The organism is Aminobacter sp. Piv2-1, from assembly GCF_037625995.1.
In the GTDB taxonomy this organism is placed as follows: Bacteria; Pseudomonadota; Alphaproteobacteria; order Rhizobiales; family Rhizobiaceae; genus Aminobacter.
The window spans coordinates 1-109894 of sequence record NZ_JARKMU010000011.1; the positions used below are offsets into that span (position 1 = coordinate 1).

The window sequence follows — 109894 nt, forward strand, 5'->3', positions numbered from 1 at the left end:
GACGGACGTGACCGGCATCGTGACGCTGCCGGAAGGCACCGAGATGGTGATGCCGGGCGACAACATCACGGTCGACGTCGAACTGATCGTGCCGATCGCCATGGAAGAGAAGCTCCGCTTCGCTATCCGTGAAGGCGGCCGCACCGTCGGCGCCGGCATCGTCGCCTCGATCGTCGAGTAAGTTGAATTAATCGATCTGTCGCGGGCGGGAATACGCCCGCGCCGCGCCAGAACAAGGAATTGACTGATGAACGGACAGAATATCCGCATCCGCCTGAAAGCGTTTGATCACCGAGTGCTCGACGCCTCGACGCGCGAAATCGTGTCGACCGCAAAGCGCACCGGCGCCAACGTTCGCGGCCCCATTCCGCTGCCGACGCGGATTGAGAAGTTCACGGTGAACCGCTCGCCCCACGTCGACAAGAAGAGCCGCGAGCAGTTCGAGATGCGCACCCACAAGCGTCTTCTCGACATCGTCGATCCGACCCCGCAGACCGTCGACGCTCTGATGAAGCTCGACCTCGCCGCCGGTGTCGACGTCGAAATCAAGCTCTAAGAGCTAACATGAGCCGGAAGGGTCAAACCGGACGGCTCCTCTGAAGGAAAACGAACCGATGCGTTCAGGTGTTATTGCACAGAAGGTGGGAATGACGCGCGTCTACAACGACGCCGGCGAGCACGTTCCCGTCACCGTTCTCCGCATGGAGAACTGCCAGGTCGTGGCGCAGCGCACGCAGGAGAAGAACGGCTACACCGCCGTCCAGCTCGGCGTCGGCCTCGCCAAGGTGAAGAATACGTCGAAGGCCATGCGCGGTCATTTTGCCGCTGCCTCGGTCGAGCCCAAGTCGAAGGTCGCGGAGTTCCGCGTGTCCGCCGACAACATGCTCGACGTTGGCGCCGAGATCACCGTCGATCACTTCGTCGCCGGCCAGAAGGTCGACGTCACCGGCACTTCGACCGGTAAGGGCTTCCAAGGTGTCATCAAGCGCCACAATTTCGGTGGCGGCCGCGCGACCCACGGTAACTCGCTGTCGCACCGCGTTCACGGTTCGACCGGTCAGCGCCAGGACCCGGGCAAGGTGTTCAAGGGCAAGAAGATGGCCGGCCACATGGGCGACGTTCGCGTCACCACCCAGAACGTCGAGGTCGTCTCGACCGACCTCGATCGCGGCCTGATCCTGATCCGCGGCGCGGTTCCGGGCACGAAGGGCGCATGGATCCTGGTGCGCGACGCCGCCAAGGTGGCGCTGCCGGAGAACGCGCCGAAGCCGGCCGCGATCCGCGCTGCCAACAAACAGGCTCCGGCCAACGAGGGAGCGGAATAATGGACCTCAAGATTACCACCCTCGCAGGCATGGATGCCGGCAAGGTGAAGCTCTCCGACGAGATCTTCGGCCTTGACCCGCGCGAAGACATCCTGCAGCGCGTCGTGCGCTGGCAGCTCGCCAAGAAGCAGCAGGGCACCCATCAGGCCAAGGGCCGTGCGGACATCGCACGCACCGGCGCCAAGATGTACAAGCAGAAGGGTACGGGCCGCGCCCGTCACTCCTCGGCTCGCGCCCCGCAGTTCCGCGGCGGCGGCAAGGCCCACGGCCCGGTCGTCCGCAGCCACGAGCACGATCTTCCCAAGAAGGTCCGCGCTCTTGGCATCAAGCACGCGCTCTCGGCCAAGGCCAAGGCGTCGAACCTGATCATCGTCGACGAGTTGAAGCTCGACGAGGCGAAGACGAAGGCCCTGGTCGCGAACTTCGCGGCGCTTGGCCTGAGCAACGCCCTGGTGATCGGCGGCGCCGAGCTTGACCAGAACTTCAAGCGCGCGGCGACGAACATCCCGAACATCGACGTCCTGCCGATCCAGGGCATCAACGTCTACGACATTCTGCGCCGCGGCACGCTGGTCCTTTCGAAGGCCGCCGTCGAGGCTCTCGAGGAGCGCTTCAAATGACGGATCTCCGCCACTACGACGTGATCGTGAGCCCCGCGATCACCGAAAAGTCGACCATGGCTTCCGAGCACAACCAGGTCGTCTTCAACGTCGCCAAGAAGGCGAGCAAGCCTGAGATCAAGGCTGCCGTCGAAGCGCTGTTCGGCGTGAAGGTGACTTCCGTGAACACCCTGGTCCGCAAGGGCAAGGTGAAGCGCTTCCGCGGCACGATCGGCCGCCAGAGCGACGTCAAGAAGGCGGTAGTGACGCTGGCCGACGGCCAGTCGATCGACGTCGCGACGGGTCTCTGAGCAAGGCCGCGAGGACAGGACAATGGCACTTAAGAAATTCAAGCCAGTAACGCCGAGCACCCGCCAGCTGGTCATCGTCGACCGCTCGGGCCTCTACAAGGGCAAGCCCGTCAAGGGCCTGACCGAGGGCCTGACCAAGTCGGGCGGCCGCAACAACTACGGTCGCATCACCGCCCGCTTCATCGGCGGTGGTCACAAGCGTTCGTACCGCATCATCGACTTCAAGCGTCGCAAGTTCGACGTGGTCGGCACGGTCGAGCGTCTCGAATACGACCCGAACCGCACCGCCTTCATCGCGCTGATCAAGTACGACGATGGTGAGCTGAGCTACATCATTGCTCCGCAGCGCCTGCAGGCTGGCGACAAGATCATCGCCGGCGAGCAGGTCGACGTGAAGCCGGGCAACGCGATGCCGCTCGGTTCGATGCCGGTGGGCACGATCGTCCACAACATCGAGCTGAAGCCGGGCAAGGGCGGCCAGGTCGCCCGTTCGGCTGGTGCATACGCCCAGCTGGTCGGCCGTGACCAGGGCATGGCGATCCTTCGCCTCAACTCGGGTGAGCAGCGCATCGTTCACGGCTCGTGCATGGCCACCGTCGGAGCCGTGTCCAACCCGGACCACGGCAACATCAACGACGGCAAGGCCGGTCGTACCGTCTGGCGTGGCAAGCGTCCGCACAACCGCGGCGTCACCATGAACCCGGTCGACCATCCGCACGGCGGTGGTGAAGGCCGCACTTCCGGTGGTCGCCATCCGGTGACCCCGTGGGGCAAGCCCACCAAGGGCAAGAAGACGCGGTCCAACAAGGCGACCGACAAGTTCATCGTTCGCTCGCGTCATCTGCGCAAGAGCTAATAAGAGGTAAGCCCAGTGACTCGTTCAGTCTGGAAAGGCCCGTTCATCGACGGCTATCTGCTCAAGAAGGCAGACAAGGTGCGTGAAGGCGGCCGTAATGAGGTGATCAAGATGTGGAGCCGTCGCTCCACCATCCTGCCGCAGTTCGTCGGTCTCACCTTCGGTGTCTACAACGGCCAGAAGCACGTCCCGGTCTCCGTGAACGAGGACATGGTCGGCCACAAGTTCGGTGAGTTCGCTCCCACCAGGACCTACTACGGTCACGGCGCGGACAAGAAGGCGAAGAGGAAGTAACATGGGCAAGGCCAAAGCTCCGCGCAGGCTTGCTGACAACGAGGCACGTGCAGTCCTCCGCACGATCCGCGTCAGCCCGCAGAAGCTCAACCTGGTTGCCGCGCTGATCCGCGGCAAGAAGGTTGGCACCGCGCTGTCCGATCTGGAATTTTCGCGCAAGCGCATCGCCGGTACGGTCAAGAAGACTCTCGAATCGGCTATCGCCAACGCCGAGAACAATCACGACCTGGACGTCGACGCGCTGGTCGTGGCGGAAGCCTATGTCGGCAAGTCGATCGTCATGAAGCGTTTCCACGCTCGTGGCCGTGGTCGCGCCAGCCGCATCGAGAAGCCGTTCTCGCACCTCACGATCGTCGTTCGTGAAGTCGAAGAAAAAGGGGAGGCCGCATAATGGGCCAGAAAATCAATCCGATTGGTCTCCGCCTCGGCATCAACCGCACGTGGGACTCGCGTTGGTACGCCAACACCGGCGAGTACGGCCAGCTGCTGCACGAGGACATCAAGATCCGCAAGTATCTTGAGGCCGAGCTGAAGCAGGCCGCGATCTCGAAGATCGTCATCGAGCGTCCGCACAAGAAGTGCCGCGTGACCATCCACGCCGCCCGTCCGGGCCTGATCATCGGCAAGAAGGGCGCCGACATCGAGAAGCTTCGCAAGAAGCTGACCGAGATGACCCGCTCGGAGACGCACCTCAACATCGTCGAGGTTCGCAAGCCGGAGACCGACGCGACCCTGGTCGCGCAGTCGATCGCCCAGCAGCTCGAGCGCCGCATCGCCTTCCGCCGCGCCATGAAGCGCGCCGTGCAGTCGGCCATGCGTCTCGGCGCCGAGGGCATCCGTATCAACTGCTCGGGCCGTCTCGGCGGCGCTGAAATCGCTCGCATGGAATGGTACCGCGAAGGCCGCGTGCCGCTGCACACGCTGCGCGCCGACGTCGACTACGGTACGGCCGAAGCCCAGACCGCCTACGGCATCTGCGGCGTCAAGGTGTGGGTGTTCAAGGGCGAGATCCTCGAGCACGACCCGATGGCTTCCGAGCGTCGCGCAACCGAAGGCGATCATTCGCACGCTGGCGAGCGTCCCGAGCGTCGCCGTCGCGAAAACGCCTGATACGCATAGGAATTTGGAGTTAGAACGATGCTGCAGCCAAAGCGCACAAAGTTCCGTAAGCAGTTCAAGGGCCGCATCCACGGTACCGCGAAGGGTGGCACCAACCTGGATTTCGGCGGCTTCGGACTGAAGGCGCTTGAGCCGAACCGCGTCACCGCGCGTGAGATCGAGGCGGCCCGCCGCGCGATCACCCGCGAAATGAAGCGTCAGGGTCGCGTCTGGATCCGTATTTTCCCGGACCTGCCCGTCACCTCGAAGCCGACCGAAGTCCGCATGGGTAAGGGTAAGGGCGCGGTCGACTACTGGGCCTGCCGTATCAAGCCGGGCCGCGTGATGTTCGAGATCGACGGCGTTTCCGAGGAAGTGGCTCGCGAGGCCCTGCGCCTCGGCGCTGCCAAGCTCTCGGTCAGGACGCGCTTCGTTCAGCGCATCGCAGAATAAGGAAGGGCTGATCATGAAAGCCTCGGACATCAGGACGAAGACCCAGGACCAGCTCTCCGACGAGCTCGCCTCCCTCAAGAAGGAGCAGTTCAACCTGCGCTTCCAGAAGGCGACCGGTCAGCTGGAAAAGACGGCGCGCGTGAAGCAGGTCCGCAAGGACATCGCGCGCATCAAGACGATCGCCGCCGAAAAGTCGGCCGGCAAGAAGGCTTAAGGACGAAAACCATGCCAAAGCGCATCCTGCAGGGTACGGTCGTCAGCGACAAGAACGAGAAGACGGTGGTCGTCAAGGTCGAGCGTCGCTTCACGCACCCGGTGATGAAGAAGACCGTGCGTATGTCGAAGAACTACAAGGCGCACGACGAGAACAACGCCCACAAGGTCGGCGACACCGTGTTCATCCAGGAGTCGAAGCCGATCTCCAAGGACAAGCGCTGGGTCGTAGTGTCTTCGGACCAGGCGTAATAACGAACGAATTTTGGACAAGCCGGGGAGGGCGGTAGCCCATCCCGTTAGAGAAGAAGAAGGCGGCCAGTCATGATTCAGATGCAAACAAACCTCGACGTGGCGGATAATTCCGGCGCGCGTCGTGTCATGTGCATCAAGGTGCTGGGCGGCTCGAAGCGGAAGTACGCATCCGTCGGCGACATCATCGTGGTGTCGATCAAGGAAGCCATTCCGCGCGGCCGCGTTAAGAAGGGTGACGTGATGAAGGCGGTCGTGGTTCGCACGGCCAAGGACATCCGTCGTCCGGACGGCAGCGTGATCCGTTTCGACAAGAACGCGGCCGTTCTCGTCGACAACAAGAAAGAACCGATCGGCACGCGTATCTTCGGGCCGGTTCCGCGCGAGCTTCGCGCCAAGAACCACATGAAGATCATCTCGCTCGCGCCCGAAGTGCTGTAAGGAGCCGGTAAAATGCAGAAGATCCGTAAAGGCGACAAGGTTGTCGTTCTGACCGGCAAGGACAAGGGCCGCACCGGCGAGGTGCTGGCAGTCCAGCCGAAGGAAGACACCGCGCTCGTCCGCGGCGTGAACATGATCCGCCGCCACCAGAAGCAGTCCCAGTCCCAAGAGGGCGGGATCATCACCAAGGAAGCGCCGATCAACCTGTCGAACATCGCGCTCGCTGACCCCAAGGACGGCAAGCCGACCCGCGTCGGTTTCCAGATCCAGAAGGACGGCAAGAAGGTGCGTGTCGCCAAGCGTTCGGGAGAAGTCATCAATGGCTAAGGCAACCAACGAGCCCCGCCTGAAGAAGGTCTACAAGGAGACCATCCGCAAGGCGCTGCAGGAGCAGTTCAAGTACGAAAACGAGATGCAGATCCCGCGCATCGACAAGATCGTGCTGAACATGGGTGTCGGCGAGGCCACGGCGGATTCGAAGAAGCCGTCGGTCGCAGCCGAAGACCTCGCCATGATCGCCGGCCAGAAGCCGGTCGTGACCCGCGCCCGCAAGTCGATCGCCGGCTTCAAGGTGCGCGAGAACATGCCGATCGGCGCCAAGGTGACGCTCCGCCAGGAGCGCATGTACGAGTTCCTGGACCGTCTCGTGAACATCGCGCTGCCGCGCGTTCGCGACTTCCGCGGCCTGAACCCGAAGAGCTTTGACGGCCGTGGCAACTACGCCATGGGCATCAAGGAGCACATCGTGTTCCCCGAGATCAACTACGACAAGGTCGACCAGATCTGGGGTATGGACATCATCGTTTGCACGACCGCCAAGACGGACGACGAAGCCCGGGCTCTGCTCAAGGCTTTCAACTTCCCCTTCCGGCAGTAACGGCAGCGAGCAAAGGAAAAATCTGAAATGGCAAAGACCAGCTCAGTCGAAAAGAACAACCGGCGCCGCAAGCTTGTGGACCAATACGCTGCCAAGCGTAAGGCCCTCAAGGAAATCATCATGGATCAGTCGAAGCCGATCGAGGAACGCTTCCGCGCGCAGCTCAAGCTGTCCGCGCTGCCGCGCAACTCGGCCAAGATCCGTATCCGCAACCGCTGCGAAGTCACCGGCCGTCCGCGCGCCTACTATCGCAAGCTGAAGATGTCGCGCGTCGCGCTGCGCGACCTTGGCTCGACGGGCAAGATCCCGGGCCTGGTCAAGTCGAGCTGGTAAGGAGCATTTGACATGTCTTTGAGTGATCCTCTCGGCGATATGCTGACCCGTATCCGCAATGCCTATGGCCGCAAGAAGTCGACCGTGTCGACGCCTGCGTCCAGGCTGCGCGCCCGCGTTCTCGACGTGCTGAAGGCGGAAGGCTACATCCGCGATTACAGCCAGACCGACTTCGAAAACGGCAAGTCCGAGATCGAAATCGAGCTGAAGTACTTCGACGGCCAGCCGGTCATCCGTGAAATCGCCCGCGTTTCCAAGCCGGGCCGCCGCGTTTACGTCTCGTCCAAGTCGATTCCGCCTGTTGCCAATGGCCTCGGCATCTCGATCCTTTCGACTCCGAAGGGCGTGATGGCCGACCACGAAGCGCGCGAACAGAACGTCGGCGGGGAAATCCTCTGCCAGATCTTCTGATCTGCGTAGGCTGAAACAAGAAAGGCACGAGGACTATGTCTCGTATTGGCAAGAAACCCGTTCAGCTTCCGCAGGGCGTCACCGCAGCCGTCGACGGCCAGACCGTCACGGCCAAGGGCCCCAAGGGCGAGCTGAAGTTCGTGGTCAACGACGAAGTTCTGGTCACGATGGACAATGGCGAAATCGCCGTCCAGCCGCGCGACCAGTCGAAGGACGCGCGCTCCAAGTGGGGCATGTCGCGCACGCAGATCGTCAACATCCTGACGGGTGTTAAGGACGGCTTCGAAAAGAAGCTCGAGATCACCGGCGTCGGTTATCGTGCCGCGCTCCAGGGCAAGAACCTGCAGCTGGCACTTGGCTTCAGCCATGACGTCGTCTATCAGACGCCGGAAGGCATCACCATCACGGTGCCGAAGCCGACCGAAATCGTGATCAACGGCATCGACAAGCAGCAGGTCGGTCAGGTTGCCGCCGAGATCCGCGAATATCGCGGTCCCGAGCCCTACAAGGGCAAGGGCGTGCGCTATGCAGGCGAGAAGATCGTCCGCAAAGAAGGCAAGAAGAAGTAATAACAACGCCGCGGTGCGCGGTCGCGGGAAGCATTTCAGCTTACCGCAGATGGCCGCGCCCGTTTCAGAAGGCAAGGAACCACTACTATGGCTTCGAAAGAAACCACTCTGCGCCGTTCGGCGCGAATCCGCCGCCAGATCAAGAAGGTCGCCAACGGTCGTCCGCGCCTGTCGGTCCACCGCACGTCGAAGAACATCTATGTTCAGGTCATCGACGACGCCAACGGCCGCACGCTCGCCGCCGCTTCGACCCTCGAGAAGGATCTCAAGGGCTCGCTCAAGACCGGTGCCGACACTGCCGCTGCTACCGCTGTTGGCAAGCTGATCGCCGATCGGGCTTCGAAGGCCGGCATCAAGGATGTCGTTTTCGATCGTGGCGCCTACATCTATCACGGCCGCATCAAGGCACTTGCCGAAGCTGCGCGTGAAGGCGGCCTGAACTTCTGAGGCAGCCGTTCGGCGCCGCGCGTGACGCTGCGCCGCATATCTGCCCAGTTGCAATAAATCCGGCGACGCTATAGACGCCGGATTTGTCGTTTTAACCCCGTGCTTCCGGAAAAGAACAAGGACAGGAATATGGCACAAGAACGTAGGGACGGCGGCCGCGATCGCGAGCGCAGCCGTGACCGTGAAGAGCGCGACAGCGAATTCGTCGACAAGCTCGTTCACATCAACCGCGTCGCCAAGGTCGTCAAGGGCGGCCGGCGTTTCGGCTTCGCAGCGCTCGTCGTCGTCGGCGACCAGAAGGGCCGCGTTGGCTTTGGTCACGGCAAGGCGCGCGAAGTGCCGGAAGCGATCCGCAAGGCAACCGAATCGGCCAAGCGCGACATGATCTTCGTGCCGCTCCGCTCGGGCCGTACGCTGCACCACGACGTCGAAGGTCGTTGGGGCGCTGGCCGCGTTCTGCTGCGCTCTGCCAAGCAGGGTACCGGCATCATCGCCGGCGGTCCGATGCGCGCCGTCTTCGAGACGCTCGGCATGCATGACGTCGTCGCCAAGTCGATGGGTTCGTCGAACCCGTACAACATGGTTCGCGCGACCTTCGATGCGCTGAAGAGCCAGATGCATCCGAAGGATGTGGCTGCGCAGCGCGGCATCAAGTACTCGACGCTTCAGGCCCGCCGCGGTTCCGCGGTCGCGGCGGAAGAATAGTCGCTGGGACCAGGGGATCTAGACCATGGCCAATAAAGCAACCAAGACCATCACCGTTGAGCAGATCGGCAGCCCGATCCGTCGGCCGAAGGAGCAGCGTGCCACGCTGGTCGGCCTCGGCCTCAACAAGATGCATCGCAAGCGCACCCTGGAGGACACTCCTTCGGTTCGCGGCATGATCGCTGCTGTGCAGCACCTCGTCCGCGTCGTGGACGAGGCCTAAGCCGAGCGCAGGAGACAGGACATGAAACTCAACGATCTGCGTGACAACTCCGGCGCTACCCACTCGAAGAAGCGCTTGGGCCGCGGCATCGGTTCGGGCTCCGGCAAGACCGGCGGCCGCGGTGTCAAGGGCCAGAAGTCCCGTTCGGGCGTGGCGATCAACGGCTTCGAGGGTGGCCAGATGCCGCTCTACCGCCGCCTGCCGAAGCGTGGCTTCACCAACATCTTCGCCAAGAGCTTCGTCACCGTGTCGCTGGCCCGTATCCAGGCCGCGATCGATGCCAAGAAGCTCGACGCCAAGGAAACCGTGAATGGCGAGGCACTCGTCAAGGCCGGCGTGATCCGCCGCGTCAAGGACGGCGTGCGGATCCTCGGCGACGGCGAACTGAAGGCCAAGGTGGCCTTCGACGTGGCCGGCGCCTCCAAGCCGGCCATCGAGAAGATCGAGAAGGCCGGAGGATCGGTTAAGCTACCGGAAACGGCAGCTGCCGAGTAAAAGGTTTGCGAGCTGGCGGCGGTAGAGATACCGCCGCTTGCATGTTTACCGTCCGAAGCCTATTTCGTGGCTTCGGTGACTCACGCCGCGCCGGCTTGCGGCATGCGGCGTGACCAAGGGAGTGTCCTCTATGGCATCGGCTGCAGAACAACTTGCATCCAATCTGAATTTCGCAGCCTTCGCCAAGGCCGAAGATCTCAAGAAGCGCATCTGGTTCACCATCGGCGCGCTGCTCGTCTATCGCCTCGGCACCTACATTCCGCTTCCGGGAATCAATCCCGACGCCTTCGCTCAGGCCTTCACCCAGCAGAGCCGCGGCGTCCTCGGCATCTTCAACATGTTCGCCGGCGGTGCCGTGCAGCGCATGGCGATCTTTGCCCTGGGCATCATGCCCTACATCTCCGCCTCCATCATCATGCAGCTCATGACGTCGGTCATCCCGTCGCTCGAAGCGCTGAAGAAGGAAGGCGAGGCGGGCCGCAAGATCATCAACCAGTACACCCGCTACGGTACGGTCCTTCTCGCCGTCGTCCAGGCCTACGGCATTTCCGTCGGGCTTGAGAGCGGCAACGGCATCGTCGCCGATCCCGGCATGTTCTTCCGCGCCTCGACGGTCATCACGCTCGTCGGCGGCACCATGTTCCTGATGTGGCTCGGCGAGCAGATCACCGCCCGCGGCATCGGCAACGGCATTTCGCTCATCATCTTCGCCGGCATCGTCGCCGGCCTGCCGAGCGCAATCAGCGGCACTCTCGAACTCGGCCGTACCGGCGCGCTGTCCACGGGCCTGATCCTGGCGATCATCGTGCTAGCGATCGTCCTGATCGCCGTGATCGTCTTCTTCGAGCGTGCCCAGCGCCGCCTGCTGATCCAGTACCCGAAGCGCCAGATCGGCAATCGCATGTTCCAGGGCGACACCTCGCACCTGCCGCTGAAGCTGAACACCTCGGGCGTGATTCCGCCGATCTTCGCCTCGTCGCTGCTGTTGCTGCCCGCGACCTTCGCCGGCTTCGCCAATACGACGACGCTGCCCGGCTGGGCGAGCGCGATCATGGCGGCGCTCGGCCACGGCCAGCCGCTCTACATGGCGCTCTATGCCGGCATGATCATCTTCTTCTCCTTCTTCTATACGGCGATTGTGTTCAATCCGAAGGACACGGCCGACCAGCTGAAGAAGCATTCAGGCTTCATCCCCGGATACCGTCCGGGTGAACGCACCGCCGAATACATCGACTACGTGCTGACTCGCATCACCGTCATCGGCACCGCATACCTCGTGGTCATCTGCCTGATCCCGGAGTTCCTGATTTCGTGGACGGGCGTGCCCTTCTACCTTGGTGGTACTTCGCTTCTCATCGTCGTCAATGTAACTCTCGACACGGTGGCGCAGATTCAGGGTCACCTGATCGCCCATCAGTATGAGGGTCTGATCAAGAAGTCGAAGCTCCGCGGAGGTAAGAGGGGAAGATGAGGCTGATATTGCTTGGACCGCCGGGGGCGGGCAAGGGGACGCAAGCACAGAGGCTGGTCGACAAGCACGGCATTCCTCAGCTTTCCACCGGTGACATGCTGCGCGCAGCCGTGGGAGCCAAGACGGAAGTTGGACTGCGCGCCAAGGCGGTGATGGATGCCGGCGGTCTGGTGTCCGACGAGATCGTCAACGCGATCGTCGCCGAGCGCATCGACCAGGATGATTGCGCCCGCGGTTTCATCCTCGACGGATATCCGCGCACGCTGGCCCAGGCCGATGCCGTCGCCGACATGCTCGCCGAGCGCGGCATGCCGCTCGATGTGGTCGTCGAACTCGTCGTCGACGACAAGGCGCTGGTCGGCCGAATCGTCAAGCGCGCCGAGGAGGCGAAGGCCGCTGGCCTTCCGCCGCGCAAGGATGACAATCCGGAGGTGTTCGACGAACGCCTGCGCGAGTACTACAAGAAGACCGCCCCGCTGATCGGCTACTACTACGCCAACGACCTCCTGAAGCAGGTCGACGGTATGGCGGAGATCGACAACGTGACCGCTCAGATCGATGCGGTCTTGGCGGACACGCTGCGCAATTAGCGCTAGGGGTCTTGACGGACGGGCCGATCCGGAGTATGGCGGCCCGTCTTCCATTCAGGCATTTGTTTGCTGCCCGTGAGGGTATGCATGAGCATTGATACGGAAAACCCGCAAGGGCCGGCCTCCACCGGACGCGGGACAACTTGAAGCGCCGGCATTGTCCGGCCCAAATGGAGTGAAAAGATGGCTCGTATAGCCGGCGTCAATATTCCGACCAACAAGCGCGTCGTGATCGCGCTTCAGTACATCCACGGCATTGGCAAGAAGTTCGCCCAGGAGATCGTCGAGAAGGTGGGTATCCCGGCCGAGCGTCGCGTCAACCAGCTGACCGACGCCGAAGTTCTGGCGATCCGCGAGACGATCGACCGCGACTATCAGGTCGAAGGCGATCTGCGCCGCGAAGTTTCGATCAACATCAAGCGTCTGATGGACCTCGGCTGCTACCGCGGCCTGCGTCACCGTCGTTCGCTGCCGGTGCGCGGTCAGCGCACGCACACCAATGCCCGCACCCGCAAGGGTCCGGCCAAGGCGATCGCCGGCAAGAAGAAGTAAGGTTTTCCCGGCGGGTTTAGGCCCGCCGGTTTCGCCTTTTGGGCGGGTGTTCGGCCTGGCACCTTAAATGCAGGCTGGTGTAGCCGCTGGCGTTACGGCGGTGAAGAGATCAACTGAAAGGACTACCATGGCCAAGGAAGCCGGCCGCGTTCGTCGTCGCGAACGCAAGAACATCTCGTCGGGCGTTGCTCACGTCAATTCGACCTTCAACAACACCATGATCACCATCTCCGACGCGCAGGGCAACGCGATTGCCTGGTCGTCGGCCGGTGCCCAGGGCTTCAAGGGTTCGCGCAAGTCGACCCCGTTCGCTGCCCAGATGGCTGCCGAGGATGCTGCCAAGAAGGCTCAGGAGCACGGCATGCGCACCCTCGAGGTCGAGGTTTGCGGACCCGGTTCCGGCCGTGAGTCGGCGCTGCGCGCGCTCCAGGCTGCGGGTTTCACCATCACGTCGATCCGCGACGTGACGCCGATCCCGCACAATGGCTGCCGCCCGCGCAAGAAGCGTCGCGTCTAAGCACATTTCACCGCCGCACGGCGCCCAGGCGCTCGTCTGCGGCTTCCAGGTCGCTCGCCACGATTGGATGGTGGCGGGGTATCGGAAGGAAGCGAATATGATCCAGAAAAACTGGCAGGAACTGATCAAGCCGAACAAGATCGAGTTCTCGTCAAAGAACAAGACTCTGACCACGCTGGTCGCGGAGCCGCTGGAGCGCGGTTTCGGCCTGACGCTGGGCAATGCGCTGCGTCGCGTGCTCCTGTCGTCGCTGCGTGGCGCGGCCGTTACCGCCGTCCAGATCGACGGCGTGCTGCACGAGTTCTCCTCGATCGGCGGCGTGCGTGAGGACGTCACCGACATCGTGCTCAACATCAAGGAAATCGCCATCCGTATGGAAGGCGATGGTCCGAAGCGCATGGTCGTTCGCAAGCAGGGCCCCGGTGCCGTGCTCGCTGGCGACATCCAGACCGTCGGCGACGTCGAGATCCTGAACCCGGATCACGTCATCTGCACCCTCGACGAGGGGGCCGAGATCCGCATGGAGTTCACGGTCGACACCGGCAAGGGCTACGTGCCCGCCGAGCGTAACCGCGCCGAAGACGCGCCGATCGGCCTCATCCCGGTCGACAGCCTGTACTCGCCGGTCAAGAAGGTTTCGTACAAGGTCGAAAACACCCGCGAGGGTCAGGTTCTCGACTACGACAAGCTGACCATGACCATCGAGACCGACGGTTCGATCACGGGCGAGGACGCGGTGGCCTTTGCCGCGCGCATCCTGCAGGACCAGCTCGCGCTGTTCGTCAACTTCGAGGAGCCGCAGAAGGAAACCGCGGCCGAGGCCGTCACCGAGCTCGCCTTCAACCCGGCGCTGCTCAAGAAGGTCGACGAGCTCGAGCTTTCGGTCCGTTCGGCCAACTGCCTCAAGAACGACAACATCGTCTACATCGGCGACCTGATCCAGAAGACGGAAGCCGAGATGCTGCGTACGCCGAACTTCGGCCGCAAGTCGCTCAACGAGATCAAGGAAGTCCTGGCCGCGATGGGGCTGCACCTCGGCATGGAAGTGCCGGACTGGCCGCCGGAAAACATCGAAGACCTCGCCAAGCGTTACGAAGATCAATACTGAGGCCCAGGCCTCTAGAACCAGACCCAAAGGAGAAGAACCATGCGCCATGGATTTGCCGGCCGCCGGTTCAGCCGCAGTGCAAGCCACCGCAAGGCGATGTTTGCGAACCTCGCCGTTTCGCTGCTCGAGCATGAGCAGATCGTCACCACCCTGCCGAAGGCGAAGGACCTGCGTCCGATCGTCGAGAAGCTGATCACCCTCGGCAAGCGCGGCGACCTGCACGCTCGCCGTCAGGTCATCGCCCAGATCGGCAACGAACACGTCGTCAAGCGCCTGTTCGACACGATCGCTCCGCGCTACGCCCAGCGTCACGGCGGCTACCTGCGCATCATGAAGGCAGGCTTCCGTCACGGTGACAACGCGCCGCTCGCGGTCATCGAGTTCGTCGACCGCGACACCTCGGCCAAGGGCGCCGGCGATCGCGTTCGCCTCGAGGCCGAAGCTGCCAACGAAGCCGAAGCCGCTTGATCGGGCAACTGCCTGATACGAACTGACCGAAGGGGCCCTGGTGGCCCCTTTTGTTTTTGAAGGACGGCTCTGCCTCCAGCAGTCCTTCCGCAACAATTGGCAAGTGCGCGGAAATTAGCGATTTCGAGGCCCCGACAGCCTTTCATTTTGCACAATCGTCGGAACAATGGCGGCAACAAGCTTTGGAGGATTCGCGATGCGCGCGAAACGACTTTCCCTGCTCCTGCTGTGCGGCTGGATGGCGGTCGCGGGGGCAGCCACGGCCCAGGAGGCCGCCAAGCCGGCTGAGGACCCGGGCCTCTCGGATGTGCTGACCGATCTGTTGAGCGGCGGCAAGGGCGACGGCTCCGCCACGCCGGGGCCGGACCGCCGGGTGCCGTTCGGCCGCGAGGAGATGCAGCTGTCCTTCGCGCCGCTGGTCAAGGACACCGCCGCGGCCGTGGTCAACGTCTACGCCTCGCAGCAGGCTAAGGTGCGCTCGCCCTTCGAAGGTGACCCGTTCTTCGAGCAGTTCTTCGGTCGCGCCGCGCCGCGCCAGCGCTCGTCGCTCGGCTCGGGCGTCATGGTCGATGCGAGCGGCATCGTCGTCACCAACAATCACGTGGTACAGGACGCCGACCAGGTGAAGGTGGCGCTGTCGGACGGCCGCGAGTTCACGAGCAAGATCCTGCTCAAGGACGAGACGCTCGACCTCGCGGTGCTGAAGATTGATTCCGACAAGCCGTTCCCCACAGTGCCCATAGGCGATTCCGATGCGCTGCAGGTCGGCGACCTCGTGCTTGCCATCGGCAATCCGTTCGGCGTCGGGCAGACGACCACCAGCGGCATCGTCTCGGCGCTGGCGCGCACCCATATCGGCGTCGCTGATTCCAGCTTCTTCATCCAGACCGATGCCGCCATCAATCCAGGCAATTCGGGTGGCGCGCTCATCAACATGGGCGGCCAGCTCGTCGGCATCAACACCGCCATCTTCAGCCGCGGCGGCGGTTCGATCGGCATCGGCTTTGCGATCCCGTCCAACATGGTGCGGGCCTTCACCGACGCCGCCAAGAGCGGCGCGCAGTTCTTCGAGCGGCCCTTCGTCGGGGCGACTTTCGAACCCGTGACACCGCAGATCGCCGAATCGCTCGGCATGGACCACCCGACCGGGGCCCTGATCTCGTCCGTCGACGACAATGGTCCGGCGGCGCGCGCCGGCCTCAAGCCCGGCGACGTGGTGCTTGCCTTCAACGGCAAGCCCGTGGAGCACATGGAGGCGCTCGACTTCCGCCTGGCCACGCAGCCGATCGGCGGCAAGGCGACGCTGCAGGTGTTGAGCAAGGGAGAGGAAAAGGCGGTCGAGGTCGCGCTCGAACGCGCTCCCGAGGGCACCAGCGCCAACGAAGTGCTGCTGCGCGGGCGCAGCCCGTTTGCAGGCGCCAAGGTGGCGGAGCTTTCGCCGCGTCTGGCACAGCGGCTGCGCGTGGCCAGCGGTACCAAGGGCGTGGTGATCGTCGATGTCGACGGCGGCTCGCCCGCTGCAGGCTTCGGCTTCAGGCGTGGCGACATCGTCCGCGAGCTCAATGGCGAAGAGATCGCCACCGCGCAGCAGCTGAAGCAGCTCTCCGAGGAGGATTCGCGCTGGTGGCGGTTCACCGTCGAGCGCGACGGCCGCGTCATGCGGCAGATGCTGCGCTACTGACGGTGCTATGATCCGGCATCATGTCATGCACATTCACCTGGGCAGGCCGTAGCCACGAGATCGGGAGGGCGGCACAGTGAGTTCCCTCTTCGACGACGCCGCACCGCGACCGCTGGCGGAGACGCTTCGTCCGCAGCGCCTTTCCGAGGTCATCGGGCAGGACCATCTGCTCGGCGCCGACGGTCCCGTCGGACGCATGGTGAAGTCGCGCAAGGTTTCGTCCTTCATCCTCTGGGGACCGCCGGGCGTCGGCAAGACGACGATCGCGCGGCTGGTTGCCAAGGAAGTCGGCCTCGACTTCGTGCAGCTTTCCGCCGTGCTTTCCGGCGTCGCCGACCTGCGCAAGGTGGTCGAAGCCGCCCGCCAGCTCCGCGGCGGGGCAGGGCGGCAGACGGTCGTGTTCGTGGACGAACTGCATCGCTTCAACCGTACCACCCAGGATGCGCTGCTGCCGCACGTCGAGGATGGCACCATCGTGCTGATCGGCGCTACGACGGAAAATCCGAGCTTCAGCCTGGTTGCTGCACTTCTGTCGCGCGCCAAGGTCTACACGCTCCGCCGCTTCGAGAAGGAGGATCTCGTCATCCTCGCGGAGCGCGCTGAAGCGCACACCGGCAAGAAGCTGCCGCTCGACGAGGCTGCCCGCGACGCCTTGCTTACCATGGCCGACGGCGACGGCCGCTATCTCATCGGGCTGTGCGAAGAGCTGTTCGCGCTCCCTTCCGGCACCGTGCTGGACGTGGCGGGGTTGGCTGAGGCCGTGCAGAAGCGCGCGCCCGTCTATGATAAGGGCCAGGAAGAGCACTACAACCTGCTGAGCTGCTTCCACAAAAGCCTGCGTGGCAGCGACGTGCAGGCAGCCCTCTACTGGGCGGCACGCATGGTGGTCGGCGGCGAAGATCCCGGCACCATCTTCCGGCGCCTTGCCTGCGCCGCCTCCGAGGACGTCGGCATGGCCGATCCCCAGGCGTTGCAGCAGGTCGTCACCGCCTGGACGGCGTTCGAACGCGTCGGCTGGCCCGAGGGGCGGCTGTTCATGGCCCAGGCGATCACCTATGTGGCGACCGCGCCTAAATCGAACGCGTCCTACATGGGCTTCAACCAAGCCATTGCGCTGGCCCAGCAGACGGGATCGCTGGCGCCGCCGAAGCACATCCTGAATGCGCCGACCAAGCTCATGAAGGAACTCGGCTATCACGAGGGCTATCGCTACGATCACGACTATCCGGACGCTTTCTCCGGCCAGGAATTCATGCCCGACGAGTTCGCCGGACCCAATCGTCGCGAATTCTACGTGCCCAACGAGCGCGGCTTCGAACGAGACGTGAAGAAGCGGCTCGACTACTGGGCGAAGCTGCGGGCCGACCGCAAGGACTAGTCTCGCAGACAGCTCGAGTGCCTTTCGGCACTTCACATTTAATTGCAAAAAAATTATTGCAAGAAAATGCAATCATATGTATCTCATCGTTGACGCGATAGCGCCGTCGACGATTTCAAGAGGATGTATGATGAAGCAGGTAACCGACAAGCTCTGGATCTCGGGTCAGCCGTCCGACGCGGATTTGGTGGCAGCCGGCGGGGCTGGCATTCGCAAGATCATCAACAACCGCCCGGCCAACGAGGAGCCGGGTCAGGCAACCATGTCCGAGGCGGCAGACCGGGCACGGCAGTTGGGCATGGAGTTCGTCAACATCCCGGTGGCGCCGGGACGCTACTCGCTGGAAGCCGTGCGCGCCTTCCAGGCTGCTGTCGCCGACGCCGGCGGGCCGGTGCTCGCTCATTGCAAGTCCGCGACGCGCTCGCTGTCGCTCTGGGCGATCGGCGAAGTGCTCGATGGCCGCCTCGATACGGGCGACCTCGATGGGTTGGGTTCGCGACTCGGCATCAACCTGGCCGGCGCCAAGGACTGGCTGCGCGACAATTCCTGACGATTTTCCAATTCAAGACAAAGGGATGGGGCCGAACATGCCCATGAAACCCGAGGTTACCGCCTTCTTCGATCCGCGCACCTTCTCGGTGCAATATGTCGTTGCCGATCCGGTCTCCAGGAAATGCGCGATCATCGATCCGGTGCTCGATTTCGACGAGAAGTCTGGTTCCACGGCGACCACCAATGCCGACCGCATCCTCGATTTCGTCGAAGAGCGTGGCCTGACGGTCGAGTGGATTCTGGACACTCATCCGCACGCCGACCACTTTTCGGCCGCCCGCTATCTGAAATCCAGGACGGGCGCGCCTACGGCGATCGGCGAGCGCGTCGTCGACGTCCAGAAGCTCTGGAAGGGCATCTACAACTGGCCGGAATTGGCCGACGACGGTTCGCAGTGGGACAAGCTGTTTGCCGAAGGCGAAACGTTCTCGATCGGCGGGATTCCAGCACGAGTGCTGTTCTCGCCGGGACACACGCTCGCCTCGATCACCTATGTGATCGGCGACGCGGCCTTCGTGCACGACACGATGTTCATGCCGGACAGCGGAACGGCGCGCGCCGACTTTCCGGGCGGCAGCGCCAGGCGGCTCTGGCAATCCATCCAGCAGATCCTGGAGCTGCCCGGCGATACCCGGCTGTTCACCGGCCACGACTATCAGCCGGGCGGGCGCGAGCCGCGATGGGAAAGCACGGTAGCCGAGCAGAAGGCGCGCAACACGCACGTCTCCAAATGCGCGTCGGAAGCGGATTTCGTCGCCGTGCGCGAGGCGCGCGACAGCACCTTGCCGATGCCGAAGCTCATTCTCCACGCCCTGCAGATCAACATCAACGGCGGGCGTCTGCCCGAACCGGAAGCCAACGGCAGGCGCTACCTGAAATTCCCGCTCGATGCGCTCGAGGGTGCCAACTGGGGTTAGGACCATGCAACAGGAACCGAAAGTGCCGGTATCGGATCTGCTCGAGCGGGCAGGCGAGGCTTCGGAATTCCTGAAGAAGCTCGCCAACCCGAACCGGCTGATGATCGCCTGTGCTCTCGCCGACGGCGAGCGTTCGGTGCGCGAACTCGAAGACAGCCTCGGCATCAGGCAGCCCGGGCTCTCCCAGCAGATCGCCGAACTGCGCGATGCCGGGCTGATCATCGGCCGCAAGGAATCGAAGTCCGTCTTCTACCGGCTCGCCGACGAGCGGGTGAGGGCGGTCGTGACCTTGCTCTGCCGCCTGTTCTGCGATCCGGGCGCGGAAGTTGCCGCAATCGAAGGCCGATGACATGACCGAGTTTACTCCGATAGCCGCCACCGTGGGTGGCATCCTCATCGGTCTTTCCGCCGTTCTCCTGATGGCGTGGGAAGGGCGCATCGCCGGCATATCCGGCATCGCCGGCCGCCTGTTGCCGCCCTATGGCGACAAGGCCTTGCCTTCGCGTCTGGCCTTTGTGCTCGGCCTCGTGGGGGCGCCTCTGGTTTATGCGGCGGCGACCGGCAGCCAGGTGGTCCAGACGGTTTCGGCCAACCTGCCCCTGATGGCCTTGGCCGGGCTCCTCGTCGGCTTCGGTTCGGTCTACGGCAGCGGCTGCACCAGCGGCCACGGCGTCTGCGGCCTGTCGCGGCTTTCCGTCCGTTCGTTGGTGGCGACGCTGACCTTCATGGCGACGGCATTCGTCACCGTCTTCGTCGTCCGGCACGTGGTGGGGGCCTAGGCATGTCTTTTGTCGTCAATCTCGTTCTCGGCCTCCTGTTCGGCATCGGCCTTGTCGTGTCGGGCATGTCCGATCCGGCCAAGGTTCTGAACTTCCTCGATCTGTTCGGCACCTGGGATCCCTCGCTTGCCTTCGTGATGGGCGGGGCCGTGGTCACCACCTTCATCGGCTACCGCCTCGTCTTCAGACGGCCGAAGCCGGTGGCGGCTGATGCGTTCCATCTGCCCGCCAACAACGCCATCGACCGGAGGATATTGGTCGGGCCGGCCATCTTCGGCATCGGCTGGGGCCTTGGCGGGTTCTGCCCCGGGCCGGCGCTGACCGCGACCGCGCTCGGAGCAGCCGGCACCTATGCGTTCCTGCCGATGATGTTCCTCGGCATGTGGCTTGCCCGTTGGACGGTCGACCGACGCTTCTCGCCGGTCTTCACATCGCCACCAGCGCCTTGATCCCGTCGGCGACGAACTGGACGGCGAGCGCTGCCAGGATCACGCCGAGCAAGCGGGTCAGGATCGACCGGCCGGTCTGGCCGAGGAAGCGGTCGATGCGCTCGGCGAGCACGAAGACGATATAGGTCAGGGCCAGGCAGATGAAGATGATGCCTACCAGCGTCACCTGGCCCACCCAGCCGTCGAACGAGCCCGACAAAAGCACGGTGGCCGATATCGCGCCGGGGCCGGCGATCAGCGGGATGGCGAGCGGGAAGGCGGCGATGTTGTGGATGTGGTCCTTGGTGATCGCCACGTCCGAGATCTTCTCCTTGCGGTCCTGCCGGCGCTCGAACACCATCTCGAAGGCGATGAAGAACAGCAGGAATCCGCCGGCCACCCGGAAGGCGGGCAGGGTGATGCCGAACACGGTGAGGATGGCAGCACCCGCGACGGCGAACAGGGCGAGCACGGCGAAGCCCATGATGCTGGCACGCACCGATACCTGCTGCCGCTCGTCGCGGTTCATGCCGCGCGTCACCGCCAGGAAAAGCGGGGCGAGTCCCGGTGGGTCGATGGTCACGAGCAGGGTGACGAAAGCGTTGAAAATGCTGTCGAATTGCGGCATCGGCATCCCCCCGGGGCGAATGCAGGCTAACCTGCGGCATGCGCCGGCGCCAGAGCAATCGCGTCCTGCTTGGCGTTATGCCCCGCGCATCTGGCTTCCGGGTGCGGCCGACAGACTGCCGCGTATTTGGCTTGACGATCTATCCTATTGATATTGCGGACTAAATCAGTGTTGGAAAAGCGCGCCCAAAGTTGGTCAAGCACGCACCGTTCCTATATAAAGAGTAAATGATTCCCAACATGCGTGATCCGAGTTGACCGACCAGAAATCACCGCGCGGACCTGAAGGTCCCTCCGGCATCGAGCCGATTTCCATCATCGAGGAGATGCAGCGCTCCTACCTCGATTACGCCATGAGCGTGATCGTGAGCCGCGCGCTGCCCGACGTGCGCGACGGCATGAAGCCCGTGCACCGGCGCATCCTCTATGCCTCGCACGAGAGCGGCTATCACTGGAACCGCAAGTATGTGAAGTCGGCGCGTCCGGTCGCCGACGTGATGGGTAAGTATCACCCGCACGGCGACGCCTCGATCTACGACGCCTTGGTGCGCATGGCGCAGGACTGGTCGATGAGCGTGCCGCTGATCGACGGTCAGGGCAATTTCGGCTCGATCGACGGCGATCCGCCCGCGGCGATGCGCTACACCGAAGCGCGTTTGACCAAGGTGGCGCACGAGCTGCTCGAGGACATCGACAAGGACACGGTCGACTTCCAGGACACCTATGACGCGTCGGGCCAGGAGCCGCGCGTCCTGCCGGCGCGCTTCCCGGCGCTGCTGGTCAACGGTGCCGGCGGCATCGCCGTCGGCATGGCGACCAACATCCCGCCGCACAACCTGACCGAGGTCTGCAACGGCGCCATCGCCGTGATGGACAATCCAGGGATCGACCTGCCCGACCTGATGGAGATCATCCCGGGCCCCGATTTCCCCACAGGCGGCCTGATCCTCGGCCGCTCGGGCATCTACAACGCCTATTCGACCGGGCGCGGCTCGGTCGTCATGCGCGGCAAGGTCAATATCGAGCAGAGCCGCGGCGACCGCGAGGCGATCGTCATCACGGAAGTTCCCTATCAGGTGAACAAGGCCTCGATGATCGAGAAGATGGCCGAACTCGTGCGCGACAAGCGCATCGAGGGCATCTCCGACATCCGCGACGAGTCGGACCGCCAAGGTTATCGCGTTGTCATCGAGCTCAAGCGCGATGCCAATGCCGAGGTGATCCTCAACCAGCTCTATCGATTCACGCCGCTGCAGACGTCGTTCGGCGCCAACATGGTGGCGCTCAACGGCGGCAAGCCGGAAGTGCTGACGCTGATCGACATGCTGAAGGCGTTTGTCGCCTTCCGCGAAGAGGTGATCAGCCGGCGCACCAAGTTCCTGCTCAAGAAGGTGCGCGACCGCGCCCATGTCTTGGTCGGCCTGGCGATCGCGGTCGCCAACATCGACGAGGTCATCAAGCTCATCCGCACCGCGCCCGATCCGCAGACGGCGCGCGACCAGCTGATGACGCGGCGCTGGCCGGCATCCGACGTCGAGTCGCTGATCCGCCTGATCGACGATCCGCGCCACCGCATCAACGACGACGGCACCTACAACCTTTCGGAAGAGCAGGCCCGCGCCATTCTCGAGCTGCGCCTGCAGCGTTTGACGGCACTGGGCCGGGACGAAATCGCCGACGAACTCAACAAGATCGGCGCCGAGATCACCGACTACCTCGCCATCCTGTCGTCGCGGGCGCGCATCCAGCAGATCGTCAGGGAAGAGCTGACCGCCGTGCGCGACGAGTTCGGCGTTCCTCGTCGCACCGAGATCACCGACGCCGGCTCGGACATGGAAGACGAAGACTTGATCCCGCGCGAGGACATGGTCGTGACCGTCAGCCATTCCGGCTACATCAAGCGCGTGCCGCTGTCGCTCTACCGGGCGCAGCGCCGCGGCGGCAAGGGCCGCTCGGGCATGTCGACCAAGGACGAGGATTTCGTCACCCGCCTGTTCGTGGCCAACACGCACACGCCGGTGCTGTTCTTCTCGTCGCGCGGCATCGTCTACAAGGAAAAGGTCTGGCGGCTGCCGATCGGCAATCCGCAGTCGCGCGGCAAGGCGCTGATCAACATGCTGCCGCTCCAGCAGGGCGAGCGCATCACCACCATCATGCCGTTGCCCGAGGACGAGACGAGCTGGGGCGAACTCGACGTGATGTTCGCCACCACGCGCGGCACCGTGCGCCGCAACAAGCTCAGCGACTTCGTCCAGGTCAATCGCAACGGCAAGATCGCCATGAAGCTGGAGGAGGAAGGCGACGAGATCCTCGGCGTCGAGACCTGCACCGACAATGACGACGTGCTTCTGACCGCCGATTCCGGCCAGTGCATACGCTTCCGCGTCGACGACGTGCGCGTGTTCCAGAGCCGCAACTCGGTCGGCGTGCGCGGCATCAGCATGGCCGATGGCGACCGCGTCATCTCGATGGCGATCATCGAGCATGTCGAGGCGAGCCCGGCCGAGCGTGCGGCCTACCTCAAGCGCTCGGTTGCCGAGCGGCGGCTCGCCGCTGGTGCTGCCGCCGGCGAAGACGAGGACATCGCGCTGACCAACGAGGAGGTCGGCGAGGAAGCCGACATCTCCGAAGAGCGCTACCAGTTCCTGACCCAGCACGAACAGTTCGTGCTGACGGTCACCGACTATGGCTACGGCAAGCGCTCGTCGTCCTACGATTTCCGCCTGACCAATCGCGGCGGCAAGGGCATCCGCGCCACCGACGTGTCAAAGACGGCCGAGATCGGCAAGCTGGTGGCGACGTTCCCGGTCGGCAACGACGACCAGATCATGCTGGTTTCCGACGGCGGACAGGTCATCCGCGTGCCGGTCGACGGCATCCGTTTCGCCAGCCGCGCCACCAAGGGCGTGACCATCTTCAACACCGCCGAAGGCGAGAAGGTGGTTTCGGTCGAGCGCATTTCCGAGCCGCAGGGCGAGGATGATGCCGACGAGGCGCCGGGCGACGAAGCTCCGGTGAGCGAGGAAGGCTGAACCGCAAGGCCGCTGACGTATCAGCGGCTTACGCCGTCGGGTTAAAGAAAAAGCGGCGCGTGAGCGCCGCTTTTGCCTGGAGGGGCAGAGAAGCAGTGGTCTGGGCGGATCAGCGCGGTAGCCGCGGATCGCGCCACCCCGGAAGCCGGACACGAGCGGTCTGAACCTTGGTTCGCATCCGGTGCGCCTCCTGGTGGAGGGCGAAGGCGGTGGCGATGAGCATGGCCAGTGTCATGGCCGCGGCGAGCATGTAGATCATCATGGCGCTGTTCTCCTGCCTGAAATAACGGGCGACGCGCTGTTTGGTTTCATCGACTATAGAGATGGTTTATTCACATCCCCTTGAACGAAACCTGAGACTTCCATTCATCCTGCGTTCATCTTGTAAACCATGCGGGAAGCGCCGGATGGCCAAGTTCGGGCTGGTGCCCGCTTCCACCTTGACCGCCGATGTTCTAGAAGCAGGCGCATGACCGATCGCATCGCCATCTACGCCGGGTCCTTCGACCCCCTCACCAACGGCCATCTCGACGTGCTCAAGGCGTCGCTGGCGGTCGCCGACGTCGTCTACGCGGCCATCGGGATTCATCCCGGCAAGAAGCCGCTGTTCTCCTTCGAGGAGCGCGTGGCGCTGATCGAGGATGCGGCCAAGTCGGAGTTCGGCAAGGATGGCGGTCGCATCAAGGTCGTTGCCTTCGACGGGCTGGTCATCGACGCCGCCCGCCGAGAGGGCGCCTCGATCATGATCCGCGGCCTGCGCGACGGCACCGACCTCGACTACGAGATGCAGATGGCCGGCATGAACGAGACCATGGCGCCGGAACTGCAGACGGTTTTCCTGCCGGCGAGCCCATCCGTCCGCACGATTACCGCCACACTTGTCCGCCAGATTGCCTCGATGGGCGGCGACATCCGCCCGTTTGTGCCTGCGGCGGTTGCCAAGGCCCTCAACGCCAAATTCGCGAAATAATCCTGGAGTACCGATCAATGCAGCTCAGGAAGCTTGCCTCGTCTTTCGTCGTCCTTGCCGGCCTCTTCGCCGGTTCGGCTTCGGCCTTTGCCGCCGATCCCGAGAACACCATGGTCATCACGCTCAAGGACGGCGATGTGACGGTAGAACTCCGTCCCGACCTCGCGCCCAAGCATGTCGAACAGATCAAGAAGCTGGTGCGCGACGGCGAATATGACAACGTCGCCTTCCATCGCGTCATCGAAGGCTTCATGGCCCAGACCGGCGACGTCGAATTCGGCGACATGAAGGACGGCTACAGCGCCGCGCGCGCCGGCACCGGCGGTTCGAAGCTGCCCGACCTGCCGGCCGAGTTCTCCAAGGAGAACTTCAAGCGCGGCGTCGTCGGCATGGCGCGTGCCCAGGATCCGAATTCGGCCAATTCGCAGTTCTTCATCATGTTCGACACCGCTTCCTCGCTCGACGGCCAGTACACCATCGTCGGTGACGTCGAGAGCGGCATGGAACTGGTCGACAAGATCAAGAAGGGCGATGCAGCCGAGAACGGCGTCGTCACCGACCCCGACCGCATGATCAAGGTCCGCATCGCTGCGGACGGCAAGTAAAGGTCCGCATCGCTGCGGACGGCAAGTAATCTGTAACAGAGAAGGAATTCAGTCATGGCCGAGATCAAGGATCGCGAGAACGCGCTGATCATGGAAACCACCAAGGGCAAGGTGGTCATCGAATTGCTCCCCGACCTGGCCCCCGGCCACGTCGCCCGCATCAAGGAACTGGCTCGCGAAGGCGCCTATGACGGCGTCGTCTTCCACCGCGTCATCGACGGCTTCATGGCCCAGACCGGCGACGTCAAGTTCGGCAAGTCGGGCGGCAAGGACTTCAACCCCAGCCGTGCCGGCATGGGCGGTTCGGACAAGCCGGACCTGAAGGCCGAGTTCTCCAACATGAACCACGCCCGCGGCACCTGCTCGATGGCCCGCGCCCAGAACCCGAACTCCGCCAACTCGCAGTTCTTCATCTGCTTCGAGGACGCGGGCTTCCTCAACCGCCAGTACACGGTGTGGGGCCAGGTCATCGAGGGCATGGACAACGTCGACAAGATCAAGCGCGGCGAGCCGGTGGTCGACCCCGACAAGATCGTGTCGATGAAGGTCGCCGCGGACGTCAAGGAGTAACAGGTGGCAGGCGCTCTCTGGTCGCTTCTCGGCGTTCTGGCGGGCGCCTTCGTCGCCATTCAGGCTCCCATAAATGCGCAGCTGGCGCGCGGGCTCGGTGTGCCTGTCGCGGCAGCTGCGATTTCCTTCCTCTCGGGTGCGATCGTACTCGGGCTGGTCACCTATTTCACCACGCGTTCGCAGGGTCTGGTCATCGACTGGAAGGCGCCCGCACCTTGGCTGTTCGTGGCCGGCGGCGCACTGGGCGCCGTCTATGTCACCTCGACCGTGCTTCTGACCCCTCGCATCGGCGCAGCCGCCCTGATGGCCTTCCTGGTCGCGGGCCAGCTTCTCGCCGGCATGCTGGTGGACAAGGCCGGAGTTTTCGGCGTCGCCGTGCGCGAGCTCTCCACGGGCCGCATCGTCGGCGCCATGCTGCTGCTCGCCGGCGCGCTGATGATCCGTATCTACTGATGCGTGTAGACCTTTTCGATTTCGAGCTGCCGGAAGAGCGGATCGCGCTCAGGCCCGCCGAACCGCGCGACACGGCGCGGCTTTTGTTCGTGCAGCCGGGCGAAGCTTTGGCCGACCTTTCGGTGCGCGACCTGCCGTCGCTGCTCGAACCGGGCGACGTCCTGGTGCTGAACGATACACGCGTCATTCCGGCGCAGCTGAAGGGGGTTCGCGTGCGCGGCGAGGCTGTCGCCCATGTCGAGGCGACCCTGCACATGCGCACCGCGCCCGATCGCTGGCTCGCCTTCATGCGGCCCGGCAAGCGTGTGGCCGTCGGCGACCGTATCCAGTTCGGCCACGACGCCGAGGCCTGCATGCTGGGCCAGCTCGACGCGACCGTGGTGGAGAAAGGCGAGGGTGGCGAGGCGTTGCTGGTCTTCGACCTGTCCGGTCCGGCGCTGGACGAGGCGCTGCACGCCGTTGGCCACATTCCGCTCCCGCCCTACATCGCCTCTAAACGCGGCGACGACGAGCGCGACCGCAAGGACTACCAGACCGTCTATGCGCGGGAGGAGGGCGCGGTCGCGGCCCCTACGGCAGGCCTGCATTTCACGCCGGAGCTGTTTGCAGCGCTCGAGGCGCGCGGGGTGGAAAGGCAGTTCGTGACGCTGCATGTCGGCGCCGGCACCTTCCTGCCGGTGAAGGCGGACGACACCGCCGACCACAAGATGCACGCCGAGATCGGCCACGTGTCGGCGGAGACCGCAGCCGCGCTGAATGCCGCGCGGGCGCGCGGCAACAAGGTGGTTGCCGTGGGCACGACCTCGCTGCGGCTGATGGAAAGTGCGGCGCGCGCCGATGGCACGCTGGCGGCGTGGTCCGGGCCTACTGACATCTTCATCACGCCCGGCTACCGCTTCAGGTTCGTCGACGCGTTGATGACCAATTTCCATCTGCCGCGCTCGACGCTGTTCATGCTGGTTTCGGCCTTCGCGGGGCTCGAGCGCATGCGCGAGGTCTATGCGCACGCCATTTCGAGCGGCTACCGCTTCTATTCCTACGGCGACGCCAGCCTGCTGTTCAGGGACGACCGATGAGTTCAGAGTTCACCTTCAAGCTGCTCGCGACCGACGGCAAGGCGCGGCGCGGCGAGATCACCATGCCGCGCGGCACGATCCGCACTCCGGCCTTCATGCCTGTCGGCACCGGCGGCACGGTGAAGGCGATGTACATGGACCAGGTGCGCGGCGTCGGCGCCGACATCATCCTGGGCAACACCTATCACCTGATGCTGCGCCCCGGCGCCGAGCGGGTGGCCAAGCTCGGCGGCCTGCATGAATTCGCCCGCTGGCCGCACCCGATCCTGACCGATTCCGGCGGCTTCCAGGTGATGTCGCTGTCGAAGCTGCGCAAGATCAGCGAGAAGGGCGTGACCTTCCGCTCCCATATCGACGGTGCGCCCTACGAGATGTCGCCGGAGCGTTCGATCGAGATCCAGGGCCTGCTCGATTCCGACATCCAGATGCAGCTCGACGAATGCACGGCGCTGCCGTCGACGCCCAAGGAGATCCAGCGCGCCATGGAGCTGTCGCTGCGCTGGGCCGAGCGTTGCAAGAAGGCCTTCGGCGACCAGCCGGGCAAGGCGATGTTCGGCATCGTGCAGGGCGGCGACATCCCCGACATGCGGGTGCGCTCGGCGCAGGCGCTGAAGGCGCTCGACCTCAAGGGCTATGCGGTCGGCGGCCTCGCCGTCGGCGAACCGCAGGAAGTGATGCTCGACATGCTCGACATCACCTGCCCGGAGCTGCCCCACGAAAAACCGCGCTACCTGATGGGCGTGGGCACGCCCGACGACATCATCAAGTCGGTGGCGCGCGGCATCGACATGTTCGACTGCGTGATGCCGACGCGCGCCGGCCGCCACGGTCTTGCCTATACGAGGCGCGGCAAGGTGAACCTGCGCAACGCCCGCCATGCCGACGACCCGCGGCCGCTGGACGAAGAGAGCGATTGCCCGGCGGCGCGCGACTACAGCCGCGCCTATCTGCACCATCTGGTGCGGTCGGGCGAGGCGCTGGGCGCGATGCTGCTGACCTGGAACAACCTGTCCTACTACCAGCACCTGATGAGCGAGATCCGCGCCGCGATCGAGGCGGGACGCTTCGCCGACCGGACGGCCGAGATCAGCGAAGGCTGGGCGCAGGGCGACATTCCGCTCCATCAGGGCTGAGGCTCACAGCTCCTTTTCGGCCAGTTCGCGGAAGGCATCGGGCACTGAGCCTGCGCGCCCGAGCGCGACGGAGGCATAGCCGACGGCCTCCCAGCCGAAACGTTCGCGGATGGCGTCCATTGCGCGGTCGGCGCCCCAGCGCGCCTGGCCTTTTTTCGTGCCCGGTCGGTGGCGCTCGTCGGCGAGGCCCAGCGGCAGTTCGAGCTGCAGGCCTGAATGTTCCTCGAGATGCGAGACCGAGATCGCCAGCAGCGAGATGGTGCGCTCGTTCGGGTATTGGGCAAGCACGCCGCGCACCAACTCCTCGGCGATCTCGGAGATCATCGCGGTGGCGGAAACCGGCGCGTCGAGCGTGATCGACCGCGTCACCGAACGCAGGTCGACGAAGCGCACCCGCGCGGTTACCGTGCGCCCCGGACGGGATTTCGCGCGGAGGCGCGAGGCGACGCGGTCGGCGAGATGGCGCAGCGCCGGGACGAAGACGTCAGGTTGGGCCGGTTTCATGCCCAGGGCCGACTGCGCGCCCGCGGAATGGGCGCGGCGATGCGGCCGGAGGCGGCGCGGATCGCGGTTCCAGGCGAGCGCCGACAGTTTTTCGCCGGCGGCCGGGCCGAGCAGACGTTCGAGCGCATGACGGTTGGCATTGGCCAACTGACCGATGGTGGTGATGCCGGCGTCGGCGAGCCGTGTTTCCGTGGCCGGGCCGACGCCCCACATCAGTCCGACGGGCAATTCGTGCAGGAAGGCGAGTTCGGTGCCGGGATCGACGACGACCAGCCCGTCGGGCTTGGCCACCTGCGAGGCGATCTTGGCGAGATGCTTGGTACGGGCGACGCCGACCGAGATCGGCAGGCCGAGTTCGCTGCGCACCCTGTGCCTGATCTGACGGGCGATCTCCTCCGGCTCACCGAAGAGATGGGTGCAGCCGGCGACATCGGCGAACGCCTCGTCGATGGAGATGCGTTCGACCAATGGGGTGAAGTCGCCGAGCACCGCGATCGCCGCGTCGCCGAGCCGCTGGTATTCCCTGAAATTGCCGCCGACGAAGATGAGCTGGGGGCAGAGCTCGCGGGCCTGCCGGCCCGGCATGCCGCCGCGGACGCCGAAGGCCTTGGCCTCGTAGGAGGCGGCGAGCACCACCCCGCCGCCGACGGCGATGGGCTTGCCCTTGAGGGTCGGGTCGAGCAGCTGCTCGACCGACGCGTAGAAGGCGTCGAGGTCGGCATGCAGGATGGTGGCTGCGCTTTCCATCGTGGTGTTCTGTCGAGAGTTGGATAAGAACATAAAGGGAACATACAAGCAAGAAGTCAAGCACTGGTGCAAGCGGTGGGCGGTCGTCAGGGCTTCTTGACGCGAGCAGCCTCGACTAGAGTGCGGCCGACCAAGGAGGGTTTCATGACCGTTTCGCCGCGCATTCCGACATTCGAAGACGTCAAGGTGGCGGCATCGCGCATATTTGGCGTCGCGCATCGCACACCGGTGCTGACCTCGCGCACCGCCGACGGGCTCTCTGGCGGCACGCTGTTCTTCAAGGCCGAGAACCTGCAGCGGGCCGGCGCCTTCAAGTTCCGGGGTGCCTACAATGCCGTCTCAGCGCTCGATGCCGAAGCGCGGCGCAAAGGGGTTGTGGCCTATTCCTCCGGCAACCATGCGCAGGCGCTCGCCTATGCCGCAACGCTGCTCGGCGCGCCGTCGGTCATCGTGATGCCAAAGGACGCGCCGGAGATAAAGGTTATGGCGACGCGGGGCTATGGCGCGGAAGTGGTGTTCTTCGATCGTTACAAGGACGACCGCGAGGCGATCGCGCGCGGCATTTCGGAAGAACGCGGCATGACGATGATACCGCCATTCGACCATGCCGACATCATCGCTGGGCAGGGCACGGCGGCGCTGGAGCTGATCGAGGAGGTTGGTCAGCTCGACGTGCTGATAACGCCGCTCGGGGGCGGCGGGTTGCTGGCCGGCTGTGCGCTCAGCGCCAAGGCGTTGGCGCCGGGCTGCCGCGTGATCGGCGTCGAGCCGGAGGCCGGAAACGATGGCCAGCAGTCGTTGCACAAGGGCGAGGTGGTGCGCATCGCGCCGCCCAAGTCGATCGCCGACGGCGCGTTGACCACCTTCGTCGGCGACCGCAATTTCCCGATCCTGCAGGCCAAGGTCGACGACATCGTCACCGTCAGCGATGCGCAGCTGGTGCAGACGATGCGTTTCTTTGCCGAGCGCATGAAGGTGATCGTCGAGCCGACGGGCTGCCTGGGCGCGGCTGCAGCACTCAGGGGTGTTATCGACTGCGCGGGAAAACGCGTTGGTATCGTGCTCAGCGGTGGGAATGTCGATCTCAAGGCGTTGAGTGCGTTCTTCGCGGAAGCCTGATGGCAGGGGCCGCTGGTCGGTGCGAGTTCGATGCTCGCCGGACACGTTGATCGCAGCGGCTTGAAATTCACCGGTAGTCCGACTATCTAGCCGCCATCAGCAATTTCAACAGGATGTGTGCATCAATGGATTTCTACCCGACAGCAACGCCGAACCGCTTTGCCATTGGGGAATTCCATGCCTGCATCAATCTCTCTGTCGAATATTGCCTGGTCCACGCCTGACGGCCGGACGCTTCTTTCCGATCTTTCGCTGAATTTCGAGACCGGCCGCACCGGGCTTGTCGGACGCAACGGCGTCGGTAAGTCGACGCTGCTGCATCTGATCGCCGGTCCCTTGCAGCCACAGGCGGGCAAGCTCTCCGTCAGCGGTACGATCGGCCTGTTGCGCCAGTCGGCGCAGGTGTCGCCCGGCGAGACCGTCGCCGACCTGTTCGGCGCGTCCGACGGGCTCGACCTGCTGCGCCGCGCCGAGGCCGGGCTGGCCGAGGTCGACGAATATGCCGACGCCGACTGGACACTGGAGACGCGGATCGAGGCAGCACTTGCCCGCGTCGGCTTGAGCGCTGGGCCCGGCACCGAGCTGTCGGCGCTTTCGGGCGGCCAGCGCACGCGCGCCGGGCTCGCGGCGCTGATCTTCGGCGAACCCGACTTCATCCTGCTCGACGAGCCGACCAACAACCTCGACCGCGAGGGACGCGACGCGGTGATCGATGTTCTCGCCAGTTGGCGGGCAGGGGCCATCGTCGTCAGCCACGACCGCGAACTGCTCGACACCATGGATGCCATCGTTGAACTGACCTCGCTGGGCGCTACGCGCTATGGCGGTAGCTGGAGCCACTATCGCGAGCGCAAGGCAATCGAGCTGGCATCTGCCCGGCACGACTTGCTCGATGCCGAACGGCGCGTTTCGGAAGTCGCCCGAGCCGCCCAGACGACGGCCGAACGCAAGGCGCGCAGGGACGGCGCGGGCAAGCGGAAGGCCGCCAAGGGCGATATGCCACGTATCTTGATGAACGGCCTTAAGAACCGCGCCGAGAACTCGTCGGGCGAGAATGTCAGGCTGGCCGAACGCCAGCGCGTGCAGGCCGAAGCCGACGCGGCCGCGGCGCGCGAAAGGATCGAGGTGCTGCAGCCGCTGTCAGTGGTGCTGCCGTCGACCGGATTGCCATCCACCAAGGCGGTGCTGCGGATCGACGGCCTGACTGCCGGCTACGAACCTGGAAGGCCGGTGATCTCGGATTTTTCGCTCGGTCTGACCGGCCCGGAGCGTGTCGCAGTAGGTGGCGGCAACGGAACCGGCAAGTCCACCTTGCTCAAGGCGATCGCGGGCGCTCTGGAACCGTGGACAGGCAGCGTCTCCATTCTGACCGGTTATGCCATGCTCGACCAGCACGTCGGCCTGCTTGATCCGTCAAGTTCCATCCGGGACAACTTCCGCCGCACCAACCCCGAGGCCGACGAGAATGCTTGCCGCGCGGCGCTGGCGCGGTTCATGTTCCGTGCCGATGCGGCGCTGCAGATCGTGGGCAGCCTCAGTGGCGGACAACTGCTGCGCGCCGGGCTCGCCTGCGTGCTCGGCGGCAAGTCGCCACCGCCACTGCTGATCCTCGACGAGCCGACCAACCATCTCGACATCGACGCCATCGAGGCCGTGGAAGCCGGGCTGCGTGCCTATGACGGGGCCTTGCTGGTGGTGAGCCACGACCAGGCGTTCCTTGAGGCGATCGGCATCACCAGGCGGATCGAACTGGGTACAGCCGCAGTGAACGGCGGTTAGGTGTTAGGTGCTGAGCGAGTTCGGGGCGCGCAAGCTGACGCCGGTGATGCGCCAGACGCCATCGGGCTGGAGTTCGAGGGTGTAGACGGCTTCATAGTCCTTGCCGTCGGGGCCGACGATCAGCACCTGCTGGATGATCGCGGTCGGGCTCATTTCCCGGAACTTGCCGAAGTCAAAGCTCTGCGCATGGTGCACCGGCTTGTAGCCACCCGAAACCATGCCCATGAAGGTTTCGAGCGTCGGAAAGATTCGCTTCACGTTGGGTGCGGCATAGCTGTAGGCGGCCGCATCCTCGCCCGCCCTGAAAGCTTCGAGCTGGGCCGAGATGCTGTCCTGCGCGGCCTTGACCTCGGCTTCGCCGGCCAGTGCCGGGAAGCCCAGGAGCGAAATGGCGAAGACCAATGCGATGCTGCGCATTCTTGCCTCCGTTTCCGGCGCTCGCGGTGGTCCGCGACGCCTTGGCATTGTAACATACGCGGGAGCCGTCGCCGTGGTTTCAGCATGGCGCGGCCGATGGCGTGGAGGCGCCGGCTTGAAAGCTCGGGCGCGTTCTGCGACAAGACCGCGAATGACGACAGGCCCGGAACGGACGGTGCGATGAAGACCTTTTTCGTGCAGATCAAATGCGAACTCGGCAAGGCCTATGAGGTGGCGAGCGCTCTTGCCGACGCCGAGATTGCTTCCGAGATCTATTCGACCGCCGGCAATTTCGACCTGCTTGCCAAATTCTATGTCGACGACGAGGTCGACATCGGCCATTTCGTCAACGAGCGAGTCCACCCGATCGGCAACATCAAGGACACCTTCACGACGGTGACCTTCCGCGCCTTCTGAGCGCAAAAGGGGCAGGGTTGCGCCCAAATCCCGTGCCGCATGCCGAAACCATGGGCATTTTCGCGATTGTTTCGCCAGCTGCGCCAGAAATGGGCGATTGCGCTTGATTTTCTCCGCCGAGGTCATTTGACTGACCTCAGAGGGGAGTTCATCTGTGGTCGCCTTCGACGAAATGCTCCCGGCGGAAGCCGGACTTAGAAGACCCTACGAAGCCTACGACAGCTGGCTGAAAAACCAGGACCCTGCTCGACTTACCGAAAAGATGCGCGATGCCGAGCGCGTGTTCCGCAAGACCGGCATCACGTTTGCCGTCTATGGCGAGCAGGAGGCGTCCGAGCGGCTGATCCCGTTTGACATCGTGCCGCGGATCATCGCCGGCAACGAATGGCGACGGTTGACCCAGGGCATCGAGCAGCGCGTGCAGGCGCTGAACGCCTTCCTCGACGACATCTACCACCGCCAGGAAATCCTGCGCGCCGGCAGGATCCCGCGGGAACTGGTCGCCACCAACGAGGCGTTCCTGCCCGAGATGATCGGGGTGAGGCCGCCGGCCGGCGTCTACACCCACATCATCGGCGTCGACATCGTGCGCATCTCCGAGAACGAGTTCTACGTGCTCGAGGACAATGCGCGCACGCCGTCCGGCGTGTCCTACATGCTCGAGAACCGCGAAACGATGCTGCAGCTCTTTCCCGAGCTGTTCCAGCGCATCAAGGTGCAGCCGGTGGAGAACTATCCGCAGCTGCTGCGCCAGTCGCTTGCGGCCGTTCGGCCGAGCGGCGTCAGCGGTGCGCCCACCATCGCGGTACTCACGCCGGGCAGCTACAACTCGGCCTATTTCGAACACGCCTTCCTGGCCGACCAGATGGGCGTCGAACTGGTCGAGGGGCAGGACCTGCGCGTGGTCGACGGGCATGTCGCAATGCGCACCACCGAGGGCTACAAGCAGATCGACGTGCTCTACCGCCGGGTCGACGACGCCTATCTCGATCCGCTGACCTTCAAGCCGGACTCGGCGCTGGGCGTGCCCGGCATCATGGACGTCTACCGCGCCGGCAATATCACCATCGCCAACGCACCCGGCACCGGCATCGCTGACGACAAGGCGATCTACTCCTACATGCCGGAGATCATCGAGTTCTACACCGGCCGCAAGCCGATCCTCGGCAACATCCCGACCTGGCGCTGCTCCGAGCCCGACAGCCTGAAGTATGTGCAGGAGCACCTCGCCGAGCTGGTGGTGAAGGAGGTGCATGGTTCGGGCGGCTACGGCATGCTGGTGGGGCCGGCAGCGAGCAAGAGGGAGCGCGAGGCTTTCGCCAGGAAACTCGCGTCGCGGCCCTCCAACTATATCGCCCAGCCGACGCTTTCGCTGTCGACCTGCCCGATCCTGACCCAGAAGGGGCTCGCGCCGCGCCATGTCGACCTGAGGCCGTTCGTCCTGGTTTCCGACCGCATACGGATCGTGCCAGGCGGGCTGACACGGGTCGCGCTGAAAGAGGGGTCGCTTGTCGTCAACTCGTCGCAAGGTGGCGGGACGAAGGACACGTGGGTACTGGATGACTAGGGGACGCTGACAGTTCATGCTTCTGGGACGCACCGCCAACGGCCTCTACTGGATGAACCGCTACATCGAGCGGACCGAAAACATGGCCAGGCTGATCGATGCCGGCCTGCGCATGGCGCTGACCCGCAGCCAGAACGCGTCGGACGAATGGAACTCGGTGCTGCTTTCGGCAGGGGCGGCAAATGCCTTTGCTGTGAAGCACAGCGACTATACGTCCGAAAACGTTGCTGATTTTCTGCTTCGGGACATGTCGAACCCGTCGAGCGCGGCGGCGGCAATGGAAACGGCGCGCAACAACGCCCGCATGGTGCGCACGGCGCTGACGCGCGAGACCTGGGAGAGCATCAACGAGGCCTGGATGTCGCTCAAGCGCATGCTGGCCACGCCCATCGACCAGCGCGAACTGCCGAGCGTGCTCGACGCCATCAAGCGCGAGACGGCGCTGATCCGCGGATCGTTCTACGGCACGATGCTGCGCAACGAGATCTTCGACTTCGCCCAGCTCGGCACCTATGTCGAGCGCGCTGACAACACCGCCCGCATCCTCGACGTCAAATATTACGTGCTCCTGCCTTCGGTCTCGTGGGTGGGTTCGTCGCTCGACAATTACCAGTGGGAGTCGATCCTGCGCTCGGTGGCGGCACACCGCTCCTATCGCTGGGTCTACGAGGCCGAATACAAGCCAACCAACATCGCCGAATATCTCATCCTCAACGTGCGCATGCCTCGTTCGCTGACCTTCAGCTACCGCTTCATCGCCGAGCACCTGAAGTTCCTGTCGGAAGACTACAGCGCCAGGCACGAGAGCAACGATCTGGCCGACCGTACCTACGCCCGGCTGCGCGGAACCCAGATCAAGGACATCTTCGAGGGCGGCCTGCACGAATTCCTGGCCGACTTCATCCGCGACAACAACAAGCTGGGCGACCGGGTGGCCCAGGACTTCGGCTTTTACTGATTAGGCAACGCCATGCGGCTCAAGGTTTCGCATCGCACCGAATACAACTACGACCAACCGATCCGCTACGGGCTGCAGCGCGTCCGTCTGTGGCCGGCGAGTGGCCCGGCGCAGACCATGCTGACCTGGACGCTGCAGATAGAGGGCGCACGCGAGGAGGTACGCTTCCTCGACCAGTTCGGCAACGACACGAGGCTGCTGTCGATCGACGGCGAGCCGCACACGATCAGCATCCTGGCCGAGGGCGAGGTCGAGACCAACGAGGTCGCCGGCATATCGGGCCCACATCGCGGCTTCGCGCCGCTATGGCTGTTCCAGCACGAGACGCCGCTGACCGCGCCGGGCGAAGCGATCCGGGATCTGGCGGCGGGTGTGGGCGACGGCGGCGAGGTCGAGCGGCTGCACCGCCTGATGGGATTGATCCGTGAGCGCGTCGCCTATGTGCCCGGCACCACGGATACAGGGACCACTGCCGAACAGGCGCTGACCAAGGGAACGGGCGTCTGCCAGGACCATGCCCATGTGTTTGCCGCCTGCGCCCGCCTGCTTGGCTTCCCGGCGCGCTATGTCAGCGGCTACCTGATGATGAACGATCGCGTCGAGCAGGTGGCGACCCATGCCTGGGCCGAAGCCAATGTCCCCGGGCTGGGGTGGGTGGGGTTCGACGCCGCCAACGGCGTTTCGCCCGACCAGCGCTACGTGCGCGTGGCGGTGGGCCGGGACTATCGCGAGGCGATGCCGATTTCGGGCATACTGATCGGGCAGGCGCAGGAACGGCTTGCAGTCCATATCACTGTGGAGCAGTAATCCGGCAGGAAAGCTCGCCCGGACTGGAATCGCATGACTTATTGCGTCGGCCTCAAGATTGATCGCGGACTGGTGTTCATGTCGGACACCCGCACCAATGCCGGCATCGACAGCATCTCGACGTTTCGGAAGATGAAGGTCTGGGAAAAGCCGGGCGAACGCGTCATCGTGCTGATGTCGGCCGGCAATCTTGCCACCACGCAATCTGTGGCGAGCCTGCTCGACGAGCGCACCAAGGCCGTCGCGGAGCGCGCCCCGACGATCTTTGACATGCCCTCGATGTACCGGACCGCCTGCCTGGTCGGGGAGGCGGTCAAGGAGGTGATCGCGCAGTCTGCACCCGTGGGGCAGAAGGCCGATTCGAGCTTCAACGCCTCCTTCATCCTCGGCGGCCAGATCAAGGGCAGCGAGCCCAGGCTGTTCATGATCTATCCCGAGGGCAACTTCATCGAATCGACCGACGACACGCCGTTCTTCCAGATCGGCGAGACCAAGTACGGCAAGCCGATCATCGTGCGCGCCTATGACCGCACGATGAGCTTTGCCGAAACGGTGAAGCTCCTGATGGTGTCGTTCGATTCGACGCTGAAGTCGAACCTGTCCGTCGGCCTGCCGCTCGATCTTTTGTTCTACGAGAAGGACGCGCTGAAGGTGGGGCTCAAAAAGCGCATCGGCGCCGACGATCCCTATTATCGGACGATCTCGGACGGCTGGTCCAACGCGCTCAAGGTGGCGTTCCAGAGCCTGCCGGACTTTCCGGAGTAGATGCAGCCGGTCCGACCTTCGCCCGGCGTCATCCAGGATTCGGCATCGCAGGCCACGCTTGCGCTTGAGGGCTCCGCGGAATGATCCGCTACCACATCGCCCGGAGCGAAAAGCTCGCGTATCTTAGCCAGACGCGCCTCAAGGCTTCGTTGCAGCTTCGAAGCGGCTTTTCACCGCTTTCGTTTTCACCTATCGTCCCAAAAAACGAAATTCGGGGAATGCAGCAATGTATCTGTCGCCACGCCAGTCCGAAATCGTCCAGATGGCCAAGGACAACGGGCGGGTGCTGGTCGACGATCTGGCCGCGCATTTCCAGGTCACGCCGCAGACGATCCGCAAGGACCTCAACGACCTCTGCGACCAGCGGCTGTTGAGCCGCGTCCACGGCGGGGCGCTGTTCCCATCCGGCATCGAGAACCTCGAATACGAGGCGCGGCGCAAGATCGCGGCCGACGAGAAGGACGCCATCGGCCAGGCCGCGGCGCGCATCATCCCCGACAACGCGTCCCTGTTCGTCAATATCGGCACCACCACCGAGGCGGTGAGCAAGGCACTCCTCGACCACAAGGGTCTGATGGTCATCACCAACAACATCAATGTCGCCAACAGGATGCGCGTCTATCCTTCGATGGAGGTGGTGATCGCCGGCGGCGTGGTGCGCGGCTCGGACGGCGGCATTGTCGGCGAGGCGGCTGTCGATTTCATCAAGCAGTTCAAGGTCGACTACGCCGTGATCGGCGCCTCGGCCATCGACCATGACGGGGCATTGCTCGACTTCGACTTCCGCGAGGTGAAGGTCGCCCAGGCGATCATCGCCAACGCCCGGCACGTCATCCTGGTTTCGGACAGCACCAAGTTCGAACGGACGGCGCCGGTGCGGATCGCGCATCTGTCGCAGATGGACAGCTTCATCACCGACCGCTGCGACCTGCCCAGTATTCGCAGGATCTGCGCCGAATCGGACGTCCAGCTGATCGAGACGAAAAGACCCGCCTAGGCACATCGCGCGAACGCGGGTCTTAGACGTACTCGGCTGGTTTCGCCTCAGCTATAGGGCGAATAGCACTGTCGACGCGGCCCGTCGTAGGGCTGGTAGGTGTTGTCCCAGGCGCGATACGAACGGTAGCGATCGTAGCACCACTGCACGTGGGCATCGCCGTAGGCGCGCACGCCATAACGCGGCGCGACGTAGCGGGGCTGGCTCAGCGCGCCGCCGATGATGGCCCCGGCGATGAAGGCGCCGGCGGGGAACCACCAGTCGTTGTAGCGGCGATATCCGGGCCTGTAGTCGCGGTAGCCGCGATGGCCGTTCATGTAATAGATATCGCCCCGGCGGATGATCCGGTAGCGCCTGTCGTCCCGATCCATGCGCGTGACCCGTCGCGGCCGCCAGTAGGGATCGTACTGCACCTGCTCGACCCCTGAATTTGCCTCCGGCGCCTTGGGATAGAAGGCTGGCGCGGCCGCGACTGGAACCGCGGACGCTGCCGCAAAGGATGTCGCAAGAACTGTCGCCAACAATCCAGACATGATCTTCTTCATGATCGTCTCCTCAAAAGGAACTGAACCCTTTGAGGCTAAACGGTCAGGACAGGCAGAATGTTCCTCGTGCGTGCGGGAGCGGTCGACGATGAAATGACATGGCAAAGATGCCGGAGTGGTGAGCGCGCAGGGATTCGAACCCTGGACCTACTGATTAAAAGTCAGTTGCTCTACCGGCTGAGCTACGCGCTCCCGAAGGCCGCGCGGCGACCCCGAAATTGCGGCGGAACATAGGGAGAGTGCCCCCGCCGGTCAACCGGAAAATCAGCACGATAGCCGTCCAATGGCCACCTTTCATGCAGCTTCCGCAGGGTTCGTCACATTGCTGGCGCGATGCCCTGCTGTAAGACCGCGCCGCGCCGCGGCCGTTTTGTCAAAGGGGATGTTGAAAGATGCTTGTTCGCCCGCAGTTCGTCCTGGCCTCACTGGCACTGCTTGTCTTGCCGGCCAATGCCCAGACCGAGGACCTCGTCTTCACCCTGACGAACGGCACCTCGTCGGTGCTCACCGAGTTCTACGTGTCGCCGGTTGGCGTCAGGGATTGGGAGGAGGACATTCTCGACGTCGACATGCTGGCGCCCGGCGAGAGCATCGAGATCACCATCGCCGATGGCCGCAGCGTCTGCGACTACGACATGCGCTTCGAGTTCGACGCGGAGTCGGACCTCGACACGACCGAGGACACCCAAAACCTCTGCGAACTCGGCGAATACACCGTCCGCGACTAGCTCGGCCGCCTGCCGGCGACGACATGCCACGGAATGGTGATTGGTGCTGTCAGGCCGACAACGCTATATCCGGCCCTGATTATCGGCGGAGCGGCATGGAATGTTACTGGACGTTGGCTATCTGACTGCACTGGGGGCGGGAGCGTTGTCGTTCCTTTCGCCATGCGTGCTTCCGCTGGTGCCGCCTTATCTCTGCTACATGGCCGGCGTTTCCGTCGACGATTTCAAGGCGGGGGGCGCTGCCGTTGCCGTCAACCGGGCGCGGGGCGCGCTGCTGACGGCCTCCACCTCCTTCGTGCTGGGCTTCACGACCGTCTTCGTGGCCCTCGGCGCCGGCGCTTCCACCATCGGGCAGGTGCTCCGGCTGTGGCAGCAACCGCTTGCCATGGCCGCCGGCGTGCTCATCATCCTGATGGGCCTCAATTTCCTCGGCCTCCTGCGCATCCCGATGCTGTCGCGCGAGGCGCGCTTCCACGCCGAGGGCAAGCCGGCGAGCAATCTCGGCGCCTACGCCATGGGCCTGGCCTTCGCCTTCGGCTGGACGCCCTGCATCGGTCCGGTCCTCGGGCCGATCCTGACGCTCGCAGGCGGACGCGGGACGGTGGGCGAGGGCGCGTTGCTGCTCGGCATCTATTCGCTCGGGCTCGGCATTCCATTCCTCGTCGCCGCGCTGTTTTCGGGCGCGTTCATGCGCTTCCTGTCGAAGTTCCGCGTGCATCTCGGCAAGGTCGAGAAGGTCATCGGCGCCCTTCTCGTCGTGGCCGGCATCCTGTTCCTTACGGGTGGCATTCAGACAGCGTCCTATTGGCTGCTCGAGCGCTTCCCCATCCTGGGCCAGCTAGGCTAGCGTCCGGCCGGAATTCCGCTGCATTGGACCGCAATGCTTGCGGTGATAGAAAGGTGGCCGATTCCAGCCGCCTTTCTCCAAACCGGACGAAGCCATGACCTCGAGAACCTGTCTGTCGATCATTCTTGCTGCCGGCGAAGGCACGCGCATGAAGAGCGCCATGCCCAAGGTGCTGCATCACATCGCCGGCCTGCCGATGGTCGCGCATGTGGCGAGGACGGCCCAAGCGGCGGGGGCGAGCGATGTCGCACTGGTCGTCGGGCATGGCGGCGACCAGGTGAGGAAAGCCGCGGAAGGTTTTGCGCCGAAAGCAGAAATCTTCATTCAGACCGAGCGGCTGGGCACGGCGCATGCCGTGCTGGCGGCGCGGCAGGCGATTGCGCGCGGCCATGACGATTTGCTCGTCATGTTCGGCGACACGCCGCTGGTCGAGGCAGAATCGCTCGCGACCGCGCGGGCTGGTCTGGCCGACGGTGCCGCCGTGGTGGTCATCGGTTTCAGGCCGCCGAGCCCGGCAGGCTATGGCCGCCTGATCGAGAAGGATGGCAGGCTGGTCGCCATCCGCGAGGACAAGGACTGCACCGACGAGGAGCGCAAGATCGGCTTCTGCAATGCCGGCCTGATGGCGATTGCCGGCAGGCACGCGCTCCAACTGCTCGACCAGGTCGGCAATGCCAACGCCAAGGGCGAGTTCTATCTCACCGACATCGTCGAGATCGCCGACCGCGCCGGGCTCAAGGTCGTGGCGACCGAGGCGAGCTTCGAAAGCGTGCTCGGCATCAACAACCGCGCGGAATTGGCCGAGGCCGAGGCCATCTGGCAAAAACGCCGCCGCCGCCAGGCGATGCTCGACGGCGCCACGCTGATCGCGCCGGAAACCGTCTACTTCTCGCACGACACCGAAATCGGCGCCGACGTGACCGTCGAGCCGAATGTCTGGTTCGGCGTGGACGTGAAGATCGCCGACGGGGCGGTCATCCATGCCTTCAGTCATCTCGAGGGCGCGCGCGTCGGCCCGCGTGCCGAGATCGGGCCTTTCGCGCGGCTCAGGCCGGGCGCCGACCTGCGCGAAAAATCCAAGGTCGGCAATTTCTGCGAGGTGAAGAAGGCGACGGTCGAGAAGGGCGCCAAGGTCAACCACCTCACCTACATCGGCGACGCACGCGTCGGCGCTGGCGCCAACATCGGCGCCGGTACCATCACCTGCAACTATGATGGTTATTCGAAATTCTTCACCGACATCGGCGAAGGTGCCTTCATTGGGTCGAATACCTCGCTGGTCGCCCCGATCGCGATCGGCGCGCGGTCCTACATCGCCTCTGGCAGCGTCATCACCGACGAGGTGCCCGAGGACGCGCTTGCCTTCGGCCGGGCGCGGCAGAAGACGATGCCGGGCAAGGGCAAGGAACTGCGCCAGCGTTTTGCCGACGCGGCCGCGGCGAAGAAGAAGTCCGCGGCGGAGTAACCCTGCTTCAATCCCGCCGTGCTAAATTGCCGCGAATTGGCGGCAGTGCGGCTGATACGTTGCGAAACGGAATGTGACTTCCGCTCGGGTGCGGCTCCGCATAAATGGCCGCCAGGGTTCGCGGGACATTTTTGGGGGGCGCCTATGTGCGGAATCGTCGGAATCGTCGGGCAGGTGCCGGTTGCGCCGCTGATCGTCGATGCGCTGAAGCGGCTGGAATATCGCGGCTACGATTCGGCCGGCGTCGCCACCATCGAACATGGCGAACTCGCGCGCCGGCGTGCCGAGGGCAAGCTCGTCAATCTCGAGCGCCGGCTGAAGGCCGAGCCGCTGGACGGCACAATCGGCATCGGCCACACGCGCTGGGCCACCCACGGCGTCCCCAACGAGACCAATGCGCACCCGCATTTCTCCAGCGGGGTGGCGATCGTCCACAACGGTATCATCGAGAATTTTGCTGAGCTGCGCCAGGAGCTTACGGCCGACGGCTACGAGTTCACCTCGCAGACCGACACCGAGGTCGTGGCTCACCTGATCGCCCGCGAACTGGCGGGCGGCGCTAAACCGGTTGACGCCGCCTATGCCGCACTCAAGCGGCTGCACGGTGCCTTCGCGCTGGCCATCATGTTCCAGGGCGACGAAGACCTTATCGTCGGCGCCCGCAACGGCCCGCCGCTGGCCGTCGGCCACGGCGAGGGCGAGATGTTCCTGGGCTCGGACGCGATTGCGCTGGCACCCTTCACCAACTCGATCACCTATCTCGAGGATGGTGACTGGGCCGTCGTGCGCCGCACCGAGTTCCAGATCTACGACATGGACGGCAACGCGGTAGAGCGACCGCGCCGCCAGTCGCTCGGCACCAGCTACCTGGTCGACAAGGGCAACCACCGGCACTTCATGGAAAAGGAGATCCATGAGCAGCCGGAAGTGATCTCGCACACGCTGGCGCATTATCTCGACTTCACCCAAGGCGTGTCCAAGCCGCTCGACCTGCCGTTCAGCTTTGCCGACATCGACCGCATCGCGGTTTCGGCCTGCGGCACGGCCTATCTTGCCGGCCTGGTCGGCAAATACTGGTTCGAGCGCCACGCAAGGCTGCCCGTCGATATCGACGTCGCCTCGGAGTTCCGCTACCGCGAGATGCCGATCTCGAAGAAGAGTGCTGCGTTGTTCGTTTCCCAGTCGGGCGAGACCGCCGATACGCTGGCTTCGCTGCGCTATTGCCGCAAGGAAGGCGTGCCGATCGGTGCCATCGTCAACGTGCGTGAATCGACGATTGCGCGCGAATCCGACGTGACGCTGCCGACGCTGGCCGGTCCCGAGATCGGCGTTGCCTCGACGAAGGCCTTCACCTGCCAGCTTTCGGTGCTGGCGGCTCTTGCCATCCGCGCCGCCTCCGAGCGCGGCACGATCTCGGCCGACGAGGAAAAGGCGCTGGTGCGCAGCCTGTCCGAGACGCCGCGCTACGCAGCTCAGGTGCTCAAGCTCGACAAGCAGATCGAGAAGGTGTCGCGCGAGCTCGCCTCCTACAAGCACGTGCTCTATCTCGGCCGCGACACCAACTTCCCCCTCGCCATGGAAGGCGCGCTCAAGCTCAAGGAAATCTCCTACATCCACGCCGAGGGTTACGCGGCCGGCGAGCTCAAGCACGGCCCGATCGCGCTGATCGACGAGAACATGCCCGTCATCGTGATCGCGCCGCACGACCGCATATTCGAGAAGACCGTGTCGAACATGCAGGAGGTGGCGGCGCGCGGCGGCAAGATCATCCTGATCACCGACCAGAAGGGTGCCGCGCAGGCGACGATCAAGACCATGGAAACGATCGTGCTGCCGGACGTGCCGGAATTCATCGCACCGATCATCTACGCCCTGCCGATCCAGATGCTGGCCTACTTCACCGCCGTCTTCATGGGAACGGACGTCGACCAGCCGCGCAATCTGGCGAAGTCGGTGACGGTGGAGTAGGTCGAACCAAGGCACTAAAATCTTTGGTTGCACAATGTTAAATCGTGCAACTAGTAGTGGATTTTGCTCTGGTGTTGCCGTATCCTGCCTCCGCAACCTGAGGAGGTGGAGATGGCCACTGGCTTTGCCAAGAAGCTGGCCTCGTTGGCGGAGGCGGAATTCGACCAGTACAACGGCTACCATGAGACCACGCCCAAGATGGCAGGGCGGATCAAATGGTACTGGAGCAGCCTGGGGCTCGGATTTCCGGGTGTGGGCACGGCTTGGTCGGCGGTGTTCGTGTCGTCGTTCGTGAAGAATGCCGGGGCAAGCGCCTCCCAGTTCAAGTTCTCTCCGAGGCATTCCGAGTTCGTCCACGTGGCGATCGACAATGCCGGGAAAGTAATCGGGGTGTTCCGCGCCTATCCGACGGTCGACTATGCGCCGAAGATCGGCGACATCATCCAGAACAACCGCAATGGCAACACCTTCGACTACAGCTTTGCCATGAGCAACAAGGCGTACGAATCCCACTCGGCCATCGTCGTCGAGGAAGGGGTCGACGGCGGCGGCCGCTACGTCAGGACGGTCGGGGGCAATGAGTCGGATACCGTAGGCGCTAGGGTCGTGCGGCTCAACGCCAAGGGCATCATCAAGCAGCCGACCACCGACCCCAGTCGCTACATCTGCGTCATACAGAACCTGTTGTAGAACCGGGCGGCTTGGCGAAGGAGCCTCCGCGGTGCGGCAGGTGAGCAATATTGGTTGTCGGGTGGCAGACTTGATGCTCTAAGGTGAGTGCAGCGCACAATCCGTCGAGCCGTCCATGTCCGACAGCCAGAAGTCCTCGTCAGTGACGCGGTTGAGGAACTACTTCCTCACCGGCTTCGTCGTCTGCGCGCCGCTGGCGCTCACCGTCTACATCGTCTGGTCGTTCATTGGCTGGGTCGATTCCTGGGTGAAGCCCTACATCCCCGCGCGCTACAATCCCGACACCTACCTGTCGATCCAGGTTCCCGGCTTCGGGCTGATCGTGGCGCTGGTGCTGATCACGCTGATCGGTTTCCTGACCGCCAATTTCATCGGCCGCGCCATCGTCGGCTTCGGCGAGCGGCTGCTCGACAGGACGCCGCTGGTGCGCGGTCTCTACAAGGCGCTGAAGCAGCTGTTCGAGACCGCCCTTTCGGACAAGAACGAGATGTTCCGGACGGTCGGCATGGTCGAATATCCGCGCAAGGGCGTGTGGTCGATCGTCTTCGTCGCCGGCGACAAGCGCTCAGAGATCAACGACAAGCTCGATGTCGAGGGCGATCCGTTGATGGCGGTCTTCATGCCATGTACGCCGAACCCGACGACGGGCTTCCTGATGTACGTGCCGAAATCTGAGGTCGTGCTGCTCGACATGAGCATCGAGGACGGCGCCAAGTTGATCGTTTCGGCAGGACTGGTGACGCCCGACACCAAGCGGAAGGCGGACGCCAAGGGCAAGGCGGTCGACGGGCCGTTGGGCAATCCGCCGGTGGGCACCCTGCCTCAGCCCGCTCTCAGCAACCTGACCGCCTCGTCGCGGCCGAACAAATAGAGCAGCAGCCGGAGCGCTTCGCCGCGTGGCGACACCAGTTCGGGATCGCGGGCGAGGATCAGCCGGGCGTCGTCGCGAGCGATTTCAAGCAGGTCGGCATGCGCCTCGATGCGCGCGACCTGGAAGCCGGGCGTGCCGGACTGTCGCGTGCCCAGCAGTTCGCCTTCGCCGCGCAGCTTGAGGTCTTCCTCGGCGATGAGGAAGCCGTCCTCGGTGTCGCGCATGACCGAAAGGCGGCGCTTGGCGGTTTCGCCGAGCGGATCCTTGTAGAGCAACACGCAGGATGAGGGCTTCGAACCGCGGCCGACGCGTCCGCGCAGCTGGTGCAGCTGGGCCAGGCCGAAGCGCTCGGCGTGCTCGATGACGATGATGGTGGCGTCGGGCACGTCGACGCCGACCTCGATGACGGTGGTGGCGATCAGTACGCGGGTTTCGCCTTCCTTGAAGGCGCGCATCGCCTCGTCCTTCTCCGCCCCCTTCATGCGGCCATGGACGAGGCCGATGCGGGAGCCGAAGACGGGCTGCAGCGAGGCGAAGCGGTCCTCGGCCGACATCAGCTTGATCTCTTCGGATTCCTCGACCAGCGGGCAGATCCAGTAGACTTTCTGGCCCTCGGCCACGGCATCGCGCATGCGGCCGACCAGTTCGTCGATGCGGTCGAGTGGCATGGTGACGGTGCGGATCGGCTGGCGGCCGGCCGGCTTTTCGGTCAGGCGCGACACGTCCATGTCGCCGAAGGCGGTGAGCACCAGCGTGCGCGGGATGGGGGTGGCGGTCATGACCAGCATGTCGGGCGCCTGGCCCTTGGCATTCATGGCGAGGCGCTGGTGGACGCCGAAGCGGTGCTGCTCGTCGATGACGGCAAGTGCGAGGTCATGGAAGACGACGGCTTCCTGGAACAGCGCGTGCGTGCCGATGACGATGTCGATCTCGCCGGATGCGAGGTCGGCGAGGGTCTGGGTCCGCTCGCGGCCCTTCTCGCGGCCGGTGAGCACGGCGACCTTCAGCCCAACACGCTCGGCCAGCTGCGAGATGCCGGCAAAATGCTGGCGGGCGAGGATTTCGGTCGGCGCCATCAATGCAGCCTGACCGCCGGCTTCCACGGCACGGGCCATGGCGAGCAGCGCCACCACCGTCTTGCCCGAGCCGACGTCGCCCTGGAGCAGGCGCAGCATGCGCTCGGGCTTGGCGAGGTCCTCGTTGATCTCGACAAGCGCCTGTTCTTGCGAGCCGGTCAGCGCATAGGGCAGGGCTTTGCGCAGGGCATCGACGAGCCGGCCGTCGCCGGTGAGCGGGCGGCCATGCAGCTTGCGCACGCGGGCGCGTACGAGCGCCAGCGACACCTGGCCGGCGAGGAATTCGTCATAGGCGAGGCGGCGCCAGGCGGCGGTATCAGGCGATGCATCCAGCGGATCGGCGGGGTTGTGGACGCGCTGCAGGGCGGCCGCGAAGGCCGGAAAACTCTGCCGGCGCATGACGTCGGCATCGAGCCACTCCGGCAGCGCCGGCACGCGCTCGATGGCCTGGCCGATGGCTCGGCGCAGGACCTTCGCCGACAGGCCGGAGGTCAGCGGGTAGACAGGCTCGACCAGCGGCAGCTTGTCGGCCTCGCTGGCGAGCGCGATGTGGTCGGGATGGACCATCGAGGGGCGGCCGTTGAACCATTCCATGCGGCCCGAGACGATGACAAGCTCGCCCTCGGGCATCGCCTTTTCGAGATAGGCAGCGTGGGCATGGAAGAAGGTCAGCGCGATCTCGCCGGTGTCGTCATGCGCATAGACGCGGTAGGGCACCGAGCGGTTGCCGCGCGGCGCCGGCTGGTGGCGGTCGATGCGGACCTCCAGCGTGACGATAGCGGCTTCGGCGGCATAGGCGATGCCGGGACGGTTGCGCCGGTCGATGACGCTGTTGGGCAGCACGAACAACAGGTCGCCTGTTCGCGCCGAGCGGTCGCCGAGATCGGCGGGCACGACCTTCTCGACCAATGTCGCCACTTTGGGACCGACACCGGCAAGCGTTGTGATGGGCGAGAACAGGGGATCGAGGAGGGAAGGCCGCATCATGTCAGCTTATGCGCTCGACTTGCCGGGGCAAAGGCTGACAGGGGCGGCTATCCACGCTATATGCGCCCCGTCACCAGAGGAATTGCCGAAATGACCGGAACGACACGCTCAAGCGAAGGCCTGGATGCGCGCAGGCGCAAGCTGCTGTTCCGGTCGTGGCATCGCGGCATGCGCGAGATGGACCTGATCCTCGGTCACTTCGCCGACACCAGCATCGACAAGCTGAGCGACGAGGAGTTGGACGTCTACGAGGCGCTGCTCGACATCACCGACAGGGAACTGCTGTCCTGGATCATCGGCGAGGCGCCGGTGCCGGCTGCGGTCAACACCGACGTCTACAGGCAGATCGTGGCGTCGCGCGACGCCTTCACCATCTGAGCGAAATCATGAGCTTGCTGAAATCGATCGGCCTGCCGAAAGGTCGCGCCGGACAGTTCATCGTCGATGGCGTCGCCGACGGCTACGAGGCGTTCGCGATTGCGACGGCGGCAGCGGAAATGGCGCCCGATGGTCCGCTGCTGTTCGTGGCGCGCGACGGCCAGCGCCTGCCGCAGATCGTCGAGGCGCTCAACTTCGTGGCGCCAGACGTGCCCGTGCTGGAACTGCCGGCATGGGACTGCCTGCCCTATGACCGCGTGTCGCCGGGGGCGGACGCCGCGGCGCGCAGGCTGGATGCGCTGGCGGCGATCATTGCGCTCAGGAAGTCGCCCCATCGCGCCATCGTGCTGACCACCGCCAATGCGCTCCTGCAACGGGTGCCGCCTACTGCCGCCATCGAGGCGCAGGAATTCCGCGCCAAGCCGGGCAACCAGGTGGAGATGAACGCGCTGGTGGCGCGGCTGGAGCGGGCGGGCTTCGAGCGCGTGCCGACGGTGCGCGGCGTCGGCGAGTTCGCCGTGCGCGGCGGCATCCTCGACCTCTATGCGCCGGGTGCGCCGGACGCGCTGAGGCTCGACTTCTTCGGCGACACGCTGGAGACGATCCGCGCCTTCGACGTGGCGACGCAGCGCACGACGGGAAGCCGCAATTCGGTCGTGCTCCAGGCGATGAGCGAGGTGGCGCTGACGCCCGAGACGATCAGCAAGTTCCGCCGCAGCTACATCGAGGCCTTCGGTGCGCCGTCGCGCGACGACGCGCTCTACGCCGCCGTCTCCGAGGGCCGGCGCTTTGCCGGCATGGAGCACTGGCTGCCGTTCTACTATCCGCACATGGAGACGGTGTTCGAATACCTGCCCGACGCGCCCGTGGTGTTCGATCACCTGGCCCGCGAGGCGCTGAGCGAGCGCCATGCGCTGATCCTCGACCACTACGAGGCGCGCCGGAAGCAGGCCGAAGGCAGCGGCATCAAGGATGCGGTGCCGTACAAGCCGGTTGCGCCCGGGCAGATGTATCTCACGCCCGACGAGGTGACGACGGCGCTGGCCGACCAGGCCAATGTCGAGCTGACGCCCTTCGACACGCCCTTTACGAGCGGTCGCAAGGTTCTTCATGCCGGATCGCATGCCGGCCGCAGCTTTGCCGAAGAGCGCGCCGACCCCAACGCCAACGTCTTCGAGGTGGTGGCGCGCCACATCGCCGACCAGCGCGCGGCCAAGCGGCGCGTGGTCGTCGCCGGCTGGACCGAGGGCTCGCTCGACCGCCTGACGCAGATCCTCGAGGAGCACAATCTCGGCAATCTCAAGCGGGTCGAAAGCCTTGGCGACGTCGAGGCGCTGAAGCCGGGCGAGGCGGGGCTAGCCGTCCTGCCCATCGAAGCCGGCTTCGAGGCAGGGGATCTGATATTCGTCGCCGAGCAGGATATTCTCGGCGACCGCCTGATCCGCCGCACCAAGAAGCGCAAGCGCGCCGCTGACTTCATCGCCGAGGCGTCGTCGCTGTCGGCGGGCGACATCGTCGTCCACGCCGACCATGGCATTGGTCGTTTCGTCGGGCTGAAGACCATTGAGGCCGTGGGCGCGCCGCACGACTGCCTCGAAATCCACTATGCCAGCGACGGGCGGCTGTTCCTGCCTGTCGAAAACATCGAGCTGCTGTCGCGCTACGGTTCGGATTCGGCGGAAGCCACGCTCGACAAGCTCGGCGGCGGCGCCTGGCAGTCGCGCAAGGCCAAGCTCAAGCGGCGCCTGCTCGAAATGGCGGGCCAGCTGATCAAGCTCGCCGCCGAGCGCCAGATGCGCGAGGCGCCGGTGATGAACCCGCCAGACGGTATCTATGGCGAGTTCGCCGCACGCTTCCCCTATGAAGAGACCGACGACCAGCAGAGCGCCATCGATTCGGTCATGGAGGACCTGGCCGACGGCAAGCCGATGGACCGCCTGATCTGCGGTGACGTCGGCTTCGGAAAAACCGAGGTTGCCCTCCGCGCGGCCTTCATCGCCGCCATGGAAGGCTTCCAGGTGGCAGTGGTGGTGCCGACGACACTGCTGTCGCGCCAGCATTTCAAGACGTTCTCGCAGCGCTTCGCCGGCCTGCCGGTTCAGGTGCGCCAGGCCTCGCGCATGGTCGGCGCCAAGGAATTGGCCGAGACCAAGAAGGGCATCACCGAAGGAACGGTCGACATCGTGGTCGGCACGCACGCGCTGCTCGGCTCTTCCATCGAGTTCAAGAACCTCGGGCTGCTCATCATCGACGAGGAGCAGCATTTCGGCGTCAAGCACAAGGAACGGCTGAAGGAGCTGAAGAGCGACGTGCATGTGCTGACGCTGTCGGCGACGCCGATCCCGCGCACGCTGCAGCTGGCGCTGACGGGGGTGCGCGAGCTGTCGCTGATTGCCACGCCGCCGGTCGACCGCATGGCGGTGCGCAGCTTCATCTCGCCCTTCGATCCGCTGGTCATCCGCGAGACGCTGCTGCGCGAACGCTATCGCGGCGGCCACAGCTTCTATGTCGTGCCGCGCATTTCCGACCTCGCCGAGACCCAGCAGTTCCTGCAGGAATCGGTGCCGGAGCTGAAGGTCGCGGTGGCGCATGGCCAGATGCCGGCGGGCGAGCTCGACGACATCATGAATGCCTTCTACGACGGCCAGTATGACGTGCTTCTGTCGACCACCATCGTCGAATCCGGTCTCGACATCCCGACCGCCAACACGCTGGTCGTGCACCGCGCCGACATGTTCGGCCTTGCCCAGCTCTACCAGCTGCGCGGACGTGTCGGCCGCTCCAAGGTGCGCGCCTATGCGCTGTTCACGCTGCCCGCCAACCGCAAACTGACCGATACCGCCGACCGACGGCTCAAGGTGCTGCAGTCGCTCGACACGCTGGGCGCAGGCTTCCAGCTCGCCAGCCACGACCTCGACATCCGCGGTGCCGGCAACCTGCTCGGCGAGGAGCAGTCGGGACACATCAAGGAAGTCGGCTTCGAGCTCTACCAGCAGATGCTGGAGGAGGCGGTGGCCGAGCTGCGCGGCAGCGGCGAGGAGATCGACACGGGCTGGTCGCCGCTGATCGCCGTCGGCACCGCCGTCATGATCCCGGAAAGCTATGTGCCGGACCTGCAGCTCAGGCTCGCACTCTACCGCCGCCTCGGCGACCTCGAGAACACCGAGGAGATCGACGGCTTTGGCGCCGAGCTCATCGACCGCTTCGGGCCGCTGCCCGACGAGGTCAAGCACCTGCTCAAGATCGTCTTCATCAAGGCGCTGTGCCGCAAGGCCAATGTCGAGAAGCTGGACGCCGGGCCGAAGGGCGTGGTGGTGCAGTTCCGCAAGCGCGAGTTCGCCAATCCGGCCGGGCTGGTTCGTTACATCGCCGAGCAGGGTTCGCTCGCCAAGATCAGGCCGGACCAGAGCGTGGTCTTCCAGCGCGACTGGCCGAATGCCGAGAAGCGGCTGGCGGGTTCCGCAGTGATCATGACGCAGCTGGCGAAGCTGGCAGACGCCGCCTGAGGCAGGGCCGAGGGCGGTTGTTGGGGCGTGCGTCCTTCGACAAGCTCAGGATGAGGACCGTCGGCGCTGTCAGCAAACCTTCGTGGCAAGCATCAACGCGATGGCCCCGATGCCATGTGCGTTGCCGCAACGCGGCGTCCGCTGCGGTGACGACGCCGGAGCGACCTTGCCGTCAGCACCGCCAGCCCTGGGTCGGCCACAGGACTACAGCAACGGCCCTCATCCTGCGCTTGCACCACGGCCCTCATCCTGAGCTTGTCGAAGGACGCACGACCAACCAACCGCCAATCAGGCTCGGATCGCCCTTAGCTCGTCGCCAGCTCGCCGCCCGCCTTGGCGGCCGCCACTTGGCGGATCGCGTCGACGAGGGTGGCCGAATCCTGGGCGCCCATGACTGCGTATTTGCCTTCGAGCAGGAAGCACGGCACGCCGGAGATGCCCATGCGCGAAGCGGTGACGATCTCGTTGGTGACCTCGTTGCGGTCCGCGTCGGTCGGCAGCAGCGCTGCGGCGACGGCTGCATCCATGCCGGCCTCGCGCGCCGCCTCGGTGAGCACGCCATGGTCGCCGATGTTCTTGCCCTGCTCGAAATAGGAGCTGAACAGCAGGCTGACCAGCTTGCCCTGGACGCCTTCGCCCGACGATGACGCCCAGCGGATGAGCCTGTGGGCGTCGAGCGTGTTGGGGGCGACTGTGATCGCGTCGAAGTCGAAGGAAATGCCCTCGACCGCGCCGAGCGACACCAGATTGGCGTGGATCTGCTTCAGCCGCGCCTCGTCGCTGAACTTCGCCAGCATGTAGGCCTTGCGGTCCTTGCCTTCCGGCGGAATGGTCGGGTCGAGCTGGAACGGACGCCAACGCACGTCCGCCGAAACCTCGGGCACGCTGGCAAGCGCGCTTTCGAGCCGCTTCATGCCCACGAAGCACCATGGACAGACGACGTCCGACACCACGTCGATGGTAAGTTGCTGGGCCATGTCTGGGACGATCCTTGTTCCGCGGCGCGGTCCAATCGGGCGGCTGAATGCCCGATCCGCGTTCGCTCTGCTCGAGGCTAGCCGCCCTGGCTCCACCAGACCGGCAGTTGATAGCCAGATATGGGATTTTTTTCCGGATGTTTTAGTCGCTTCGCGTAGGCGATCCATTGATCGGCGTTGTGCTGCATCGGAACCATGTAGTTGCCGGAGATCAGCAGCCGGTCGAGCGCGCGCACCGCGGCGACGAAATCGTCCTTCTCGCGCGCCTTGAGCATGGCGTCGATCATGGCGTCGACCGCGGGATTGGCCACGCCCGCGAGGTTGAACGTACCCGGCTTGTTGGCCGAGGAAGAACCCCAGCGGCCGATCTGCTCGATGCCCGGCGACAGGGTGCCGGTGAAGCCCGTCGCGCCGATCAGCACGTCGAAGTCGAAGTTCTGCTTGCGCGACTGGATCTGGTCGGCCTCGAGCGCGCGGATGACGACGGCGACGCCGAGCTTCTCCAGCGTGCGCTGGTAGATCGCGGCCAGGCGCTGCTCCGCTTCGGAGGAGGTCAGGATCTCGAAGCCGAACGGCTTGCCGTCCTTGTCAATCATCTTGCCGCCCTGCAGCGTGTAGCCCGCACTCTTGAACAGGTCGAAGGCGGCCTTCAGCACCTTGCGGTCCTGGCCCGAGCCGTCGGTGACCGGCGGGCGCCAGCTGCCGTCCATGACGTCGGCGCGGATGGCGTCGGGGAAGGGCGCGAGCAGCGCCTTTTCCTTGTCGTTGGCGGGCACGCCGTAGGCCGAAAGCTCCGTGCCCTGCCAGAAGCTGACGGTGCGCTCGTACTTGCCGCCGAACAGGCTCCGGTTGGCCCATTCGAAATCGTAGAGCATGCCCAGCGCCTGGCGCACGACTGGGTCCGAGAATTTCGGCAGCCTGGTGTTGAACATGAAGCCGGTGACCACCGGCGGCAGGCCGCTCTTGAAGGTTTCGGCGACGATGTCGCCGTTCTTGTAGGCGGGAAAGTCGAAGCCGCGCTCGCGCTTGACCGGATCGGCCTCGGTGTAGGTGTCGCACAGCCCTTTCTTGAAGGCCTCGAACTGGGCGGCCGCGTTCAGGAAATATTCGATGGTAATCTGGTCGTAATTGTCGAAACCGCGCTTCGACGGGATGTCGCGGCCCCAATAGTCGGGGTTGCGCTTGAACACGATGCGCTCGCCCGGCTTGACCTCGGCGATCGTGTAGGGGCCGCTGCCCATCACCGGCTTCAGCGTCGTCTGGTCGAAGGTCGCCTTGTCGAAGAAGTGTTTCGGAACGATGGGCGTGAGCGCGATGATCAGCGGGAATTCGCGGTCGGCCTTGTCGTTGAAGGTGAAGCGGACCGACAGGTCCCCGGTCTTCTCGATCTTGTCGATGCGGGCCATGCGGTCGCTGTAGGGCGGACGGCCCTTCTCGGTGAACACCTCGTAGGTGAAGATGACGTCGTCGGGCGTGATCGGCTTGCCGTCCGACCATTTGGCGTTGGGGTCGATGTTGAACTCGATCCACTTGCGCTCCGGATCGATGTCGACGGACTTCGCGATCAGGCCATAGACGCTGAACGGCTCGTCGGCACTGCGTGCCATCAGCGATTCGAACACGAGGTTGCCGTAGATGACGTCGATCACGCCGCGCGCGGTGGTGCGCAGGCTCTTGATGATGAACGGATTCAGGTTGTCGAAGCTGCCGATGACGCAGTAGTTGATCTGGCCGCCCTTGGGCGCATCCGGATTGGCATAGGGAAAGTTCTTGAAATCCGCGGGCAGGGTAGGCTGGCCGTGCATCGACAGGCCGTTCACCGGCTCGGCGAATCCCGCCTGCGGAGCCAGCAGGAAGAAGGCAGCGGCGGCAGTCGACAGGGAAAAGCAGCGCCTCACGACGATTTCTCCATGAGAACGGGGAAGTTGGTGATTCGAAGCCTAACCCAGCCCTGTACGGGCCGTCCATGGCAGCTTGGAAATACAAGAAATGCCGCTTTGCGGGCTGGATTCAGGCCGCGCGGCGGTGTAACACCCGCGGCGAAGTCATGCTGTTGCCTCATTTGCCCAACAGGTAGCGTCGACACACCGACCCCGGCCGGTCCCGGGATTGTTTGAGAGGATTTCATGAAGATCACGAACCGGAAATTCGATGGGTTCCGTCTGTCCATCCTGGCGGCTGGCGTTGCCGGTGCGGTGGCGTCGAGCCTTTCGCCCGCGGCCGCACAGCAGCAGCAGGTGCCGCAGGGCTGGTTCAAGGCATGCTCCAAGCAGGCCGACGTCGACATCTGCAACGTGCAGAACATCCTGACCGCTTCGAACGGCCAGCTGGTCACCGGCATCTCGATGATCGAGCTCAAGGGCAAGGTCAACCGCAAGGTGTTCCAGGTGACCGTTCCCAGCGGCCGTCTGATTCCTCCGGGCGTCGGCCTGCAGGTCGACGCCAACAAGACCCAGAAGCTGGAATACGTGATCTGCTTCCCGGATCGTTGCGTGGCCGAGATCCCGTTGACCGACCAGCTCGTCGGTTCCTTCAAGAAGGGCACTGAACTGACGCTGACCTCGGTCAACTTCCAGAACCAGCCCAACCCGATCAAGGTGTCGCTGCAGGGCTTCTCCGGCGCCTTCGACGGCGAGCCGCTCAAGCAGTCGGATCTCGAGGATCGCCAGAAGAAGCTCCAGGAGTTCGTCTCCAAGAACAACCAGGACTTCGCCAAGAAGCTCAAGGAAGAGCAGGACAAGGCCAAGACGGCCAACTGATCCTCAATTGGCAGGAAAACGAAAAAGCGAGGCTTCGAGCCTCGCTTTTTTTGTGTCCGCTCGGCAGTTCGCGATCAATGGCTGATGCGCGGCTTGAGCACGTAGCCGCCGTCTGGCCCCTTGTCGAAATATTCTCCCACCTGCGGGTGGCGGACCGGTTCTCCGGAATGGTCCTCGAGCAGGTTCTGCTCCGATACGTAGGCGACGTATTCCGTCTCCGAATTCTCAGCGAGCAGGTGGTAGAAGGGCTGGTCGCGGCTCGGGCGCACGGCTGCCGGGATGGCCTCGTACCACTCTTCGGTGTTGGAGAATTCCGGGTCGACGTCGAAAATCACGCCGCGAAAGGGAAACACGCGGTGGCGAACCACCTGTCCGATCGAGAACTTCGCCGTCTTCATGTTCGCTACCATGCCCGCATATGATCTGCCTGATCATACGCCAAATCAACTATTTAGGTTGCTGGTTGAAGCCAGGACCGCAGCTTTTGGCCGTGCGCCGGGCTTTGTCCTATTTGGCCCGCCCGGGCGGCCATTTCAATGGCGTGCCGCTTGACTGGCGGCGGAGCCGCACGCTACCGGCTGCCCATGTCGGCAGGCATGCGGTCTGCCGCGGCACCGAGGACATTGCGGGGAGCCTTTGAATGTCGGACGTGATCGGGCTGGTACTCCCGTTCTTCGGGCTGATCTTCGTCGGCTATGCGGTCGCCCGTCTCACGCGCCAGCCGCTGGAGGCGCTGGGATGGATGACGACCTTCATCGTCTACGTGGCGCTGCCGGCGCTGTTCTTCCAGCTCCTGGCCAAGACACCCTTCGAGCGGCTGACCGAATGGAGCTACATCCTCGGCGCCGTGTTCTCGACCTTCATCATCTTCGCGACGATGTTTGCCGCCTCCTTCGTCAGGGGGCGCGGCGAGATCGCCGAATCGACGGTCAAGGGGCTGGCCGCGGCCTACGGCAACATCGGCTACATGGGACCGGGCCTGGCCCTGCTCGCCTTCGGCGAGGAGGCGGCGGTTCCGGTGGCGCTGATCTTCTGCTTCGAGAACATCATGCACTTCACCGTTGCGCCGATGATGATGGCGATGGCCGGTGACGAGCGACGCTCCCCCATGAGCGTGGCCGCCGATGTCTTCAAGAAGATCGCGTTCCACCCCTTCATCATCGCAACCGCCCTGGGCGTGCTCGCCGCCTATGCCGAGTTCCGCCCGCCGCTGCCGCTCGAGCGCTTCCTCGAATACCTGTCGCGCGCGGCTGCCCCTTGCGCTCTGTTCGCCATGGGCGTGACGCTGGCTTTGCGCCCGCTGAAGCGCGTTCCGCACGAAATCGCCCCGATCGCCATCCTCAAGCTGATCGTGCATCCGCTCTTGTGCTACGTGGTGCTAAGCTGGGTCGGCAATTTCTCGCCGGCATGGCTGTTCTCGGCGGTGCTGCTTGCGGCGCTGCCCACCGCCACGAACGTGTTCGTCATCGCTCAGCAATACGGCATATGGGTCGAACGCGCTTCGGCGAGCGTATTGATCACCACCTGTGCCTCGGTGCTGACCGTGACGGGCCTGCTCTACATGATCCAGAACGGTATCCTGCCGCCGGACCTGTTTCCGTAGACCTATTCTGCCGTGGTCGGGGAGCGCCGCCGCGGCGCCCCGAGGGAGGAGGCGAGCGCGGCAAAGCCGCTGCCAGGCCTGAGCCCCTCGCGCATGAAGAAGGCGCGCACGGGCGAGAGGCCGCCGAGCAGGTTGAGCCCGAGGCCCCGGGCGAGCTGGGCCGGAAGCATGTCCGACAGCAGCGACATGTTGAGCAGGTTGACCGCGCCGGTGCGGGCAAGGATGTCCGGGCGACGGCCGGAATCGTAGGCAGCCAGTGCCGCGGACGCCCCGGGATCATCCGCATGTTTCGATGCCATCGCAACGAGTTGCTCGACATCCCTGATGCCGAGGTTCAGGCCCTGGGCGCCGATGGGCGGGAAGACATGTGCTGCCTCGCCGACCAGCGCTACCCGTTTCCCGGCGAAGCGCAGCGGCAGCGACGTCGACAATGGATAGATCTGCCGTCCCCCATCGACCGTGACGCGGCCGAGCATCGATTGCATCTGCTGCTCGATGCGCAGCGACAGGGCAGCGTCGTCGAGTTCGGCCAACTGGCTTGCCGTCTCGGGCCTGACCACCCAAACGAGGCTCGAACGGCGCCCGGGCAGCGGCACCTGAGTGAACGGACCGGTCTCGGTGTGGAACTCGGTCGAAGTGAAGGCGTGGTCGCGGCTGTGGGCGAAGTTCAGCACCAGGGCCGCCTGGGGCAAGGTCTTCGAGGTGGCCGAGATGCCGGCTGCCTGGCGCGCGGGCGAGTTGCGGCCGTCGGCGGCGACGGCGAGCCGCGCTTCCACCGTTTCGCCGTCCGACAGCGTGGCCACGACTTGGCTTTCTTCGAGCGTCCAGTTTTCGACCAGCGTGCGCCGCCACGCGATCCCAGCATGTTCGGCGACGGCATTCTCCAGCACGGCGTTGAGCACGCGATTCTGGAAGTTGAAGCCGAAATGCTCCTCGCCGATCTCGCCGGCGCGGAACGTGACCATCGGGCTGCGGATCAGCCGCGCGGTGCCGTCGATGATGCGCATGACCTTGAGGGGCGCCGCGTCCTTCGACAGCTCTGCGAGCACGCCGAGGCGGTCGAGGAACTTGAGCGCCGGCACCATCAGCGCCGTGGTGCGGCCGTCGTCGGCGCGAGCCGGCGGTCCGGCGAGAACCACGTCGAAACCGGCGCCGGCAAAGGCGAGCGCCGAGATCATTCCGACCGGTCCCGTGCCGGCGACGAGGATGCGGGTGCGATTGTCGACGCTCATATGCCGCCGTCCATGCTGCGAGGTCCCGAACGGACCCGGATATCTGCATATATTGCAGGCCTAAGCCATTGATCAACGCGGCGATTCAGCCCATTCGATTGCGATGGGCGATCAGCTGGACGATTTCCGCAATCTCGACGCTGCCGGCCGGGCTGCCGCTGTCGCCGCGCAACGTCCGCGCGCGGCCGTCTATGCGGTGCTGGGGACAGCCGTCGCCCTGTCCTGGGCCGCACTGCTCGCCATGGCCGTCCGCGTCGCCGACGCCCGGGCGCCCGGTCTGTCGGCGCCGGGTGACGCGGTGCTGCGCGCCTTGCCCGACCTGCCGTGGCCCGGCTGGTTCGATACTCTGATCGCGCTCTGCCTGTCCCCGCAACCACTCGGCGGTGGCATCTGGGCACGGCTGGCCGTGCTTTCTGTCATGTGGCTGTTGATGTCGGTAGCCATGATGCTGCCTTCGGCCGCCCCGATGATCCGAACCTATTGCGAGATTGCCGACACGGCGCGCGCCAAGCATGAGGCCGTCGTCCATCCCCTTGTCCTCGTCGGCGGCTATCTCGCGGTATGGCTCGCGGTGTCTGCCGGTTTTGCCACCCTGACGCTCGCGATCCAGGCGGTCGCGTCCGCCGCCGATCCGCTCGCGCCCGTGCGGGGCATCGTGGCGGCGGCCGTGCTCGCGATTGCCGGGCTCTACCAGTTCAGCGGGCTGAAGGCGGCCTGCCTGCGCAAATGCCGGAATCCGTTCTCGATCCTGTTCGGCCGCTGGAGCACGCGGCCGTCGCGCATTTTCCGCCTCGGCATGCAGCAGGGGGCCTGGTGCGTCGGCTGCTGCTGGGCCCTGATGCTGGTGATGTTCGCGGTCGGCCTCATGAACATCCTTTGGATGGCCGTGATCGGCATTTTTACGTTGTTCGAGAAACAGATGGCGGGTTCCCTTCCGTCGCGTGTCGCAGGCGCGATACTGCTTGTCTGGGCGGGAGCCCTGCTATTAAGTGCGGTCTGAGAAGGGGAGGCAACGATGGCTGACCAGAGCTGGGCAATGAAGGGAGAGCTCGTGCTGTCCTGCAATTGCACCGTGTTCTGCCCCTGCGTGCTGTCGCTCGGCAACCATCCGCCGACGGAAGGCTACTGCCAGACCTGGGCCGGCTTCCGCGTCGACAGCGGCCATTTCGGCGACGTGGACCTTTCCGGTCTCAATCTCGGTTTGATCATGGAGATTCCTGGCTATATGAGCCGCGGTAACTGGACCGCTGGGCTGTTCATAGACAAGCGCGCCTCGATCTACGCGACCAAGGCATTCACCAAGATCTTCACAGGCAAGGCCGGGGGTACCACGTCGCTGCTCTCGATTCTCGTTGGCAAGTTCCTCGGCGTCGAGCAGGTGCCGATCAGCTACGAGACCAAGGACCGCACCCGCCTCTTCCAGATTCCCAAGATCATCGACGGGGCGGTTACGCCGATCCCCGGCAAGAGTAGCGAAAGCGACACGGTGATCACCAACTCGGAGTACTGGATCGCGCCCGAGATCATCGTGGCGAAGTCGGACAAGAGCCGGATGCGCGCCTTCGGCCGCAACTGGAACTTTGCCGGCCGCTCGGCTGAAATCTGCAAACTGGATTGGCGGGGACCGTGAAGCCAAAAAAAGTCACCTGGCCGCAGGCCCGCGCATTTTCGGTTCATCTGCTCACGGCGTCGGGGTCGTTCCTGGCCTTCGTGTCGCTCGTGGCCGCCAGCGAGGAGCGCTGGACCGCCATGTTCTGGTGGCTCGGCCTGGCGCTGTTCGTCGACGGCATCGACGGGCCGATCGCGCGCAAGCTCGAGGTGAAGGAAATCCTGCCGACATGGTCGGGCGAACTCCTCGACAACATCATCGACTACGTCACCTATGTGCTCATCCCGGCCTTTGCGCTCTACCAGGGCGGGTTCATGGGTGAGGGCCTGTCCTTCCTGTCGGGCGCGATCATCGTCGTGTCGAGCGCCATCTATTATGCCGACACGGGCATGAAGACGAAGGAGAACTTCTTCAAGGGGTTCCCTGTAGTCTGGAACATGGTGGTGTTCACCCTGTTCGTCATCCAGCCCGGACAGTGGGTGTCGTTTGCCGTCGTTCTTGTCGCCGGCATCCTGACCTTCGTGCCGATGAACTTCCTGCATCCGGTGCGCGTCATCAGGCTCAGGAACATCAACTTGCCGATGACGCTGATCTGGTGCGCCTTCAGCGCGGTCGCGCTTTTGCAGCAGATGCAGGCCAACGACTGGGTCAAGCTCGGCATCGCCATCAGCGGCGTCTATCTCTTCTTCATCGGCGGCGTGATGCAGCTGTTTCCGAAACTCGGTGCACGGAAGGACTGATCCGATGTCCAAGGCGATCAGAGTTCATGTCCACGGTGGACCCGACGCCCTTGTCTACGAAGACGTCGACCCCGGCCGTCCCGGCCGTGGCGAGGTGCTCGTCCGCCACACGGCGATCGGCCTCAACTTCATCGACGTCTATTTCCGCTCGGGTCTCTATCCTGCTCCCGCCGGCATGCCCGTCACGCCCGGCGGCGAGGCGGCCGGAGTGGTGCTCGAAGTGGGCGAGGGGGTCGACTGGCTCAGGGCGGGCGACCGCGTCGCCTACGCCGTTCCGACCGGCGCCTATTGCGAACGGCGCGTGATCGCCGCCGACAAGCTGGTCGAGGTGCCGGATGGCATCGGCGACGAACAGGCGGCCGCCATGATGCTCAAGGGCATGACGGCCGAGTACCTCTTGCTCAGGACCTTCAAGGTCAAGCCTGGCGACACGATCCTCTATCACGCCGCCGCCGGGGGCGTGGGCCTGATCCTCGGCCAGTGGGCGAAGCATCTCGGCGCGACGGTGATCGGAACGGTCGGATCGGCAGAGAAGGCCGAAATCGCCAGGGCACACGGGTTCGACCACGTCGTCAACTACCGCGACCAGGACTTCGTCGCCGAGGTGGCGGCCATCACCGGGGGCAGGAAATGCGACGTGGTCTACGATTCGGTCGGCAACGACACCTTCCCGGCCTCGCTTGATTGTCTGAAGCCCATGGGCACGTTCGTGAGCTTTGGCCAGTCTTCCGGCCCCATCCCGCCGTTCAGCATTTCGCTGCTAGCGCAGAAGGGTTCGCTCTATGCAACGCGCCCGACGATTTTCGCGTATAATGCGCGTCGCGAGGATCTTGTCCGTTCTGCCGAAGCGCTCTTCGACGTGGTCTTGAAGGGCGCCGTCGAGATCAGGATCAACCAGCGTTATGCTTTACGCGATGCAGCCCAAGCTCACGCCGACCTCGAGGGGCGAAAGACCACCGGGGCGACGGTGCTCATCCCATGAATTCTCGCATGATTTCTTGAAAAAGTTTCTCATTACTGGACGCTTTGCGGTGGGAGCAGGGCACGCCTACCATGCTCCCGGGAACATAAAAAAGAACTGACCAATGGGAGGCGTTGTGGACACAACCCCTGCTGCTAACGGTCCGAACCTGCTCGAGGTTCGCGGCCTGACGAAGATATTCGGCACGCTCAAGGCGTGCGATCAGATAGACCTGACTGTCGCCAAGGGCGAAATCCATGCCCTTCTCGGCGAGAACGGCGCCGGCAAGTCGACGCTGGTGAAGATGCTCTTCGGCTCGCTGGAGCCGAATGCCGGCGAAATCCGCTGGAACGGCCAGCCGGTCAGGATCACCAGCCCCGGCGTCGCCAAGAAACTCGGCATCGGCATGGTGTTTCAGCATTTCTCGCTGTTCGAGGCGCTGACCGCGGCCGAGAACATCGCGCTGTCGCTGGCCGACGACACGCCGATCGGCACGATCGCCGCCAAGTCGCGGGCGCTGTCCTACAGCTACGGCCTGCCGCTCGACCCGGAATCGCTGGTCGGCGACCTGTCCGTCGGCGAACGCCAGCGCATCGAGATCATCCGCTGCCTGCTGCAGACGCCGGACCTGATCATCCTCGACGAGCCCACCTCGGTGTTGACCCCGCAGGAGGCCGACAAGCTGTTCGAGACGCTCGAACGGCTCCGCTCGGAAGGCAAGTCGATCCTCTACATCTCGCACCGCCTCGAAGAGGTGAAGCGCATGTGCGACCGGGCCACCGTGCTCCGGCACGGCAAGGTCGTCGGTCATTGCGACCCGCGCCAGGAAACGCCGGCGTCGCTGGCCCGGATGATGGTCGGCAGCGACGTGAAGATGGCCGAGCGCACCAGCGCTGCGGTCATGGGCGAGGAACTGCTCAGCATCCGCGGACTCAGCCGCAAGCCGGCAAGCCCGTTCGCCATGCCGCTCAAGGACATCTGGCTCAACGTGCACGGCGGCGAAGTGATCGGCATCGCCGGTGTCGCCGGCAACGGCCAGGGCGAACTGTTCGAGGCGGTCTCGGGCGAGGCGCTGCAGGAGAGCGCCGACGCCGTCCGCATCCGCGGCAAGTCGGCCGGGCGCATGGGTATTTCAGCGCGTCGCATGCTTGGAGCTGCCTTCGTGCCCGAGGAGCGCCTCGGCCATGGTGCTGCGCCGCGCATGAGGCTGTCCGACAACCTGCTGCTGTCGCGCCACGCGACCGACGCCAGGGCCTTCGTCGGCGGAGTTGGCGTGGTGAAATCCGGCGCCATCCAGCAGGCGGCCCAGCGCATCATCCAGGTGATGGATGTGCGCAAGAGCGCGCCTGACCCGGAAGCCGCAGCACTTTCGGGCGGCAACCTGCAGAAATTCATCATCGGCCGCGAACTCGACCGCAATCCGGCAGTGATGGTGGTCAACCAGCCGACCTGGGGCGTCGATGCGGGTGCCGCCGCCCGCATTCGCCAGGCGCTCATCGAGCTGGCGCGCAGCGGCTCGGCGGTGCTGGTCATCAGCCAGGACCTCGACGAACTGTTCGAGATCTCGGATTCGATATCCGTCATGCACAATGGCGAGTTGTCCAAGCCCATCCCGATCGCCGAGGCCACGCTCGAGCGCATCGGCCTGCTCATGGGCGGCGCCGAGCCGGGCCATGTCGACCATGCCAAGGAGGTCGCGTGATGCGGATCGAACTCGTCAAGCGGCCCGAGCGCTCTGCTCTGTTTGCCGCGCTCTCGCCTTTCATTGCGCTTGCGCTCACGCTCGTTGCCGGCGCCATCATGTTCTCGTTCTTGGGCAAGAGCCCGGTCGAGGCGCTCTATTACTACTTCATCGATCCGTTGCGCGAGGTCTGGTCGCTGCATGAGCTCGCGGTCAAGGCCGCTCCGCTGATCCTGATCGCGGTGGGCCTGTCCATCTGCTACCTCTCCAACAACTGGAACATCGGTGCGGAAGGCCAGTTCATCATCGGCGCGCTCACGGGTTCGATCCTGCCGGTCATGTTCCCGACCTTCCAGTCTTGGATCGTGCTACCGCTGATGCTGCTGATGGGCATTGCCGGCGGTGCGGCTTATGCCGCGATCCCCGCCTTCCTCAAGGTGCGCTTCAACACCAACGAGATCCTGACCAGCCTGATGCTGGTCTACGTCGCGCAGCTTTTCCTCGACTGGATGGTGCGCGGGCCATGGCGCAATCCGGAGGGGCTGAACTTCCCGGAAACGCGCAACTTCAACCCGAGCGCGGTGCTGCCCGAGATCTGGTCGGCTTCGGGCAGGGCGAACTGGGGCTTCGTCTTTGCCATCGTCGCGGCGCTGGCGCTTTGGTTCGTGCTGTCCCGTACGCTGAGGGGCTTCGAGATAATGGTCCTGGGGCAGAGCCCCCGGGCGGGCCGGTTCGCGGGCTTCTCGTCGTCGCGGATGGTGTTCTTCGCCTTCCTGCTTTCGGGCGGTCTCGCAGGGCTGGCCGGCATATCGGAGGTCGCCGGCGCCATCGGCCAGTTGCGCCCGACGATCTCGCCCGGCTACGGCTTCGCCGCGATCATCGTGGCCTTCCTCGGACGTCTGAACCCGCTCGGCATCATCGCGGCCGGGCTGGTGCTGGCGCTGTCCTACCTCGGCGGCGAGGCCGCGCAGATCTCCATCGGCGTGTCCGACAAGGTGGTGCGTGCCTTCCAGGGCATGCTGCTGTTCTTCGTCCTCGCCTGCGACACCCTGATCCTCTACCGCGTGCGCTTCGTTCGCACTTCCGCCACCAAGGCTGGGGAGGCCGCGCAAAATGCTTGAAGGCATTCTGATTACGATCGCCACGGCCGCCACGCCGCTGCTGATCGCGGCCGTCGGTGAATTGGTGGTGGAGCGCTCCGGCGTCCTCAATCTCGGCGTCGAAGGCATGATGGTCATGGGAGCCGTGACCGGCTTCGGCGTGGCGCTCACCACCGGCTCGCCATGGCTCGGCGTGCTCGCCGCGATTATCGTCGGGGCGCTGTTCTCGCTGCTGTTCGGCTTCCTGACCCTGACGCTGGTGACCAACCAGGTCGCCACCGGCCTTGCGCTGACCCTGCTCGGGCTCGGCCTGTCGGGCATGCTCGGCGAAGCATTCGTCGGCCTGCCCGGCGTGAAGATGGGCTATGTCTACATCCCGGTGCTGACCGACCTGCCGCTGGTCGGCAAGCTCTTCTTCGGCCAGGACCCACTGTTCTACGTCTCGCTGCTGCTGGCCGGCGGGGTCGCCTACTTCCTGTTCCGCACGCGCGCCGGCCTGACCCTGCGCTCGATCGGCGACAACCACACCTCGGCGCACGCGCTCGGCATCAACGTCATCGGCATCCGCTATCTGGCGGTGATGTTCGGCGGCGCCTGCGCGGGCCTCGCCGGTGCCTACCTGTCGCTGGTCTACACCCCGCAGTGGATCGAGAACATGACGGCAGGCCGCGGCTGGATTGCGCTGGCGCTCGTCGTCTTCGCCTCCTGGCGGCCCTGGCGCGTGCTTGCCGGCGCCTATCTGTTCGGTGCGGTGTCGATCGGCCAGCTCCACGCGCAGGCGTTGGGGATAGGCGTTCCTTCACAGCTACTTTCTTCTCTCCCCTATCTGGCGACCGTCGTGGTCCTTGTTCTAATCTCGCGTAACAGGCGACTGACGATGATCAACACACCGGCTTCACTGGGGCGGCCGTTTGTGCCAGATCGCTAACGACAAAAGATGGGATCTGCCCCCGGGCAACACTGAAAGAGGAAGAACCAAATGAAACGAACCTTACTGTCCTTTGCTGCTATTGCCGGCGCGCTGGCCTTCGGCACGATGACTGCGCAAGCCGCAACCAAGGCCTGCTTCATCTATGTCGGCCCGATCGGCGACTTCGGCTGGTCTTACCAGCATCACCAGGGCCTGGAGCAAATGAAGGCGGCCCTGGGCGACCAGGTCGAGACCGCCTATCTCGAAAGCGTGCCGGAAGGCGCCGACGCCGAACGCGCCATCGAGCGCTTCGCGCGTTCGGGCTGCAACATCATCTTCACCACGTCCTTCGGCTACATGGACCCCACCAACAAGGTGGCGGCAAAGTTCCCGGACGTGAAGTTCGAGCACGCCACCGGCTACAAGCGCGAGTATCCGAACGTCTCGACCTACAACTCGCGCTTCTATGAAGGCCGTTATGTGCAGGGCGTGATCGCCGCCAAGATGTCGAAGGCGGGCGTTGCCGGCTACATCGCGTCCTTCCCGATTCCGGAAGTCGTGATGGGCATCAACGCCTTCGTGCTCGGCGCGCAGTCGGTCAATCCCGACTTCAAGCTCAAGGTCGTGTGGGCCAACACCTGGTTCGATCCGGGCAAGGAAGCCGACGCTGCCAAGGCGCTGATCGACCAGGGCGTCGACATCATCACCCAGCACACCGACTCGACCGCGCCCATGCAGGTTGCCACCGAGCGCGGCATCAAGGCGTTCGGCCAGGCTTCCGACATGATCAAGTTCGGCCCGACCACGCAGCTGACCTCGATCGTCGACGACTGGGGTCCGTACTACATCGAGCGCGTCAAGGCGGTGATCGACGGCACCTGGAAGCAGCAGGACGTCTGGGGCGGCATGAAGGCAGGCCACGTCGTGATGGCGCCCTTCACCAACATGCCCGACGACGTGAAGAAGCTGGCCGAGGAAACCACCGCCAAGATCAAGTCCGGCGAGTTCAACCCCTTCACCGGCCCGATCACCAAGCAGGACGGCAGCGAATGGCTCAAGGCCGGCGAGGTCGCCCAGGATGGGGTGCTGCTCGGCATGAACTTCTACGTCAAGGGCGTGGACGACAAGCTGCCGCAGTAAGCGGACAAGACATCGGTCGCGGCAACAGCCTTGACCAGCAGAACCCCCGGCAATGCCCGGGGGTTTTCGTTTGGGCCGGTATCTGGCGTGTACCTAGTCCGAACGGACCTGTAAGCCGGTGGCGGCCACGACATCTTGGATGGATCGGCCGCCAGTCGCAGGATGCATCATGAAGTCGCGCGAGTTTGTCTGCAGCTCCCACACCATAAGCGGGGCCGTGCCCGGAGGTCCTGTCGCGTCGCGTCACGGCTTTGCCGCTCGGGTCGAGGCGTGCGCCGACGCCGGCTACGCTGGCATGTGCCTGCACTTTCGCGACTATGCCGAACAGCAAGCCAGGGGCCTCGGGGATGAAGAGATGCGCGCGGTGCTCGACCGCCACGGCATGAGGCATGTCTCGATAGAATTCCTGACGGACTGGTTCATGGACGGCGAAGCAGGCGAAACGTCCCGGCGCAACGAGGAGATCACCTTGCAGGCGGCGCACGCCGTCGGCGCCGGAGTGCTGAATGTTGGTCCCGACCTCATTGGGCGAGGCATTCCGCCGGAGACGATGCGGCGGAAGTTCACCGAACTCTGTCGGCGTATGGAGCAGCACGGCATTGCGGTCGCGCTCGAGCTCGTGGCCTGGGGCAATGTCCCCGACGTCGATACGGCGCTGGACCTGATCGACGGCATCGGAAATGCAGGGCTGGTGATCGACTGCTGGCATATCTTCCGCGCTGGCGTACCGCTTGGCGATCTGAAGCGCATCCCCGCGGACAAGGTCCTCTGCGTCCAGGTCAACGATGCGGACCGGGAGCCGCTCGAAAACATTGCAGCCGACACGATGGACCGCAGGCTGTGCGGGCAAGGCGCCTTCGACCTCGAAGGCTTTGCGTCGACGCTCGACACCATGGGTGTCAACGTGCCGTTCAGTGTCGAGGTGATTTCGCCCGCATTGGCCGCCCTCGGCCTTAAGGAGGCAGCGAAAGTGTCGTTCGATACGGCCCAGGGCTGCTTATCCTAGCCAAGCCAGCACCAGCATCGAGGACGGCGAATGGCTACTGATCGGCCCGGATCAACGGTCTCTGTCCGTGCCCGCGCTCGACGACCAAGCGCCGTGTTTGTGGGCATTTTGCCGTTAGTCCGTTCGAACGATGTTGCGACATCGGCTGCCACGCATAAGCTGACCTCAAAATACCCCTTCCTCGTCAGCGTTCCGGGCTTGCCCGCGGTGCAGGCCAGGCGGGTTCATAAATAAGGTCAGGGAGGCGAGCTTATGCTCAGCGAAATACTGATCATCGTGATACGCGGGATCGCCATCGGGTCGATCTTCGCCACCATCGCGATGAGCTTCAACATCGTCCATGGCGCTACGAACATCTTCAACTTCGCCCAGGGCAACATGTTCATCCTGGGTGGCTTTGCCGCCTACTTCCTGGCCAATCAGGTCGGGCTCGGCCAGTGGAGCCTGATGCTGTTGCTGACGGGGCTCGGCATTGCCGCCGTCGTCGCCCTCCAAGGCTACATCACGCTGCTGCCTTTGCGCTCGTCCGTGGAGCAGGACAGCTGGCTCATCTCTACCGTTTCGGTCTCGGTGATCGTCGCAGCCCTGCTGATGATAACCCAGGGGCCGTTCGCCTACTCGGTTCAGAGCGTGGTGCCCAGCTTCCGCATCCTCGGAACGCGCACGCCCGGCGCCTATGCGCTGGCGATCGTCGCCATGGTCTTCTGGTTCTTCGCGCTGCGCTTCTTCCTGCGCCGCACCTTCGTCGGCCTCGCCATCAGCGCATTGTCGCAGGATTTCGACGCCGCCCGGGCCGCCGGCCTGCCGGTGCGCCGCCTGCAGCTCATCGCCTTCGCGATCAGCGGCCTGATGGTCGGCACGGTCGGCTTCCTCGTCGCGCCCGTCATTTCGGTCAGCCCTGACGCCGGCCTGAAATACGTGCTCAACGGCTTCGTCGCGGCCGTCGTCGGCGGCATCGGCTCGAACGCCGGCACGCTGATCGGCGGTCCGCTGGTGGGCGTGGTGGCGATGCTGACGGCCTACAAGGTCGGCGGCGCCTACCAGGACCTCGCCTCGCTTCTGGTGCTGGTGCTGATCCTCATGTTCCGGCCGCAGGGCCTCTTCGGGCGCGTCGGCGCAAGACGGGTGTGACCATGCAGGCCGCTACCAACGTACAAACCGGATCCATGTCCATGGCGGAAACCAAGCCGAAAGGCCGCTTCAACTCCGACCTGACGCAGGTCTGGATCGGCGTGGCGCTGATCGCCATCACCGGCTTCGGGCCCGTGATCGCCGGCAACTCCTACTGGATCCACACGTTCCAGCTGGTGAACATCTACATCGCCGCCGCGATCTTCCAGAACATGCTGTTCGTCGATGCCGGGCAGAAGTCGTTCGGCCAGGGCGCGATCCTCGGCCTTGCGGCTTACGTCGCGGCGATCCTCTACGGCCTGCATGGCTGGTCGTTCGGGGCAGCGTCCCTGGGAGGTCTCGGCGCTGCCATGCTGGGCGGCCTGTTGTTCGCCCTGCCGGCGCTGCGCGTGCAGGGCTTCCACCTCGGCTTCGTCACCATGAGTGCCGCGATCGTCTTCCCGCAGCTTCTGGTGACGCTCGACAAGTGGACCAACGGCATCAACGGCATCAGCGTCACCGTGCCGGCGCTGACCAATCCGGTCGTGGGCAGCATGTCGCCGCTGGCGATCGCGGTAGCCGTGTTCCCGATGATCGCGCTGTTCGTGCACTACGGCATCCGCCGCTCCAGGCTCGGCCGCAGCATGTTCGTGGCCGCGCTCAGCCCCGAGGCGGCGCGCTCCCTCGGCATCAAGCCGGGCGTCATGCGCTTCATCGCCTTCGTCATCGCGGCCATCGGTACCGGCATCTGCGGCATCCTGTATCTGCCGACGGTCGCCTTCGTCAGCCCGCAGGGCTTCAACATCGAGCTGTCCTTCGTCTTCTTCTTCGCCGTCGTCGTCGGCGGGCGCGGCCAGATGCTCGGCCCGATCATCGGCATCTGGATCGTCTACATCCTGCCGAACATCCTCCTGGCCGGCTTCGTCGAGTACCGTCTGCTGATGTACGGCTGCCTGACGCTGCTTGCCGTCATGGCGTTCCCCGATGGCATCGTCGGCTCGGTCGAGCGTCTGCGCGCCAAGCGCAAGCAGACCGGCGGTGGCGAGCAGGCCTTCCGCATCGACGGCTTCCTGGCTGAACTCCAGGCCGGCAAGACGTCGCGGGAGCCGAACGAGGAGATCGTCGTCGAGGTGTGCAACGGCACCAAGAAGTTCGGCGAGGTGGTCGCCGTCAGCGCCGTCGACCTCAAGGTCCGCAAGGGCGAGGTGCATGGCCTGATCGGCGCCAACGGCTCGGGCAAGACCAGCCTGCTCAACGTCCTGAGTGGCCTCAGCCGCCTGAACTCGGGCTCGTTCATGATCAATGGCGTCGACGCCACCAACATGGCCGCGGACCGCATCGCCAACATGAGCCTCGGCCGCACCTTCCAGGCGCCGCGCATCTTCAGCCAGATGTCTCTGTGGGACAATCTGAAGATCGGCATGGACGCCCGCGTCGGCCCGGCCAGCGCCGACATCACCTCGCTCGCCAAGGCGATGGAGGAGAGCTTCGGCCAGGACAGCGCCACGCTGCTGTCGCACGGCCAGCGCCGCCTGGTGGAAGTGATGCGCACGGTGCTCAAGGAAGCGACCATCGTGCTGTTCGACGAGCCGGCCGCCGGCCTGTCGCAGGGCGAGCGCACCAACTTCGCCAACCTCGTCAAGTTCCTGAGCCGCCAGATGGGCAAGACCGTCATCCTCGTTGAGCACGATCTCGACCTGGTGTGGGGCATTGCCGACACCATCACGGTGCTGGAGCAGGGCCGGGTGGTTTCCTCGGGTAAGCCGGACGTGGTCGCCAAGGACCCGGCGGTGCAGCATATGTTCGTGGGGTCGCGCCATGCTTGAGGTCAAGAATCTGGTTGCCGGCTACGGCACCATTCCGGTGCTGCGCGATGTGTCGCTGACAGCCAAGGCGGGCGAGATCCTGCTCATCGGCGGCGAGAACGGCGCCGGCAAGTCGACGCTGATGCGGGCGATCGCCGGCTTCAACAAGCCCGACAGCGGCGAGATCCTGCTCGACGGCAAGCCGATCGGCGGCAATGCGCCGGAGAAGGTGGCGCAGTCGGGCCTGCGGCTGGTGCTCGACGGGCACCGGGTGTTTCCCGAGCTCAGCGTCTTCGACAACCTGCGCATGGGTGCCGCCGCCCGACGCGGCGATCGCGCCGGCTTCAACAATGCGGTCGAGGAGATCTATTCGGTCTTCCCGATCCTGAAGGAAAAGCAGAAGCTCTACGCTCGCGACCTCTCGGGCGGCCAGCAGCAGATGCTGGCGCTCGGCCAGGCCTTCATCGCCCAGCCCAAGGTGCTGTTGTGCGACGAGCCGTCGATGGGCCTCGCTCAGGCGCTCTTGCCGCCGATCCTGGCCTTCCTGCGCCGCTGGGCGCAGACGGGCACGGCCGTGGTCATCGTCGAGCAGCATCTGGCGGTGACGGCACCCTATGCCGACCGCGCCATGATCATCGAGCGCGGCCAGGTGAAATTCTCGTGCCTGGCCTCCGAGCTCGACGGGAAGCTCAACGCCCCGGCCGCGGCGGCGGAGTAGGGGCTGATGAAAGACGAGGGCGCGGTCTGGGACGAAGCGTCGGGCGCGAATGCCGCAGATACCGAGAACGCACCGCGCCCCTACATCAGCTTCCGGGGCAAGGTCGAGCCGCACTGGCTCGACGTCAACCGGCACATGAACGTGTCGTGGTATGACCGCGTCTTCGACATCGCCGAAAGCGACCTGTTCGAGGTCTTCGGCATCCACGACGACTACATCAGGCGCACCAGCTACAGCTTCTTCCGGCTGGAAAAGAGCGTTCGCTACGAGCGCGAGCTGATGCCCGACGCGCAGCTTGAGGCCCGCAGCGTGGTGCTGTGGACCGACCTCAAGCGTGTGCACCATTTCCACGAATTGTGGAATGTCGACCAGAATTACCGCGCGGCGACCGTCGAGGGCCTGTCGATCCATGTCGACCTGCGCCTGCGCAAGGCGGCCAGGATCGTCGAACGCGACGTCGCCGATCCGCTGAGCGCGCTCGCGACCGCGCATGCGCTGTTGCCATGGCCGAAGGGCGTGACGCGCCGAGACTTCAGGACAAGGACGTGACGTTCAGCGACTTCGAATTCGACTACGTCGTCGTTGGCGCGGGCGCTGCCGGCTGCGTGCTTGCCGCCCGCCTGTCCGAGAACCCGAACGTGCGGGTCGCCGTCATCGAGGCCGGCGGGCTGGACAAGGGCATGCTGATCCGCATTCCCGGCGCCAATGTCGTGACGGGAACGCACCCGGCCTACAACTGGAGCTACGAAAGCGAGCCGGTGGAGGCGCTGGGCGGGCGCAAGCTCTACTGGGCGCAAGGCAGGATCGTCGGTGGTTCCAGCTCGATCAACGGCATGATGTACATGCGTGGCCACCGCCGCGACTACGACAACTGGAAGGCGCTAGGCAATTACGGCTGGGGCTATGACGACGTCCTGCCGTATTTCAGGAAATCCGAGACCAACGAGCGCGGCGCCAGCGACATCCACGGCGACAGCGGACCTTTGCAGGTATCCAAGGGGCAGGGCACGGCTCCCGTCTGCGACATGTTCCTCGATGCGGCGGCCCAGGAAGGCCTGCCGCTGACCGACGACCTCAACAAGGACGCGCTGGAGGCCTTCGGCCATGTCGACCTGACCATTGGGCGCGGCAGGCGTTCGAGCACGGCTGCGGCCTTCCTGCATCCGGCGCTGAAGCGGCCGAACCTCAAGCTGATCGTCAACGCGCCGGTGCTGCGCGTGGTGATCGAGGCCGGAATGGCGACAGGCGTCGTGTTCGCGCACGAGGGGCGGACACGCGTGGCGCGGGCCGTGAAGGAAGTGGTCCTGAGCGGCGGTGCCGTGAACTCGCCGCAACTGCTGATGCTGTCGGGCGTCGGCGAGGCTGCCAGCCTGCAGCGGCTGGGCATCAAGGTCGCCGCCGACCGGCCCGAGGTTGGGCGGAACCTGCAGAACCATCCGATGTACCGGCTGATGTACACCACGACCAAGCCGGTCAGCGCCTACAGCCATGTCAGGCCGTGGGGCGCGTTGAAGGCCGGCGCGCATTATGCGTTGCGTCGCCGGGGCGTGCTGAGCCGCGGGCTGTTTCCGACGTCCGGCTACTTCCATGCCATCGAAGGCGATCCAGGCAGCGAGATCCAGGTCTGCATGGCGCCGGCGACGGTGATCCGGCGCGGGCCGGGCGTGCTCGGCATCCTGCCGCGCGAACACGGCTTCACGCTGCTGCTCAACCACGGTTCGCCCTACAGCCGCGGGCAGGTGACGCTGAAGTCGGCCGAGCCCCTGGCGCATGCGGCGATCTCGCCCAACTATTTCTCCGACCCGCGCGACATCAGGATTCTGGCCGAAGGCGCCGACAGGACACGCGCCATCGTCAATCAGCCGGCGTTGCGCGGCGTTCTCGACAGGGAACTGCTGCCGGCGCGCCCGATCCGCTCGCTCGACGATATCGCCGAGGACATCCTGGCGACGGCGGTCACGCATTACCACGCCGCCGGCACCTGCCGGATGGGCGCGGATGCGGATTCCGTGGTCGACCCACAGTTGCGGGTGCGCGGTGTCGAGAGGCTACGCGTCGCCGACGCGTCGGTCATGCCGGTGCTGGTCAACGGCAACACCTATGCCGCGACCGTCATGATCGCCGAGAAGGCGGCCGACATGATCAAGGCGGCGGCCTAGGCAGTTTGCCAACGAATTACGATAGTTAGCGAATGAAAATGATGGAGTGGACGAGATGGAAAAGCGCGTTCTCGGGCGCACGGGCCTGGAGGTTTCGGTCGTCGGCCTCGGCTGCAACAACTTCGGCGGCATGATCAGGTCGCTCGACACCGATGCCGCCCGCAGGGTGGTGCACGCGGCGCTCGACGCCGGCATCACGCTGTTCGACACCTCCGATTCCTATGGCCTCAACGGCGGTTCGGAGATCACGCTGGGCGAAATCCTTGGCGACCGGCGCAAGGAGGTGGTGCTGGCGACGAAGTTCGCCTCGCCGCTGAACCGCGAGAAGAGCAACCGCTATAACGGCTCGCGCGGCTACGTCATGGGCGCCGTCGAGGCCAGCCTGCGCCGGCTCAGGACCGATTACATCGACCTCTACCAGTATCACTTCCCTGATCCGCAGACGCCGATCGAGGAGACGCTCAGGGCACTGGACGATCTCGTGAAGCAGGGGAAGGTGCGCTACCTCGGCTGCTCTAACCTGCCGGCCTGGATGCTGGTCGATGCCAGCTGGACCTCGCGCCACCACAATCTGCACGGCCTGCAGTCCACCCAGGCCGAGTACAACCTCATCTCGCGCTCCGCCGAGACCGAGCTGTTCCCGGCGATGCGCCGCACCGGCATGACGCTGCTGCCCTATTTCCCGCTGGCGAGCGGCCTTTTGACCGGCAAGTACCGCAAGGGCCAGGCGATGCCCGAGGACACGCGCATGAGCATGGCCTATTTCAAATCGGGCCTGACCGACGCCAATCTCGACAGGGTCGAGAAGCTGATCGCCTTCAGCGAGGCGCGCGGCCGCACTATCCTCGAGCTGGCATTCTCGTGGCTTGCCTGCCAGCCGATCGTTTCCAGCGTGATCGCGGGCGCAACCCGTCCCGAGCAGGTGGTGGCCAACGCGGCGGCGGCTTCGTGGAAGCCTTCGGCTGAAGAACTCGCCGAGATCGACACCATCTGCAAGTGATTGTGCGACGCACAAAGTTGCCCGTGCGTTAGTCCCTTTGGACGATTGCACCCCTTGGCGGGGAACGTAGTTTTCCCGTCAGCTACCAAGTTGAATTGTCAGCGGAAACCCTTGAAATGAGCGATCTGGTTGAGCCGCGCACGGCAGACATCACCTATGAGACGGCTGAGCCGGTTCTCTACGAGACCGAGGGTCCGATCGCCTGGGTGACGATGAACCGCCCGACATTCAACAACGCCCAGAACTCGCAGATGACCTATGCGCTCGACGACGCCTTCAAGCGCGCCGTCGACGACGACGCCGTGAAGGTCATCATCCTGCGCGGCGCGGGCAAGCATTTTTCGGCCGGCCACGACATCGGCACGCCGGGTCGCGACGTCAACAAGACCTTCGACCGTCGCCTGATGTGGTCCGACCACACCAACAAGCCGGCAGCCGAGATGCTCTATACCAGGGAGCACGAGGTTTATCTCGGCATGTGCCGCCGCTGGCGCGACCTGCCCAAGCCGACGATCGCGCTGGTGCAGGGTGCCTGCGTCGCCGGCGGGCTAATGCTGGCCTGGGTCTGCGACTTCATCGTTGCCACCGACGATGCTTTCTTCCAGGACCCGGTGGTGCGTATGGGCATCCCGGGCGTGGAATATTTCGCGCACGCCTTCGAACTGCCGCCGCGCGTCGCCAAGGAATTCCTGATGATGGGCGAGCGCATGCCGGCAGCACGCGCCGAGCAGTTCGGCATGGTCAACAAGGTGGTGACCCGCGATGAGCTCGAGGGCGCCGGCCGGGCCATGGCCGAGAAGCTGGCGCAATATCCGCGCCTTGGCCTGTGGCTGTCCAAGCAGGCGATCAACCATGTCGAGGACCTGCGCGGCAAGCGCACCGCCATGGATGCGCACTACCACATGCACCATTTTGCCCATGCCCAGAACGACCTGACCACCGGCAACACGCTGGGCGGGCAGGACGCCAAGAGCATGGCCGCCGCCAACAAGAAGCAGGCCGGCGAGGCCTGAGCCCGCCGCTGCAGACCAACGGGAACTTCCAAGCGTGGATCTGAACTACACCGACGAGCAGAAGGCCTTCCGCCAGGAAGTGCGCTCCTGGCTCGAAAAGCATGTGCCCGAGACGCCGCTGCCGTCCTTCGATGCCAGCCGCGAGGGTTTTGAAGCGCATCGCGCCTGGGAGCGGGTGCTGGCCGACGGTCGCTGGGGCATGGTGACCTGGCCCGAGAGCTACGGCGGACGCGGGCTCGACCTGATCCAGTGGCTGATCTTCGAGGAAGAGTATTACCGTGCCGGCGCGCCGCTGCGTGTCAACCAGAATGGCATCTTCCTGCTCGGCCCGACGCTGATGGAATATGGCACCGACGAGCAGAAGTCGCGCTTCCTGAGCTCCATGGCCTCCGGCGATGAGATCTGGGCGCAGGCCTGGTCCGAGCCGCAGGCCGGTTCCGACCTGGCCTCGGTGCGCGCGACAGCCGTGCTCGAAGGCGGCGAATATGTGCTCAAGGGCCACAAGATCTGGTCGTCGCGCGCCGTCTTTGCCGACTGGGCATTCGGCCTGTTCCGCACCGATCCGGCCTCGCAGCGCCACAAGGGCCTGTCGCTGATCTTCTTCCCGCTCAACGCTCCGGGCGTGCGCGTTCAGGCGATCCCGCAGATCGACGGTGAGACCGGCTTTGCCGAAATCTTCCTCGACGACGTGCGCGTGCCCGCCTTCAACCGCCTCGGCGGCGAGGGTGAGGGCTGGAACATCTGCATGGCCACCGCCGGTTTCGAGCGCGGCCTGATGCTGCGCAGCCCGGCGCGCTTCCAGGTGGCGGCGCGCAAGCTGGTCGAGCTCTATAAAGCGCATGAGGCCGAGGTCGAGCCGACGGTGCGGGCGGCTGTGCTGCAGTCGTGGATGGACGCCGAGGCCTATGCGCTGTCGATCTATGCGACGGCATCGCGCCTTGCCGCGGGCGGCCACATCGGCCCCGAGGCCAGCACCAACAAGATCTTCTGGTCGGAAATGGACATCGCCATACACAAGGCGGCATTGTCGATCCTGGGTGCGCGCGCGGAACTTTTGCGCTCCGCACCCGAGGCCGGCGACATCGGCCGCTGGCTGGACGGCTATTTCTTCTCGCTGGCCGGGCCGATCTATGCCGGCTCGAACGAGATCCAGCGCAACATCATCGCCGAGCGCATGCTCGGGCTGCCGCGCGCATAAGGAGGGACACAGATGGATTTCCGTTTCTCCGAAGAACAGACGATGACGGCTGATGTCGTCCGCGAACTGCTAACCGACGTCTGCCAACCGGCCGACCTGCGCCGCCTGATGGGCGAGGGGGCTGCCCGTGACGAGGCCCGCTGGGCCAAGATTCTGGAGATGGGCCTCGCCGGGGCACTTGTGAGCGAAGACCAGGGCGGGCTTGGCCTCAAGGCAATCGACTTCGTCCAGATCGCCGAAGCTTGCGGCTATGCCGGCCTGCCGGAGCCGCTGGTCGAGAATGCCGGCGTGGCGCTGCCGTTGCTGGCGGCATTTTCCGGCAACGTCCGCGCGGCTGCCCTGCTGGAGCGGGCGCTAGCCGGCGAGGTGACCGTCACCGTCGCGCATCCGGCCAATCCGTTCGTCGCCGACGCCGACACGGCCGAAGCGGTGCTCGTCGTTCGCGACGGTGCGGTGCATCTGGTCGAAACCGGCAGGGCAAAAATCGTGGCGCAGCCGAGCGTCGATCCGTTCCGCCGTCTGTTCACGGTCGAGTTTGAGCCAAGTGCCGAAACGCTGATCGCAGACACCGAGGAGGCAGCGGCTCCGCTGGCTGCCGCGCTCGACCGCGGCGCGCTGTTTGCCGCCGCGCAGATGCTGGGCATCGCCCAGCGTTGCGTCGGCCTCGGCGTCGCCTATGCCAAGGAGCGCCAGCAGTTCGGCAAGCCGATCGGCTCCTACCAGGCTGTGAAGCATCATCTGGCGACCGCTCAGGTGAAGATCGAGTTCGCCCGGCCGGTGCTGCATGCGGCCGCCGCTCAGCTGGAACAGGGCGATCTCTACAGCCGCGCCCGCATCTCGCAGGCCAAGCTCGCCTGCGCCGACGCTGCCGACGTCGCCGCCCGCACCTCGATCCAGGTGCATGGCGCCATGGGCTATTCCTGGGAAGTCGACGTCCACTTCTTCCTCAAGCGCGGCATCGCGCTGACCAACTGGTGGGGCGGCCCCGCCTTCCATCGCGAGCGCGTCGCCGCCCGAGTCTTCGCGCGTCCGCTCGGACCTGAACACACCTTTGCCAGAGAGGCCGAAAATGCCTGAAGCCTATATCGTCGACGCCATCCGCACGCCGGTCGGGCGCAAGAAGGGCGCGTTCGCGCAGATGCATTCGGCCGATCTCGGGGCTCAGCCGATCAAGGCGCTGATGGCGCGCACCGGTATCGATCCGAATGCGGTCGACGATGTCATCTATGGCTGCACCGACACGATCGGCTCGCAGGCCGGCGACATCGCCCGCACCTGCTGGCTGGTGGCGGGCCTGCCCGACCATGTGCCCGGCGTGACCGTCGACCGTCAGTGCGGTTCGGCCCAGCAGGCGGTGCATTTCGCGGCACAAGCGGTGATGAGCGGCACGCAGGACCTGGTGATCGCCGGCGGCGTGCAGAACATGAACATGATCCCCATGGCCTCGGCCATGCTGGTCGGGCCGCAGTTCGGTTTCCCCGATCCGTTCAGTACCTCGCCGGGCTGGATCGCGCGTTATGGCGACCAGGAGGTCAGCCAGTTCCGCTCGGCCGAGATGATCGCCGAGAAGTGGCAGTGCAGCCGCGACGAGATGGAGCAGTTCGCGCTCGAAAGCCACCAGCGCGCCATTGCCGCCATCGACGCGGGTCGTTTCGTGGGCGAGATCGTGCCGGTCGGTGACTTCGCCGTCGACGAGACGCCGCGCCGCGACACCTCTATCGAGAAGATGGCGACGCTGAAGACGCTGATCGAGGGCGGCCGCGTGCATGCCGGCGTCGCCAGCCAGAACTCCGACGCCTCGGCGGCGCTGCTGATCGCCTCGGAGCAGGCGGTGAAGGACCACAACCTCAAGCCGCGCGCCCGCATCCACCATATCAGCGTGCGTGGCGACGACCCGGTGTGGATGCTGACGGCGCCCATCCCGGCGACGCGCCACGCACTGGCCAAGACCGGGCTCAAGGTCGAGGACATCGACCTGTTCGAATGCAACGAGGCTTTTGCCTCGATCCCGCTCGCCTGGATCAAGGACCTCGGCATTCCGCGCGACAGGGTCAACGTCAATGGCGGGGCCATCGCGCTCGGCCATCCGCTGGGCGCCACGGGTGCGCGCATCATGACGACGATGCTGAACGAACTCGAGCGCCGCAACGGCCGCTATGCGCTGCAGACCATGTGCGAAGGCGGCGGCCAGGCCAACGTGACCATCATCGAAAGGCTCTGAGCATGCCGTGCTATGCCTTCGAGGGCATCGTGCCGGTGGTCGATCCGACCACCTACCTGCATCCGACGGCGGTGCTGATCGGCGACGTGACCATCGGGCCGCGCTGCTACATCGGCCCCGGCGCCTCGCTGCGCGGCGACTTCGGCCGCATCACCGTTGTCGGCGACGCCAGCGTCCAGGATAATTGCACGCTGCATACCGGCTCGGGCTCCGACTGCATCGTCGGTCGGGGTGCAACCGTGGGGCATGGTGCGATCCTGCATGGCTGCACGGTGGGCGAAAATGCGCTGATCGGCATGAACGCGGTTGTGCTGGATGGAGCCGTGATCGGCGACGACAGCCTGGTGGCGGCACTCAGCCTGGTCAAGAACGAGGTGGTGACGCCTCAGCGCAGCCTGATCGCCGGCAATCCGGCCACGGTGATCAAGGAGATGCCAGAACAGGCGATCATCTGGCGCAACGATGGCGACGGCGAATACCAGCGGCTGGCCGACCGGTCGCTTGCCGACCTCGTGGAATGCGAACCGCTCCGCACGCCGGAGCCCGACCGCAAGCGCAATGCCGGCCAGGCGCGCGCCGTGCGGCTGTCGACCAAGACAACGTGAGAAGGACTGACATGGCAGGGATCTGCGAAAACAGGGTTGTGATCGTCACCGGTGCCGGCCGTGGCCTCGGCCGCGCCTATGCGCTGGGACTGGCGGCCGAGGGCGCGAAGGTCGTGGTCAACGATCTCGGCGTCGGCACTCATGGCGATGCCACGACCGAGACGCCGGCGCAGCAGGTGGTCGACGAGATCAAGGCCATGGGCGGCGAGGCCGTCGCCAACTATGACGACGTCACCGATTTCGAGGCCGGTGGCCGCATCGTCAAGGCCGCGCTCGACGCCTTCGGCGACCTGCATGCCGTGGTCAACAATGCCGGCTTCGTGCGCGACCGCATGTTCGTGTCGTGCACGCCCGACGAGTGGGACGCGGTGCTGCGCGTGCACCTGCGCGGCCATTTCTGCGTCAGCCGCCATGCCGTCGACTACTGGCGCGCCCAGCAGAAGGCCGGCAAGCCGGTCGATGCGCGCATCATCAACACGTCGTCGGGCGCGGGCCTGCAGGGCAGCATCGGCCAGAGCGCCTATTCGGCGGCCAAGGGCGGTATCGCCTCGCTGACGCTGGTGCAGGCGGCCGAACTGCGCCGCTACGGCATCACCGCCAACGGCCTGGCGCCCAATGCGCGCACGCGCATGACCGAAACCGCGTTCGCCGAGGCGATGCAGGCCAAGGAAGGCGAGTTCGACATTTTTGCCCCCGAGAACACGGCACCGCTGGTCGCCTGGCTGTGCAGCCCGGCCTCCGCCGATGTCACCGGCCAGGTCTTCGAGCTGATCGGCGGCAAGATCCGCGTCTGCCTCGGCTGGAACGACGGCCCCGAATTCGACAAGGGCAGCCGCTGGGATGCCGTTTCGCTCGGCGAAAAGATCAAGGACCTGGTAGCAGCGCGCCCGGACGCGAAGCCGGTCTACAGCTCGTAAACGGGCCGCATCGCTAAAATGCGTCGAGGGCGTCGGGCAACCGGCGCCCTTTTGCTTTGCGCGGTTGTATTGTTTGGCAGATCCGTGGGGCGCGGTTACGCGGACAGCAAAAACGGGACGGCGCTTTCGCACCGTCCCGTCTGATGTCGTCCGAAAACTCTACTGGCCGCGTGGAATCCCTGTTCGGCGCAGACCGTCAGGCGGCGTTGCCGGTGGGTACCTCGTCGCGCAGGACGTTCTTGAGCACCTTGCCCTGCGGGCTGGTGGGCAGCGAGGCCCGGATCTCGACGCTGCGCGGGCACTTGTAGTTGGCCATGTTGGCGCGCGACCAGTCGACGATGTCCTTTTCGGTGGCGCTGGTGCCGGGGCGCAGCACCACATAGGCCTTGCCGACCTCGCCGAGGCGCTCGTCGGGCACGCCGATGACCGCAGCGATGCCGATCGCCGGGTGTTGGCTCAGGATGCGCTCGATCTCGGCCGGATAGCAGTTGAAGCCGCCGGTGATGTACATGTCCTTGAGGCGGTCCTCGATGCGCAGGTTGCCGTCGGCGTCGAAGTAGCCGACGTCGCCGGTGTGCAGCCAGCCCTCGGGGTCGATGGTCTTGGCGGTTGCCTTGGGATCGTTGAAGTAGCCCTTCATGACGATGTAGCCGCGGATCACGACTTCACCCGGCTTGCCGTCGGGCAGGAAGTGGCCGTCGTCGCCCATGATGCGGACCTCGACGCCGGGGGCCGCCTTGCCGGCGGTGTTGGCGATGACGTCGTCCGGGTCGGTGGCCAGGCACATGGTGCCGTAACCGCCGCATTCGGTCAGGCCGTAGCCGTTGACCACGCCGGCGAAGCCGAGCTCCTCGCGCATGCGGCGGATGAGGATGGACGGCACCACCGCGCCGCCGGTGACGCCGAGGCGCAGGCTGGAGGTGTCGAACTTCGCCAGATCGGGATGCTGGAGCATGCCCTGGAAGATGGCCGGCGGGCCAGGGATGACGCTGATCTTTTCCTCGGCGACGCGCTTGAGAATCTCGCCGGCGTCGTAGGTGAGGTGCGGCATCAGCACCGCGCCGCGCATCAGCGAGACGATGGCGCCGGAGCGGTAGCCGAAGGCGTGGAAGAAGGGCGGGATGACCAGGATGCGGTCGTGCTCGCGGATGCCAACGCGCGTCGCCCAGGCGTCGATCGCCTGAAGGCACTGCCGGTGGCCGTACATGACGCCCTTGGGGTAGCCCGTGGTGCCCGAGGTGAACAGCATGTCGCAGAGATCGTCGGGGCCGACGGACGCCTCGCGCTCGGCAAGCTCGGCATCGCTGACCGCCTCGCCGGCCGCGACGAAGCTGTCCCAGTCGCGGTCGCCGTTACGCGGGTCGCCGATGATCACCACCTCGCGCAGCAGCTCGCGCGTTTCTGCCCTGAGCTGGTCGGGATAGTAGGTGTTGAGGAAGTCGCCGACAGAGAACAGCACCGAGGTGCCGCTGCGCTTGACCAGCTCGGCGATTTCCGCGCCCTTGAAGCGGGTGCTGGCCGGGATGAGGACAGCGCCTGCGGTGACGAGGCCGAGTGCGGTGGCGAACCATTTCCAGGTGTTGGGCGCCCAGATCATGATGCGGTCCCCCTTCTGGACGCCTGCCGCGATCATCGCCTTGGCGACGCGCTTGCGCATCGCATCGAGCTCGACGAAGTTCAGGGTGGCGCCGGCGTCTTCGACCGCCGTGCGCGTGCCGTAGACCTCGGCCGCCCGCCTGCAGAGGGCGGGAATGGTGGTGAACTTCCAGTCGGCGTCTTCTGCAATCATCTGTCTACCTGGAGGCGCTGGGCCTGTTCGGGCGCGCCGCGGAGACGGCAGCCGGGCTGGTTTGGCGGGAACATAGGCGTCGGATGGCCGGCAGCATCGTCCGAAGGGACGAATAAACCTTACGGCGACCGACATAAAGGCTGTAGGACTGCGTGCAGACGCTCGCGCGCGCCAATGCTGCCTGGAGTTACGACATGAGCAATGCCCCGCAACCTGTTGCCGCGACCTTCGAGGGCAAGGTCGTCATCGTGACCGGCGGTACCAAGGGCATCGGCCGGGCCATCGCCGAAGGCTTCCTCGGCGCCGGCGCAACCGTGGTGGTCTGCGCGCGCACGGAGCCCGACAGCCTGCCGTACGCGAATGGGCGCCGGGCGATCTTCATGCAGTGCGACGTGCGCACGGCCCAGGCCTGCAAGGAGCTGGTCGACCGCGTCGGCGACGAGCACGGCCGTGTCGACGTTCTGGTCAACAATGCCGGCGGCTCGCCGCATGTCGACGCATCGACCGTGTCGCCGCGCTTCTCCGACGCGATCGTCAACCTCAACCTCATGGCGCCGATCTACCTGTCCCAGGCGGCCTACCAGTGGATGGCGAAATTACCGGAGCGCGGCAGCATCATCAATATCGCCAGCCTGTCCGGACGCCGCCCGTCGCCTGGCACGGCCGCCTATGGTGCGGCCAAGGCAGGCCTCCTCAGCCTGACGACCAGCCTGGCCCAGGAATGGGCGCCAAAGGTGCGCGTCAACGCCATCGTCGTCGGCCTGACCGAGACCGAGAAGGCCGACGAGACCTATGGTTCGCGCGAGGCGCAGCAGGCGATCGCAGCCTCTGTGCCGATGAAGCGTATGGGCCGCGGCGACGACATCGCCCGGGCTGCCCTTTACCTCGCCAGTCCGGACGCCACCTTCGTGACGGGTGCCACGCTCGAGGTCCATGGTGGCGGCGAGACGCCGCTGTTCCTCGACCTCATCAGGCGCCACGCGCCTCCGGCGGTGGAGTAACCGCTGGTCCAGGCCCGCACGACCGATGGGGCAGACGCTTCCGGCGCGCATTAAGTGGTCCTAATGGACGATGCGCGGTGCAGTCGCTCGGAGGAGAGGGCACGCCGCAACCTTCAGGAGTGAGACAAAAGATGACTTCCAGCATTCGCAGCCGACGCGCGCTGTTCGCGGCCCTGATGTCGTTCACCGCGCTCGGCATGGGCGCGGCCCGCGCCGAGGAGACGATCAAGATCGGTGGCATCATGTCGCTCACCGGCTCCGGCGCCTCGATCGGCAAGAACGCCGAGGTCGCCTGGAAGCGGGCGATCGACGACATCAACGCCGCCGGCGGCATTCTCGGCAAGAAGGTCGAGCTGGTTCTGGCCGACACCATGACCGACCCGACCCATGGCGTGAGCGAGATGCGCCGCCTGATCGAGAGCGAGAAGGTGCAGGCCGTAGTCGGCCCGGCGACCAGCCAGGAAACCACGCCGCTGATGTCGATCGGCACCGAGGCCAACATCGCCCAGATCTCCAGCGCCGCCTCGACCCAGCTGACGCCGCAGGTCGGTCCGTACCATTTCTCGACCTCGCCGATCGGCGCGAACCAGATGATCCCCAACATCGCCTACGCGCTCGACGTGCTGAAGCTCAGGAAGCTGGCGCTGATGTCCGACAATGGCGGCATGTCGAAGGCGGCCGTCTCCGACATCGTCGCGTACATGAAGGGCAAGGGCGTCGAGCCGGTCGCCGTGCAGGAATTCGCCTTCCGCACCGAGGACATGACCCCGCAGCTGTTCTCGCTGCGCAATTCCGAGGCCGAGGCGGTGCTCCTGATCAACTCGATCGGCGACGATTCGCGCAAGATGCTGGAAAACCGCTACGACATCGGCTGGGACGTGCCGGTGCTGGCCAGCCTGACCATGACCAACTATGCCGTCGGCAATGCCGCCACCATCGGCAACGAGCCGTTCGAAGGCGTCTATTCGGTCCAGTTCGAGGGCATGACCTATTGCCCCGGCGACGCGCTCGGCGAGAAGGAGTTCGCCAAGTTCGCCGAGAAGGCCAAGGCCGACATCGCCGATCTCGACCGCATGGGCGGACCGTCGGCGCTGGTGCCCTACTACATCCAGCCCTTCATCCTGGCCGCGGCCATGAACGGTTCAGGCAAGACCGACGGCAAGTCGATTGCCGCCTGGATCGAAGCCAATGCCGGCGAGATCAAGACACTGACCGGCAAGTTGGCGGCGAGCGCGGAAAACCACTTCCTGCCTGCGGTGGAGAGCCTCAAGGTCGTCAAGAACCCCCATCAGCTGCGCGAGGACGGCCTGGTCGAACGCGCCTACTGCGCGCAGTAGGCGCGCCGGCGCTTCAATTGACCAAGGGCGTCGCCGGCATCCGGCGGCGCCCTTTTTTCGCTGGCTCACCCGATCGAACGATGCGTGGTGCCCCGCGCCAAGCCATTCGCTTGATCGGGCTGTCGATAGGCACAGGTGAGAGCACCCCATCGCATTTGCAGTGAGGAGCTGACATGCTGGAAGAACGGCTGGTGCGCGCCGAAGCAATGCTCGACATCATAGCGCTCGAGGCGCGTCATGCCCGCGCCTGGGGCAGCGGCGACGGCAATGCCTGGGCCGGCGTGTTCACCAAAGATGGCATCTTCGAGATCGCCGCCGTCGGCGACCGTCCGGCGCTCAGGGTGGAGAGCAGGGACCAGCTGTCGGCCTTCTGCTTGGAAGCAGCACGCGCACCGAATCCTTCGATTTCTGATGGTTCAGTGTCTTTCTTCAAGTATCAGGTCAGCTGCACGCCAGGCTAGCGCCATGACCGGGCCGTTGGTGTTGCCCGAGATCGGCGCGGGAATCACCGAGGCGTCGACGACACGCAGTCCTTGGACGTCATGGACCCGCAGCCGCTCGTCGACGACGGCATTTGCGTCATTGCCCATTCTGCAGGTGCCGACGGCATGCAGCCCCGACACGAAGGTCGAGCGGAAGGCTGCCAGCATCTCGTCGTCCGATTGCACGGCGCGGCCGGGCCATAGCTCCTCCTTGACGTAGGGCTGGAGCGCCGGCTGCACGACGAAGTTGCGCATGATACGCATCATCGAGATCGCGGTGCGCCGGTCGTGCTCGGTCGCCAGCCAGTTCGGCTGGATCGGGGGCATGTCGCGTATGTCGGCGGTACGGATCGTGATCTCGCCGCGGCTCTCCGGCCGCAAGGCATAGCCGATGATGGTCAGCCCCGGCTTGTCCTCGAGCTTCAGCCGGCCTTGCAGCAGGCCGCGGGCAAATGTGTAGGGTGACAGCGACAGCTGCAGGTCGGCATAGGCGATATCGGGCGACGAACGGACGAAGCCGCCCATTTCGGAGGCGCCGAAGCTCATCAGCCCGGTGCCGGCGAGATAATAGCGCAGCACCTCGCCGACGAGGCGGAGGCCGCTGAGCCGCCGGTTGTGGCCATGGAGGCGGGCGAGGCGATAGGGCAAGGCGACAACGAGATGCTCGGCGAAATTGCGGCCGACGCCGGGCAGTTCGGCCACGACATTGACGCCGGCAGCCGACAGCACGTCCGCGCGGCCGATGCCGGATACCTGCAGGAGTTGCGGCGACTGTATGGCGCCGCAGGCAACGATGACCTCTCGGGTCGCCCGAATGGTACGCTTCCGGCCCCCGGCAAGATATTCGACGCCGATCGCCTTGCGTCCCTCGAACAGGATCCGCAGCACCTGTGCGCCGGTCCGGACGGTGAGGTTCTTGCGCCGCATCGCAGGCCGCAGGAATGCGCGCGCAGCGCTCATGCGCCGGCCCCGGTGGTCGACAGTATGAGTGTAAGTGCTGATGCCCTCGCGCCTCGCGCCATTGAGATCATCGAGATGGTCGAGGCCGAGCGAGGCGCCGGCGTCGAGGATAGCCTTGCCCAGTGGGTCCGGGATGGGGCGGACGCTGAGCTGAAGCGGGCCATTGCCGCCACGGATGGCGTTGCCGCCAAGCTGGTGGTTCTCGATCTTGCGGAAGACGGGAGCCATGTCGGACCAGCCCCAGCCCCTCACGCCGAAATCGGCCCAGCCGTCATAATCCTGAGGTGCGCCACGGCAGTAGAGCATGCCGTTGATGGAGCTCGATCCGCCAAGTCCGCGCCCTCGCGCCCAGGTCTCGCCCTGCGGGCGGCCGTCCTCGTGCTCGACGGGGAAATTCCAGGAGCGCTGAGGATGTTTCGTCAGCTTGACCCAGCCGCGGGGCATGCGCACGAACGGGTGCAGGTCGGACGGGCCGGCCTCGAGGACAAGCACGCGATTATCAGTGTCCTCGCTCAATCTGGCGGCCAACACACAGCCGGCCGAACCGGCGCCGACGATGATGGTGTCGAATTCGCTCATGCCGCGATGTCTGGGCCTCGGGCGGCGGCTCGCATCCTGCAAACGAACTAGCCCAGGCGAGGGTGGCATGGGTCCAGCCCGGCATATGCGCTAGTCCGCATGGACGATGTTCGGGCCTGCCGCATCCTGTGATTTCTCCTTGAGGAGTCTCCACGCCAGCAGCGTGGCAGCCTTGCGCGCATATCGATGCCGGCGCGCATCCAGACCGGCAGCAAAGCCCACGTTCCTGGGGAGGAATGACATGAAGAAATCCATTCTCGCGGCAGCCTTGCTGCTGTCGACCGCGCTGACTGCCGCAGCACAGGATGCCAGCGTCAAGCTCGGCGTGCTCAACGATCAGAGCTCGTCCTTCTCCGCCCTCGGCGGCACCGAAGTGACCGAAGCGGTCAAGCTCGCCATTTCCGATTTTGGCGGCCAGGTGCTGGGCAAGCCGATCGAGCTGGTGTCGGCCGACCACCAGAACAAGCCGGAGATCGCGCTGTCCATCGCCCGCGAGTGGCTGGAGCGCGACAATGTCGACGCGCTGTTCGACGTCGCCAACTCGGCGATCGCGCTGTCGGTCAACAACCTGCTCGGCGAGCAGAAGAAGCTCGGCTTCTTCGTGTCGCCGATGACCGACAAGATGACCGAGGCCGACTGCAACGGCTACGGCCTCGCCTGGGCCTATGACGCCTATTCGCAGGTTCGTTCGTCGGTCAGCGCCCAGCTCAAGGCCGGCGGCGAGACCTGGTTCATCCTGTCGCCCGACTACGAGGCCGGCAAGGTCATGGAAGCCGGCGTGAAGACGGCCGTCGAAGACGAAGGCGGCAAGATCCTCGGTCAGGTGCGCGCGCCGCTCGGCACCACCGACTTCTCGTCCTACATCCTCCAGGCCCAGGCTTCGGGCGCCAAGGTGCTGGCGCTCACCGTCAACGGACCCGAGCTGGTCAACGCGCTGAAGCAGGTGCAGGAGTTCGGCCTGATCGACCAGGGCATGCGCGTGGCGGTGACGGTGCTGCACCAGTCCGACGCGCGCGCCATCGGCCTCGAGGCACTGAAGGGCATCCAGTTCGCGGCCGCCTGGTACTGGAACACCGACGACGCCTCCAAGCACTTCAAGGAAGAGATGCAGAAGAAGACCGGCAATGCGCCGGGCTGGGTCGCTGCCGGCGCCTATTCGGCTGCCACCAACTACCTGAACGCGGTCAAGGCCGCCGGTACCGACGAGCCGACCGCCGTGCTCGCCAAGCTGCGCGAAGGCAAGATCGACGACCTGTTCGCCAAGAACGCCACGCTGCTGCCCAACGGTCGCCTCGTGCACGACATGCAACTGCTCGAAGTGCGCGCGCCTGGCGAGGCATCCGATGCTCAGGACGTGTTCAAGGTGGTGACGACGGTTCCGGCCGACGTCGCCTTCCGCCCCATAGACAAGAGCGCCTGCAAGCTGGCGAAGCAGTAAGGGACCGGATGCCGGGTTGCAGCCTTGCTGCCCGGCATCGCCTTCTTTTGGGAGCGACGACGTGCCCGGCTATCTGATCTTCGAGATCGAGGTCACCGACGAGGCGGCCTGGAAGCACTACCGGGAGGTTGCCGGACCGATCATGGCTGCCGGCGGCGGCCGTTTCGTGCTGTCGAGCGAACGCATCGAAAGCCTCGAAGGAGGCTGGCGACCGGCATCCATCTCGGTGGTCGAGTTTCCGAGCGCGGATACAGCCCGGCGTTTCTACCAGTCGGAGGACTACCAGAAGGTAGTGGCGCTGCGGCAGCTCGCCTCGCGCGGCAAGGGCATTCTCGTCGACGCCTGAGGCGGCGAGGGCGGCTGATGCCGCACACATCTGAAAGCACTCTGGAGGACAAGGTGCGACAAGGCACTGCGGACGACTACATCATCGAGGCGTCTGGTCTCAGTCGGTATTTCTACGGCTTCGCAGCCGTGAAGGACGTCGATCTCAAGGTCCGTCGGAATACCATCCACGCCCTGATCGGCCCCAACGGCGCCGGCAAGACGACGACCTTCAACCTGATCACCAAGTTCCTGCAGCCGAGCGAAGGCACGATCCGCTACAATGGCGAGGACATCACCGCGCTGAAGCCGGAAGAGGTGGCGCGCAAGGGCATCGTCCGCTCGTTCCAGATCTCGGCGGTGTTTCCGCGCATGAGCGTGCGCGAGAACGTGCGCATGGCGCTGCAGCGGCCCACGGGCACCTCCTACCGCTTCTGGCAGAGCGAACGCACGCTCGGCGTGCTCAACGACCGCATCGACGAGCTGCTCGACGCCGTCGGCATGCTGAACTGGCGCGACCACGTCGCCGTGAACCTGCCCTACGGGCGCAAGCGCGCGCTGGAGATCGCCACAACGCTGGCGCTCGATCCCGAGATGCTGCTGCTCGACGAGCCGACCTCGGGCATGGGCCATGAGGACGTCGACCGCATCGCCGAGCTGATCCGCAAGGTTTCCGCCGAGCGCACCATCCTGATGGTCGAACACAACCTGTCTGTTGTCGCCGCCCTTTCCGACACCATCACGGTGCTGGCGCAGGGCCGGGTGCTGGCCGAGGGCAATTACGAGACCGTGTCGCGCGATCCGCGCGTGATCGAAGCCTATATCGGTGGCGCAGATGACTGAGACTTCCAAGACGGTACTCGACATCGCCGACCTGCATGCCTGGTACGGTGAGAGCAAGGCGCTGCACGGCATGAACTTCGACATCCGCGAGGGCGAGCTCGTGACCCTGCTGGGCCGCAACGGCGCCGGCAAGACGACGGCGCTGCGCTGCATCATGGGACTGGTGCGCAAGAAGACGGGTGCCATCACCTATCGCGGCGAGAACGTCGCGGCACGGACACCCGAGATCATCGCTAGGCGCGGCATAGCCTATTGCCCGGAAGAGCGCGGCATCTTCTCGAGCTTGTCCGTGGCCGAAAACCTGGAGCTGCCACCGGTCATCGCCAAGGGCGGCATGACGGTGGACGAGATTCTGGAGCTGTTCCCGAACCTCAAGGCGCGCTGGCAGAGCCCGGGCACGAAGCTTTCGGGCGGCGAGCAGCAGATGCTGGCCATCGGCCGTATCCTGCGCACCGGCGCGAAACTGCTGATCTTCGACGAGCCGACCGAGGGCCTGGCGCCCGTCATCGTCAAGCAGATCGCCGTCGTGCTCGAAAAACTCAAGGCGCGGGGCTTCACCATCCTTCTGGTCGAGCAGAATTTCCGCTTCGCCTCCAAGCTCGCTGACCGGCATTTCGTCGTCGACCACGGCAAGGTGGTCGAGCGCTTCAGCCGCGACGAACTCGCCGGCAACGAAGCCAAAATCCAAGCTTATCTCGGGGTGTGACGGCCATGCTGGACCTGATTGGCGTTCCGCCAACCCTTCTTTTCGGACAACTGCTCGTCGGCCTTATCAACGGCTCGTTCTACGCCATGATGAGCCTGGGCGTGGCGATCATCTTCGGCATGCTGCGCATCGGCAACTTCGTCCACGGAGCGCAATACATGCTCGGCGCATTCGGCGCCTGGTACCTGCTGCGCCTGCCCGAACTGTTTCCCGGCCTCGGCCTGCCGTCCATCGGCTACTGGTGGGCGCTGGTCATCGTGCCGCTGGTGGTTGCCGTCATCGGCGCGCTGATGGAGCGCATCTTTATCCGCCGTGTCTACGACCTCGACCATGCCTATGGTCTCTTGTTGACCGTCGGTCTCGCCATGGCGATCGAAGGCGCGTTCAACGTCTATTACGGCGCTGCCGGCCAGATGTATTCCGTGCCCGACACGCTCAAGGGCGGCTTCAACCTCGGCTTCATGTTCCTGCCGACCTATCGCGCCTGGGTCATCGTCGCGGCCATCGTCGTCTGCTTCGGCACCTGGTACATGGTCGAGCGCACCAAGCTCGGCTCCTACCTGCGCGCTGCCACCGAAAACCCCGACCTCGTCCGCGCCTTCGGCATCAACGTGCCGCGCCTGCTGATGCTGACCTATGCCTTCGGCGTCGGCCTCGCCGGTTTTGCTGGCGTGATGGCAGCACCCATCTACCAGGTCAGCCCGCAGATGGGTCAGGGCATCATCATCACCATCTTCGCGGTGGTGGTGATCGGCGGCATGGGCTCGATCTTCGGCGCCATCGTCTCCGGCCTGATGCTCGGCGTGATCGAGGGCCTGACCAAGGTGTTCTACCCACAGGCCTCGTCGACGGTGATCTTCGTCATCATGGCGCTGGTGCTGATCTTCCGCCCGGCCGGCCTGTTCGGCAAGGAAACGACGAGCCATTCGGTCGCCGACGTCTCGTCGGGCCGTTCCGGCAGCTTCTTGGAGAACGGCCGCCTGTGGCTGGCGATCTTCGCCGTCGGCGGCGGCGCGCTGCCCTTCGTGATCTACCCGGTCATGGGCATGAAGATACTGGTGCTGGCGCTGTTCGCGCTCGCCTACAATTTGATCTTTGGTTATGTCGGCCTGCTCGCGTTCGGCCATGCCGCCTTCTATGGCGCGTCGGCCTATGTCACGGCCCATGCGGCTGCGGCCTGGGGCCTGCCGACCGAGCTTTGCATCCTCATGGGCGTCGCGGTCGCCACTGCCATCGGCGCGCTGTTCGGCTGGCTGGCGATCCGCCGGCAGGGGCTGTACTTCGCCATGATCACGCTGGCGCTGGCGCAGATCATCTACTTCTACGCGGTGCAGGCACCGTGGACTCACGGCGAAGACGGCATCCAGTCGGTGCCGCGCGGCACGCTGTTCGGTGTCATCGACCTCTCGAACACGCTGAACATGTACTATGTGACGCTCGCCGTGTTCCTGATCGGCTTCGCCTTCGTCTACCGCATCGTGCACTCGCCCTTCGGCCAGACGCTGAAATCGATCCGCGAGAACGAGCCGCGCGCCATTTCGCTCGGCTATTCGACCGACCGCTTCAAGCTGATCGCGTTCACGCTGTCGGCGATGCTGTCGGGCGTTGCCGGTGGCCTCAAGGCGATCATCTTCCAGCTGGCGTCGCTGGCCGACGTGTTCTTCATGACTTCGGCCGACGTGCTGCTGATGACGCTGATTGGAGGCGTCGGCACGCTGCTCGGACCGGTTGTCGGTGCCGCCGTGCTGGTGACGCTGCAGCGCGAGTTGGCGACGCTGGGTGCCTGGGTCGTTGTCGTCCAGGGCGTGATCTTCGTGCTGTGCGTGCTGTTCCTGCGCAAGGGCGTCGTCGGTACGCTCGAGGAGTTCATGGCGAACCGCGCCGAGCGCAAGGCGCAGGGGAATACCGAGCGAGCCGAGACCGTCGCCAAGGTCGAGGTGGCGCAATGAACGCGCCTTCGACCGTCGTCATCGGCATGGGACCGGGCCTTGGCCAGGCGCTGGTGAAGAAGTTCGCGCGCGAGGGCCATCGTGTCGCCTTCGTCGGCCGTCGCGCCGAGGCGATCGCGCGTTACGAGCAGGAACTGCGGGCCGACGGGCTCGACATCGCAGGTTTTGCCGGCGACGCCGGCAGGCCCGAGGATATGGACCGGGTCCATGCCGCGATCCGCGAACGGCACGGCTACGCTGAGGCACTGATCTACAACGCGGCGATCATCGAGCCGGCGCGCTTCGCCACGCCGTCGCGGCTGGGCGAGGTCAAGTACGGCACCGCCGACGGCTGGCGCTCGCATGGCGAGCCGGCGAGCGTCGACTATGTCGTCGCTGCCTTCCGGACCAATGTCGCGGGTGCGTTGCATGCGGCGCAGGCGGTGGCGCCCGGCATGATCGGGCGCGGGCGCGGCACGATCCTTTTCACCGGCGGCGTGCTGGCCTTCGGTCCGTGGATCGAATGGGGCGTGACGTCGCTCGGCAAGGCGGCCCTGCGCAGTCTCGGGCATTCGCTGGAGAAGGAGCTGTCGCCGTCGGGCATCCATGTCTCGACCGTCGCCATCCATGGCACGATGCAGGCGGGTACGCCCTACGACCACGACCTGGTCGCCGAAGCCTACTGGAAGCTTCACGTCCAGCCGCGCGAGCAATGGCAGCCGGACTTCCATTTCAAACAGGACGCCGGGGACGGCGGGGACCCCGACGCATGAGCGCGCCAGCGATCAGGTTCGACGGCAAGCTCGCGTTAGTGACCGGCGGCGCCAGCGGCATCGGCGAAACCGCGGCGAAACTGCTGGCAGATTTAGGCGCAAGGGTCGTCATCGCCGATCTCAATCGCGAGCGCCTGGACGAGGCGGCGGCGCACACCGGTTCCGTCGGCGTCACCCAGGGCGATGTCGCCAGCGAAGCGGACGCCGAGCGTATGGTCGGGGAGGCGATCTCAACGCTCGGCGGGCTCGACCTCGTCTTCAACTCGGCCGGCATCGGCGATGACCTGGTGCCGGTGCACGAGCAGTCGGTGGAGAGCTGGCAGCGTGTGGTCGATGTCAACCTGAAGGGCACCTACCTGATGTGCCGCGCGGCATCCCGGCCGATGCTGGCCCAGAAGAGCGGTGCGATCGTCAACGTGTCGTCCATCGTCGGGCTCGGGGGCTTTCCACGCCGCTCGGCCTATGCCGCGGCCAAGGCCGGCATCAACCACCTGACGCATACGCTGGCCTGCGAATGGGGACCTTCGGGCATCCGCGTCAACGCCATCGCGCCGGCCTATACGCGTACACCGATGGTCGAGGCGCTGCTCGAGCGCAAGGCTTTCGATCCGACGATTCTCGAACGGCGGACGCCGCTGGGCCGTTTGGCGTTGCCGGCCGAGATGGCGCAGGCGGCGGTGTTCCTGCTGTCGGACTGGGCGTCGTACATCACCGGGACGGTGCTGCCCGTCGACGGTGGCTGGAGCGCCTTCGGTGGCGCGGGCGACGTAGCGACTGCCTGAGGCAGTTTCATTCGACGTTGAGCTGACAATCACAAGCTACTGACATGAAAAGAAAAAGGCCGCGCAGGGCGCGGCCTTTGCTATTGAGTACCGGGAGTTCACTTGCTCCTGAAATCATCCAGCCGGTTTTCGCGCAGCGCCAGCACCAGCTCGCGCTTGCGGATCTTGGCCGCCTCGACCGGCATCGTATCGATGAAGTGCACGGCGCGTGGCGCCTTGTAGGCGGCGAGGCTTTCGCGGCAATAGCGGATCAGCTCCTCCGCCGTAGCGTTCTGACCCTCGGCCTTGACGATGACGGCTACAGGGATTTCGCCCTTGCTCTCGTCGGGCGCGCCGACGACCGCGCACATGGCGACCGCGGGGTGCTTGTAGAGCAGCGCCTCGATCTCCAGCGGATAGACATTGTGGCCGCCGGCGATGATGACGTCCTTCTTGCGGTCGACGATGAACAGATAGCCGTCCTCGTCGACGTAACCGAGATCGCCCGACTTCCAGCCGCCGTTGCCGAAGGCTTCCGCAGTCGCCTTCTCGTCCATCCAGTACCCTTGCGAGACGCAATCACCCGAGATGATGACCTCGCCGATCTCGCCTTGCGGCACGGCGTTGCCCTCGTCGTCGACGATCGCGATGCGCGAGCTGCCGACCGGCAGGCCGGCCGAACCCGGCTTGCAGATGCCGGCAGTGGGCTCCATGACGTTCTGGCCGCTGGTTTCGGTCGAGCCGTAGACCTGGGTGACGCGGGCGCCCGACAGCTCCTCGAAGCGGCGTATGACCGGCTGCGGCACGGGCGAGCCGCCGGTCGTGCAGATGCGCAGCGACGACAGGTCGTGCCTGGCCGGATCGACTTCGTTGACCATGTAGACATACATCGTCGGCGTGCCGCCGAAATAGGTGGCCTTGTAGCGGCCGATGTCGGCGAGCACGCGGCTCGTGTCCCAGCGCTCGTGCAGCACGATGGTGCCCCCGGTGTAGAGGCAGAGGTTGAGCGTCACCGTCAGGCCGAAATTGGTGAACAGCGGCACGGCGCAGAGATAGGTTTCCTCGGCGAAGCGCGTGCGGTGCGAAACCATCATGTCGCGCAGCGTCGAGCACTGGTTGAACTGCGACTGTGCCGCGCCCTTGGGCGCCCCCGTCGTGCCCGAGGTGAAGAACAGGGCGCAGATGTCGTCGATGTGGCAGGGCGCATCGTCGAAGGTCGAGGGTGCCGCTGCCATCAGCGCGGCTAGATCGTCGGCGCTGCCGTCATCGGACGCGACCAGGCAGTGGGCTAGGTCAGGGAACTCGGCACGGATTTCGGAGAAGTAGGGCCAGGTCGAGCCGTTCGCGATCAGCGCCTTCATGCCGGTCTGGGTCACGATCTTGCGCAGCTCCGCATGGCGGAACATGGCGCTGAGCGGCGCAGGGATCGCGCCGAGGCGCTGGCAGGCCCAGAAGCCGATGGCCATCATCGGCGTGCTCGGCAGATAGAGGCCGACGCGGTCGCCCCTGGAGACGCCACGTGCCTTGAGAACGTTAGCCAATTGCGCCGTCAGTTCGGAAAAGCGCGCATAGGTGATCGTTTCCTTGTCGGTGACGATGAAGTTGCGCTCGCCGATCAGCCGCGCGTTCCGCGCCAGCACCTGGCTCAGGATTTCCATGCTCGTATTCCTGCAGTCGAAATTGGGACTTTTGGGGCGACTTCAAGACCCGGCGGTCGGCACCGACATCGTCTGCACAGACTAAGCCAGGTCAGGTGCTGTGGTCACGAAATCAGGATGCCGCCGTCGATGGGCAACTGATGCCCGGTCATCTTCCGCGATTCGTCGGAGGCGAGGTAAAGCGCCGCATTGGCGACATCGATGGGTTCGGCGATGCCGAGCAGATAGGCGTCGAACTGAGCCTTGAGATGCGGCTCGCGCTCGAAGAAGCCGAGCACGCGGTCGGTGGCGACGGCGCCCGGAACCAGCACGTTGACGCGGATGTTGTCCTTGGCGAACTCGACCGCCATCGAGCGGGTCAGCGAGATGATGCCGCCCTTGGCCGCCGAATAGGCGTCTCGGTTGGGGACGCCCATGGCGCCGACGATCGACGAACAATTGATGACCGAGCCGCCGCCGGACTTCTGCATCAGCGGGATGGCGTTGCGGCAGCAGACCCAGGTGCCGAACAGGTCGAGCTTGATGCAGCGCCAGAATTCTTCGAAGGGTGCCACAGTCACCGGGCCATCGGCCGAGCTCGAGCCGCCGGCGTTGTTGTAGAGCACGTCCAGCCGGCCCCAGGCGTCCATGACCGTCTTGAACGACGCCTCGACACTGTCGGGTTCGGTGACGTCGGTCTCGACATAAAGAGCCGTGCCACCCGATGCGTTGATCGAGGAGGCGATGGCCTCGCCCTTGTCGCGGCTGCGGCCGGCGACGGCGACCTTGGCGCCTTCCTGGGCGAAGAGCCTCGCGGCTGCCTCGCCGATGCCGCCGGTTGCCCCGGTGATGAATGCGACCTTGCCTGCCAGACGGGCCATGCTTGTTCTCCTCGAAACCGTACCCGCGAACCTGCGCGCGCGGGCGCCGGCAACATCGTCCGAAGGGACTAAGATTGCCGGGCATTTCAGCGACTTGGCGTCCGAAATGCCCGGTTTCCCGCGACTAGTCCCATCAGACGATGTTAGCGGTCTGCCCCTGTCCCATTCCTTGCCTCGATTGAAGAATTTGGCAGTGCCGAAATGGCAGCAGGAAGCGGCGCAAGGAAATGAAGGCAGTGATCTGCAAGGAGTTCGCCCCACGGGCGGAACTCAGGATCGAGGAGATCGCCGAACCGGTGGTCAAGCCGGGGCAGGTGGTGATCCGCATCGAGGCATGCGGCATCAATTTCTTCGACGGGCTGATGGTCGAAGGCAAGTACCAGACCAAGCCCGAACTGCCGTTCACGCCAGGCAGCGAAGCCGCCGGCACGATCATCTCGGTCGGCGAAGGCGTCGAGCGCCTCAAGGTCGGCATGCGCGTCCTGGCCTTCGCCGGCATCGGCGGCTATGGCGAACAGGTCGCGGTCGACGCCTGGAAGGTCTTCCCGATCCCGGCCGAGATGAGCTTCGTCGAGGCGGCCGGCTTCCTCATCACCTATGCAACCTCGCACCATGCGCTCAAGGACCGGGCGCAGATCAAGCCGGGCGAAACGCTGCTCGTACTGGGTGCGGCCGGTGGCGTCGGGCTGACGGCGGTCGAACTCGGCAAGCAGATGGGGGCACGCGTCATCGCCGCTGCCTCCAGCGACGAGAAGCTTGAGCTGTGCCGTCAGTACGGTGCCGACGAGACCATCAACTACTCGACCGAGGACCTGCGCCAGCGGCTCAAGGAGCTGACCAATGGGCAGGGCGTCGACGTGGTCTATGACCCGGTTGGCGGTGCCATGACGGAGACGGCCGTGCGCGGACTCGCGCTGTTCGGCCGCCTGCTGGTCATCGGCTTTGCCGCAGGCGACATCCCGAAGATCGCGCTGAACCTTCTGTTGCTCAAGCAGTCGGCGCTGATAGGCGTGTTCTGGGGCGCCTTCGCTCGCTCGGCGCCGGAGAAGAACGCCGAAAACATTGCCGAGCTGATGGACTGGTTCGCCAAGGGCAAGCTCAGGCCGCACATTTCGGCCGAATATCCTCTCGACCGCTTCGCCGAGGCGCTCGACGTCGTCATGGAACGCGCCGTCAAGGGCAAGGTCGTTCTGGTGACCGGCAAATCAGGAAATAGCAGGGAAGGGGTGCCGGCATGACCGAGCTGCTCGCAAGGACCGTTTCGGTCGCCAAGCAAGGCAACATTCTGGTCGCGACCGTCGACAATCCGCCCGTCAACGCGCTGTCGCATTCGGTGCGCTCGGGGCTGATCGAGGCCGTCAAGGCGCTCGAGGGTGATGCAGAGGCGCGTGCCATGGTCATCCTGTGCGAAGGCCGTACCTTCATCGCCGGCGCCGACATCCACGAATTCAAGAAGCCGATGGTGGCGCCGCTGCTCGGCGAAGTGATCGACACGCTCGACGCCGCGACCAAGCCGATCGTCGCTGCGATCCATGGCACCGCACTTGGCGGCGGCCTCGAAGTGGCGCTGGCCTGCAGCTATCGCATCGCGCTGGAAGGCTCGAAGGTCGGCCTGCCGGAAGTCAAGCTCGGCATCCTGCCCGGTTCGGGCGGCACGGTTCGCCTGCCGCGTCTCGCCGGCGTCGAAGAGGCGCTGAAGATGATCAGCGAAGGCGGCCAGATCTCGGCGCGCGACGCCCGTGAGAAGGGCATCGTCGACGAGGTTGTCTCGGGCGACCTCAAGGCTGCGGCCATCGCTTTCGCCGAGAAGGTCGTTGCCGACGGCGCCAAGCTGCGCCGGACCAGCGACCTGCCGGTGCCGGCGTTCGATGCCGCCGTGCTCGACGCGAGCCGCGCGGCATTGGCGAAGAAATACAAGGGCTTCAAGGCGCCGCTTGTCGCGGTGGATCTGATCAAGATGGTGACCGAGACGCCGGTCGCCGAGGCCATCGCGCTTGAGTACCAGACCTGCAAGGAGTTGCTCGTTTCGCCGCAATCGAAGGCGTTGCGCCACATCTTTGCCGCCGAGCGCGAAGCATTGAAGATCGAGGGCGTCGATGCCGACGTGAAACCGCGCGACGTGAGCAAGGTTGCCATCGTCGGCCCCGGCACCATGGGCCGCGGCATTGCCGCCTGCTTCCTCAACATCGGCATGCCGGTGGCGCTGATCGGCCTCTCGGACGAAGGCCTGGCGTCTGCGGTCAAGGCAATCGGCAAGATCTACGAGGGCAGCGTCAAGCGCGGGTCGATGACGGCCGACGAGATGCAGCGCCGCATGGCGCTGCTGACGCCGACGACGTCCTATGAGACGCTCGGCGATGTCGACCTGGTGATCGAGGCCGTGACCGAGGACATGGCGGTCAAGAAGGACGTGTTCGCCAGGCTCGACGCGGTGCTGCGCGACGACGCGATCATCGCCACCAACACCTCGTTCCTCGACATCGAGGAACTGGCGGGTTCGTTGAAGAGCCCGGCGCGCGTCGCCGGCATGCATTTCTTCAACCCGGCCAACGTCATGAAGCTGCTCGAGAACGTGCGGGCCGCGAAGACCGCGCCCGACGTGCTCGCCACGACGACGGCGCTGGGCAAGCGCCTCGGCAAGGTGCCCGTGATGGTCGGGCGCTCCGAAGGTTTCGTTGCCAACCGCATGCTCTCCAAGCGCACGCGCGAAGCGCAGTTCCTGCTCGAGGACGGTGCGACGCCGCAACAGGTCGACCGCGTGCTAACCGCCTTCGGCTTCCCCATCGGCCCGTTCGCGCTGGCGGATCTCGCCGGCATGGACATCATGGCCGCAGCGCGGGCGGCCCGCGTCGCCCGCATGTCGCCGCGCGAGCAGCAATGCAACATCGTCGACAGGCTGGTGGCCGCCGGCCGGCTCGGCCAGAAGTCGGGCGCGGGTTATTACGTCTATGACGAGAACCGCAAGGCTTCGCACGATCCTGCTGTCGACGAGCTGCTGGAGGCTCACCGCAAGGAGCGCGGCTTCACCGCGCGCACCATCACCGACGAGGAAATCCTCGAACGCTGCCTGTTCGCCATGGTGAACGAGGCGGCCAATATCCTCGACGAGGGTGCGGCGGCACGGCCTGGAGACATCGACGTCATCTGGACCAACGGCTTCGGGTTCCCGACCTATCTGGGCGGACCGATGTTCTATGCCGACCAGGTCGGCCTGCCGAAGGTCAAGGCGGCGCTCGACAAATATGCCGGGCTCGTGGGCGACCAGTATTTCAAGCCGGCCGCGCTGATCGAGCGGCTGGTTGCCGAGGGCAGGGGTTTCCACGGCTGAGCCGTATCCCCGCCGAACCAAGAATGAAGAACAGACGGACTAGGATGCTATGAACAAGGAAATGGACCTGAAAGCGGTCGTCGCGCAGCTTCGCGACGGCATGACGATCGGCTTCGGCGGCTGGGGTCCCCGGCGCAAGCCGATGGCGCTGGTGCGCGAAATCCTGCGCTCGGACCTCAAGGACCTGACGCTGGTCGCCTATGGCGGGCCTGAGATCGGCATGCTGTGCGCCTCGGGCAAGGTCAAGAAGCTGATCTACGGCTTCGTTTCGCTCGACGCGATGCCGATCGAGCCCTACTTCCGCAAGGCGCGTGAAGCCGGTGCGGTCGAAGTGTCTGAGCTCGACGAAGGCCTGCTGCTGCTCGGCCTCCAGGCTGCCGGCCACAATTTGCCGTTCGCCGCGACCCGCGTCGGCCTCGGCTCCGACGTCATGAAATACAACCCTGATTTCAAGACGGTGAAGTCGCCCTATGCCGACGGCGAAGTGCTGCTGGCCATGCCGGCGATCAAGCTCGACGTGGCGCTGATCCACGTCAGCCGCGCCGACCGTCTGGGCAACACCCAGACCGACGGTCCGGACCCGTTCTTCGACGGCCTGTTTGCCCGTGCGGCCGACAAGGTGTTCGTGACCACCGAAGTGCTGGTCGACCGCATCGACGCCGAATACTCCGACAAGGCCAAGAGCCAGCTGTTCGAGCGTTGCTTCGTCACCGGCGTAGTCAAGGCACCGCTGGGCGCACACCCGACCGCTTCCCATGACGCCTATGGCTGGGACATGGGCCACCTCAAGGATTACGCCGCATCGGCGACCGAAGAGGGCGGCTGGCAGCGCTATTTCGACCAATATGTGAAGGGCGACGAGGCCAGCTACGCCGCGAGCGTTGGCGGCGAAGCCAAGATCCGCGCCCTGCCGCTCCCCATTTTCTGATCGGACACGACATGACGACTGCAAAAGAATTCACTCTTGCCGAACTGATCGTCGCTGTTGGCGCTCAGGCATGGGCCAATGACGGCGAGGTTCTCGCAACCGGCATCGGCCCGCTGCCGCGCCTGGCGGCTGGCCTCGCAAAGCTCACCTGCGCCCCCGGTATCATGATGACCGATGGCGAAGCCTATCTGGTCGAAGACCCGATCCCGCTCGGACCGCGCGGCGACTACAAGCCGAAGCTTTCTGGCTGGATGCCCTACAGCCGCGTGTTCGACAGCGTCTGGAGTGGCCGTCGCCACGCCATGGTGACGCCGGTTCAGGTCGACCGCTACGGCCAGGGCAACATTTCGGCGCTCGGCGGCGAGTTCCAAAAGCCCAAGGTCGCCATGCTCGGCGTGCGCGGCTTCCCCGGCAACTCGATCTGTCACAAGAACTCGATGTTCCTGCCCAACCACTCCAAGCGCACCTTCGTCGAGGGCGAGGTCGATGTGGTGGCCAGCGTCGGCTACAACGCCAGGAACTGGCCGGAGGGCGCCAAGCCCGCCGACGTCAAGCTGGGCGTGGTCATCACCGACCTCTGCGTGTTCGATTTCAATGGTCCTGACCATGCGGCACAGGTCCTGTCGCTGCACCCCGGCGTCACCTTCGAACAGGTGCAGGACGCCACCGGCTTCCCGCTGCTGCGCGCCGAGGGCATGACCACCACGGCGGCTCCGACCGAAGAGCAGCTGGCGATTATCGCCAAGCTCGACCCGCACAATGTCCGCGCCACGGTGCTGAAGGGCAATCCCTCAGGCGTCCGCGCCGCATGACGACATCGGCCGCCGGCATCGTTTCCGCCGGCGGCTTCTTCCCGGAATAGCAGTGGCGGACATGAGATGGACTTCGAATACAGCGCAAGGACAAAGGACCTGCTCGAAAGGCTGAACGCCTTCATGGATGAGCATGTCTATCCCAACGAACGCCGCTATCACGAAGAGGTCGAGGCCGACCGCTGGGGACATCCGCCTGTACTCGAAGAGCTCAAGGCCAAGGCCAAGAAGGCAGGCCTGTGGAACCTGTTCCTCCCCGATTCCGAACATGGTGCAGGCCTGACCAACACCGAATACGCGCCGCTGTGCGAAGTCATGGGCCGGGTGCACTTCTCGTCGCAGATCTTCAACTGCTCGGCGCCCGACACCGGCAACATCGAGACCATCGAGCGCTATGGCACCGAGGCGCAGAAGGCGCGGTGGCTGCCCGGCATGCTGGACGGCACCGTGCGCTCGGCCTTTGCGATGACAGAGCCGGACGTGGCATCCAGCGACGCCACCAACATCCAGAGCTCCATCGTCCGCGACGGCGACGACTACGTCATCAACGGCCGCAAGTGGTGGATCTCAGGCGTCGGCGATCTGCACTGCGAACTGCTGATCTTCATGGGCAAGACCGATCCGAGCGCCCACAAGCACCAACAGCAGTCGATGATCCTCGTGCCAATGGACACGCCCGGCATCAAGGTGCTGCGCCCCATGTCGGTGTTCGGTTATGACGACGCTCCGCACGGCCACATGGACATGCTGTTCGAGAACGTGCGCGTTCCGGCATCCAACATGCTGCTCGGCGAGGGCCGCGGCTTCGAAATCGCACAGGGACGCCTCGGACCCGGCCGCATCCATCACTGCATGCGCCTGATCGGCCTTGCCGAACGCTGCCTGGAACTGATGTGCCGCCGCGTGAAGAGCCGCGTCGCCTTCGGCCGGCCGATCGGCGAGCAGTCGGTGACGCTGGAGCGCATCGCCGAATCCCGCATCCTGATCGACCAGGCGCGCCTTTTGACGCTGAAGGCCGCCTACATGATGGACTCCGTTGGCAACAAGGCGGCGCGCGCCGAGATTGGCATGATCAAGGTCGCAGCACCCAACATGGCCTGCAAGGTCATCGACTGGGCGATCCAGGCGCATGGCGCGGCCGGCGTGTCGCAGGATTTCGTGCTCGCCAACTACTATGCGCACGCCCGCAAGCTGCGCTTCGCCGACGGGCCGGACGAGGTGCACCGCAACCAGATCGGGCGCCTCGAACTCGCCAAATACGCCGACGTCGGCTGAACGGAGAGGGCGCGCCATGGATGCCAGCCGTTTCGTCGGCACCGAGCCGCTCGCCGCCGACAGCAAGATCGACGTCGCGCGCCTGCACGCCTACCTCAAGGCCAACATCGATGGCTGCGAGGGTGAGCTGACGGTCGAGCGCTTCCGCGGCGGCCAGTCCAACCCGACGATGCTGCTCAGCTTCGACGGCAAGCGCAAGCTGGTGCTGCGCAAGAAGCCCGACGGCAAGCTGCTGCCGTCGGCCCACGCCGTCGACCGCGAGTTTCGCGTCATCAGTGCGTTACGCAACAGCGATGTGCCTGTGGCAGGAGCGCGGCTGCTCTGCGACGACGAAACCATCGTAGGCGCGATGTTCTACGTCATGGATTTCGTCGAGGGCCGCTCGTTCTGGGCGCCGGCCTTGCCCGAGCAGTCGCCGGCCGAGCGCAAGGCGATCTACATGGAGATGAACCGCGTCGCGGCTGCCCTCCACAAGACAGACTGCAGGGCAATCGGCCTCGAGGATTTCGGCAAGCCCGGCGACTACGTCGCCCGGCAGGTGGCGCGCTGGACCAAGCAGTACCGCGCTTCGGAGACCGAGACCATCGAGGCGATAGACCGGCTGATCGAATGGCTGCCCGACAACATTCCGCCGGAGACCCGCACCTCGCTGATCCACGGCGATTTCCGCATCGACAACATGCTGTTCCATCCGACCGAAGCGCGTGTGCTGGCTGTCGTCGACTGGGAGCTGTCCACGCTGGGCGAGCCCATGGCCGATTTCGCCTATCACATGCTCACCTGGCGACTGCCAAATACGCCCTATCGCGGCCTGGGCGACCTCGACATCGGCGCGCTTGGCATTCCCGACGAACGCAGCTACCGGGACGCCTATCTCAAAGCGACGGGGCAGGAGGGCGTGTCGGATCGCCACTGGTATGCCTATCTCGCCTACAGCTTGTTCCGCGTCGCCGGCATCCGCCAGGGCATCATGAAGCGCGTGGTCGACGGCAATGCGGCGAGCGCGCATGCCCGCGAGGCCGGTGCCTTGGCGCGGCCGGTGGCCGAGTTCGGCTGGCAATACGCGGAACTCGCGATGAAATCGTAAGGGAGGATGAAATGAGCGGACTGTATCCGGCCGAGGGAGCGGCCATCGTCATCGGCGGCAGCGGCGGTGTCGGCGCCGAAATCTGTCGCGTGCTGGCGCGTGACGGCTGCGACGTGGCGCTGACCTATCACAGCAACCAGGCCAAGGCCGAAGCCGCGGCGGAAGCCGTGCGCGGCGAGGGACGCAAGGCGTCCACCCACAAGCTCAACATCGAGGACGTCGAGGCGACGCGGGCCTTCATCAACGGCGTGGCCGAGGCTAATGGCGGCGTCCACACGGTGATCTATGCCGCCGGTCCGCTGGTGCCGCTGATCCATCTCAGCAAGATCGAGCCCGAGCAGATGCGCAAGCATTTGATGCAGGACGCCTTCGGCTTCTTCAACGTAGTCCACTTTGCCATCCCGCATCTGCGCAAGACGCGCGGCTCGATCGTCGCCTGCCAAAGCTCGGCGCAGTATCGTTTCGCCGCAGCCGACGGCCTGTCGGTGGTGCCGAAGTCGGCCGTGCATGCGCTGATGAAGGGCGTCGCCAAGGAAGAGGGCCGCTACGGCATCCGCGCCAATGGCGTGGCGCTCGGCATCATCGAGACCGGCCAGCACACCGAGCTCAGCAAGCTCGGCTACATCGACGACAAGTACATGCAGGCCGCCGCCATGGCCACGCCGCTGCGCCGCAACGGCAAGGCCATCGACATCGCCGAGGCCGTTTCCTTCCTCGCCTCCAGCCGAGCCGGCTTCATCTCCGGCGAAGTGATCAACGTCGACGGCGGTTATCACGTCTGATCGTTTCCTCGGCGCGGGCTCCAGTGTCCGCGCCGCCGCCTCCGCAGCGGGCTTTCGCAATCGATGCGTTTCGCGGATCCGCCGTTAGTCTTTTCAGACGATGTTCAGTGGCCCCGTCGCTCCTAGCAAGTAGTTGGAAAACTTCGGTTCCGGGCGCTTCGCAGCAGAAATGGCCTGCGCATTTGCTGTCCGGTTCCCCGCCGACAACAACTGTTCTGGAGCAATCCTTTGCGCGAAGCCGTCATCGTTTCCGTCGCCCGCACCCCCATCGGCAAGGCCTTCCGTGGTGCCTTCAACGACACCGAGGCCCCGGCGCTGTCGGGCCACGTCGTGCGCGAGGCGGTCAAGCGCGCCGGCATCGCTCTCGACGCCGTCGAGGACGTCGTCATGGGCTGCTCGGCCCAGCAGGGCACGCAGGGCTACAACATCGGCCGCTTGACTGCTGCCGCCGCCGGCCTACCCGACAGCGTGCCCGGCATGTCCATCGACCGCATGTGCTCGTCGGGCCTGATGGCGGTGTCGATCGCAGCTAAGCAGATCATCGTCGACGGCATGGAAACCGTCGTCGCCGGCGGCGTGGAATCGATCAGCCTGACCCAGAACAAGCACAAGAACAGCTACCGCGCCCGTTCGCAGGCGGTGACCTCGCAGTGGCCGCACATGTACATGACGATGATCGAGACCGCAGAGATCGTCGCCAGGAAGTACGGCATCAGCCGCGAGGCGCAGGACGAGTTCTCGCTCGCCAGCCAGCTGCGCACCGCCGCCGCCCACCAGGCCGGCCGTTTCGACGACGAGATCGTGCCGATGGCGTCGCGCAAGATGGTGGTCAACAAGGAGACCAACGAGACCAGCTTCCAGGACGTCACCCTGACGCAGGACGAAGGTTTTCGCGCCGACACAAATCTCGACGGCCTGGCCAAGCTGAAGCCGGTCTTCGCCGATGGCGAGGTGATCAAGCTCGGCGAATACGTCACCGCCGGCAACTCGTCGCAGCTGTCCGACGGTGCCGCCGCACTCGTGGTCATGGAAGCCAGGCGCGCCGAACAGCTCGGCCTCAAGCCGCTGGGCGCCTATCGCGGCATGGCCGTCGCCGGCTGCGCGCCGGAGGAAATGGGCATCGGCCCGATCTTCGCCGTGCCGAAGCTGTTGCAGAAGCACGGCCTCAAGGTCGATGACATCGGCCTCTGGGAGCTCAACGAAGCCTTCGCCAGCCAGGCCGTCTACTGCCGCGACACGCTGGGCATCGACCCCGACAAGGTAAACGTGAATGGCGGCGCCATCGCCGTCGGCCACCCGTTCGGCATGACAGGTGCCCGCACCACCGGCCATGTGCTGATCGAGGGCCGTCGCCGCGGCGTGAAATACGGCGTCGTCACCATGTGCGTCGGTGGCGGAATGGGCGCTGCCGGCCTGTTCGAAATCTTCAACTGACGCGTCGGGGTCGGATCATGACCGTAGCCGAACTGGGACAGGCGCAAGGGCTGAAGCCCATCCTGGGGCCCGCGACCCAGCTCGGCTTCGTCGTCCGTGACATCGAAACGGCGATGCGCCACTGGATCGACGTGTTCGGCGTCGGTCCCTTCATCTTCATGGAGCGCGGCGTCAGCCAGCCGGTCAGCACCACCTGGCATCGCGGCCAGCCGGTCCAGGTCGAGCTGCGGCTTGCCTTCGGCTACATGGGCGATGTGCAGATCGAGCTGATCGAGCAGACCAACGACGCCTCGTCGCCCTACACGGACTTCCTGGCGTCCGGCCGCGAGGGCCTGCAGCACCTGGGCTTCTGGGTACATGACCATGCCGAGGCGACCGCCAGGGTGGAGGCCGCCGGCTACGAGCGCGACTACGAGATCCGCGTCGCCGGCCAGGACCAGTCGATCCTCTACTACCGCTCGCCGAACCTCTACGGGCCGATGCTGGAGATCGTCCCGCCGATGTGGCGCCGCTCGCGCCAGGCGGTGCTGGACCATATCCGTGCCTACAAGGGCACGGATCCCATCATCCGCTTCGACACCTACAGCGCCTTCATCCAGCATGCCGGCGTGAAATTCGATTGAACTGATCGCGTCAAGTCATTGACCTGAAATAAGAATTCGCTGTCTTGCCTTTACTTGACCAGCTTTTCCAGATCGTCGATCTGCTGGCGCAGGCCGGCAATCGTCTGCCGCACCGCCTCGGCGTCGCGCGGCTGGTCGTGGTGGGCACGCAGGCCGGCCAGCGCCATGTCGGCGATGATCTCGCCGATCTCCATCGGTGTCTTTGCGCCTGACGGCGAGTACCAGCGCGATGTCCAGTTGGCCATGCCGATCACGGCAAAGGCCGTGACCTTGGGGTCGACGGTCCGAAACTCGCCGCTGGCGATGCCATCGGAAATGCAGCGCACGTAGAAGTCGTAGATGTGGCGCCGGCCCTGGTTGTATATGGGGCCAAGCGCCTCGGGGATCTGTGTTTCGAGCCGCGACAAGAGGATGAAACGCGAGCCCGAGGACAGGCGACGAACGATGCCGTCGACAATGGCGCGGCGCAACCGCTCCGAAGCCGACAGGCCGGGCTCGGCCATCAGTTCCTGCAGCCGGTGCGAAGGGGTAAGCGCCTCGGATTCCACCAGGGCAGCCAGCATCTCTTCCTTGTTGCGGAAGTAGTGGTAGACCGCCGAGCGGCCCAGGCCGAGCGCCTGGGCGATGTCGTTGATGCTGGTCTGGGCATAGCCCTTGCTGTCGAACAGCTCGGCGGCGATGTCGATGAGCTGTTCGCGCACCAGTTCCTTGCGCGGGTTCGTGGCGGCGCGCGCCAGGCCGTCGCGATCGAGGGTGTCCGTGCCGTTCCCGCCTGCGTCCATCTGCGCCATACGCACCATCCTGCTCACCGCCAGGCCTCCCGTCCCGTGGGGAGTGCAGCCCGCGATCCCGAAGCGATCAACCGTGGGTCGAATCGTCCGCCGCCGGGGCTTCTGACGCTACGGAGTATAATACGGTTCGCCGCCGTGTAAGCCTGCGGCGAGGCAGGATTTGTCGCGCGCTCGACAGGCATCGTCATTGATCCGCGTTCTCGATGTTTGAAATGGGCTGGTAGAGCGGCGCGCCGAACAGAGGGCGGCGTGAAACGGGGCGACCGCCGTCGGCATCCACGACGCCGTAGCGGCTAGCGAGTTCGGTCGAATAGAAGGTGCCGCCGCTCAGCGCCATGGCGTCACCCGCGCTGTGGATCGCCGCCAGGATGCGCCCGATGAAGAAGGGCGTCTCGACATGCGGCAGGTTGCCGGCGTTGTTGCCGACCACGCCGCCCGCCGCGATGCCCGCAAGCGTGCGCTCTGTGCCGATCAGGCCCGGCCACAGCGAGATCGCGGCGACGTCGTAGGGACGCAGCTCGTGGGCCATGTCATGGGCCAGCTTGTCCTGCCCGGCCTTGCCGACACCGTAGGGCAGGCTGTGGCGATAGACCTTGCCGCCCGGGCCGGAGGTGTTGGCGATCAGGCCGGACCGCTGGCGGACCATGATGGGCGCGGCGAAGTGACTTGCCGCATAGCTCGAGCGCAGCCCGACATCGATCATGTCGCGCCACAGCGACAGCGGACGCTCCCAGAAATTGCCGTCGGGCACGGCCCAGTCCGGCATGGCGAAGGCGTTGTTGACGAGCAGGTCAAGCCGGCCCTGTTCGGCGTCGACGCGCTTGAACAGGGCTTCGGTCTGGCTGTCATCCAGATGATCGCACAGGGCTACGATGCCCTTGCCGCCGGCCTGGTCGACCGCTTCGGCGGTGTCGCGGACCGTGCCGCCCCACGGGCCGATGGCCTTGCGGTCGCTGCGGCCGGTGCAATAGACGGTGAAGCCTGCCTCGCCGAGGGCAACGGCAATGCCGCGGCCGAGACCACGGCTGGCACCGGTAACGACGGCGACGGGCCTGTTTTCCGCTGAACTCAATTGGGTTTCCTCTGGTAGCCGAGGCCGAGCGGCTGCTGGCGGTCGCCGAGCGTTTCGGCGAAGGCCGCGCCTACCGCTTCATAGTTCCAGTCGCCCTCGAGCACCGGGGCGGCGATCAGCGGATGGGTGACGAAGGACAGCTGCTTGCCGGCGATGCGGACGACCTGGCCGTTGATCTTCTCGGCGGCGTCGGAAAGCAGGTAGCTGACGACGGGCGCGTTGACGTCGGCGTCGGGCAGGGCGGAATAGTGCACCTCGCGGCTCGCAGCCTGCTCGGCCATCAGCGCCTTGTTCTGCGCAGCCATGGCGGTCTCCGCCAGCGGTGACAGCGCATTGACGCGTACGCCCGTGCCGCGCAGCTCCATGCCCCAGCTGTAGGTGAGCGAGGCCACCCCGCCCTTGGTGGCACCGTAGCCGCCAAGCGCCACGTCCCCGGCCTGGGAGCCTGACGCAACGTTGATGATCGAGCCGCCCTTGCCGGCAGCGAGCATGCGCCGTGCCGCATGGCTGGCACAGGCTGCAGTGCCGATCAGGTTGATCTCGACCATGCGTCGCATGTCGGCCTCAGTGAGGTCGAGGATCTTGCCGATGCGGAGGATGCCGGCATTGTTGACGATGCCCGTGATGGCGCCGAAGGCGTCGATGCAGGAGTCGACGAGCGACTGCGCATAGCTCCAGGACGAGATGTCGCCGGCGTGCACGACGGCCTTGCCGCCTGCGGTCGTTATCGAATCGACCGTCGATTGTGCCGCTTCGGCGCTGATGTCGTTGACGACTACCGCAGCGCCGAGGCGCGCGGCATGGCGCGCATAGGCCGCGCCCAGACCGGTTCCGGCGCCGGTGATGACCACCGACTTGCCCTGAAGTGAATTCATTTCGTGTCCTCCCGGCCGGTCACATTGAAGGAGCCGGCCCGCCGGGGCATCCCACGTTCGGACGATGCCAGCGGCGGGCGGCTGTTTGGGCCTGGAGAGGGCAAAGCACAGATCAGGCGTTGTTGCTCACGCCGCTCGACAGTAGGTCTCGCGCCTCCGCTTGGCCGTTCAGCAGTCGATTGACACGGTTCTGCACCCGCCATCCCCTTGATGTGCGGACGAGTTCCCAGCGGTTGGCGCTGGCACGCTCGACGCGCCAGTGGTCGCCCTGGTGGAGGTAGACGCGCGAATAGCCAGTGGCCACTGCCTTGTCGCCGTCGACGGTGACATGCGGCATGCTCAGCACATGGGCGCAGCCGTCGGCGACGTAGTGGACATGCGGCTCGATGTTGACCAGCGAGCCGACCTTCTCGGCGCCGACGAGCGGATCGCCGCCAAAGTCATAGGCGCCGTCCTCGGCCCAGAGCGACGCCGTGACGCTGCCGGTGCGGCTGTCGACCGAGGGGCCGTAGGTCGCAAACAGCTGGTAGATGGCAAGCTGGTCCTCCAGCTCCTTGATGCGCGCTTCCAGCGCCGCAAAGCGTGCCTCGATGTCCGACATGCCCTCCCTCCCTTGGGTCGTCGGCCCCATAGCTGCCGCAGGCGATGCGTCCGCCATCGTTCGTTTGGAGGATGAGCCTGTTTTCAACAGACGCGACGCTGGCCCCGATTTCAGGGGAGCACGAAAATGGACCTGGCAGATCGGATCGCCGCCGAGCACGAATGCGCCAAGCTGGTGCAACGCTACTGCATCCTCGTCGACGACTACAGGCACGAGGAACTGGTCGCGCTGTGGGCGCCCGACGGGTTGTGGGAAACCTGGAAGGGTCCGCTCAAGGGCCACGCCGAAATGCGCGCCTATCTCGACGCCAAGGCCCAGACCGACACGACGATCCACATGGCGCACAACATCGTCGTCGACCTGATCGATGCGGACCATGCGACCAGTGTCGCATGCTTCACCTATCACGGCACCAGCCGCGACGACCCCAAAGCGA

The 109894-nt window shown here is 65.1% G+C and carries 117 protein-coding genes, 1 tRNA gene and 3 pseudogenes (1 of these 121 cut by a window edge); 101 read left to right on the forward strand and 20 right to left on the reverse strand.

The genetic code is table 11. The features are described 5' to 3' along the window. From tuf to AmiPiv_RS19255, 34 genes and pseudogenes are all read left to right on the forward strand, one after another. Window positions 1-181: pseudogene (gene tuf / locus AmiPiv_RS19090) on the forward strand (elongation factor Tu); the annotation flags it as partial. Window positions 182-247: 66 nt separating this feature from the next. After that, window positions 248-556 (forward strand): 30S ribosomal protein S10, encoded by a 309-nt coding sequence (gene rpsJ, locus AmiPiv_RS19095; protein ID WP_006205468.1) that lies wholly within the window; start codon window positions 248-250, stop codon window positions 554-556. A 58-nt stretch (window positions 557-614) separates the two neighbouring features. Further along, window positions 615-1325, forward strand: a complete 711-nt coding sequence (gene rplC / locus AmiPiv_RS19100; RefSeq protein WP_340039518.1) for a 50S ribosomal protein L3 — start codon at window positions 615-617, stop codon at window positions 1323-1325. Next, window positions 1325-1945: a 50S ribosomal protein L4 gene (gene rplD, locus AmiPiv_RS19105; protein ID WP_340039520.1), complete on the forward strand. Its 621-nt coding sequence runs from the start codon at window positions 1325-1327 to the stop codon at window positions 1943-1945. The genes rplC and rplD overlap by 1 nt, the downstream gene beginning before the upstream one ends. Then, entirely contained in the window at window positions 1942-2235 is a 294-nt protein-coding gene (locus AmiPiv_RS19110) for a 50S ribosomal protein L23 (RefSeq protein WP_340039522.1), read from the forward strand. Before rplD ends, AmiPiv_RS19110 begins: the two co-directional genes overlap by 4 nt. Window positions 2236-2257: 22 nt before the next feature. After that, window positions 2258-3091 carry a 50S ribosomal protein L2 gene (gene rplB / locus AmiPiv_RS19115; RefSeq protein WP_018427844.1) on the forward strand — a complete coding sequence of 278 codons (834 nt, stop codon included), beginning with the start codon at window positions 2258-2260 and terminating at the stop codon, window positions 3089-3091. 15 nt (window positions 3092-3106) lie between these two features. Beyond that, window positions 3107-3385 carry a 30S ribosomal protein S19 gene (gene rpsS, locus AmiPiv_RS19120; protein WP_035032279.1) on the forward strand — a complete coding sequence of 93 codons (279 nt, stop codon included), beginning with the start codon at window positions 3107-3109 and terminating at the stop codon, window positions 3383-3385. A 1-nt stretch (window position 3386) separates the two neighbouring features. After that, window positions 3387-3776: a 50S ribosomal protein L22 gene (gene rplV, locus AmiPiv_RS19125; RefSeq protein ID WP_019171222.1), complete on the forward strand. Its 390-nt coding sequence runs from the start codon at window positions 3387-3389 to the stop codon at window positions 3774-3776. Then, window positions 3776-4495, forward strand: a complete 720-nt coding sequence (rpsC, locus tag AmiPiv_RS19130) for a 30S ribosomal protein S3 (protein ID WP_340039529.1) — start codon at window positions 3776-3778, stop codon at window positions 4493-4495. The genes rplV and rpsC overlap by 1 nt, the downstream gene beginning before the upstream one ends. Window positions 4496-4522: 27 nt before the next feature. Then, window positions 4523-4936 carry a 50S ribosomal protein L16 gene (rplP, locus tag AmiPiv_RS19135; protein ID WP_018427848.1) on the forward strand — a complete coding sequence of 138 codons (414 nt, stop codon included), beginning with the start codon at window positions 4523-4525 and terminating at the stop codon, window positions 4934-4936. 13 nt (window positions 4937-4949) lie between these two features. Then, window positions 4950-5150 (forward strand): 50S ribosomal protein L29, encoded by a 201-nt coding sequence (gene rpmC / locus AmiPiv_RS19140; protein WP_340039532.1) that lies wholly within the window; start codon window positions 4950-4952, stop codon window positions 5148-5150. Window positions 5151-5161: 11 nt separating this feature from the next. Next, on the forward strand, window positions 5162-5401 hold the full coding sequence (gene rpsQ, locus AmiPiv_RS19145; protein ID WP_018427850.1) for a 30S ribosomal protein S17: 240 nt from the start codon (window positions 5162-5164) through the stop codon (window positions 5399-5401). Window positions 5402-5473: 72 nt separating this feature from the next. After that, window positions 5474-5842 (forward strand): 50S ribosomal protein L14, encoded by a 369-nt coding sequence (rplN, locus tag AmiPiv_RS19150; RefSeq protein ID WP_006205457.1) that lies wholly within the window; start codon window positions 5474-5476, stop codon window positions 5840-5842. Between the two features lie 12 nt (window positions 5843-5854). Next, window positions 5855-6169, forward strand: a complete 315-nt coding sequence (gene rplX / locus AmiPiv_RS19155) for a 50S ribosomal protein L24 (protein WP_340039877.1) — start codon at window positions 5855-5857, stop codon at window positions 6167-6169. Further along, complete coding sequence (gene rplE, locus AmiPiv_RS19160) at window positions 6162-6719, forward strand: 50S ribosomal protein L5 (RefSeq protein ID WP_340039880.1); 558 nt, start codon at window positions 6162-6164, stop codon at window positions 6717-6719. Before rplX ends, rplE begins: the two co-directional genes overlap by 8 nt. Before the next feature lie 27 nt (window positions 6720-6746). After that, entirely contained in the window at window positions 6747-7052 is a 306-nt protein-coding gene (gene rpsN, locus AmiPiv_RS19165) for a 30S ribosomal protein S14 (protein ID WP_340039881.1), read from the forward strand. Window positions 7053-7064: 12 nt separating this feature from the next. Continuing rightward, on the forward strand, window positions 7065-7463 hold the full coding sequence (gene rpsH, locus AmiPiv_RS19170) for a 30S ribosomal protein S8 (RefSeq protein ID WP_067961896.1): 399 nt from the start codon (window positions 7065-7067) through the stop codon (window positions 7461-7463). 35 nt (window positions 7464-7498) lie between these two features. Next, window positions 7499-8032, forward strand: coding sequence for a 50S ribosomal protein L6 (gene rplF, locus AmiPiv_RS19175; RefSeq protein ID WP_340039885.1), 534 nt, complete (start codon window positions 7499-7501; stop codon window positions 8030-8032). An 87-nt stretch (window positions 8033-8119) separates the two neighbouring features. Further along, the gene (gene rplR / locus AmiPiv_RS19180) at window positions 8120-8479 is read left to right on the forward strand and encodes a 50S ribosomal protein L18 (protein ID WP_340039887.1); all 360 of its coding nucleotides are present in this window, start codon (window positions 8120-8122) and stop codon (window positions 8477-8479) included. Between the two features lie 129 nt (window positions 8480-8608). Further along, on the forward strand, window positions 8609-9184 hold the full coding sequence (rpsE, locus tag AmiPiv_RS19185; RefSeq protein ID WP_340039889.1) for a 30S ribosomal protein S5: 576 nt from the start codon (window positions 8609-8611) through the stop codon (window positions 9182-9184). Between the two features lie 25 nt (window positions 9185-9209). Further along, window positions 9210-9407 (forward strand): 50S ribosomal protein L30, encoded by a 198-nt coding sequence (gene rpmD / locus AmiPiv_RS19190; RefSeq protein WP_340039891.1) that lies wholly within the window; start codon window positions 9210-9212, stop codon window positions 9405-9407. 21 nt (window positions 9408-9428) lie between these two features. Then, window positions 9429-9902 carry a 50S ribosomal protein L15 gene (gene rplO, locus AmiPiv_RS19195; RefSeq protein ID WP_340039893.1) on the forward strand — a complete coding sequence of 158 codons (474 nt, stop codon included), beginning with the start codon at window positions 9429-9431 and terminating at the stop codon, window positions 9900-9902. 130 nt (window positions 9903-10032) lie between these two features. Then, complete coding sequence (gene secY, locus AmiPiv_RS19200; RefSeq protein WP_340039896.1) at window positions 10033-11373, forward strand: preprotein translocase subunit SecY; 1341 nt, start codon at window positions 10033-10035, stop codon at window positions 11371-11373. Next, a complete protein-coding gene (locus tag AmiPiv_RS19205; protein WP_340039898.1) occupies window positions 11370-11963 on the forward strand; it encodes an adenylate kinase in 594 nt (197 codons plus the stop codon). The genes secY and AmiPiv_RS19205 overlap by 4 nt, the downstream gene beginning before the upstream one ends. A 183-nt stretch (window positions 11964-12146) precedes the next feature. Beyond that, the gene (gene rpsM / locus AmiPiv_RS19210) at window positions 12147-12515 is read left to right on the forward strand and encodes a 30S ribosomal protein S13 (protein ID WP_340039900.1); all 369 of its coding nucleotides are present in this window, start codon (window positions 12147-12149) and stop codon (window positions 12513-12515) included. A gap of 127 nt (window positions 12516-12642) precedes the next feature. Further along, window positions 12643-13032, forward strand: a complete 390-nt coding sequence (rpsK, locus tag AmiPiv_RS19215; protein ID WP_340039903.1) for a 30S ribosomal protein S11 — start codon at window positions 12643-12645, stop codon at window positions 13030-13032. Window positions 13033-13129: 97 nt separating this feature from the next. Beyond that, a complete protein-coding gene (locus tag AmiPiv_RS19220; RefSeq protein WP_340039905.1) occupies window positions 13130-14140 on the forward strand; it encodes a DNA-directed RNA polymerase subunit alpha in 1011 nt (336 codons plus the stop codon). A 39-nt stretch (window positions 14141-14179) separates the two neighbouring features. Beyond that, window positions 14180-14608, forward strand: coding sequence for a 50S ribosomal protein L17 (rplQ, locus tag AmiPiv_RS19225; RefSeq protein ID WP_340039908.1), 429 nt, complete (start codon window positions 14180-14182; stop codon window positions 14606-14608). Between the two features lie 196 nt (window positions 14609-14804). Beyond that, a complete protein-coding gene (locus tag AmiPiv_RS19230) occupies window positions 14805-16289 on the forward strand; it encodes a DegQ family serine endoprotease (RefSeq protein ID WP_340039910.1) in 1485 nt (494 codons plus the stop codon). Between the two features lie 76 nt (window positions 16290-16365). Beyond that, on the forward strand, window positions 16366-17667 hold the full coding sequence (locus AmiPiv_RS19235; RefSeq protein ID WP_340039912.1) for a replication-associated recombination protein A: 1302 nt from the start codon (window positions 16366-16368) through the stop codon (window positions 17665-17667). Window positions 17668-17797: 130 nt separating this feature from the next. Further along, window positions 17798-19136: pseudogene (gene blh, locus AmiPiv_RS19240) on the forward strand (bifunctional sulfur transferase/dioxygenase Blh). Between the two features lie 4 nt (window positions 19137-19140). Then, window positions 19141-19485: an ArsR/SmtB family transcription factor gene (locus AmiPiv_RS19245; RefSeq protein ID WP_340039914.1), complete on the forward strand. Its 345-nt coding sequence runs from the start codon at window positions 19141-19143 to the stop codon at window positions 19483-19485. A 1-nt stretch (window position 19486) separates the two neighbouring features. Further along, the gene (locus tag AmiPiv_RS19250; RefSeq protein ID WP_340039916.1) at window positions 19487-19915 is read left to right on the forward strand and encodes a YeeE/YedE family protein; all 429 of its coding nucleotides are present in this window, start codon (window positions 19487-19489) and stop codon (window positions 19913-19915) included. 2 nt (window positions 19916-19917) lie between these two features. Further along, on the forward strand, window positions 19918-20364 hold the full coding sequence (locus tag AmiPiv_RS19255; RefSeq protein ID WP_340039918.1) for a YeeE/YedE family protein: 447 nt from the start codon (window positions 19918-19920) through the stop codon (window positions 20362-20364). Here AmiPiv_RS19255 and AmiPiv_RS19260 read toward each other — a convergent pair. After that, entirely contained in the window at window positions 20342-20971 is a 630-nt protein-coding gene (locus AmiPiv_RS19260) for a MarC family protein (protein ID WP_340039920.1), read from the reverse strand. The genes AmiPiv_RS19255 and AmiPiv_RS19260 overlap by 23 nt on opposite strands. A 253-nt stretch (window positions 20972-21224) precedes the next feature. On the opposite strand from AmiPiv_RS19260, the gene gyrA reads away from it, so the two are divergent. Next, entirely contained in the window at window positions 21225-24002 is a 2778-nt protein-coding gene (gyrA, locus tag AmiPiv_RS19265; RefSeq protein WP_340039922.1) for a DNA gyrase subunit A, read from the forward strand. A 109-nt stretch (window positions 24003-24111) separates the two neighbouring features. Here gyrA and AmiPiv_RS19270 read toward each other — a convergent pair whose 3' ends face one another. Further along, on the reverse strand, window positions 24112-24264 hold the full coding sequence (locus tag AmiPiv_RS19270; protein ID WP_340039924.1) for a hypothetical protein: 153 nt from the start codon (window positions 24262-24264) through the stop codon (window positions 24112-24114). Between the two features lie 207 nt (window positions 24265-24471). On the opposite strand from AmiPiv_RS19270, the gene coaD reads away from it, so the two are divergent. The 6 genes from coaD to tgt are packed head-to-tail and all read left to right on the forward strand — an operon-like array spanning window position 24472 to window position 28809. Further along, window positions 24472-24972 carry a pantetheine-phosphate adenylyltransferase gene (gene coaD, locus AmiPiv_RS19275; RefSeq protein ID WP_340039926.1) on the forward strand — a complete coding sequence of 167 codons (501 nt, stop codon included), beginning with the start codon at window positions 24472-24474 and terminating at the stop codon, window positions 24970-24972. Window positions 24973-24989: 17 nt separating this feature from the next. After that, a complete protein-coding gene (locus tag AmiPiv_RS19280) occupies window positions 24990-25577 on the forward strand; it encodes a peptidylprolyl isomerase (RefSeq protein ID WP_340039928.1) in 588 nt (195 codons plus the stop codon). Between the two features lie 54 nt (window positions 25578-25631). Beyond that, window positions 25632-26147, forward strand: a complete 516-nt coding sequence (locus tag AmiPiv_RS19285) for a peptidylprolyl isomerase (RefSeq protein ID WP_340039930.1) — start codon at window positions 25632-25634, stop codon at window positions 26145-26147. A 3-nt stretch (window positions 26148-26150) separates the two neighbouring features. After that, window positions 26151-26600, forward strand: a complete 450-nt coding sequence (locus AmiPiv_RS19290; RefSeq protein WP_340039932.1) for a DMT family transporter — start codon at window positions 26151-26153, stop codon at window positions 26598-26600. Continuing rightward, window positions 26600-27676: a tRNA preQ1(34) S-adenosylmethionine ribosyltransferase-isomerase QueA gene (gene queA, locus AmiPiv_RS19295; RefSeq protein ID WP_340039934.1), complete on the forward strand. Its 1077-nt coding sequence runs from the start codon at window positions 26600-26602 to the stop codon at window positions 27674-27676. The genes AmiPiv_RS19290 and queA overlap by 1 nt, the downstream gene beginning before the upstream one ends. Next, the gene (gene tgt, locus AmiPiv_RS19300; RefSeq protein ID WP_340039937.1) at window positions 27673-28809 is read left to right on the forward strand and encodes a tRNA guanosine(34) transglycosylase Tgt; all 1137 of its coding nucleotides are present in this window, start codon (window positions 27673-27675) and stop codon (window positions 28807-28809) included. Before queA ends, tgt begins: the two co-directional genes overlap by 4 nt. Before the next feature lie 3 nt (window positions 28810-28812). Here tgt and dinB read toward each other — a convergent pair whose 3' ends face one another. Next, window positions 28813-30060, reverse strand: coding sequence for a DNA polymerase IV (gene dinB, locus AmiPiv_RS19305; protein ID WP_340039939.1), 1248 nt, complete (start codon window positions 30058-30060; stop codon window positions 28813-28815). A gap of 144 nt (window positions 30061-30204) precedes the next feature. On the opposite strand from dinB, the gene AmiPiv_RS19310 reads away from it, so the two are divergent. Together AmiPiv_RS19310 and AmiPiv_RS19315 are read left to right on the forward strand one after the other, a co-directional pair. Then, window positions 30205-31179, forward strand: coding sequence for a threo-3-hydroxy-L-aspartate ammonia-lyase (locus AmiPiv_RS19310; protein WP_340039942.1), 975 nt, complete (start codon window positions 30205-30207; stop codon window positions 31177-31179). A 177-nt stretch (window positions 31180-31356) separates the two neighbouring features. After that, on the forward strand, window positions 31357-32958 hold the full coding sequence (locus tag AmiPiv_RS19315; RefSeq protein ID WP_340039944.1) for an ABC-F family ATP-binding cassette domain-containing protein: 1602 nt from the start codon (window positions 31357-31359) through the stop codon (window positions 32956-32958). A gap of 3 nt (window positions 32959-32961) precedes the next feature. Here AmiPiv_RS19315 and AmiPiv_RS19320 read toward each other — a convergent pair whose 3' ends face one another. Beyond that, entirely contained in the window at window positions 32962-33375 is a 414-nt protein-coding gene (locus AmiPiv_RS19320; protein ID WP_340039946.1) for a DUF4864 domain-containing protein, read from the reverse strand. Between the two features lie 180 nt (window positions 33376-33555). Here AmiPiv_RS19320 and AmiPiv_RS19325 point away from each other — a divergent pair, with 180 nt between their 5' ends. From AmiPiv_RS19325 to AmiPiv_RS19350, 6 genes are all read left to right on the forward strand, one after another. Further along, entirely contained in the window at window positions 33556-33792 is a 237-nt protein-coding gene (locus AmiPiv_RS19325) for an Lrp/AsnC ligand binding domain-containing protein (protein ID WP_340039948.1), read from the forward strand. Window positions 33793-33946: 154 nt separating this feature from the next. Next, the gene (locus AmiPiv_RS19330) at window positions 33947-35359 is read left to right on the forward strand and encodes a circularly permuted type 2 ATP-grasp protein (protein ID WP_340039950.1); all 1413 of its coding nucleotides are present in this window, start codon (window positions 33947-33949) and stop codon (window positions 35357-35359) included. A 16-nt stretch (window positions 35360-35375) separates the two neighbouring features. After that, window positions 35376-36317 (forward strand): alpha-E domain-containing protein, encoded by a 942-nt coding sequence (locus AmiPiv_RS19335; protein ID WP_340039951.1) that lies wholly within the window; start codon window positions 35376-35378, stop codon window positions 36315-36317. A gap of 12 nt (window positions 36318-36329) precedes the next feature. Beyond that, the gene (locus tag AmiPiv_RS19340) at window positions 36330-37124 is read left to right on the forward strand and encodes a transglutaminase family protein (protein WP_340039953.1); all 795 of its coding nucleotides are present in this window, start codon (window positions 36330-36332) and stop codon (window positions 37122-37124) included. 33 nt (window positions 37125-37157) lie between these two features. Then, window positions 37158-37889 (forward strand): proteasome-type protease, encoded by a 732-nt coding sequence (locus tag AmiPiv_RS19345; protein WP_340039955.1) that lies wholly within the window; start codon window positions 37158-37160, stop codon window positions 37887-37889. Window positions 37890-38115: 226 nt separating this feature from the next. Further along, entirely contained in the window at window positions 38116-38886 is a 771-nt protein-coding gene (locus tag AmiPiv_RS19350; RefSeq protein WP_340039957.1) for a DeoR/GlpR family DNA-binding transcription regulator, read from the forward strand. Between the two features lie 47 nt (window positions 38887-38933). On the opposite strand, the gene AmiPiv_RS19355 is transcribed toward AmiPiv_RS19350, so the two are convergent. Together AmiPiv_RS19355 and AmiPiv_RS19360 are read right to left on the reverse strand one after the other, a co-directional pair. Further along, window positions 38934-39431: a BA14K family protein gene (locus AmiPiv_RS19355; protein WP_340039959.1), complete on the reverse strand. Its 498-nt coding sequence runs from the start codon at window positions 39429-39431 to the stop codon at window positions 38934-38936. Between the two features lie 116 nt (window positions 39432-39547). Further along, a tRNA-Lys gene (locus AmiPiv_RS19360) sits at window positions 39548-39623 on the reverse strand. A gap of 200 nt (window positions 39624-39823) precedes the next feature. Here AmiPiv_RS19360 and AmiPiv_RS19365 point away from each other — a divergent pair. The 6 genes from AmiPiv_RS19365 (at window position 39824) to AmiPiv_RS19390 (ending at window position 46000) form a co-directional block, all read left to right on the forward strand. Then, complete coding sequence (locus AmiPiv_RS19365; RefSeq protein WP_340039961.1) at window positions 39824-40159, forward strand: hypothetical protein; 336 nt, start codon at window positions 39824-39826, stop codon at window positions 40157-40159. Between the two features lie 100 nt (window positions 40160-40259). Then, window positions 40260-41006 (forward strand): cytochrome c biogenesis CcdA family protein, encoded by a 747-nt coding sequence (locus AmiPiv_RS19370; protein ID WP_340039963.1) that lies wholly within the window; start codon window positions 40260-40262, stop codon window positions 41004-41006. Between the two features lie 94 nt (window positions 41007-41100). Continuing rightward, a complete protein-coding gene (gene glmU, locus AmiPiv_RS19375) occupies window positions 41101-42471 on the forward strand; it encodes a bifunctional UDP-N-acetylglucosamine diphosphorylase/glucosamine-1-phosphate N-acetyltransferase GlmU (RefSeq protein ID WP_340039965.1) in 1371 nt (456 codons plus the stop codon). Between the two features lie 144 nt (window positions 42472-42615). Next, window positions 42616-44439: a glutamine--fructose-6-phosphate transaminase (isomerizing) gene (gene glmS / locus AmiPiv_RS19380; protein WP_340039967.1), complete on the forward strand. Its 1824-nt coding sequence runs from the start codon at window positions 42616-42618 to the stop codon at window positions 44437-44439. 111 nt (window positions 44440-44550) lie between these two features. After that, window positions 44551-45129 (forward strand): DUF2272 domain-containing protein, encoded by a 579-nt coding sequence (locus tag AmiPiv_RS19385; protein WP_340039969.1) that lies wholly within the window; start codon window positions 44551-44553, stop codon window positions 45127-45129. Window positions 45130-45244: 115 nt separating this feature from the next. Continuing rightward, window positions 45245-46000, forward strand: coding sequence for a DUF502 domain-containing protein (locus AmiPiv_RS19390; protein ID WP_340039972.1), 756 nt, complete (start codon window positions 45245-45247; stop codon window positions 45998-46000). Here the strand turns inward: AmiPiv_RS19390 and recG are convergent. Further along, window positions 45952-48060, reverse strand: a complete 2109-nt coding sequence (gene recG, locus AmiPiv_RS19395) for an ATP-dependent DNA helicase RecG (protein WP_340040212.1) — start codon at window positions 48058-48060, stop codon at window positions 45952-45954. The genes AmiPiv_RS19390 and recG overlap by 49 nt on opposite strands. Before the next feature lie 93 nt (window positions 48061-48153). Between recG and AmiPiv_RS19400 the strand changes: the two genes are divergently transcribed. After that, window positions 48154-48441, forward strand: a complete 288-nt coding sequence (locus AmiPiv_RS19400; protein ID WP_340039974.1) for an FAD assembly factor SdhE — start codon at window positions 48154-48156, stop codon at window positions 48439-48441. Window positions 48442-48449: 8 nt separating this feature from the next. Then, window positions 48450-51947: a transcription-repair coupling factor gene (gene mfd, locus AmiPiv_RS19405; RefSeq protein WP_340039976.1), complete on the forward strand. Its 3498-nt coding sequence runs from the start codon at window positions 48450-48452 to the stop codon at window positions 51945-51947. Window positions 51948-52252: 305 nt separating this feature from the next. Here mfd and AmiPiv_RS19410 read toward each other — a convergent pair whose 3' ends face one another. Continuing rightward, on the reverse strand, window positions 52253-52924 hold the full coding sequence (locus AmiPiv_RS19410) for a DsbA family oxidoreductase (RefSeq protein WP_340039978.1): 672 nt from the start codon (window positions 52922-52924) through the stop codon (window positions 52253-52255). A gap of 77 nt (window positions 52925-53001) precedes the next feature. Next, window positions 53002-54822: an extracellular solute-binding protein gene (locus tag AmiPiv_RS19415; protein ID WP_445206979.1), complete on the reverse strand. Its 1821-nt coding sequence runs from the start codon at window positions 54820-54822 to the stop codon at window positions 53002-53004. Window positions 54823-55050: 228 nt separating this feature from the next. On the opposite strand from AmiPiv_RS19415, the gene AmiPiv_RS19420 reads away from it, so the two are divergent. Beyond that, complete coding sequence (locus AmiPiv_RS19420) at window positions 55051-55683, forward strand: invasion associated locus B family protein (RefSeq protein ID WP_429094820.1); 633 nt, start codon at window positions 55051-55053, stop codon at window positions 55681-55683. A gap of 74 nt (window positions 55684-55757) precedes the next feature. On the opposite strand, the gene hspQ is transcribed toward AmiPiv_RS19420, so the two are convergent. Continuing rightward, window positions 55758-56081 (reverse strand): heat shock protein HspQ, encoded by a 324-nt coding sequence (gene hspQ / locus AmiPiv_RS19425; RefSeq protein ID WP_340039980.1) that lies wholly within the window; start codon window positions 56079-56081, stop codon window positions 55758-55760. 242 nt (window positions 56082-56323) lie between these two features. Between hspQ and AmiPiv_RS19430 the strand changes: the two genes are divergently transcribed. Continuing rightward, complete coding sequence (locus tag AmiPiv_RS19430; protein WP_340039982.1) at window positions 56324-57286, forward strand: AEC family transporter; 963 nt, start codon at window positions 56324-56326, stop codon at window positions 57284-57286. A 2-nt stretch (window positions 57287-57288) separates the two neighbouring features. On the opposite strand, the gene AmiPiv_RS19435 is transcribed toward AmiPiv_RS19430, so the two are convergent. Beyond that, a complete protein-coding gene (locus AmiPiv_RS19435) occupies window positions 57289-58518 on the reverse strand; it encodes a UbiH/UbiF family hydroxylase (RefSeq protein WP_340039985.1) in 1230 nt (409 codons plus the stop codon). A gap of 103 nt (window positions 58519-58621) precedes the next feature. On the opposite strand from AmiPiv_RS19435, the gene AmiPiv_RS19440 reads away from it, so the two are divergent. From AmiPiv_RS19440 to AmiPiv_RS19540, 21 genes are all read left to right on the forward strand, one after another. Then, window positions 58622-59518 carry a DUF2182 domain-containing protein gene (locus AmiPiv_RS19440; protein WP_340039987.1) on the forward strand — a complete coding sequence of 299 codons (897 nt, stop codon included), beginning with the start codon at window positions 58622-58624 and terminating at the stop codon, window positions 59516-59518. 15 nt (window positions 59519-59533) lie between these two features. Beyond that, on the forward strand, window positions 59534-60148 hold the full coding sequence (locus tag AmiPiv_RS19445; protein WP_340039989.1) for a DUF1326 domain-containing protein: 615 nt from the start codon (window positions 59534-59536) through the stop codon (window positions 60146-60148). Beyond that, on the forward strand, window positions 60145-60867 hold the full coding sequence (gene pcsA / locus AmiPiv_RS19450; RefSeq protein WP_340039990.1) for a phosphatidylcholine synthase: 723 nt from the start codon (window positions 60145-60147) through the stop codon (window positions 60865-60867). The genes AmiPiv_RS19445 and pcsA overlap by 4 nt, the downstream gene beginning before the upstream one ends. Before the next feature lie 4 nt (window positions 60868-60871). Next, entirely contained in the window at window positions 60872-61849 is a 978-nt protein-coding gene (locus AmiPiv_RS19455) for a quinone oxidoreductase family protein (RefSeq protein ID WP_340039992.1), read from the forward strand. A gap of 103 nt (window positions 61850-61952) precedes the next feature. Next, window positions 61953-63530: an ABC transporter ATP-binding protein gene (locus tag AmiPiv_RS19460; RefSeq protein WP_340039994.1), complete on the forward strand. Its 1578-nt coding sequence runs from the start codon at window positions 61953-61955 to the stop codon at window positions 63528-63530. Then, complete coding sequence (locus AmiPiv_RS19465; protein ID WP_340039996.1) at window positions 63530-64630, forward strand: ABC transporter permease; 1101 nt, start codon at window positions 63530-63532, stop codon at window positions 64628-64630. Before AmiPiv_RS19460 ends, AmiPiv_RS19465 begins: the two co-directional genes overlap by 1 nt. Beyond that, complete coding sequence (locus AmiPiv_RS19470; RefSeq protein WP_340039998.1) at window positions 64623-65537, forward strand: ABC transporter permease; 915 nt, start codon at window positions 64623-64625, stop codon at window positions 65535-65537. The genes AmiPiv_RS19465 and AmiPiv_RS19470 overlap by 8 nt, the downstream gene beginning before the upstream one ends. Before the next feature lie 51 nt (window positions 65538-65588). Then, window positions 65589-66659, forward strand: coding sequence for a BMP family ABC transporter substrate-binding protein (locus AmiPiv_RS19475; protein WP_340040000.1), 1071 nt, complete (start codon window positions 65589-65591; stop codon window positions 66657-66659). Between the two features lie 169 nt (window positions 66660-66828). Beyond that, complete coding sequence (locus AmiPiv_RS19480; RefSeq protein ID WP_340040002.1) at window positions 66829-67665, forward strand: sugar phosphate isomerase/epimerase family protein; 837 nt, start codon at window positions 66829-66831, stop codon at window positions 67663-67665. A 252-nt stretch (window positions 67666-67917) separates the two neighbouring features. Further along, on the forward strand, window positions 67918-68796 hold the full coding sequence (locus AmiPiv_RS19485; RefSeq protein ID WP_340040005.1) for a branched-chain amino acid ABC transporter permease: 879 nt from the start codon (window positions 67918-67920) through the stop codon (window positions 68794-68796). 41 nt (window positions 68797-68837) lie between these two features. Then, window positions 68838-70601, forward strand: a complete 1764-nt coding sequence (locus tag AmiPiv_RS19490; RefSeq protein WP_340040007.1) for a branched-chain amino acid ABC transporter ATP-binding protein/permease — start codon at window positions 68838-68840, stop codon at window positions 70599-70601. Then, window positions 70594-71298, forward strand: coding sequence for an ABC transporter ATP-binding protein (locus AmiPiv_RS19495; RefSeq protein WP_340040009.1), 705 nt, complete (start codon window positions 70594-70596; stop codon window positions 71296-71298). Before AmiPiv_RS19490 ends, AmiPiv_RS19495 begins: the two co-directional genes overlap by 8 nt. Window positions 71299-71304: 6 nt before the next feature. Further along, window positions 71305-71847, forward strand: a complete 543-nt coding sequence (locus AmiPiv_RS19500) for a thioesterase family protein (protein ID WP_340040011.1) — start codon at window positions 71305-71307, stop codon at window positions 71845-71847. Further along, window positions 71844-73457, forward strand: a complete 1614-nt coding sequence (locus tag AmiPiv_RS19505) for a GMC family oxidoreductase (protein ID WP_340040013.1) — start codon at window positions 71844-71846, stop codon at window positions 73455-73457. Before AmiPiv_RS19500 ends, AmiPiv_RS19505 begins: the two co-directional genes overlap by 4 nt. 55 nt (window positions 73458-73512) lie before the next feature. Beyond that, on the forward strand, window positions 73513-74457 hold the full coding sequence (locus tag AmiPiv_RS19510; protein ID WP_340040015.1) for an aldo/keto reductase: 945 nt from the start codon (window positions 73513-73515) through the stop codon (window positions 74455-74457). 116 nt (window positions 74458-74573) lie between these two features. Then, a complete protein-coding gene (locus AmiPiv_RS19515; protein ID WP_340040017.1) occupies window positions 74574-75470 on the forward strand; it encodes an enoyl-CoA hydratase in 897 nt (298 codons plus the stop codon). Window positions 75471-75504: 34 nt separating this feature from the next. After that, entirely contained in the window at window positions 75505-76668 is a 1164-nt protein-coding gene (locus tag AmiPiv_RS19520) for an acyl-CoA dehydrogenase family protein (protein ID WP_340040019.1), read from the forward strand. A 12-nt stretch (window positions 76669-76680) separates the two neighbouring features. Then, window positions 76681-77745: an acyl-CoA dehydrogenase family protein gene (locus AmiPiv_RS19525; RefSeq protein ID WP_340040020.1), complete on the forward strand. Its 1065-nt coding sequence runs from the start codon at window positions 76681-76683 to the stop codon at window positions 77743-77745. Continuing rightward, a complete protein-coding gene (locus AmiPiv_RS19530; RefSeq protein ID WP_340040022.1) occupies window positions 77738-78889 on the forward strand; it encodes an acetyl-CoA C-acetyltransferase in 1152 nt (383 codons plus the stop codon). Before AmiPiv_RS19525 ends, AmiPiv_RS19530 begins: the two co-directional genes overlap by 8 nt. 2 nt (window positions 78890-78891) lie before the next feature. After that, entirely contained in the window at window positions 78892-79494 is a 603-nt protein-coding gene (locus AmiPiv_RS19535) for a gamma carbonic anhydrase family protein (protein ID WP_340040023.1), read from the forward strand. Between the two features lie 11 nt (window positions 79495-79505). Next, window positions 79506-80411 (forward strand): SDR family oxidoreductase, encoded by a 906-nt coding sequence (locus AmiPiv_RS19540; protein WP_340040026.1) that lies wholly within the window; start codon window positions 79506-79508, stop codon window positions 80409-80411. Window positions 80412-80607: 196 nt separating this feature from the next. Here the strand turns inward: AmiPiv_RS19540 and AmiPiv_RS19545 are convergent, their stop codons facing one another. Then, window positions 80608-82200: a FadD3 family acyl-CoA ligase gene (locus AmiPiv_RS19545; RefSeq protein ID WP_340040029.1), complete on the reverse strand. Its 1593-nt coding sequence runs from the start codon at window positions 82198-82200 to the stop codon at window positions 80608-80610. Between the two features lie 194 nt (window positions 82201-82394). Here AmiPiv_RS19545 and AmiPiv_RS19550 point away from each other — a divergent pair, with 194 nt between their 5' ends. The 3 genes from AmiPiv_RS19550 (at window position 82395) to AmiPiv_RS19560 (ending at window position 84999) form a co-directional block, all read left to right on the forward strand. Further along, the gene (locus AmiPiv_RS19550) at window positions 82395-83201 is read left to right on the forward strand and encodes an SDR family oxidoreductase (protein ID WP_340040032.1); all 807 of its coding nucleotides are present in this window, start codon (window positions 82395-82397) and stop codon (window positions 83199-83201) included. A gap of 131 nt (window positions 83202-83332) precedes the next feature. Next, complete coding sequence (locus AmiPiv_RS19555; protein ID WP_340040034.1) at window positions 83333-84538, forward strand: ABC transporter substrate-binding protein; 1206 nt, start codon at window positions 83333-83335, stop codon at window positions 84536-84538. A gap of 173 nt (window positions 84539-84711) precedes the next feature. Next, window positions 84712-84999 carry a nuclear transport factor 2 family protein gene (locus AmiPiv_RS19560; RefSeq protein ID WP_340040036.1) on the forward strand — a complete coding sequence of 96 codons (288 nt, stop codon included), beginning with the start codon at window positions 84712-84714 and terminating at the stop codon, window positions 84997-84999. Here AmiPiv_RS19560 and AmiPiv_RS19565 read toward each other — a convergent pair. Together AmiPiv_RS19565 and AmiPiv_RS19570 are read right to left on the reverse strand one after the other, a co-directional pair. Beyond that, window positions 84955-86559: a GMC family oxidoreductase gene (locus AmiPiv_RS19565; RefSeq protein ID WP_340040038.1), complete on the reverse strand. Its 1605-nt coding sequence runs from the start codon at window positions 86557-86559 to the stop codon at window positions 84955-84957. The two genes, AmiPiv_RS19560 and AmiPiv_RS19565, sit on opposite strands and share 45 nt — an antisense overlap. A gap of 90 nt (window positions 86560-86649) precedes the next feature. Further along, window positions 86650-86814 (reverse strand): hypothetical protein, encoded by a 165-nt coding sequence (locus AmiPiv_RS19570; RefSeq protein WP_340040041.1) that lies wholly within the window; start codon window positions 86812-86814, stop codon window positions 86650-86652. On the opposite strand from AmiPiv_RS19570, the gene AmiPiv_RS19575 reads away from it, so the two are divergent. The 8 genes and pseudogenes from AmiPiv_RS19575 to AmiPiv_RS19610 all read left to right on the forward strand — a co-directional run bounded on the left by AmiPiv_RS19575 (window position 86801) and on the right by AmiPiv_RS19610 (window position 93353). Beyond that, a complete protein-coding gene (locus tag AmiPiv_RS19575; protein ID WP_340040043.1) occupies window positions 86801-87997 on the forward strand; it encodes an ABC transporter substrate-binding protein in 1197 nt (398 codons plus the stop codon). The two genes, AmiPiv_RS19570 and AmiPiv_RS19575, sit on opposite strands and share 14 nt — an antisense overlap. A 61-nt stretch (window positions 87998-88058) precedes the next feature. Next, complete coding sequence (locus tag AmiPiv_RS19580) at window positions 88059-88343, forward strand: DUF1330 domain-containing protein (RefSeq protein WP_340040046.1); 285 nt, start codon at window positions 88059-88061, stop codon at window positions 88341-88343. 17 nt (window positions 88344-88360) lie between these two features. Beyond that, window positions 88361-89164 (forward strand): ABC transporter ATP-binding protein, encoded by an 804-nt coding sequence (locus AmiPiv_RS19585; RefSeq protein WP_340040049.1) that lies wholly within the window; start codon window positions 88361-88363, stop codon window positions 89162-89164. Continuing rightward, window positions 89157-89870, forward strand: a complete 714-nt coding sequence (locus tag AmiPiv_RS19590; RefSeq protein WP_340040052.1) for an ABC transporter ATP-binding protein — start codon at window positions 89157-89159, stop codon at window positions 89868-89870. The genes AmiPiv_RS19585 and AmiPiv_RS19590 overlap by 8 nt, the downstream gene beginning before the upstream one ends. A 5-nt stretch (window positions 89871-89875) precedes the next feature. Then, window positions 89876-90784 (forward strand): annotated as a pseudogene (locus AmiPiv_RS19595) (branched-chain amino acid ABC transporter permease); the annotation flags it as partial. Between the two features lie 132 nt (window positions 90785-90916). Further along, window positions 90917-91819, forward strand: a complete 903-nt coding sequence (locus AmiPiv_RS19600; RefSeq protein ID WP_340040215.1) for a branched-chain amino acid ABC transporter permease — start codon at window positions 90917-90919, stop codon at window positions 91817-91819. Next, on the forward strand, window positions 91816-92571 hold the full coding sequence (locus AmiPiv_RS19605) for an SDR family NAD(P)-dependent oxidoreductase (protein ID WP_340040055.1): 756 nt from the start codon (window positions 91816-91818) through the stop codon (window positions 92569-92571). The genes AmiPiv_RS19600 and AmiPiv_RS19605 overlap by 4 nt, the downstream gene beginning before the upstream one ends. After that, window positions 92568-93353: an SDR family NAD(P)-dependent oxidoreductase gene (locus AmiPiv_RS19610; RefSeq protein ID WP_340040057.1), complete on the forward strand. Its 786-nt coding sequence runs from the start codon at window positions 92568-92570 to the stop codon at window positions 93351-93353. The genes AmiPiv_RS19605 and AmiPiv_RS19610 overlap by 4 nt, the downstream gene beginning before the upstream one ends. 98 nt (window positions 93354-93451) lie before the next feature. On the opposite strand, the gene AmiPiv_RS19615 is transcribed toward AmiPiv_RS19610, so the two are convergent. Together AmiPiv_RS19615 and AmiPiv_RS19620 are read right to left on the reverse strand one after the other, a co-directional pair. Continuing rightward, window positions 93452-94990: a class I adenylate-forming enzyme family protein gene (locus tag AmiPiv_RS19615; RefSeq protein WP_340040059.1), complete on the reverse strand. Its 1539-nt coding sequence runs from the start codon at window positions 94988-94990 to the stop codon at window positions 93452-93454. A gap of 104 nt (window positions 94991-95094) precedes the next feature. After that, window positions 95095-95850 carry an SDR family NAD(P)-dependent oxidoreductase gene (locus AmiPiv_RS19620; RefSeq protein WP_340040061.1) on the reverse strand — a complete coding sequence of 252 codons (756 nt, stop codon included), beginning with the start codon at window positions 95848-95850 and terminating at the stop codon, window positions 95095-95097. 227 nt (window positions 95851-96077) lie between these two features. On the opposite strand from AmiPiv_RS19620, the gene AmiPiv_RS19625 reads away from it, so the two are divergent. The 9 genes from AmiPiv_RS19625 (at window position 96078) to AmiPiv_RS19665 (ending at window position 106119) form a co-directional block, all read left to right on the forward strand. Further along, on the forward strand, window positions 96078-97088 hold the full coding sequence (locus AmiPiv_RS19625; protein ID WP_340040065.1) for an NADPH:quinone oxidoreductase family protein: 1011 nt from the start codon (window positions 96078-96080) through the stop codon (window positions 97086-97088). Beyond that, complete coding sequence (locus AmiPiv_RS19630) at window positions 97085-99178, forward strand: 3-hydroxyacyl-CoA dehydrogenase NAD-binding domain-containing protein (protein WP_340040068.1); 2094 nt, start codon at window positions 97085-97087, stop codon at window positions 99176-99178. Before AmiPiv_RS19625 ends, AmiPiv_RS19630 begins: the two co-directional genes overlap by 4 nt. Window positions 99179-99227: 49 nt before the next feature. Beyond that, entirely contained in the window at window positions 99228-100106 is an 879-nt protein-coding gene (locus AmiPiv_RS19635) for a CoA transferase subunit A (protein ID WP_340040070.1), read from the forward strand. Between the two features lie 11 nt (window positions 100107-100117). Beyond that, window positions 100118-100918: a CoA-transferase subunit beta gene (locus AmiPiv_RS19640; RefSeq protein ID WP_340040072.1), complete on the forward strand. Its 801-nt coding sequence runs from the start codon at window positions 100118-100120 to the stop codon at window positions 100916-100918. A 66-nt stretch (window positions 100919-100984) separates the two neighbouring features. Continuing rightward, window positions 100985-102193 carry an acyl-CoA dehydrogenase family protein gene (locus AmiPiv_RS19645; protein ID WP_340040074.1) on the forward strand — a complete coding sequence of 403 codons (1209 nt, stop codon included), beginning with the start codon at window positions 100985-100987 and terminating at the stop codon, window positions 102191-102193. Between the two features lie 16 nt (window positions 102194-102209). After that, window positions 102210-103280, forward strand: a complete 1071-nt coding sequence (locus AmiPiv_RS19650; RefSeq protein WP_340040076.1) for a phosphotransferase family protein — start codon at window positions 102210-102212, stop codon at window positions 103278-103280. Between the two features lie 11 nt (window positions 103281-103291). Beyond that, window positions 103292-104062: an SDR family NAD(P)-dependent oxidoreductase gene (locus AmiPiv_RS19655; RefSeq protein WP_340040079.1), complete on the forward strand. Its 771-nt coding sequence runs from the start codon at window positions 103292-103294 to the stop codon at window positions 104060-104062. Between the two features lie 228 nt (window positions 104063-104290). Then, window positions 104291-105496, forward strand: a complete 1206-nt coding sequence (locus AmiPiv_RS19660; RefSeq protein ID WP_340040082.1) for an acetyl-CoA C-acyltransferase — start codon at window positions 104291-104293, stop codon at window positions 105494-105496. A gap of 17 nt (window positions 105497-105513) precedes the next feature. Continuing rightward, complete coding sequence (locus AmiPiv_RS19665) at window positions 105514-106119, forward strand: VOC family protein (RefSeq protein WP_340040083.1); 606 nt, start codon at window positions 105514-105516, stop codon at window positions 106117-106119. A gap of 50 nt (window positions 106120-106169) precedes the next feature. Here the strand turns inward: AmiPiv_RS19665 and AmiPiv_RS19670 are convergent, their stop codons facing one another. The 4 genes from AmiPiv_RS19670 to AmiPiv_RS19685 form a co-directional block, all read right to left on the reverse strand. Beyond that, window positions 106170-106910, reverse strand: coding sequence for a TetR/AcrR family transcriptional regulator (locus AmiPiv_RS19670; protein WP_340040085.1), 741 nt, complete (start codon window positions 106908-106910; stop codon window positions 106170-106172). 184 nt (window positions 106911-107094) lie between these two features. Further along, complete coding sequence (locus tag AmiPiv_RS19675) at window positions 107095-107982, reverse strand: SDR family NAD(P)-dependent oxidoreductase (RefSeq protein ID WP_340040086.1); 888 nt, start codon at window positions 107980-107982, stop codon at window positions 107095-107097. Continuing rightward, complete coding sequence (locus tag AmiPiv_RS19680) at window positions 107979-108857, reverse strand: SDR family NAD(P)-dependent oxidoreductase (RefSeq protein ID WP_340040089.1); 879 nt, start codon at window positions 108855-108857, stop codon at window positions 107979-107981. The genes AmiPiv_RS19675 and AmiPiv_RS19680 overlap by 4 nt, the downstream gene beginning before the upstream one ends. A 112-nt stretch (window positions 108858-108969) precedes the next feature. After that, window positions 108970-109458: a nuclear transport factor 2 family protein gene (locus AmiPiv_RS19685; RefSeq protein ID WP_340040092.1), complete on the reverse strand. Its 489-nt coding sequence runs from the start codon at window positions 109456-109458 to the stop codon at window positions 108970-108972. Between the two features lie 126 nt (window positions 109459-109584). On the opposite strand from AmiPiv_RS19685, the gene AmiPiv_RS19690 reads away from it, so the two are divergent. Next, window positions 109585-109894 carry the 5' portion of a nuclear transport factor 2 family protein gene (locus AmiPiv_RS19690; RefSeq protein ID WP_340040094.1) on the forward strand. 104 nt of this gene lie beyond the right edge of the window, so 310 of the gene's 414 nt are visible here — the first part of the coding sequence; its start codon is at window positions 109585-109587; its stop codon lies off the right edge, out of view.

Coding starts and splice junctions, on each gene's coding strand:
- rpsJ (WP_006205468.1), top strand. CDS start 248: ATGAACGGACAGAATATCCGCATCCGCCTGAAAGCGTTTGATCACCGA.
- rplC (WP_340039518.1), top strand. CDS start 615: ATGCGTTCAGGTGTTATTGCACAGAAGGTGGGAATGACGCGCGTCTAC.
- rplD (WP_340039520.1), top strand. CDS start 1,325: ATGGACCTCAAGATTACCACCCTCGCAGGCATGGATGCCGGCAAGGTG.
- AmiPiv_RS19110 (WP_340039522.1), top strand. CDS start 1,942: ATGACGGATCTCCGCCACTACGACGTGATCGTGAGCCCCGCGATCACC.
- rplB (WP_018427844.1), top strand. CDS start 2,258: ATGGCACTTAAGAAATTCAAGCCAGTAACGCCGAGCACCCGCCAGCTG.
- rplV (WP_019171222.1), top strand. CDS start 3,387: ATGGGCAAGGCCAAAGCTCCGCGCAGGCTTGCTGACAACGAGGCACGT.
- rpsC (WP_340039529.1), top strand. CDS start 3,776: ATGGGCCAGAAAATCAATCCGATTGGTCTCCGCCTCGGCATCAACCGC.
- rplP (WP_018427848.1), top strand. CDS start 4,523: ATGCTGCAGCCAAAGCGCACAAAGTTCCGTAAGCAGTTCAAGGGCCGC.
- rpmC (WP_340039532.1), top strand. CDS start 4,950: ATGAAAGCCTCGGACATCAGGACGAAGACCCAGGACCAGCTCTCCGAC.
- rpsQ (WP_018427850.1), top strand. CDS start 5,162: ATGCCAAAGCGCATCCTGCAGGGTACGGTCGTCAGCGACAAGAACGAG.
- rplN (WP_006205457.1), top strand. CDS start 5,474: ATGATTCAGATGCAAACAAACCTCGACGTGGCGGATAATTCCGGCGCG.
- rplX (WP_340039877.1), top strand. CDS start 5,855: ATGCAGAAGATCCGTAAAGGCGACAAGGTTGTCGTTCTGACCGGCAAG.
- rplE (WP_340039880.1), top strand. CDS start 6,162: ATGGCTAAGGCAACCAACGAGCCCCGCCTGAAGAAGGTCTACAAGGAG.
- rpsN (WP_340039881.1), top strand. CDS start 6,747: ATGGCAAAGACCAGCTCAGTCGAAAAGAACAACCGGCGCCGCAAGCTT.
- rpsH (WP_067961896.1), top strand. CDS start 7,065: ATGTCTTTGAGTGATCCTCTCGGCGATATGCTGACCCGTATCCGCAAT.
- rplF (WP_340039885.1), top strand. CDS start 7,499: ATGTCTCGTATTGGCAAGAAACCCGTTCAGCTTCCGCAGGGCGTCACC.
- rplR (WP_340039887.1), top strand. CDS start 8,120: ATGGCTTCGAAAGAAACCACTCTGCGCCGTTCGGCGCGAATCCGCCGC.
- rpsE (WP_340039889.1), top strand. CDS start 8,609: ATGGCACAAGAACGTAGGGACGGCGGCCGCGATCGCGAGCGCAGCCGT.
- rpmD (WP_340039891.1), top strand. CDS start 9,210: ATGGCCAATAAAGCAACCAAGACCATCACCGTTGAGCAGATCGGCAGC.
- rplO (WP_340039893.1), top strand. CDS start 9,429: ATGAAACTCAACGATCTGCGTGACAACTCCGGCGCTACCCACTCGAAG.
- secY (WP_340039896.1), top strand. CDS start 10,033: ATGGCATCGGCTGCAGAACAACTTGCATCCAATCTGAATTTCGCAGCC.
- AmiPiv_RS19205 (WP_340039898.1), top strand. CDS start 11,370: ATGAGGCTGATATTGCTTGGACCGCCGGGGGCGGGCAAGGGGACGCAA.
- rpsM (WP_340039900.1), top strand. CDS start 12,147: ATGGCTCGTATAGCCGGCGTCAATATTCCGACCAACAAGCGCGTCGTG.
- rpsK (WP_340039903.1), top strand. CDS start 12,643: ATGGCCAAGGAAGCCGGCCGCGTTCGTCGTCGCGAACGCAAGAACATC.
- AmiPiv_RS19220 (WP_340039905.1), top strand. CDS start 13,130: ATGATCCAGAAAAACTGGCAGGAACTGATCAAGCCGAACAAGATCGAG.
- rplQ (WP_340039908.1), top strand. CDS start 14,180: ATGCGCCATGGATTTGCCGGCCGCCGGTTCAGCCGCAGTGCAAGCCAC.
- AmiPiv_RS19230 (WP_340039910.1), top strand. CDS start 14,805: ATGCGCGCGAAACGACTTTCCCTGCTCCTGCTGTGCGGCTGGATGGCG.
- AmiPiv_RS19245 (WP_340039914.1), top strand. CDS start 19,141: ATGCAACAGGAACCGAAAGTGCCGGTATCGGATCTGCTCGAGCGGGCA.
- AmiPiv_RS19250 (WP_340039916.1), top strand. CDS start 19,487: ATGACCGAGTTTACTCCGATAGCCGCCACCGTGGGTGGCATCCTCATC.
- AmiPiv_RS19255 (WP_340039918.1), top strand. CDS start 19,918: ATGTCTTTTGTCGTCAATCTCGTTCTCGGCCTCCTGTTCGGCATCGGC.
- AmiPiv_RS19260 (WP_340039920.1), bottom strand. CDS start 20,971: ATGCCGCAATTCGACAGCATTTTCAACGCTTTCGTCACCCTGCTCGTG.
- AmiPiv_RS19270 (WP_340039924.1), bottom strand. CDS start 24,264: ATGATGATCTACATGCTCGCCGCGGCCATGACACTGGCCATGCTCATC.
- coaD (WP_340039926.1), top strand. CDS start 24,472: ATGACCGATCGCATCGCCATCTACGCCGGGTCCTTCGACCCCCTCACC.
- AmiPiv_RS19280 (WP_340039928.1), top strand. CDS start 24,990: ATGCAGCTCAGGAAGCTTGCCTCGTCTTTCGTCGTCCTTGCCGGCCTC.
- AmiPiv_RS19285 (WP_340039930.1), top strand. CDS start 25,632: ATGGCCGAGATCAAGGATCGCGAGAACGCGCTGATCATGGAAACCACC.
- queA (WP_340039934.1), top strand. CDS start 26,600: ATGCGTGTAGACCTTTTCGATTTCGAGCTGCCGGAAGAGCGGATCGCG.
- tgt (WP_340039937.1), top strand. CDS start 27,673: ATGAGTTCAGAGTTCACCTTCAAGCTGCTCGCGACCGACGGCAAGGCG.
- dinB (WP_340039939.1), bottom strand. CDS start 30,060: ATGGAAAGCGCAGCCACCATCCTGCATGCCGACCTCGACGCCTTCTAC.
- AmiPiv_RS19310 (WP_340039942.1), top strand. CDS start 30,205: ATGACCGTTTCGCCGCGCATTCCGACATTCGAAGACGTCAAGGTGGCG.
- AmiPiv_RS19315 (WP_340039944.1), top strand. CDS start 31,357: ATGCCTGCATCAATCTCTCTGTCGAATATTGCCTGGTCCACGCCTGAC.
- AmiPiv_RS19320 (WP_340039946.1), bottom strand. CDS start 33,375: ATGCGCAGCATCGCATTGGTCTTCGCCATTTCGCTCCTGGGCTTCCCG.
- AmiPiv_RS19325 (WP_340039948.1), top strand. CDS start 33,556: ATGAAGACCTTTTTCGTGCAGATCAAATGCGAACTCGGCAAGGCCTAT.
- AmiPiv_RS19335 (WP_340039951.1), top strand. CDS start 35,376: ATGCTTCTGGGACGCACCGCCAACGGCCTCTACTGGATGAACCGCTAC.
- AmiPiv_RS19340 (WP_340039953.1), top strand. CDS start 36,330: ATGCGGCTCAAGGTTTCGCATCGCACCGAATACAACTACGACCAACCG.
- AmiPiv_RS19345 (WP_340039955.1), top strand. CDS start 37,158: ATGACTTATTGCGTCGGCCTCAAGATTGATCGCGGACTGGTGTTCATG.
- AmiPiv_RS19350 (WP_340039957.1), top strand. CDS start 38,116: ATGTATCTGTCGCCACGCCAGTCCGAAATCGTCCAGATGGCCAAGGAC.
- AmiPiv_RS19355 (WP_340039959.1), bottom strand. CDS start 39,431: ATGAAGAAGATCATGTCTGGATTGTTGGCGACAGTTCTTGCGACATCC.
- AmiPiv_RS19365 (WP_340039961.1), top strand. CDS start 39,824: ATGCTTGTTCGCCCGCAGTTCGTCCTGGCCTCACTGGCACTGCTTGTC.
- AmiPiv_RS19370 (WP_340039963.1), top strand. CDS start 40,260: ATGTTACTGGACGTTGGCTATCTGACTGCACTGGGGGCGGGAGCGTTG.
- glmU (WP_340039965.1), top strand. CDS start 41,101: ATGACCTCGAGAACCTGTCTGTCGATCATTCTTGCTGCCGGCGAAGGC.
- glmS (WP_340039967.1), top strand. CDS start 42,616: ATGTGCGGAATCGTCGGAATCGTCGGGCAGGTGCCGGTTGCGCCGCTG.
- AmiPiv_RS19385 (WP_340039969.1), top strand. CDS start 44,551: ATGGCCACTGGCTTTGCCAAGAAGCTGGCCTCGTTGGCGGAGGCGGAA.
- AmiPiv_RS19390 (WP_340039972.1), top strand. CDS start 45,245: ATGTCCGACAGCCAGAAGTCCTCGTCAGTGACGCGGTTGAGGAACTAC.
- recG (WP_340040212.1), bottom strand. CDS start 48,060: ATGCGGCCTTCCCTCCTCGATCCCCTGTTCTCGCCCATCACAACGCTT.
- AmiPiv_RS19400 (WP_340039974.1), top strand. CDS start 48,154: ATGACCGGAACGACACGCTCAAGCGAAGGCCTGGATGCGCGCAGGCGC.
- mfd (WP_340039976.1), top strand. CDS start 48,450: ATGAGCTTGCTGAAATCGATCGGCCTGCCGAAAGGTCGCGCCGGACAG.
- AmiPiv_RS19410 (WP_340039978.1), bottom strand. CDS start 52,924: ATGGCCCAGCAACTTACCATCGACGTGGTGTCGGACGTCGTCTGTCCA.
- AmiPiv_RS19420 (WP_429094820.1), top strand. CDS start 55,051: ATGAAGATCACGAACCGGAAATTCGATGGGTTCCGTCTGTCCATCCTG.
- hspQ (WP_340039980.1), bottom strand. CDS start 56,081: ATGAAGACGGCGAAGTTCTCGATCGGACAGGTGGTTCGCCACCGCGTG.
- AmiPiv_RS19430 (WP_340039982.1), top strand. CDS start 56,324: ATGTCGGACGTGATCGGGCTGGTACTCCCGTTCTTCGGGCTGATCTTC.
- AmiPiv_RS19435 (WP_340039985.1), bottom strand. CDS start 58,518: ATGAGCGTCGACAATCGCACCCGCATCCTCGTCGCCGGCACGGGACCG.
- AmiPiv_RS19440 (WP_340039987.1), top strand. CDS start 58,622: ATGGGCGATCAGCTGGACGATTTCCGCAATCTCGACGCTGCCGGCCGG.
- AmiPiv_RS19445 (WP_340039989.1), top strand. CDS start 59,534: ATGGCTGACCAGAGCTGGGCAATGAAGGGAGAGCTCGTGCTGTCCTGC.
- AmiPiv_RS19455 (WP_340039992.1), top strand. CDS start 60,872: ATGTCCAAGGCGATCAGAGTTCATGTCCACGGTGGACCCGACGCCCTT.
- AmiPiv_RS19460 (WP_340039994.1), top strand. CDS start 61,953: ATGGGAGGCGTTGTGGACACAACCCCTGCTGCTAACGGTCCGAACCTG.
- AmiPiv_RS19465 (WP_340039996.1), top strand. CDS start 63,530: ATGCGGATCGAACTCGTCAAGCGGCCCGAGCGCTCTGCTCTGTTTGCC.
- AmiPiv_RS19470 (WP_340039998.1), top strand. CDS start 64,623: ATGCTTGAAGGCATTCTGATTACGATCGCCACGGCCGCCACGCCGCTG.
- AmiPiv_RS19475 (WP_340040000.1), top strand. CDS start 65,589: ATGAAACGAACCTTACTGTCCTTTGCTGCTATTGCCGGCGCGCTGGCC.
- AmiPiv_RS19480 (WP_340040002.1), top strand. CDS start 66,829: ATGAAGTCGCGCGAGTTTGTCTGCAGCTCCCACACCATAAGCGGGGCC.
- AmiPiv_RS19485 (WP_340040005.1), top strand. CDS start 67,918: ATGCTCAGCGAAATACTGATCATCGTGATACGCGGGATCGCCATCGGG.
- AmiPiv_RS19490 (WP_340040007.1), top strand. CDS start 68,838: ATGGCGGAAACCAAGCCGAAAGGCCGCTTCAACTCCGACCTGACGCAG.
- AmiPiv_RS19495 (WP_340040009.1), top strand. CDS start 70,594: ATGCTTGAGGTCAAGAATCTGGTTGCCGGCTACGGCACCATTCCGGTG.
- AmiPiv_RS19500 (WP_340040011.1), top strand. CDS start 71,305: ATGAAAGACGAGGGCGCGGTCTGGGACGAAGCGTCGGGCGCGAATGCC.
- AmiPiv_RS19510 (WP_340040015.1), top strand. CDS start 73,513: ATGGAAAAGCGCGTTCTCGGGCGCACGGGCCTGGAGGTTTCGGTCGTC.
- AmiPiv_RS19515 (WP_340040017.1), top strand. CDS start 74,574: ATGAGCGATCTGGTTGAGCCGCGCACGGCAGACATCACCTATGAGACG.
- AmiPiv_RS19525 (WP_340040020.1), top strand. CDS start 76,681: ATGGATTTCCGTTTCTCCGAAGAACAGACGATGACGGCTGATGTCGTC.
- AmiPiv_RS19530 (WP_340040022.1), top strand. CDS start 77,738: ATGCCTGAAGCCTATATCGTCGACGCCATCCGCACGCCGGTCGGGCGC.
- AmiPiv_RS19535 (WP_340040023.1), top strand. CDS start 78,892: ATGCCGTGCTATGCCTTCGAGGGCATCGTGCCGGTGGTCGATCCGACC.
- AmiPiv_RS19540 (WP_340040026.1), top strand. CDS start 79,506: ATGGCAGGGATCTGCGAAAACAGGGTTGTGATCGTCACCGGTGCCGGC.
- AmiPiv_RS19545 (WP_340040029.1), bottom strand. CDS start 82,200: ATGATTGCAGAAGACGCCGACTGGAAGTTCACCACCATTCCCGCCCTC.
- AmiPiv_RS19550 (WP_340040032.1), top strand. CDS start 82,395: ATGAGCAATGCCCCGCAACCTGTTGCCGCGACCTTCGAGGGCAAGGTC.
- AmiPiv_RS19555 (WP_340040034.1), top strand. CDS start 83,333: ATGACTTCCAGCATTCGCAGCCGACGCGCGCTGTTCGCGGCCCTGATG.
- AmiPiv_RS19560 (WP_340040036.1), top strand. CDS start 84,712: ATGCTGGAAGAACGGCTGGTGCGCGCCGAAGCAATGCTCGACATCATA.
- AmiPiv_RS19565 (WP_340040038.1), bottom strand. CDS start 86,559: ATGAGCGAATTCGACACCATCATCGTCGGCGCCGGTTCGGCCGGCTGT.
- AmiPiv_RS19575 (WP_340040043.1), top strand. CDS start 86,801: ATGAAGAAATCCATTCTCGCGGCAGCCTTGCTGCTGTCGACCGCGCTG.
- AmiPiv_RS19570 (WP_340040041.1), bottom strand. CDS start 86,814: ATGGATTTCTTCATGTCATTCCTCCCCAGGAACGTGGGCTTTGCTGCC.
- AmiPiv_RS19585 (WP_340040049.1), top strand. CDS start 88,361: ATGCCGCACACATCTGAAAGCACTCTGGAGGACAAGGTGCGACAAGGC.
- AmiPiv_RS19590 (WP_340040052.1), top strand. CDS start 89,157: ATGACTGAGACTTCCAAGACGGTACTCGACATCGCCGACCTGCATGCC.
- AmiPiv_RS19600 (WP_340040215.1), top strand. CDS start 90,917: ATGAAGATACTGGTGCTGGCGCTGTTCGCGCTCGCCTACAATTTGATC.
- AmiPiv_RS19605 (WP_340040055.1), top strand. CDS start 91,816: ATGAACGCGCCTTCGACCGTCGTCATCGGCATGGGACCGGGCCTTGGC.
- AmiPiv_RS19610 (WP_340040057.1), top strand. CDS start 92,568: ATGAGCGCGCCAGCGATCAGGTTCGACGGCAAGCTCGCGTTAGTGACC.
- AmiPiv_RS19615 (WP_340040059.1), bottom strand. CDS start 94,990: ATGGAAATCCTGAGCCAGGTGCTGGCGCGGAACGCGCGGCTGATCGGC.
- AmiPiv_RS19620 (WP_340040061.1), bottom strand. CDS start 95,850: ATGGCCCGTCTGGCAGGCAAGGTCGCATTCATCACCGGGGCAACCGGC.
- AmiPiv_RS19625 (WP_340040065.1), top strand. CDS start 96,078: ATGAAGGCAGTGATCTGCAAGGAGTTCGCCCCACGGGCGGAACTCAGG.
- AmiPiv_RS19630 (WP_340040068.1), top strand. CDS start 97,085: ATGACCGAGCTGCTCGCAAGGACCGTTTCGGTCGCCAAGCAAGGCAAC.
- AmiPiv_RS19635 (WP_340040070.1), top strand. CDS start 99,228: ATGAACAAGGAAATGGACCTGAAAGCGGTCGTCGCGCAGCTTCGCGAC.
- AmiPiv_RS19640 (WP_340040072.1), top strand. CDS start 100,118: ATGACGACTGCAAAAGAATTCACTCTTGCCGAACTGATCGTCGCTGTT.
- AmiPiv_RS19645 (WP_340040074.1), top strand. CDS start 100,985: ATGGACTTCGAATACAGCGCAAGGACAAAGGACCTGCTCGAAAGGCTG.
- AmiPiv_RS19650 (WP_340040076.1), top strand. CDS start 102,210: ATGGATGCCAGCCGTTTCGTCGGCACCGAGCCGCTCGCCGCCGACAGC.
- AmiPiv_RS19655 (WP_340040079.1), top strand. CDS start 103,292: ATGAGCGGACTGTATCCGGCCGAGGGAGCGGCCATCGTCATCGGCGGC.
- AmiPiv_RS19665 (WP_340040083.1), top strand. CDS start 105,514: ATGACCGTAGCCGAACTGGGACAGGCGCAAGGGCTGAAGCCCATCCTG.
- AmiPiv_RS19670 (WP_340040085.1), bottom strand. CDS start 106,910: ATGGCGCAGATGGACGCAGGCGGGAACGGCACGGACACCCTCGATCGC.
- AmiPiv_RS19680 (WP_340040089.1), bottom strand. CDS start 108,857: ATGAATTCACTTCAGGGCAAGTCGGTGGTCATCACCGGCGCCGGAACC.
- AmiPiv_RS19685 (WP_340040092.1), bottom strand. CDS start 109,458: ATGTCGGACATCGAGGCACGCTTTGCGGCGCTGGAAGCGCGCATCAAG.